The organism is Staphylococcus sp. KUGN1 (genome assembly GCF_045984185.1).
Taxonomy (GTDB): domain Bacteria; phylum Bacillota; class Bacilli; order Staphylococcales; family Staphylococcaceae; genus Staphylococcus; species Staphylococcus warneri_A.
The window spans coordinates 230,687-346,029 of the sequence record NZ_JBJQIL010000001.1; the positions used below are offsets into that span (position 1 = coordinate 230,687).

General features: G+C 32.0%; 130 protein-coding genes, 1 tRNA gene, 1 other RNA gene, 2 pseudogenes and 1 riboswitch (2 of these 135 running past the window's edge). Of the genes and pseudogenes, 97 read left to right on the top strand and 37 right to left on the bottom strand.

Annotation, left to right across the window (positions count from 1 at the left end):
* Both ytxJ and ACJQQZ_RS01125 read left to right on the top strand, forming a co-directional pair.
* Positions 1–173: the 3' portion of a bacillithiol system redox-active protein YtxJ gene (ytxJ, locus tag ACJQQZ_RS01120; protein WP_002450931.1), read on the top strand. Its footprint begins 148 nt before the window's first position; the window shows 173 of its 321 coding nt (coding positions 149–321); its start codon lies off the left edge, out of view; the stop codon is at positions 171–173.
* 365 nt (positions 174–538) lie between these two features.
* Complete coding sequence (locus ACJQQZ_RS01125; protein WP_002450930.1) at positions 539–1,663, top strand: glycerate kinase; 1,125 nt, start codon at positions 539–541, stop codon at positions 1,661–1,663.
* Positions 1,664–1,728: 65 nt separating this feature from the next.
* Here ACJQQZ_RS01125 and pepT read toward each other — a convergent pair whose 3' ends face one another.
* The 4 genes from pepT to gdpS form a co-directional block, all read right to left on the bottom strand.
* Positions 1,729–2,958 carry a peptidase T gene (gene pepT / locus ACJQQZ_RS01130; protein ID WP_002450929.1) on the bottom strand — a complete coding sequence of 410 codons (1,230 nt, stop codon included), beginning with the start codon at positions 2,956–2,958 and terminating at the stop codon, positions 1,729–1,731.
* A gap of 13 nt (positions 2,959–2,971) precedes the next feature.
* A complete protein-coding gene (locus ACJQQZ_RS01135) occupies positions 2,972–3,466 on the bottom strand; it encodes a threonine/serine exporter family protein (protein WP_002450928.1) in 495 nt (164 codons plus the stop codon).
* A 15-nt stretch (positions 3,467–3,481) separates the two neighbouring features.
* A complete protein-coding gene (locus tag ACJQQZ_RS01140; RefSeq protein WP_002450927.1) occupies positions 3,482–4,243 on the bottom strand; it encodes a threonine/serine exporter family protein in 762 nt (253 codons plus the stop codon).
* Positions 4,244–4,533: 290 nt separating this feature from the next.
* Positions 4,534–5,604, bottom strand: a complete 1,071-nt coding sequence (gene gdpS / locus ACJQQZ_RS01145; RefSeq protein WP_049423637.1) for a GGDEF domain-containing protein GdpS — start codon at positions 5,602–5,604, stop codon at positions 4,534–4,536.
* Between the two features lie 451 nt (positions 5,605–6,055).
* On the opposite strand from gdpS, the gene ACJQQZ_RS01150 reads away from it, so the two are divergent.
* Positions 6,056–7,141, top strand: a complete 1,086-nt coding sequence (locus tag ACJQQZ_RS01150; RefSeq protein ID WP_002450925.1) for a glycosyltransferase family 4 protein — start codon at positions 6,056–6,058, stop codon at positions 7,139–7,141.
* Between the two features lie 73 nt (positions 7,142–7,214).
* On the opposite strand, the gene ACJQQZ_RS01155 is transcribed toward ACJQQZ_RS01150, so the two are convergent.
* The gene (locus tag ACJQQZ_RS01155; protein WP_002450924.1) at positions 7,215–7,856 is read right to left on the bottom strand and encodes a YigZ family protein; all 642 of its coding nucleotides are present in this window, start codon (positions 7,854–7,856) and stop codon (positions 7,215–7,217) included.
* A 139-nt stretch (positions 7,857–7,995) separates the two neighbouring features.
* On the opposite strand from ACJQQZ_RS01155, the gene fakB1 reads away from it, so the two are divergent.
* The 24 genes from fakB1 (at position 7,996) to ACJQQZ_RS01275 (ending at position 34,194) form a co-directional block, all read left to right on the top strand.
* Positions 7,996–8,862, top strand: a complete 867-nt coding sequence (fakB1, locus tag ACJQQZ_RS01160) for a fatty acid kinase binding subunit FakB1 (protein ID WP_049423638.1) — start codon at positions 7,996–7,998, stop codon at positions 8,860–8,862.
* Between the two features lie 29 nt (positions 8,863–8,891).
* Complete coding sequence (locus ACJQQZ_RS01165; RefSeq protein ID WP_398575071.1) at positions 8,892–9,323, top strand: hypothetical protein; 432 nt, start codon at positions 8,892–8,894, stop codon at positions 9,321–9,323.
* A complete protein-coding gene (locus ACJQQZ_RS01170; protein WP_408023014.1) occupies positions 9,320–10,222 on the top strand; it encodes a helicase-related protein in 903 nt (300 codons plus the stop codon). Before ACJQQZ_RS01165 ends, ACJQQZ_RS01170 begins: the two co-directional genes overlap by 4 nt.
* A complete protein-coding gene (locus tag ACJQQZ_RS01175; RefSeq protein WP_408023015.1) occupies positions 10,222–10,896 on the top strand; it encodes a ComF family protein in 675 nt (224 codons plus the stop codon). The genes ACJQQZ_RS01170 and ACJQQZ_RS01175 overlap by 1 nt, the downstream gene beginning before the upstream one ends.
* A gap of 61 nt (positions 10,897–10,957) precedes the next feature.
* On the top strand, positions 10,958–11,533 hold the full coding sequence (hpf, locus tag ACJQQZ_RS01180; RefSeq protein WP_002450920.1) for a ribosome hibernation-promoting factor, HPF/YfiA family: 576 nt from the start codon (positions 10,958–10,960) through the stop codon (positions 11,531–11,533).
* A 572-nt stretch (positions 11,534–12,105) separates the two neighbouring features.
* Complete coding sequence (gene secA / locus ACJQQZ_RS01185) at positions 12,106–14,640, top strand: preprotein translocase subunit SecA (RefSeq protein ID WP_049423645.1); 2,535 nt, start codon at positions 12,106–12,108, stop codon at positions 14,638–14,640.
* A gap of 277 nt (positions 14,641–14,917) precedes the next feature.
* Positions 14,918–16,025, top strand: a protein-coding gene (gene prfB / locus ACJQQZ_RS01190; protein WP_145505753.1) for a peptide chain release factor 2 whose coding sequence is annotated in 2 segments (ribosomal slippage) — positions 14,918–14,989 and positions 14,991–16,025 — 1,107 coding nt in all. Because the reading frame shifts where the segments join, the coding sequence is not laid out codon by codon here.
* 369 nt (positions 16,026–16,394) lie between these two features.
* The gene (locus ACJQQZ_RS01195) at positions 16,395–17,198 is read left to right on the top strand and encodes a COG3942 and LysM peptidoglycan-binding domain-containing protein (RefSeq protein WP_145505750.1); all 804 of its coding nucleotides are present in this window, start codon (positions 16,395–16,397) and stop codon (positions 17,196–17,198) included.
* Positions 17,199–17,396: 198 nt separating this feature from the next.
* Complete coding sequence (locus ACJQQZ_RS01200; protein ID WP_002450916.1) at positions 17,397–18,038, top strand: YfbR-like 5'-deoxynucleotidase; 642 nt, start codon at positions 17,397–17,399, stop codon at positions 18,036–18,038.
* 5 nt (positions 18,039–18,043) lie between these two features.
* A complete protein-coding gene (locus ACJQQZ_RS01205; RefSeq protein WP_124228494.1) occupies positions 18,044–18,277 on the top strand; it encodes a CsbA family protein in 234 nt (77 codons plus the stop codon).
* 325 nt (positions 18,278–18,602) lie between these two features.
* Positions 18,603–20,588 (top strand): excinuclease ABC subunit UvrB, encoded by a 1,986-nt coding sequence (uvrB, locus tag ACJQQZ_RS01210; RefSeq protein ID WP_124228493.1) that lies wholly within the window; start codon positions 18,603–18,605, stop codon positions 20,586–20,588.
* Between the two features lie 7 nt (positions 20,589–20,595).
* The gene (uvrA, locus tag ACJQQZ_RS01215; RefSeq protein WP_124228492.1) at positions 20,596–23,442 is read left to right on the top strand and encodes an excinuclease ABC subunit UvrA; all 2,847 of its coding nucleotides are present in this window, start codon (positions 20,596–20,598) and stop codon (positions 23,440–23,442) included.
* 283 nt (positions 23,443–23,725) lie between these two features.
* A complete protein-coding gene (gene hprK / locus ACJQQZ_RS01220; RefSeq protein WP_015365270.1) occupies positions 23,726–24,658 on the top strand; it encodes an HPr(Ser) kinase/phosphatase in 933 nt (310 codons plus the stop codon).
* A 7-nt stretch (positions 24,659–24,665) separates the two neighbouring features.
* Positions 24,666–25,502 (top strand): prolipoprotein diacylglyceryl transferase, encoded by an 837-nt coding sequence (gene lgt / locus ACJQQZ_RS01225; protein ID WP_037552023.1) that lies wholly within the window; start codon positions 24,666–24,668, stop codon positions 25,500–25,502.
* 7 nt (positions 25,503–25,509) lie between these two features.
* On the top strand, positions 25,510–25,992 hold the full coding sequence (locus ACJQQZ_RS01230) for an acyltransferase (RefSeq protein ID WP_145505747.1): 483 nt from the start codon (positions 25,510–25,512) through the stop codon (positions 25,990–25,992).
* 18 nt (positions 25,993–26,010) lie between these two features.
* A complete protein-coding gene (locus ACJQQZ_RS01235) occupies positions 26,011–27,450 on the top strand; it encodes a tetratricopeptide repeat protein (protein ID WP_408023016.1) in 1,440 nt (479 codons plus the stop codon).
* A 64-nt stretch (positions 27,451–27,514) separates the two neighbouring features.
* Positions 27,515–28,456 (top strand): thioredoxin-disulfide reductase, encoded by a 942-nt coding sequence (trxB, locus tag ACJQQZ_RS01240; protein ID WP_002450908.1) that lies wholly within the window; start codon positions 27,515–27,517, stop codon positions 28,454–28,456.
* Between the two features lie 181 nt (positions 28,457–28,637).
* Positions 28,638–29,546 carry an RNase adapter RapZ gene (gene rapZ, locus ACJQQZ_RS01245; RefSeq protein ID WP_002450907.1) on the top strand — a complete coding sequence of 303 codons (909 nt, stop codon included), beginning with the start codon at positions 28,638–28,640 and terminating at the stop codon, positions 29,544–29,546.
* The gene (locus ACJQQZ_RS01250; RefSeq protein WP_408023017.1) at positions 29,546–30,538 is read left to right on the top strand and encodes a gluconeogenesis factor YvcK family protein; all 993 of its coding nucleotides are present in this window, start codon (positions 29,546–29,548) and stop codon (positions 30,536–30,538) included. The genes rapZ and ACJQQZ_RS01250 overlap by 1 nt, the downstream gene beginning before the upstream one ends.
* Before the next feature lie 139 nt (positions 30,539–30,677).
* Positions 30,678–31,622 (top strand): DNA-binding protein WhiA, encoded by a 945-nt coding sequence (gene whiA / locus ACJQQZ_RS01255; protein ID WP_002450905.1) that lies wholly within the window; start codon positions 30,678–30,680, stop codon positions 31,620–31,622.
* A gap of 996 nt (positions 31,623–32,618) precedes the next feature.
* A complete protein-coding gene (locus ACJQQZ_RS01260) occupies positions 32,619–32,906 on the top strand; it encodes a hypothetical protein (RefSeq protein ID WP_228077252.1) in 288 nt (95 codons plus the stop codon).
* A gap of 180 nt (positions 32,907–33,086) precedes the next feature.
* Positions 33,087–33,317, top strand: coding sequence for a hypothetical protein (locus ACJQQZ_RS01265; RefSeq protein ID WP_228077251.1), 231 nt, complete (start codon positions 33,087–33,089; stop codon positions 33,315–33,317).
* Between the two features lie 62 nt (positions 33,318–33,379).
* Positions 33,380–33,574, top strand: a complete 195-nt coding sequence (locus ACJQQZ_RS01270; RefSeq protein ID WP_228077250.1) for a hypothetical protein — start codon at positions 33,380–33,382, stop codon at positions 33,572–33,574.
* A 374-nt stretch (positions 33,575–33,948) separates the two neighbouring features.
* Complete coding sequence (locus ACJQQZ_RS01275; RefSeq protein WP_185291348.1) at positions 33,949–34,194, top strand: sigma factor-like helix-turn-helix DNA-binding protein; 246 nt, start codon at positions 33,949–33,951, stop codon at positions 34,192–34,194.
* A gap of 14 nt (positions 34,195–34,208) precedes the next feature.
* Here the strand turns inward: ACJQQZ_RS01275 and ACJQQZ_RS01280 are convergent, their stop codons facing one another.
* On the bottom strand, positions 34,209–34,610 hold the full coding sequence (locus tag ACJQQZ_RS01280; RefSeq protein ID WP_075778927.1) for a hypothetical protein: 402 nt from the start codon (positions 34,608–34,610) through the stop codon (positions 34,209–34,211).
* A 336-nt stretch (positions 34,611–34,946) separates the two neighbouring features.
* Here ACJQQZ_RS01280 and ACJQQZ_RS01285 point away from each other — a divergent pair, with 336 nt between their 5' ends.
* Entirely contained in the window at positions 34,947–35,615 is a 669-nt protein-coding gene (locus ACJQQZ_RS01285; RefSeq protein WP_124228488.1) for a hypothetical protein, read from the top strand.
* A gap of 203 nt (positions 35,616–35,818) precedes the next feature.
* On the opposite strand, the gene ACJQQZ_RS01290 is transcribed toward ACJQQZ_RS01285, so the two are convergent.
* From ACJQQZ_RS01290 to ACJQQZ_RS01300, 3 genes are all read right to left on the bottom strand, one after another.
* On the bottom strand, positions 35,819–36,172 hold the full coding sequence (locus ACJQQZ_RS01290) for a hypothetical protein (RefSeq protein ID WP_075778929.1): 354 nt from the start codon (positions 36,170–36,172) through the stop codon (positions 35,819–35,821).
* 11 nt (positions 36,173–36,183) lie between these two features.
* Complete coding sequence (locus ACJQQZ_RS01295) at positions 36,184–36,321, bottom strand: hypothetical protein (RefSeq protein ID WP_232133409.1); 138 nt, start codon at positions 36,319–36,321, stop codon at positions 36,184–36,186.
* 107 nt (positions 36,322–36,428) lie between these two features.
* Complete coding sequence (locus tag ACJQQZ_RS01300) at positions 36,429–36,650, bottom strand: hypothetical protein (RefSeq protein WP_242238380.1); 222 nt, start codon at positions 36,648–36,650, stop codon at positions 36,429–36,431.
* A gap of 303 nt (positions 36,651–36,953) precedes the next feature.
* Between ACJQQZ_RS01300 and ACJQQZ_RS01305 the strand changes: the two genes are divergently transcribed.
* Positions 36,954–37,124: a VraH family peptide resistance protein gene (locus ACJQQZ_RS01305; protein WP_142237379.1), complete on the top strand. Its 171-nt coding sequence runs from the start codon at positions 36,954–36,956 to the stop codon at positions 37,122–37,124.
* A gap of 445 nt (positions 37,125–37,569) precedes the next feature.
* The gene (locus ACJQQZ_RS01310; RefSeq protein ID WP_408023018.1) at positions 37,570–38,148 is read left to right on the top strand and encodes a hypothetical protein; all 579 of its coding nucleotides are present in this window, start codon (positions 37,570–37,572) and stop codon (positions 38,146–38,148) included.
* Positions 38,149–38,216: 68 nt separating this feature from the next.
* Here ACJQQZ_RS01310 and ACJQQZ_RS01315 read toward each other — a convergent pair.
* Positions 38,217–38,288 (bottom strand) — tRNA-Arg (locus ACJQQZ_RS01315).
* Between the two features lie 189 nt (positions 38,289–38,477).
* On the opposite strand from ACJQQZ_RS01315, the gene clpP reads away from it, so the two are divergent.
* Positions 38,478–39,068 (top strand): ATP-dependent Clp endopeptidase proteolytic subunit ClpP, encoded by a 591-nt coding sequence (gene clpP, locus ACJQQZ_RS01320; RefSeq protein ID WP_124228487.1) that lies wholly within the window; start codon positions 38,478–38,480, stop codon positions 39,066–39,068.
* A gap of 316 nt (positions 39,069–39,384) precedes the next feature.
* On the opposite strand, the gene ACJQQZ_RS01325 is transcribed toward clpP, so the two are convergent.
* Complete coding sequence (locus ACJQQZ_RS01325; RefSeq protein WP_075778931.1) at positions 39,385–40,284, bottom strand: TIGR01777 family oxidoreductase; 900 nt, start codon at positions 40,282–40,284, stop codon at positions 39,385–39,387.
* A 787-nt stretch (positions 40,285–41,071) separates the two neighbouring features.
* Here ACJQQZ_RS01325 and ACJQQZ_RS01330 point away from each other — a divergent pair.
* Positions 41,072–41,788 carry a DUF4887 domain-containing protein gene (locus ACJQQZ_RS01330; RefSeq protein WP_124228486.1) on the top strand — a complete coding sequence of 239 codons (717 nt, stop codon included), beginning with the start codon at positions 41,072–41,074 and terminating at the stop codon, positions 41,786–41,788.
* Between the two features lie 105 nt (positions 41,789–41,893).
* Here ACJQQZ_RS01330 and ACJQQZ_RS01335 read toward each other — a convergent pair whose 3' ends face one another.
* Complete coding sequence (locus ACJQQZ_RS01335) at positions 41,894–42,115, bottom strand: hypothetical protein (RefSeq protein ID WP_002450900.1); 222 nt, start codon at positions 42,113–42,115, stop codon at positions 41,894–41,896.
* A 422-nt stretch (positions 42,116–42,537) separates the two neighbouring features.
* On the opposite strand from ACJQQZ_RS01335, the gene ACJQQZ_RS01340 reads away from it, so the two are divergent.
* The 15 genes and pseudogenes from ACJQQZ_RS01340 (at position 42,538) to ACJQQZ_RS01410 (ending at position 57,096) form a co-directional block, all read left to right on the top strand.
* Positions 42,538–43,551 (top strand): sugar-binding transcriptional regulator, encoded by a 1,014-nt coding sequence (locus ACJQQZ_RS01340; RefSeq protein WP_002450899.1) that lies wholly within the window; start codon positions 42,538–42,540, stop codon positions 43,549–43,551.
* A 52-nt stretch (positions 43,552–43,603) separates the two neighbouring features.
* The gene (gene gap / locus ACJQQZ_RS01345) at positions 43,604–44,611 is read left to right on the top strand and encodes a type I glyceraldehyde-3-phosphate dehydrogenase (protein ID WP_002450898.1); all 1,008 of its coding nucleotides are present in this window, start codon (positions 43,604–43,606) and stop codon (positions 44,609–44,611) included.
* 134 nt (positions 44,612–44,745) lie between these two features.
* Positions 44,746–45,936: a phosphoglycerate kinase gene (locus ACJQQZ_RS01350; RefSeq protein WP_002450897.1), complete on the top strand. Its 1,191-nt coding sequence runs from the start codon at positions 44,746–44,748 to the stop codon at positions 45,934–45,936.
* A 102-nt stretch (positions 45,937–46,038) separates the two neighbouring features.
* The gene (tpiA, locus tag ACJQQZ_RS01355) at positions 46,039–46,800 is read left to right on the top strand and encodes a triose-phosphate isomerase (protein WP_002450896.1); all 762 of its coding nucleotides are present in this window, start codon (positions 46,039–46,041) and stop codon (positions 46,798–46,800) included.
* A gap of 2 nt (positions 46,801–46,802) precedes the next feature.
* A complete protein-coding gene (gene gpmI, locus ACJQQZ_RS01360) occupies positions 46,803–48,320 on the top strand; it encodes a 2,3-bisphosphoglycerate-independent phosphoglycerate mutase (RefSeq protein WP_002465365.1) in 1,518 nt (505 codons plus the stop codon).
* Positions 48,321–48,461: 141 nt separating this feature from the next.
* Positions 48,462–49,766: a surface-displayed alpha-enolase gene (gene eno, locus ACJQQZ_RS01365; RefSeq protein WP_002450894.1), complete on the top strand. Its 1,305-nt coding sequence runs from the start codon at positions 48,462–48,464 to the stop codon at positions 49,764–49,766.
* Positions 49,767–49,977: 211 nt separating this feature from the next.
* Complete coding sequence (locus ACJQQZ_RS01370; RefSeq protein WP_124228483.1) at positions 49,978–50,436, top strand: hypothetical protein; 459 nt, start codon at positions 49,978–49,980, stop codon at positions 50,434–50,436.
* Between the two features lie 68 nt (positions 50,437–50,504).
* Positions 50,505–50,738 carry a preprotein translocase subunit SecG gene (gene secG, locus ACJQQZ_RS01375; RefSeq protein WP_002450892.1) on the top strand — a complete coding sequence of 78 codons (234 nt, stop codon included), beginning with the start codon at positions 50,505–50,507 and terminating at the stop codon, positions 50,736–50,738.
* A 134-nt stretch (positions 50,739–50,872) separates the two neighbouring features.
* Positions 50,873–51,613, top strand: a complete 741-nt coding sequence (locus ACJQQZ_RS01380; RefSeq protein WP_049423751.1) for an alpha/beta hydrolase — start codon at positions 50,873–50,875, stop codon at positions 51,611–51,613.
* Positions 51,614–51,646: 33 nt separating this feature from the next.
* Positions 51,647–54,022 carry a ribonuclease R gene (gene rnr, locus ACJQQZ_RS01385; RefSeq protein WP_408023019.1) on the top strand — a complete coding sequence of 792 codons (2,376 nt, stop codon included), beginning with the start codon at positions 51,647–51,649 and terminating at the stop codon, positions 54,020–54,022.
* Between the two features lie 21 nt (positions 54,023–54,043).
* On the top strand, positions 54,044–54,508 hold the full coding sequence (gene smpB / locus ACJQQZ_RS01390) for an SsrA-binding protein SmpB (protein WP_002466079.1): 465 nt from the start codon (positions 54,044–54,046) through the stop codon (positions 54,506–54,508).
* A gap of 177 nt (positions 54,509–54,685) precedes the next feature.
* Positions 54,686–55,047: a transfer-messenger RNA gene (gene ssrA, locus ACJQQZ_RS01395) on the top strand.
* Between the two features lie 170 nt (positions 55,048–55,217).
* Positions 55,218–55,664: pseudogene (locus ACJQQZ_RS01400) on the top strand (terminase small subunit); the annotation flags it as partial.
* A 595-nt stretch (positions 55,665–56,259) separates the two neighbouring features.
* Positions 56,260–56,757, top strand: a complete 498-nt coding sequence (locus tag ACJQQZ_RS01405; RefSeq protein WP_185291347.1) for a hypothetical protein — start codon at positions 56,260–56,262, stop codon at positions 56,755–56,757.
* Between the two features lie 15 nt (positions 56,758–56,772).
* The gene (locus tag ACJQQZ_RS01410; RefSeq protein WP_075778579.1) at positions 56,773–57,096 is read left to right on the top strand and encodes a hypothetical protein; all 324 of its coding nucleotides are present in this window, start codon (positions 56,773–56,775) and stop codon (positions 57,094–57,096) included.
* A gap of 396 nt (positions 57,097–57,492) precedes the next feature.
* On the opposite strand, the gene ACJQQZ_RS01415 is transcribed toward ACJQQZ_RS01410, so the two are convergent.
* Complete coding sequence (locus ACJQQZ_RS01415) at positions 57,493–57,846, bottom strand: hypothetical protein (RefSeq protein ID WP_002450888.1); 354 nt, start codon at positions 57,844–57,846, stop codon at positions 57,493–57,495.
* Positions 57,847–58,089: 243 nt separating this feature from the next.
* On the opposite strand from ACJQQZ_RS01415, the gene ACJQQZ_RS01420 reads away from it, so the two are divergent.
* The 5 genes from ACJQQZ_RS01420 (at position 58,090) to ACJQQZ_RS01440 (ending at position 60,893) form a co-directional block, all read left to right on the top strand.
* Entirely contained in the window at positions 58,090–58,278 is a 189-nt protein-coding gene (locus ACJQQZ_RS01420) for a hypothetical protein (protein WP_124228480.1), read from the top strand.
* Positions 58,279–58,348: 70 nt separating this feature from the next.
* Positions 58,349–58,606 carry a hypothetical protein gene (locus ACJQQZ_RS01425; protein WP_124228479.1) on the top strand — a complete coding sequence of 86 codons (258 nt, stop codon included), beginning with the start codon at positions 58,349–58,351 and terminating at the stop codon, positions 58,604–58,606.
* A 24-nt stretch (positions 58,607–58,630) separates the two neighbouring features.
* Positions 58,631–58,813 (top strand): hypothetical protein, encoded by a 183-nt coding sequence (locus ACJQQZ_RS01430; protein ID WP_049423741.1) that lies wholly within the window; start codon positions 58,631–58,633, stop codon positions 58,811–58,813.
* Between the two features lie 470 nt (positions 58,814–59,283).
* Complete coding sequence (locus tag ACJQQZ_RS01435; protein ID WP_124228478.1) at positions 59,284–59,856, top strand: TetR/AcrR family transcriptional regulator; 573 nt, start codon at positions 59,284–59,286, stop codon at positions 59,854–59,856.
* A 152-nt stretch (positions 59,857–60,008) separates the two neighbouring features.
* A complete protein-coding gene (locus tag ACJQQZ_RS01440; RefSeq protein WP_002450883.1) occupies positions 60,009–60,893 on the top strand; it encodes an aldo/keto reductase family protein in 885 nt (294 codons plus the stop codon).
* Between the two features lie 459 nt (positions 60,894–61,352).
* Here ACJQQZ_RS01440 and ACJQQZ_RS01445 read toward each other — a convergent pair whose 3' ends face one another.
* Together ACJQQZ_RS01445 and ACJQQZ_RS01450 are read right to left on the bottom strand one after the other, a co-directional pair.
* Complete coding sequence (locus ACJQQZ_RS01445; RefSeq protein ID WP_145505697.1) at positions 61,353–61,856, bottom strand: hypothetical protein; 504 nt, start codon at positions 61,854–61,856, stop codon at positions 61,353–61,355.
* A 198-nt stretch (positions 61,857–62,054) separates the two neighbouring features.
* Positions 62,055–63,056, bottom strand: coding sequence for a DUF4352 domain-containing protein (locus ACJQQZ_RS01450; protein ID WP_124228476.1), 1,002 nt, complete (start codon positions 63,054–63,056; stop codon positions 62,055–62,057).
* A 448-nt stretch (positions 63,057–63,504) separates the two neighbouring features.
* Here ACJQQZ_RS01450 and ACJQQZ_RS01455 point away from each other — a divergent pair, with 448 nt between their 5' ends.
* From ACJQQZ_RS01455 to ACJQQZ_RS01465, 3 genes are all read left to right on the top strand, one after another.
* Positions 63,505–64,449, top strand: coding sequence for a cation diffusion facilitator family transporter (locus ACJQQZ_RS01455; protein ID WP_124228475.1), 945 nt, complete (start codon positions 63,505–63,507; stop codon positions 64,447–64,449).
* Between the two features lie 62 nt (positions 64,450–64,511).
* The gene (locus tag ACJQQZ_RS01460) at positions 64,512–64,877 is read left to right on the top strand and encodes a hypothetical protein (RefSeq protein WP_124228474.1); all 366 of its coding nucleotides are present in this window, start codon (positions 64,512–64,514) and stop codon (positions 64,875–64,877) included.
* Positions 64,878–65,196: 319 nt separating this feature from the next.
* Entirely contained in the window at positions 65,197–65,397 is a 201-nt protein-coding gene (locus tag ACJQQZ_RS01465; protein WP_002450876.1) for a cold-shock protein, read from the top strand.
* Positions 65,398–65,570: 173 nt separating this feature from the next.
* On the opposite strand, the gene ACJQQZ_RS01470 is transcribed toward ACJQQZ_RS01465, so the two are convergent.
* From ACJQQZ_RS01470 to ACJQQZ_RS01490, 5 genes are all read right to left on the bottom strand, one after another.
* Complete coding sequence (locus tag ACJQQZ_RS01470) at positions 65,571–65,804, bottom strand: hypothetical protein (RefSeq protein WP_002450875.1); 234 nt, start codon at positions 65,802–65,804, stop codon at positions 65,571–65,573.
* 228 nt (positions 65,805–66,032) lie between these two features.
* A complete protein-coding gene (locus ACJQQZ_RS01475) occupies positions 66,033–66,272 on the bottom strand; it encodes a hypothetical protein (protein ID WP_002450874.1) in 240 nt (79 codons plus the stop codon).
* A 466-nt stretch (positions 66,273–66,738) separates the two neighbouring features.
* On the bottom strand, positions 66,739–66,954 hold the full coding sequence (locus ACJQQZ_RS01480; RefSeq protein WP_107532346.1) for a hypothetical protein: 216 nt from the start codon (positions 66,952–66,954) through the stop codon (positions 66,739–66,741).
* A gap of 77 nt (positions 66,955–67,031) precedes the next feature.
* Positions 67,032–67,316: a hypothetical protein gene (locus ACJQQZ_RS01485; RefSeq protein ID WP_002450872.1), complete on the bottom strand. Its 285-nt coding sequence runs from the start codon at positions 67,314–67,316 to the stop codon at positions 67,032–67,034.
* 89 nt (positions 67,317–67,405) lie between these two features.
* Positions 67,406–68,158 carry a poly-gamma-glutamate hydrolase family protein gene (locus tag ACJQQZ_RS01490; RefSeq protein WP_049424894.1) on the bottom strand — a complete coding sequence of 251 codons (753 nt, stop codon included), beginning with the start codon at positions 68,156–68,158 and terminating at the stop codon, positions 67,406–67,408.
* A gap of 263 nt (positions 68,159–68,421) precedes the next feature.
* Between ACJQQZ_RS01490 and ACJQQZ_RS01495 the strand changes: the two genes are divergently transcribed.
* On the top strand, positions 68,422–68,655 hold the full coding sequence (locus ACJQQZ_RS01495) for a hypothetical protein (RefSeq protein WP_002450870.1): 234 nt from the start codon (positions 68,422–68,424) through the stop codon (positions 68,653–68,655).
* 60 nt (positions 68,656–68,715) lie between these two features.
* Here ACJQQZ_RS01495 and lnsA read toward each other — a convergent pair whose 3' ends face one another.
* The 3 genes from lnsA to tsaA form a co-directional block, all read right to left on the bottom strand.
* Positions 68,716–69,297, bottom strand: coding sequence for a lipoprotein N-acylation protein LnsA (lnsA, locus tag ACJQQZ_RS01500; protein ID WP_124228473.1), 582 nt, complete (start codon positions 69,295–69,297; stop codon positions 68,716–68,718).
* A 99-nt stretch (positions 69,298–69,396) separates the two neighbouring features.
* Entirely contained in the window at positions 69,397–69,582 is a 186-nt protein-coding gene (gene tsaT / locus ACJQQZ_RS01505) for a type II toxin-antitoxin system toxin TsaT (protein WP_124228472.1), read from the bottom strand.
* Positions 69,583–69,601: 19 nt separating this feature from the next.
* The gene (gene tsaA, locus ACJQQZ_RS01510; protein WP_002450867.1) at positions 69,602–69,859 is read right to left on the bottom strand and encodes a type II toxin-antitoxin system antitoxin TsaA; all 258 of its coding nucleotides are present in this window, start codon (positions 69,857–69,859) and stop codon (positions 69,602–69,604) included.
* 254 nt (positions 69,860–70,113) lie between these two features.
* Here tsaA and ACJQQZ_RS01515 point away from each other — a divergent pair, with 254 nt between their 5' ends.
* Positions 70,114–70,317 carry a sterile alpha motif-like domain-containing protein gene (locus tag ACJQQZ_RS01515; RefSeq protein ID WP_002450866.1) on the top strand — a complete coding sequence of 68 codons (204 nt, stop codon included), beginning with the start codon at positions 70,114–70,116 and terminating at the stop codon, positions 70,315–70,317.
* Here the strand turns inward: ACJQQZ_RS01515 and ACJQQZ_RS01520 are convergent.
* Complete coding sequence (locus tag ACJQQZ_RS01520) at positions 70,309–70,542, bottom strand: hypothetical protein (protein ID WP_002450865.1); 234 nt, start codon at positions 70,540–70,542, stop codon at positions 70,309–70,311. The two genes, ACJQQZ_RS01515 and ACJQQZ_RS01520, sit on opposite strands and share 9 nt — an antisense overlap.
* A gap of 200 nt (positions 70,543–70,742) precedes the next feature.
* Here ACJQQZ_RS01520 and ACJQQZ_RS01525 point away from each other — a divergent pair.
* Positions 70,743–71,333, top strand: a pseudogene (locus tag ACJQQZ_RS01525) (histidine phosphatase family protein).
* Between the two features lie 129 nt (positions 71,334–71,462).
* On the opposite strand, the gene ACJQQZ_RS01530 reads toward ACJQQZ_RS01525, so the two are convergent.
* Positions 71,463–71,957, bottom strand: a complete 495-nt coding sequence (locus ACJQQZ_RS01530; RefSeq protein WP_124228471.1) for a GNAT family N-acetyltransferase — start codon at positions 71,955–71,957, stop codon at positions 71,463–71,465.
* 282 nt (positions 71,958–72,239) lie between these two features.
* A complete protein-coding gene (locus ACJQQZ_RS01535; protein WP_002450862.1) occupies positions 72,240–72,662 on the bottom strand; it encodes an organic hydroperoxide resistance protein in 423 nt (140 codons plus the stop codon).
* Between the two features lie 177 nt (positions 72,663–72,839).
* Here ACJQQZ_RS01535 and aroD point away from each other — a divergent pair, with 177 nt between their 5' ends.
* A complete protein-coding gene (aroD, locus tag ACJQQZ_RS01540) occupies positions 72,840–73,556 on the top strand; it encodes a type I 3-dehydroquinate dehydratase (RefSeq protein ID WP_002450861.1) in 717 nt (238 codons plus the stop codon).
* 77 nt (positions 73,557–73,633) lie between these two features.
* Positions 73,634–74,173 (top strand): nitroreductase family protein, encoded by a 540-nt coding sequence (locus ACJQQZ_RS01545; RefSeq protein ID WP_002465937.1) that lies wholly within the window; start codon positions 73,634–73,636, stop codon positions 74,171–74,173.
* 108 nt (positions 74,174–74,281) lie between these two features.
* Here ACJQQZ_RS01545 and ACJQQZ_RS01550 read toward each other — a convergent pair whose 3' ends face one another.
* A complete protein-coding gene (locus ACJQQZ_RS01550; RefSeq protein ID WP_002450859.1) occupies positions 74,282–74,605 on the bottom strand; it encodes a thioredoxin family protein in 324 nt (107 codons plus the stop codon).
* Positions 74,606–74,745: 140 nt separating this feature from the next.
* Here ACJQQZ_RS01550 and ACJQQZ_RS01555 point away from each other — a divergent pair, with 140 nt between their 5' ends.
* The 8 genes from ACJQQZ_RS01555 (at position 74,746) to ACJQQZ_RS01590 (ending at position 80,017) form a co-directional block, all read left to right on the top strand.
* Positions 74,746–75,099, top strand: a complete 354-nt coding sequence (locus ACJQQZ_RS01555) for an arsenate reductase family protein (RefSeq protein ID WP_002450858.1) — start codon at positions 74,746–74,748, stop codon at positions 75,097–75,099.
* Between the two features lie 176 nt (positions 75,100–75,275).
* Positions 75,276–75,656: a glycine cleavage system protein GcvH gene (gcvH, locus tag ACJQQZ_RS01560; RefSeq protein ID WP_002450857.1), complete on the top strand. Its 381-nt coding sequence runs from the start codon at positions 75,276–75,278 to the stop codon at positions 75,654–75,656.
* A gap of 308 nt (positions 75,657–75,964) precedes the next feature.
* Positions 75,965–76,351: a toprim domain-containing protein gene (locus ACJQQZ_RS01565; protein WP_002450856.1), complete on the top strand. Its 387-nt coding sequence runs from the start codon at positions 75,965–75,967 to the stop codon at positions 76,349–76,351.
* Entirely contained in the window at positions 76,344–76,640 is a 297-nt protein-coding gene (locus tag ACJQQZ_RS01570) for a thioredoxin family protein (RefSeq protein WP_002450855.1), read from the top strand. Before ACJQQZ_RS01565 ends, ACJQQZ_RS01570 begins: the two co-directional genes overlap by 8 nt.
* 57 nt (positions 76,641–76,697) lie before the next feature.
* Positions 76,698–76,800: riboswitch (SAM riboswitch) on the top strand.
* Between the two features lie 90 nt (positions 76,801–76,890).
* Complete coding sequence (locus ACJQQZ_RS01575; RefSeq protein WP_124228469.1) at positions 76,891–77,916, top strand: methionine ABC transporter ATP-binding protein; 1,026 nt, start codon at positions 76,891–76,893, stop codon at positions 77,914–77,916.
* Positions 77,909–78,604 (top strand): methionine ABC transporter permease, encoded by a 696-nt coding sequence (locus ACJQQZ_RS01580; RefSeq protein ID WP_002450853.1) that lies wholly within the window; start codon positions 77,909–77,911, stop codon positions 78,602–78,604. The genes ACJQQZ_RS01575 and ACJQQZ_RS01580 overlap by 8 nt, the downstream gene beginning before the upstream one ends.
* An 18-nt stretch (positions 78,605–78,622) precedes the next feature.
* Positions 78,623–79,432: a MetQ/NlpA family ABC transporter substrate-binding protein gene (locus tag ACJQQZ_RS01585; protein ID WP_002467439.1), complete on the top strand. Its 810-nt coding sequence runs from the start codon at positions 78,623–78,625 to the stop codon at positions 79,430–79,432.
* A 414-nt stretch (positions 79,433–79,846) separates the two neighbouring features.
* The gene (locus ACJQQZ_RS01590; protein WP_171001918.1) at positions 79,847–80,017 is read left to right on the top strand and encodes a CsbD family protein; all 171 of its coding nucleotides are present in this window, start codon (positions 79,847–79,849) and stop codon (positions 80,015–80,017) included.
* 54 nt (positions 80,018–80,071) lie between these two features.
* Here the strand turns inward: ACJQQZ_RS01590 and popT are convergent, their stop codons facing one another.
* On the bottom strand, positions 80,072–80,932 hold the full coding sequence (gene popT / locus ACJQQZ_RS01595; protein WP_075778054.1) for a polyprenyl-phosphate transporter PopT: 861 nt from the start codon (positions 80,930–80,932) through the stop codon (positions 80,072–80,074).
* 321 nt (positions 80,933–81,253) lie between these two features.
* Between popT and sufC the strand changes: the two genes are divergently transcribed.
* The 12 genes from sufC (at position 81,254) to ACJQQZ_RS01655 (ending at position 93,898) form a co-directional block, all read left to right on the top strand.
* Complete coding sequence (gene sufC / locus ACJQQZ_RS01600) at positions 81,254–82,015, top strand: Fe-S cluster assembly ATPase SufC (protein ID WP_002450848.1); 762 nt, start codon at positions 81,254–81,256, stop codon at positions 82,013–82,015.
* Positions 82,016–82,120: 105 nt separating this feature from the next.
* A complete protein-coding gene (gene sufD, locus ACJQQZ_RS01605; RefSeq protein ID WP_124228468.1) occupies positions 82,121–83,428 on the top strand; it encodes a Fe-S cluster assembly protein SufD in 1,308 nt (435 codons plus the stop codon).
* 36 nt (positions 83,429–83,464) lie between these two features.
* A complete protein-coding gene (locus ACJQQZ_RS01610) occupies positions 83,465–84,715 on the top strand; it encodes a cysteine desulfurase (protein WP_171970113.1) in 1,251 nt (416 codons plus the stop codon).
* The gene (gene sufU / locus ACJQQZ_RS01615; RefSeq protein WP_002450845.1) at positions 84,705–85,166 is read left to right on the top strand and encodes a Fe-S cluster assembly sulfur transfer protein SufU; all 462 of its coding nucleotides are present in this window, start codon (positions 84,705–84,707) and stop codon (positions 85,164–85,166) included. Before ACJQQZ_RS01610 ends, sufU begins: the two co-directional genes overlap by 11 nt.
* Before the next feature lie 173 nt (positions 85,167–85,339).
* Positions 85,340–86,737 carry a Fe-S cluster assembly protein SufB gene (sufB, locus tag ACJQQZ_RS01620; protein ID WP_002450844.1) on the top strand — a complete coding sequence of 466 codons (1,398 nt, stop codon included), beginning with the start codon at positions 85,340–85,342 and terminating at the stop codon, positions 86,735–86,737.
* Between the two features lie 222 nt (positions 86,738–86,959).
* Positions 86,960–87,988 carry a hemolysin family protein gene (locus ACJQQZ_RS01625; RefSeq protein ID WP_124228467.1) on the top strand — a complete coding sequence of 343 codons (1,029 nt, stop codon included), beginning with the start codon at positions 86,960–86,962 and terminating at the stop codon, positions 87,986–87,988.
* Between the two features lie 14 nt (positions 87,989–88,002).
* Positions 88,003–89,073 carry an NAD(P)H-dependent flavin oxidoreductase gene (locus ACJQQZ_RS01630; protein WP_124228466.1) on the top strand — a complete coding sequence of 357 codons (1,071 nt, stop codon included), beginning with the start codon at positions 88,003–88,005 and terminating at the stop codon, positions 89,071–89,073.
* A gap of 157 nt (positions 89,074–89,230) precedes the next feature.
* Positions 89,231–90,079, top strand: coding sequence for a DUF72 domain-containing protein (locus ACJQQZ_RS01635; RefSeq protein ID WP_124228465.1), 849 nt, complete (start codon positions 89,231–89,233; stop codon positions 90,077–90,079).
* A gap of 13 nt (positions 90,080–90,092) precedes the next feature.
* Entirely contained in the window at positions 90,093–90,920 is an 828-nt protein-coding gene (locus ACJQQZ_RS01640; protein WP_002450840.1) for a sulfite exporter TauE/SafE family protein, read from the top strand.
* Between the two features lie 91 nt (positions 90,921–91,011).
* Positions 91,012–92,331, top strand: coding sequence for a bifunctional metallophosphatase/5'-nucleotidase (locus ACJQQZ_RS01645; RefSeq protein ID WP_124228464.1), 1,320 nt, complete (start codon positions 91,012–91,014; stop codon positions 92,329–92,331).
* Positions 92,332–92,415: 84 nt separating this feature from the next.
* The gene (gene lipA, locus ACJQQZ_RS01650) at positions 92,416–93,333 is read left to right on the top strand and encodes a lipoyl synthase (protein WP_002450838.1); all 918 of its coding nucleotides are present in this window, start codon (positions 92,416–92,418) and stop codon (positions 93,331–93,333) included.
* Positions 93,334–93,523: 190 nt separating this feature from the next.
* Entirely contained in the window at positions 93,524–93,898 is a 375-nt protein-coding gene (locus tag ACJQQZ_RS01655; RefSeq protein WP_002450837.1) for a YutD family protein, read from the top strand.
* 76 nt (positions 93,899–93,974) lie between these two features.
* Here ACJQQZ_RS01655 and ACJQQZ_RS01660 read toward each other — a convergent pair whose 3' ends face one another.
* The gene (locus tag ACJQQZ_RS01660; RefSeq protein ID WP_002450836.1) at positions 93,975–94,241 is read right to left on the bottom strand and encodes a DUF3055 domain-containing protein; all 267 of its coding nucleotides are present in this window, start codon (positions 94,239–94,241) and stop codon (positions 93,975–93,977) included.
* 104 nt (positions 94,242–94,345) lie between these two features.
* Here ACJQQZ_RS01660 and hepT point away from each other — a divergent pair, with 104 nt between their 5' ends.
* From hepT to dltD, 8 genes are all read left to right on the top strand, one after another.
* A complete protein-coding gene (hepT, locus tag ACJQQZ_RS01665; RefSeq protein ID WP_002450835.1) occupies positions 94,346–94,777 on the top strand; it encodes a type VII toxin-antitoxin system HepT family RNase toxin in 432 nt (143 codons plus the stop codon).
* A 2-nt stretch (positions 94,778–94,779) separates the two neighbouring features.
* Positions 94,780–95,559: a TIGR01457 family HAD-type hydrolase gene (locus ACJQQZ_RS01670; RefSeq protein ID WP_002450834.1), complete on the top strand. Its 780-nt coding sequence runs from the start codon at positions 94,780–94,782 to the stop codon at positions 95,557–95,559.
* A gap of 28 nt (positions 95,560–95,587) precedes the next feature.
* A complete protein-coding gene (locus ACJQQZ_RS01675) occupies positions 95,588–96,550 on the top strand; it encodes a 2-hydroxyacid dehydrogenase (protein ID WP_124228462.1) in 963 nt (320 codons plus the stop codon).
* 355 nt (positions 96,551–96,905) lie between these two features.
* Positions 96,906–97,058 (top strand): teichoic acid D-Ala incorporation-associated protein DltX, encoded by a 153-nt coding sequence (locus ACJQQZ_RS01680; protein WP_002466673.1) that lies wholly within the window; start codon positions 96,906–96,908, stop codon positions 97,056–97,058.
* A gap of 14 nt (positions 97,059–97,072) precedes the next feature.
* The gene (gene dltA / locus ACJQQZ_RS01685) at positions 97,073–98,530 is read left to right on the top strand and encodes a D-alanine--poly(phosphoribitol) ligase subunit DltA (protein ID WP_124228461.1); all 1,458 of its coding nucleotides are present in this window, start codon (positions 97,073–97,075) and stop codon (positions 98,528–98,530) included.
* Positions 98,527–99,741, top strand: a complete 1,215-nt coding sequence (dltB, locus tag ACJQQZ_RS01690) for a D-alanyl-lipoteichoic acid biosynthesis protein DltB (RefSeq protein WP_145505864.1) — start codon at positions 98,527–98,529, stop codon at positions 99,739–99,741. The genes dltA and dltB overlap by 4 nt, the downstream gene beginning before the upstream one ends.
* A 17-nt stretch (positions 99,742–99,758) precedes the next feature.
* A complete protein-coding gene (gene dltC / locus ACJQQZ_RS01695) occupies positions 99,759–99,995 on the top strand; it encodes a D-alanine--poly(phosphoribitol) ligase subunit 2 (RefSeq protein ID WP_002433359.1) in 237 nt (78 codons plus the stop codon).
* Positions 99,992–101,191, top strand: coding sequence for a D-alanyl-lipoteichoic acid biosynthesis protein DltD (gene dltD / locus ACJQQZ_RS01700; protein ID WP_124228459.1), 1,200 nt, complete (start codon positions 99,992–99,994; stop codon positions 101,189–101,191). Before dltC ends, dltD begins: the two co-directional genes overlap by 4 nt.
* Positions 101,192–101,257: 66 nt before the next feature.
* On the opposite strand, the gene ACJQQZ_RS01705 is transcribed toward dltD, so the two are convergent.
* Entirely contained in the window at positions 101,258–102,250 is a 993-nt protein-coding gene (locus tag ACJQQZ_RS01705) for a YeiH family protein (RefSeq protein ID WP_124228458.1), read from the bottom strand.
* A gap of 124 nt (positions 102,251–102,374) precedes the next feature.
* On the opposite strand from ACJQQZ_RS01705, the gene ACJQQZ_RS01710 reads away from it, so the two are divergent.
* Complete coding sequence (locus ACJQQZ_RS01710; RefSeq protein WP_124228457.1) at positions 102,375–103,211, top strand: LysR family transcriptional regulator; 837 nt, start codon at positions 102,375–102,377, stop codon at positions 103,209–103,211.
* 131 nt (positions 103,212–103,342) lie between these two features.
* Here the strand turns inward: ACJQQZ_RS01710 and ACJQQZ_RS01715 are convergent, their stop codons facing one another.
* On the bottom strand, positions 103,343–103,585 hold the full coding sequence (locus tag ACJQQZ_RS01715) for a NifU family protein (protein WP_002433501.1): 243 nt from the start codon (positions 103,583–103,585) through the stop codon (positions 103,343–103,345).
* A 99-nt stretch (positions 103,586–103,684) separates the two neighbouring features.
* On the opposite strand from ACJQQZ_RS01715, the gene ACJQQZ_RS01720 reads away from it, so the two are divergent.
* Positions 103,685–103,999 carry a YuzD family protein gene (locus ACJQQZ_RS01720; RefSeq protein ID WP_002450827.1) on the top strand — a complete coding sequence of 105 codons (315 nt, stop codon included), beginning with the start codon at positions 103,685–103,687 and terminating at the stop codon, positions 103,997–103,999.
* Positions 104,000–104,079: 80 nt separating this feature from the next.
* On the opposite strand, the gene ACJQQZ_RS01725 is transcribed toward ACJQQZ_RS01720, so the two are convergent.
* A complete protein-coding gene (locus ACJQQZ_RS01725) occupies positions 104,080–105,144 on the bottom strand; it encodes an NAD(P)/FAD-dependent oxidoreductase (RefSeq protein ID WP_002450826.1) in 1,065 nt (354 codons plus the stop codon).
* 329 nt (positions 105,145–105,473) lie between these two features.
* Between ACJQQZ_RS01725 and ACJQQZ_RS01730 the strand changes: the two genes are divergently transcribed.
* From ACJQQZ_RS01730 to ACJQQZ_RS01755, 6 genes are all read left to right on the top strand, one after another.
* A complete protein-coding gene (locus ACJQQZ_RS01730; protein WP_037551961.1) occupies positions 105,474–105,719 on the top strand; it encodes a YuzB family protein in 246 nt (81 codons plus the stop codon).
* A gap of 12 nt (positions 105,720–105,731) precedes the next feature.
* Positions 105,732–106,091 (top strand): HesB/IscA family protein, encoded by a 360-nt coding sequence (locus ACJQQZ_RS01735; protein WP_002466675.1) that lies wholly within the window; start codon positions 105,732–105,734, stop codon positions 106,089–106,091.
* Positions 106,092–106,354: 263 nt separating this feature from the next.
* Positions 106,355–107,563: an NAD(P)/FAD-dependent oxidoreductase gene (locus tag ACJQQZ_RS01740; RefSeq protein WP_002450823.1), complete on the top strand. Its 1,209-nt coding sequence runs from the start codon at positions 106,355–106,357 to the stop codon at positions 107,561–107,563.
* A 160-nt stretch (positions 107,564–107,723) separates the two neighbouring features.
* Entirely contained in the window at positions 107,724–109,205 is a 1,482-nt protein-coding gene (locus ACJQQZ_RS01745) for a leucyl aminopeptidase family protein (RefSeq protein WP_107546474.1), read from the top strand.
* 155 nt (positions 109,206–109,360) lie between these two features.
* A complete protein-coding gene (locus ACJQQZ_RS01750) occupies positions 109,361–110,677 on the top strand; it encodes a Na+/H+ antiporter family protein (protein ID WP_124228455.1) in 1,317 nt (438 codons plus the stop codon).
* Between the two features lie 21 nt (positions 110,678–110,698).
* A complete protein-coding gene (locus tag ACJQQZ_RS01755) occupies positions 110,699–111,073 on the top strand; it encodes a PaaI family thioesterase (RefSeq protein ID WP_002450820.1) in 375 nt (124 codons plus the stop codon).
* Between the two features lie 43 nt (positions 111,074–111,116).
* On the opposite strand, the gene ACJQQZ_RS01760 is transcribed toward ACJQQZ_RS01755, so the two are convergent.
* The gene (locus ACJQQZ_RS01760; protein ID WP_075778070.1) at positions 111,117–112,277 is read right to left on the bottom strand and encodes an NAD(P)-binding domain-containing protein; all 1,161 of its coding nucleotides are present in this window, start codon (positions 112,275–112,277) and stop codon (positions 111,117–111,119) included.
* Positions 112,278–112,485: 208 nt separating this feature from the next.
* Here ACJQQZ_RS01760 and bioB point away from each other — a divergent pair, with 208 nt between their 5' ends.
* Positions 112,486–113,463 carry a biotin synthase BioB gene (gene bioB, locus ACJQQZ_RS01765; protein ID WP_124228454.1) on the top strand — a complete coding sequence of 326 codons (978 nt, stop codon included), beginning with the start codon at positions 112,486–112,488 and terminating at the stop codon, positions 113,461–113,463.
* An 82-nt stretch (positions 113,464–113,545) separates the two neighbouring features.
* On the opposite strand, the gene mnhG1 is transcribed toward bioB, so the two are convergent.
* The 4 genes in view from mnhG1 to mnhD1 are tightly spaced (each overlapping or abutting the next) and all read right to left on the bottom strand, a layout consistent with a single transcriptional unit that may run on beyond the window.
* On the bottom strand, positions 113,546–113,902 hold the full coding sequence (gene mnhG1 / locus ACJQQZ_RS01770; protein ID WP_002450816.1) for a Na+/H+ antiporter Mnh1 subunit G: 357 nt from the start codon (positions 113,900–113,902) through the stop codon (positions 113,546–113,548).
* Positions 113,880–114,173 carry a Na+/H+ antiporter Mnh1 subunit F gene (gene mnhF1 / locus ACJQQZ_RS01775; RefSeq protein WP_002450815.1) on the bottom strand — a complete coding sequence of 98 codons (294 nt, stop codon included), beginning with the start codon at positions 114,171–114,173 and terminating at the stop codon, positions 113,880–113,882. The genes mnhG1 and mnhF1 overlap by 23 nt, the downstream gene beginning before the upstream one ends.
* On the bottom strand, positions 114,173–114,652 hold the full coding sequence (gene mnhE1, locus ACJQQZ_RS01780; protein ID WP_002450814.1) for a Na+/H+ antiporter Mnh1 subunit E: 480 nt from the start codon (positions 114,650–114,652) through the stop codon (positions 114,173–114,175). Before mnhE1 ends, mnhF1 begins: the two co-directional genes overlap by 1 nt.
* On the bottom strand, positions 114,652–115,343 hold the final stretch of the coding sequence (gene mnhD1, locus ACJQQZ_RS01785; RefSeq protein WP_124228453.1) for a Na+/H+ antiporter Mnh1 subunit D. The gene runs 808 nt beyond the window's last position; the window shows 692 of its 1,500 coding nt (coding positions 809–1,500); its start codon lies off the right edge, out of view; its stop codon occupies positions 114,652–114,654. Before mnhD1 ends, mnhE1 begins: the two co-directional genes overlap by 1 nt.

A 115,343-nucleotide genomic window follows, 5' to 3' on the forward strand; every position in this document is an offset into this window, starting at 1 on the left:
ACGGTTACTATTTAATAGTACAACAGGAGCGCAAATTATCGGACTACATTGCTGAAAAGACAAATGTCAAACATGAATCACCACAGGCATTTTACTTTATAGATGGTGAAATGAAATGGAATGCGTCACACAGTGACATCAATGTTTCGTCATTAGCGCAAGCAGAAGAATAATGAATCACTAACAAATGAATAAAGAACATCAAAGTTATATTACTTCATTGATGTTCGCTCAAATGATGGAAGCCATTTTATTACGGATAGAGTAATAAGATGGCTTTTTAATTGCGATTGTAAAAAGGTAAGTTAATCGTTTATGCTTTAATTGAGAATAGTATATAATAGACCAATATTCATATTACTCATAGTTTAATAAAGATTATGATAGTGTTTATCATGAAATCATGCACATTCACATGTATAATATGTTAGTGTACAACACAAATAGATTAATGAATATGTTATAAATGTAAGATTAATAATATAAGTTAAATTGTATTGAAAGCACAATATTATATAAAAACAAGGTGGTTAAGACAATGAAAGTTTTAGTAGCCATGGACGAATTTAATGGTATTATTTCAAGCTATCAAGCAAACAGATATGTCGAAGAAGCGGTTGCTAGTCAAATTGAAAAGGCTGATATCGTTCAAGTTCCACTATTTAATGGACGACATGAATTAATGGATTCAGTCTTTTTATGGCAATCTGGGAGTAAATATCGAGTTGCGGCTCACGATGCTGACATGAATGATGTAGAAGCGATTTATGGTCAAACAGATAGCGGTATGACAATTATTGAGGGTAATTTATTTTTAAATGGTCAAAAACCAATTCAAGAAAGAACGAGTTTTGGTTTAGGTGAAATTTTAAATGCTGCGTTAGATAATGATGCCAAACACATTATTATCTCGCTTGGTGGCATCGGTAGCTTTGATGGTGGTGCAGGAATGCTTCAAGCATTAGGCGCTAAGTTCTATGATGATGAGGCAAATTTAGTTGATGTGACTAAGGGTGCGCATGTCATTAAATATATTCGACGTCTAGATTTTTCTGGTATCCATCCGAAGCTAGCTGAAGCAAATATTCAAGTGATGTCAGATTTTTCAAGTCGCTTATATGGTAAACAAAGTGAGATTATGCAAATGTATCCAATGCTAGGGATGACACAAAATGAAGCAGCAGAAATTGACAATTTAGTTTGGTACTTTAGTGAATTATTTAAAAGTGAATTACGAGTAACGATTGGTCCTATCGAACGTGGTGGTGCTGGTGGCGGAATTGCTGCAGTTTTAAATGGTTTATATCAAGCGGAAATTTTAACAAGTCATGAACTTGTAGACCAAATTACACACCTGGAAGATTTAGTTCAACAAGCAGATTTAATTATATTTGGTGAAGGTTTAAATGAACGTGACCAATTATTAGAAACGACTACATTACGTATTGCTGATTTAACAGAAAAACATCATAAGACATCTATTGCAATTTGTGCTACAGATGATAAATTTGATTTGTTTGAAGGTAAGGGCGTAACGGCTATGTTCAATACATTTATAGAAATGCCTGAATCATACACAGACTTTAAAATGGGTCTACAAATCAGACATTATACAGTTCAAGCATTAAAATTATTGAAAACACAATTCGATGTGAATAAATAATTATAGAAATGATAAAAACAACACCCCTAAGTGTATTAGACTAGACAATTAGGGGTGTTGATATATTATTGATTTGATTTTGCAACTTCTTCTGCGATACCGACCATAACTTGTACGGCCTTTGCCATAACATCGATGGAAGCATACTCAAACGGACCATGGAAATTGCCACAACCAGTAAAGATATTAGGTGTAGGTAATCCCATAAATGAGAGTTGTGATCCATCAGTACCACCACGAATAGGTTCCGTATTAGGCTCGATACCTAAACGATTAAATACTTTTGTAGGGATATCTATAATATGTTGATGTGGTTTGATCTTTTCAGCCATATTATAGTATTGGTCTTCAACGTCCACTTTGACTGGATAGTCTTCGAAGTGTGAGTTGATATCATCACGTATTTCCATGAAACGCTTTTTACGTAGATCAAATTGTTTTTTATCATGGTCTCGAATAATATATTGTAATGTAGCTTTTTCAACATTACCCTCAAAATTCATTAAATGATAAAATCCTTCATAACCCTCTGTACGTTCTGGAACTTCACTTGGCGGTAATAAACTATTAAATTGTTGGCCAAGTGAAATCGCATTAATCATCGCATTTTTAGCTGATCCAGGATGCACATTAACACCGTGACATGTCACTTTTGCTGCAGCAGCATTAAAGCTTTCAAATTGTAACTCTCCTAATTGGCTACCATCCATAGTATAAGCGAAATCAGCATTGAAACGTTCAACATCAAATTGATGAGGCCCTCTTCCAATTTCTTCGTCTGGCGTAAAGCCTACACGGATTTTACCATGTTTAATTTCTGGGTGTTGAAGTAAATAATTAAGACCTTCCATAATCTCTACTACGCCTGCTTTATCGTCAGCACCTAGCAAAGAAGTACCATCAGTAATCATTAATGTGTCACCAATGACTTGTTTAAGTTCAGGAAAGACTTTAGGATCTAGAATTCTGTCTGTCGTACCTAACTTTAGCGGGTTACCGTCATATTTTTCAATAATTTGTGGATTAACATTAGTAGCATTAAAATCAGGTGATGTATCAACATGAGCTAAGAAACCAACCGTTGGCACGTCGTATTCCACATTACTTTCTAATGTAGCAAAAAGGTAACCATTGCTATCCATATCTGTTTCAAGTCCTAATGCTTTAAGCTCACTTTCCAATAGGTTTAATAAATCCCATTGTTTTGTCGTAGATGGTGTCGTACTTGAATTTGGATCTGATTGTGTATCTATTTTGACGTATCTCGTTAATCTATCGATAATTTGTTCTTTCATGTTAGACATCCCCTTAAACTCGATTATTCATATTATAAGATTTTCTATATGATTTACCTTTAATTTTACCATAATACTGCTTGATACGTGTGTAGAGATAATAGATGATTTCTGCCACGAGGATACCAAAAGAAATCGCACCTGATATCAAGGTTACCTCTAAAAAGGTATTTACAGCACTAGTGTAATTATTTGAAACTAAAAAGCGTGTTGCCTCATACGCAGCACCACCTGGTACAAGTGGAATGATTCCAGGTACGATAAAGATAATAACAGGTCGCTTATAGCGTCTACTCATTGTATGACTGAGTAAGCCTAAAATTAAACTACCTAAAAATGTAGCGCCAACTTTTCCAAATTGCATATCAACAGTAAATTGATAAATTGTCCACGCAACTGCACCGACAAATCCACAAGCTAACAATAATCGACGAGGTGCGTTAAATATGATGGAGAAAAGGACTGTGGAAATGAAACTTATTGTGAAGTGAAATAAATAAAATAACAATATGAACAGCCTCTCTTAAAAAATTAGTAATACAATAGCAACGCCAGCACCAATTGCAAATGCAGTTAACGCTGCTTCAACTCCTCTAGACATACCTGCTAATAACTCTCCAGCTAGTAAATCTCGTATAGCATTGGTAATTAAAATACCAGGAACAAGAGGCATTACGCTCGCAATAGTAATAATGTTCTGATTTGTTGCCAATCCAAGTTTCGAACAGGCAGCAGCAATAGTGATTACTACTGCAGCAGCTACAAATTCTGAGAAAAATTTAATTTGAATATATCGTTGAACAAGGCTAAACGTTAGAAAAGCTGATCCTCCAGCAAGTATGGCGATCCAACAATCTGATGCAACGCCACCAAACATAAATAGGAAAAAACCACATGCGATCGCTGCTGCAAATAAATTCATTAAAAATGAATATTGCAACGATGCACTTCTAAGGTGGATTAATTCAGATTTTGCTTCATCGATAGTAAGTTGATTGCTAGAAATTTTACGAGATAAACTATTGGTTAATGCTATTTTTTCTAAATCAGTCGTACGTTCTCTAATACGAATTAATCTGGTACTCGTACGATCATTAAGTGAAAAGATAATAGCGGTTGAAGTTACGAAACTATATGTATCATGCAAGCCATAGCTATGCGCAATTCTATTCATGGTATCTTCAACACGATAAGTTTCAGCACCAGCTTCTAGTAAAATCCTACCAGCAATCAACACGACATCAATCACTTTATTCTCATCGATGATAGTGATTGAATCTGACATGAATAACCACCTCCTAATTAATTTAATGATATGAATAATTGAAGTTTACATCTTGAGCTAACAACTTTCAATAGAGTACGGCATATTGAAAAGATTATGTAATGAAGGAAGTAGGTGATAACACTAGTTAACATCTATATTAAATCTAATCATATTGTGACTGTGATGAATAAGAAATGTGTTTATAAAATAAAAGAGGAAGAGACATGAAAGATTCATACTTCGATAAATAAATTAACGAAATGACAAATCTTTTTGCCTCTACCTCTGATTCTGTATCCAATATTTGATTATAGTTTAATAATAGGATTGAACATGACTTTATTTCTACCTTCACTTTTAGCCACATGAACCATATCATCAGCATCCTTAAAGACGCGTCTTTGTGATTTGCGATCATCTTGTGTTAAATATCCGACACCTATAGATACTGAAAGTTTAATGACTTCCTTATTAGGTAGGTGGAAGGATGACTTCTCTACACCTTGTCGAATATTTTCGGCAAGTTTGACGCTTTGATCCAACGTATAATCATTAATCACGACAGAGAATTCTTCGCCACCATTTCTAAAAATAAGGAATTGTTTAGGGACGTAATTTTTAAGTAGTTGAGACATTTGTTTTAATACAGCATCTCCTGCTTGGTGCGTATATGTATCATTTACATCTTTAAAACCATCAATGTCAATCAGTAACAAGCCTAAGCTTTCATGATGTGTCTCAGTATATTTAGATATTTGATTCAAATGTCTATCGAATTCTTTTACATTCCCAAGACCAGTTAAATAATCATATTTATCTTCATTTTCATAGCGATTAACGAGTGAGAAGAAATGCCATATATCTACAAATGTAATTGCAGAGGCAATTGTGATAATGAATGACACAGGAATTAAAATTGCAATTTCAATCAAATCATAAATTGGACTCACTAATGCAAGTATAAATAAAATGATAATACTGATTGAATTTAATATAAGCAACGATATAATGTCATTTTGTTTTAAAAATGGGCCTACTGCACTGACAACACCCGCAATAACGACTAAAGTGATACCGTATATGATTGAGTTGTTAAAAATAAGTACGTCAACTAATGATACGACGATAGCAGAAGCCAATGTGTAAACCATGTTAGTATAACGCCCTAAGAATAATAAAGGTACAAACGTTAAATGAACTAAGTATTCTAAACGGAAGGGAATGGGATATGCTGCTAATAAAAGTGCAACAAGTGTCATTAAAACAGTGACATATCCTTTAGAAAAAACCATTCTTTTATTTTCAGAGTATTGCAGTCTGTGAAATAAATATATGCCTGCAACCATGACTGAAATATTATATATAATTGCTTCAAACATAGTTTTACCGACTCCTTTATTGACCATTAGCTATTGTAAGTGAAAACTTACAATTTGTCATTAGTTAGACTAAAAAATTTATCACATAAAATAGTGATTAATGTTAAAATGTTAACTTAAGTGATATGATGAAAAAAATAGTTTCGTCATGTGAGAGTATTAATATCGATGTAGAAATATATGAAGAATGAATGTTGTTATAAATTTGGGATGTCTTTTTTAGATTAACTCTAATTATACAGTTGATTTAATAATAAGGAAAGATGATAGCAACTGATGTTATTACGATAAAATACAAGATTGATAGAAGTCGTTATTAAAGAGGAAGATCATACAAAATAACCGACTCAAATTTAATTATTAACTATAAATATAGGAAGAAAAATGGTTGGATTTCTTAAAACTTACCCTTAATGATAGAAACTAACTTAATTTTGATGAAGGTGAACTGATGTATACATTATTACTCATTGCATTTACTATGATAGTCAGTTTAATAATAACACCCATTATTATTGCGATGTCTAAAAAATTAAATTTAGTAGATAAACCCAACTTTCGTAAGGTACATACAAAGCCGATTTCAGTCATGGGTGGCACAGTTATTTTATTCTCATTTTTAATTGGAATGTGGTTAGGTCATCCTATTGAAAGAGAAGTGAAGCCATTAGTTATCGGAGCAATTTTGATGTATGCCGTTGGTTTAATCGATGATATATTTGATCTTAAACCTTATATCAAATTAGCTGGGCAAATCGTCGCTGCTTTAGTGGTAGCATTTTATGGCATCACGATTGATTTTATTTCATTACCAATGGGTCCAACGATACATTTTGGAATTTTAAGTATTCCAATTACAGTGATTTGGATTGTGGCTATTACTAATGCTATTAATTTAATTGATGGATTAGATGGCTTAGCATCTGGTGTATCTGCGATAGCATTAATGACGATTGCATTTATCGCTATCTTACAGGCGAATATCTTTATTATTATGATTTGTTGTGTGTTAATTGGATCTTTATTAGGATTCTTATTCTATAACTCACACCCAGCTAAAATATTTCTTGGTGATAGCGGTGCTTTAATGATTGGTTTTATTATTGGATTTGTTTCATTGTTAGGTTTTAAAAACATTACATTTATTGCTTTATTTTTCCCAATCGTTATTTTAGCGGTACCATTTATTGATACTATTTTTGCAATGATTCGACGAATGAAAAAAGGGCAACATATTATGCAAGCGGATAAATCTCACTTGCACCATAAGTTGTTAGAACTAGGCTATACACATAGACAAACCGTATTACTCATATATTCCATTGCTATCTTATTCAGTCTATCTAGTATTATTCTGTATCTATCTCAACCTCTAGGTGCCTTAATGATGTTCATTTTAATTATTTTAACGATTGAACTCATTGTTGAATTCACAGGATTAATAGATGATAATTATAGACCTATCTTAAATCTCATTACTAAAAAAGGTGATCCTCCACATCCTCAACATCAATATGAAGAGGAAGATAATCACTAAATATTACAAAAGCTATCTAAGACAGAGTCTCAACTTAATCGGAATTGAGACTCTGTCTTTAGATAGCTTCTTTTTAATCTGTTGTAATATCAAAGGGTAACATTTTAATATCTTCAGTATTTAGCTCATAATTGCCAGCTGTCGTTTTATTTAAAAAGGCGATAAAATCATCATACTCAGTTTCAACGACATCAATTTGGTAGCTAACTTTGTCAGTATAGAATTGATTTCTAAGCATAAAGCTAGTAGAACCTAATTCATATTCAAATTTACCGGTTTGATCATAATTCAAGGTAACAGTGGTTGGAATAGCGGCTCTTAATTCAACACGGCCGATATCATAAATGACATCACGTACTGCACCACTATATGCTCGTATGAGTCCGCCGCCGCCTAATTTGATGCCACCAAAATAGCGTGTTACAACCACACACACATCATGTAGATCTAATTTTTTTAATATCTCCAACATAGGTACACCAGCCGTACCACTTGGTTCGCCATCGTCATTTGCTTTTTGAATATTCATTTCTGGCCCTATAGTATATGCAGAACAGTTGTGTGTTGCATCTTTATGTTGTGCTTTAATCTCATTAATGAATGCCTTTGCTTCATCTTCTGAAGCTACAGGTTTAATATGTGAAATAAAACGAGATTTATTGATCGTATTTTCAATAGTATGTTCTTCTTTAATAGTAATGATTGGTTTTGTCATTTTTTCACCTTCATCTTCGCTCTGTTTTCATACTAGTATTATACACGCTGTAAATACTTAAAATAAATTGTTTAATTAAGATTTTCTTTTTTAATAAAATATTGTATTATTACTATGAGTATAATTGAGGAGGACTACTATGAAGATTGCTGTAATGACTGATTCTACTAGCTATCTATCACAAGATTTAATTGATAAATATGATATCCCAGTTGCACCGTTAAGTGTAACTTTTGATGATGGTGTAAGCTATACTGAAGATGTAAATGTTGATATTGACCATTTTTACAATAAAATGGCTTCTTCAGCAACGATACCTACGACTAGTCAACCGGCTGTAGGTGAATGGATTCAAAGATATGAAAAATTAAGAGAAGATGGTTACACAGATGTGATAGTTGTATTCTTATCTAGTGGAATTAGTGGGAGTTATCAATCTGGGAAGCAAGCTGGAGAATTAGTTGAAGGCATTAACGTCTATGCATTTGATAGTAAGCTTGCGGCTATGATGGAAGGTTGTTACGTATTACGTGCAATAGAAATGGTAGAACAAGGTTATAAACCAGATGATATCATAGCAGAGTTAACTGATATGAGAGAACATACAGGTGCTTATTTAATTGTAGATGACTTAAAAAATTTACAAAAAAGCGGCCGTATTACAGGCGCACAAGCTTGGGTAGGTACTTTGCTAAAAATGAAACCTGTACTTAAGTTTGATGACGGTAAAATTGTACCGGAAGAAAAAGTACGTACTAAGAAGAGAGCACTCAAAGCATTAGAAGACAAAGTCTTAAATCAAGTCAAAGATTATGATGATGTGACCATTTATGTGATTAATGGTGATAAAACTGATGATGGAAAAGCGTTATTAGAATCTGTCAAAGCGAATGCACCTTCACATTATCAAGTAGCATATTCTGAATTTGGACCAGTTATTGCCGCACACTTAGGATCTGGTGGGTTAGGTTTAGGATATACAGCACGCCAAATTAGACTTAATTAGAAGATTGAGAGGACATATGGAATTGTTAAATGACAATTCGGTATGTCTTTTTTTTATTGGAGGGAACATCAATATTACATTATGGTAAGTTAATACATTCGGAAACGAATATCACTTCGGAACAAGTGGCGCTTGTTACTAAAGGGGTCGTATTTAAAAATAACCGATGGCATTGTGTTCAATGTGAAACAGACGATGCTAAATATTTTCATCGCTATTATTCAGATTTTATAAATAAGGACATAGTATATTGTAGGAAATGTATACAACTTGGTCGTATGGATCATTTGACTGATTATAGAATCATAAAGAGTCATCAAAAGGTTACGCCATGTGAATATCATCTGGAATTTGAGCTTTCAGACCAACAAAGCTATGCCTCTCAACAAATTGTAAAAGCCATTATGGAACGAAGAAAATTATTGTTATACGCTGTTACTGGAGCTGGAAAACTGAAATGATTTTCGAAGGCATTAAGTTTGCTAGAAATCAGGGAGACAATATTGCGATTGTATCCCCACGTGTTGACGTTGTAGTAGAAATTAGTCAACGGATTAAAAATGCATTTATTCACGAAGATATAGATGTCATACATCAAAGTAGTCAACAACAATTCGATGGACATTTTATCACTTCAACAATTCATCAACTATACCGATATAAAAATCACTTTGATACGATCATCATTGATGAAGTAGACGCATTTCCCTTATCTATGGATGACGACTTATTTAAGGTCATTCAATCATCTTCCAAACAGAACGCATGTCCTATTTATATGACAGCTACACCACCACAGAAATTATTATCAACGATAAGTAAAGATAATGTGATAAAATTGCCAGCACGATTTCACCGACAACCACTCCCCGTACCTATCTTTCAATATTTAAAGTTTAAACCCAAACAGGTTCAATTTAAATTGTTGAATTTCTTATCCAAACAAATACAGCATCAACGTTATACCTTAGTGTTTTTTAATCATATTGATCATATGATTAAAGCTTTTAAGACATATCAATCTCAAATACCTAATTTAATATATATTCACAGTGAAGATGAACAGCGCTTTGAGAAAGTGCAATCTTTAAGGACAGGCAATCATATGGTTGTTTTTACCACTACCATTCTTGAACGAGGTTTTACTATGGAAAAGTTGGATGTCGTAGTTATTGAAGCTGACCAGTTTTCTAAAGCGGCATTAATACAGATCGCAGGTCGAGTGGGTAGAAAGAAGCAAGCCCCAAACGGGAATGTGGTTTATTATCATAATGGTGTGTCGTTATCAATGATGTTAGCTAGAAAAGATATTAAAAAAATGAATCAACTTGCGAAACAAAAAGGATGGTTAGACATATAATGGAACAATGCCTACAATGTTTAAATCCGATCAATGAACAATTAACTATTATTAATTTTTATAGAAAACCTTGTGTTATATGTGAGACTTGCTTTGAAAAATGGAATCAAGTAAAGATTAATGATGCATTAAAGCGTTGTAAAAAGTGTTTGAAATTAATGACTAAAGGTGAACATATTTGTGAAGACTGTCAATTTTTGAATGAACGATTTAACATTCAATATCGATTAAAATGTAATTTTAATTATGATGGTATTATGAAAGGAACGATGCATCAATATAAATTTTTGAAAGATCATTATTTATGTAAGGTTCTTGCCGCGATCATCAATTTACCAGAAGGTAAGTTTGATTATGTAATTCCAATACCATCGCCAGATGAACGTAATATTGAAAGGACATTTAATCCAGTTGAAGAAGTATTAAAGATGAAGGGTATTGCCTATGTAAATGTACTAGGTACACAATTAAGACCGAAACAAGCAGAGTTAAATAAAATTAACCGTCTTAAAGAGACCAATCCCTTCTTTATAAGAAACAATGTTGAGTTGGATGGTAAAGAAATATTACTTGTAGATGATATTTATACAACAGGGTTAACGATTAACCGCGCAATGTGTAAATTATCTACATTAAATGTCAGAAAATTCAATGTGTTTGCGTTTGCAAGATGAGGGTGACGTGGTAAAATATAATTAAGCATTACCAATATAAGAGGTTAAAGGAGAGATTACTATGATTAGATTTGAAATTCATGGAGATAACCTCACTATCACAGATGCAATTCGCAACTATATTGAGGAAAAAATTGGTAAGTTAGAACGTTACTTTAACAATGTACCGAATGCGGTTGCCCACGTTAAAGTTAAAACTTATTCAAATTCAACTACAAAAGTTGAAGTGACAATTCCGCTTAAAGATGTAACTTTAAGAGCAGAAGAAAGACATGATGATTTATATGCAGGTGTTGATTTAATTACTAATAAACTTGAACGTCAAGTTAGAAAGTATAAAACACGTGTAAATCGTAAGCACCGTGATCGTGGCGATCAAGAAGTATTTGTAGCAGAAGTTCAAGAAGCGCCACCAGAAGAAATTAGCGGTGCTGAAGAAAATAATGATAATGATATCGAAATTATCCGTTCTAAACAATTCAGTTTAAAACCTATGGATTCTGAAGAAGCAGTGCTACAAATGAATCTTTTAGGACATGACTTCTTTATCTTTACAGACCGTGAAACTGACGGTACTAGTATCGTTTATCGTCGTAAAGATGGTAAATATGGTCTAATTGAAACAACTGAACAATAAGGGTCAATGTGAACCTTAAATATAGGTATGAAATTAATTCAGTTTAATAATTAAATAGTGTTACATTGGGAGTGAGATGATTGTTATTCGTATATGAATACTTCATCTTGCTCCCTTTTTTAGATACGATATTGAAAAAAATTAATCATAATGATTTTAGTAAAAAGACTTAATACGAATGATGTGTGGATGTTGAATTCGTAGACGCAAGCATTATACTGTGCTAATCTTAATTGAAAATAACAGAAACGAAGTACTGTATAATAAATTTCGCAATTTATGCGAAGTTTATTTATTTGAGACGAGAAATAATACATTGTATCATGTTAGAATTAACTTGTTGACAATTCATTAGATTTATTTATGTTATCGATTGAAAAGACATAAAGGCATTTTGATTGAATTACCATGTGAAATAGCATAAAGTATGTAAGCTATGTTTGCCAATATGTTTATGTTACGGACAAAGGGAATAAAGTATACTAATGAGTATTTAAGTATGATTCTAAAGGTATAAATGGTAAGATTAATTGTTGAAAGCCAAGCAGTTTTTAGCTAAAGGAGCGAACAGAATGGGATTTTTATCAAAAATTGTTGACGGCAATAAAAAAGAAACGAAAAAATTAGGTAAGTTAGCTGATAAAGTACTCGCATTAGAGGAAGAAACAGCACTTTTAACTGATGAAGAAATTCGAAATAAAACTAAGAAATTTCAAGAAGAACTTGCTGAAATTGAAGATGTTAAAAAACAAAATGATTATTTAGATAAAATTTTACCTGAAGCGTATGCACTCGTACGTGAAGGTTCTAAACGTGTTTTTAATATGATTCCATATAAAGTACAAGTAATGGGTGGTATCGCAATTCATCATGGCGATATTGCTGAAATGAGAACAGGTGAAGGTAAAACGTTAACAGCGACAATGCCTACATATTTAAATGCGTTAGCAGGGCGAGGCGTTCACGTTATTACAGTCAATGAATATTTATCTAGCGTTCAAAGTGAAGAAATGGCAGAGCTATACGAATTTCTAGGTTTATCTGTAGGACTTAATTTAAATAGTAAAACCACAACAGAAAAACGTGAAGCATATGCACAAGATATCACATATAGCACGAATAACGAACTAGGATTCGACTATTTGAGAGATAACATGGTGAACTATGCAGAAGAGCGTGTTATGAGACCACTGCATTTTGCTATTATTGATGAGGTTGACTCTATTTTAATTGATGAAGCAAGAACACCACTTATTATTTCAGGTGAAGCAGAAAAATCTACATCTCTTTATACACAAGCTAATGTTTTCGCTAAAATGCTCAAATTAGATGATGATTATAAATATGATGAAAAGACGAAATCTGTAAACTTAACAGAACAAGGTGCAGATAAAGCTGAGCGTATGTTTAAGATTGATAATCTTTATGACGTTCAAAACGTAGAAATTATTAGTCATATTAATACAGCATTAAGAGCACATGTAACATTACAACGAGATGTTGACTACATGGTTGTTGATGGCGAAGTACTTATAGTTGACCAATTTACTGGTCGTACAATGCCGGGAAGACGTTTCTCTGAAGGTTTACACCAAGCGATTGAAGCTAAAGAAGGCGTACAAATTCAAAATGAATCTAAAACTATGGCGTCAATCACATTCCAAAACTACTTCAGAATGTACAATAAGTTGGCAGGTATGACAGGTACTGCTAAAACAGAAGAAGAAGAGTTCCGTAATATTTATAATATGACAGTAACTCAAATTCCGACTAATAAACCTGTACAACGTGTTGACAAATCTGACTTAATTTACATTAGTCAAAAAGGGAAATTCGATGCCGTTGTTGAAGATGTAGTTGAAAAGCATAAAAAAGGTCAACCTGTATTATTGGGTACAGTTGCTGTAGAAACATCTGAATATATTTCTAATTTATTAAAAAAACGTGGCGTAAGACATGATGTATTAAATGCTAAAAACCATGAACGTGAAGCGGAAATAGTCGCAAATGCTGGTCAAAAAGGATCGGTTACCATTGCGACAAACATGGCTGGTCGTGGTACGGATATCAAATTAGGTGAAGGCGTAGAAGAAATTGGTGGTTTAGCCGTTATTGGTACAGAACGTCATGAATCACGCCGAATTGATGACCAATTACGTGGTCGTTCTGGTCGTCAAGGAGACAATGGTGACAGTCGTTTCTATTTATCATTACAAGATGAATTAATGGTTCGCTTCGGTTCAGAGAGATTACAAAAAATGATGGGCCGATTAGGAATGGATGATTCTACACCAATTGAATCTAAAATGGTTTCAAGAGCAGTAGAATCAGCACAAAAACGCGTTGAAGGTAACAACTTTGATGCCCGTAAACGTATCTTAGAATATGACGAAGTACTACGTAAACAACGTGAGATTATCTATAGTGAACGTAACGAAATCATTGATAACGATGATAGTTCACAAGTTGTAGATGCCATGTTACGTTCAACATTACAACGTGGAATCAACTATCATATCAATGAAGAGGATGATAACTTAGATTACCAACCATTCATCAACTACATTAATGATGTCTTCTTACAAGAAGGCGAATTAAAAGAATCAGAAATCAAAGGCAAAGATTCAGAAGATATCTTTGAAGTAGTATGGTCTAAAATTGAAAAAGCTTATGCTAAACAAAAAGAAACGCTTGGCGATCAAATGAATGAATTCGAGAGAATGATTTTATTACGTTCTATTGACAGTCATTGGACAGATCACATTGATACAATGGATCAGTTACGTCAGGGTATCCATTTACGTTCATATGCACAACAAAACCCATTACGTGATTATCAAAATGAAGGTCACGAGTTATTTGATATGATGATGCAAAATATCGAAGAAGATACTTGTAAGTTCATATTAAAATCAGTGGTACAAGTTGAAGATGATATTGAACGTGAAAAAACAACAGATTTCGGTGAAGCAAAACATGTTTCAGCCGAAGATGGTAAAGAAAAAGTAAAACCACAACCGATTGTTAAAGGTGAAGACATCGGTCGTAATGATCCTTGTCCTTGCGGAAGTGGTAAGAAATATAAAAACTGTCATGGACAAGCATAGTTGTATGTTAATAAGTATTATGTAGTTGAAGCCTGAGACAATGTTGTCTTGGGCTTTTTTAGTGTTTATTTCATTGATTGAGAAAATGAGTTAATATCGATGATTAAGTTATGAGTCTTTAACATAATTCGTATTCTTATACTGTAATTCAGGTTATATATGATAGAATATAAGCGTATAATATGATGAATGTGGTGTAGTGATATTTAAGAATTTGATAAAATAAATCATATTGAAATAAAGATCATAGATTACCAAACGAAATAGGAGAGACATTATGGAATTATCAGAAATTAAAAGAAATATAGATGCGTATAAAGACAATTTAAATCAAATTAGGGGGTCTCTTTGACTTAGAAAATAAAGAGACTAACATCCGAGAGTATGAAGAAATGATGACAGAGCCCAATTTTTGGGATGATCAAAATAGAGCCCAAGATATTATTGATAAAAATAATGCTTTAAAATCAATGGTAAATGGTTTTTATGAATTAGAAGAATCTGTGGAAGACATGTCTGCAACAGTTGAATTGTTACAAGAAGAATTTGACGAAGATATGAAGCAAGAGTTAGAAAATAATGTTGTCGAATTTAAAGCAGAGATTGATTACTTTGAATTACAATTATTATTAGATGGACCATATGATGCTAATAATGCAATTTTAGAATTACATCCTGGTGCAGGTGGTACTGAATCACAGGATTGGGTAAGTATGCTATTAAGAATGTATCAACGTTATTGCGAACAAAGCGGCTTTAAAGTTGAAACAGTTGATTACTTACCAGGTGATGAAGCGGGTGTTAAAAGTGTGACACTATTAATCAAAGGGCATAACGCATATGGTTATTTAAAAGCAGAAAAAGGTGTGCATCGTTTAGTTCGAATTTCACCATTTGATTCATCTGGCCGTCGTCATACATCATTTGCTTCTTGTGATGTTATTCCTGATTTTGATAATGATGAGATTGAAATAGAAATCAATTCTGATGACATCACAGTTGATACCTTCAGAGCATCTGGTGCTGGCGGACAACATATCAATAAAACGGAATCAGCAATTAGAATTACCCACCATCCTACAGGTATTGTAGTTAATAACCAAAATGAACGTTCACAAATTAAAAACCGTGAAGCTGCAATGAAAATGTTGAAATCTAAATTGTACCAACTTAAATTAGAAGAACAAGAGCGTGAAATGGCAGAAATACGTGGTGAGCAGAAGGAAATAGGTTGGGGAAGTCAAATTAGGTCTTACGTATTCCATCCTTATTCAATGGTCAAAGATCATAGAACAAATGAGGAAACAGGTAAAGTGGATGCAGTAATGGATGGTGACATTGGTCCGTTTATTGAAGCATATTTAAGACACCAAATGGATAAATAAATGAATGAATAAATGAAGCAGAGCTTGAGACATTTAATGATCTTAAGCTCTGTCTGTTATTAGTTGAAAAGTACTGCTATTTAAATAAATAGAAGAATGTATTATTTTTTAAATTTAAAAAAAGACAGAATCTATGTAAAACATCTCTTGTAATATTACTCACGTGATAATTATGACAAAGTCAAACTAACAATGAATCACTCTGAATTAGTTGATATATATGTGTTCATGGTGATATGTATGATGATACTTGAAATGATAGTGTATAAATATTATATTACATCAATTTAACATTAAGCATTTTAAAATAATGTTGTGTTATATTAAATTCAACAAATTAGAATATACAACAAAGGAATGACATATTTAATGAAGAAGACGTTATTATTATCATTATCATCAGTAGCAGCGTGTATCGCATTCGGCAATGTTGCAGATGCTCAAGAAGAAACTGCTGTACCTAATGTGAATACATCTGAAAACATAGCATCAGTTGGAACTGAGAATGCTAGTCAATATATCGTCAAACCTGGTGACACTTTATATCAAATCGCTTTAAATCATAATATTACTTTAGAAGAATTATATAACCTTAATCCTGGGGTTACACCTTTAATTTTCCCAGGTGACATCATTATTGTTTCTCCTTATGAAACACAATATCAAGTTAATAATACAACTTATAATACAAGCAATTACTATGTTGGAGAACCAACATCAACTACAAGTCAACAATATATAGATGTTAGAAGTGAATCAACACCACAAGTATCTGCTACAACGAATCAATCCTATCGTAATGACACTGATGCTAGCTTGTATTCTGTAAGTCATTCAGGTAATTTATATAATTATGGAAACTGCACATATTATGCATTCAATCGTCGTGCAGAGTTAGGGAAACCTATTGGAAGTTTATGGGGAGATGCTGGTAGTTGGGCAGTAAATGCTAGAAATGCTGGTTTCACAGTGAATAATATTCCAGTTGCAGGTGCTGTTTTCCAATCTAACCCTGGTACAAATGGTTCAGGTGGCTATGGTCATGTAGGCGTAGTTGAGAGTGTAAACAGTAATGGTACTGTTACAGTATCTGAGATGAACTGGAACGGTGGATTTAATGTGAAATCTTACAGAACAATTACAAATCCAGGTAGCTACAACTATATTCATTAAATTTGAATACGTATTAAAGTTTGATATTGCAGTAACGTAATTGACATGATTACGTTGCTGCTTATTTTTATATTAATTCATTTGCATATAATCGATTAAGTTGAAATCAACATTAAGATATTGCTTTTAATCATGATGATGATTGGTATAATGAAACTAAGTATCATCTATGATTAAATGAGAAGGAGGCATCACGGAATGGGCATACATCAATATTATAAAAGACTCTCTGATATGGAAAAGCTTATTAGGTTGCCTGGTAAATTCAAATATTTTGAGCATAATGTTGCTGCACACTCGTTCAAAGTAACTAAAATTGCTCAATATCTTGGTACTGTTGAAGAATATAATGGAAATGTTATAGACTGGAAGAGCTTATACGAAAAAGCACTAAACCACGACTTTGCAGAGGTGTTTACAGGTGATATTAAAACGCCAGTAAAGTACGCAAGTAGAGAATTGAAAATGCTTTTTTCACAAGTTGAAGAAGAAATGGTAGAGAATTTTATTAAGGAAGAAATCCCTGAACAATATCGTGACATATACAGACAAAGGTTACAAGAAGGTAAAGATGATTCGTTAGAGGGGCAAATACTTGCTGTAGCAGATAAAATCGATTTACTTTATGAAACATTTGGTGAAATACAAAAACGTAACCCAGAACCTTTGTTTTTTGAAATATATGAAATGAGTTTAGAAACAATTATGCAATTTGATCATTTAGCTTCTGTTCATGATTTTATTGATAATGTAATTCCTGAAATGCTAACAGAAAACTTCATTCCTAGAACAGAATTACGAGAAACTACGATGACAATACTAAATAAAAGAAACAGGTGAAATAAATGATTTGGTATGCATGTGCTGCCTTTTTTCCTTGTATTTTAATTGTGCTTTTTAGTGTAGTGACTAAAAATAAATGGATTGGTACCTCTGTTACATTAATATTAATCGCAACCTCAATATATAAAGGCTTTTTTCATAGTGAATGGATTATATTTATTGATGTTGTATCGCTATTAGCGGGTTATTTAATCATAGATCAACTAGAATTCCATAAGGAGAAGAATAAAACTTGATTAATATACAACTTGATTGATAAAAAGTCTATAAGAACAAGCATAGTTTGCTAAGCTATGTTTGTTTTTTATTTATCTTATAATATAAAAATGTTAGCGAACAAATGTTTGTATTTTTTATTCGAGATTTGTTAAAATAGAAAATAAATTCAGTGCTAATATTTACGTTAACGATATCATCAAAATGATGTATGACAATAGGTTAACTAGGGAAAGTAATTAATAAATAATGTATTAAACGGTGATAATCTTTAGAATAAAATGATTTCAATAATCTTGAGTAATAAAAGTTGAGTTGTAAACAATACAGGAGGCGTATGTAGTAATGGTTGAACATTATCCATTCAAATTAAATTCAGAGTTCGATCCTCAAGGTGATCAACCTGAAGCAATAAAGAAAATTGTTAAAGGTGTTAAAGAAGGAAAGCGACATCAAACACTACTTGGTGCAACTGGAACAGGTAAAACATTTACAATGAGTAATGTTATACAACAAATAGGTAAACCAACATTGATTATTGCACATAACAAAACATTGGCTGGACAATTATATAGTGAATTCAAAGAATTCTTCCCAGAAAATAGGGTGGAATATTTCGTGAGTTACTATGATTACTATCAACCAGAAGCTTATGTACCATCGACAGATACATTTATTGAAAAAGATGCGTCTATTAATGATGAAATTGACCAATTAAGACACTCAGCAACAAGCGCTTTGTTTGAGAGAGATGATGTTATTATCATAGCGAGTGTGAGTTGTATTTATGGTTTGGGTAATCCAGAAGAATATAAAGATTTAGTTGTCAGTGTGCGTGTGGGCATGGAAATGGAACGTAGCGAATTATTAAGAAAACTAGTTGATGTGCAATATACAAGAAATGATATAGACTTTCAACGTGGTACCTTTAGAGTACGAGGCGATGTAGTCGAAATATTCCCTGCTTCTAGAGAAGAAATGTGTATTCGAGTAGAATTTTTTGGTGATGAAGTCGATCGTATTAGAGAAGTGAACTATTTAACTGGCGAAGTTATAAGAGAACGTGAACATTTTGCAATTTTCCCAGCCTCCCACTTCGTTACGCGTGAAGAAAAGATGAAAGTTGCGATTGAACGAATAGAAAAAGAATTAGAAGAACGTTTAAAAGAATTAAGAGATGAAAATAAACTTTTAGAAGCACAGAGGTTAGAACAACGAACTAATTATGATTTGGAAATGATGCGTGAGATGGGATTCTGTTCAGGTATTGAAAACTACTCCGTACATTTAACGTTAAGACCTTTAGGTTCTACGCCGTATACATTGCTTGATTACTTTGGAGATGACTGGTTAATCATGATTGATGAATCACACGTAACACTACCTCAAGTGAGAGGGATGTATAACGGTGATAGAGCACGTAAGCAAGTTTTAGTTGATCATGGATTCAGATTGCCTAGCGCGTTAGACAATAGACCATTAAAATTTGAAGAGTTTGAAGAAAAAACGAATCAATTAGTCTATGTATCTGCAACACCAGGACCTTATGAAATAGAACATACAGACGAAATGGTAGAGCAAATTATTCGACCAACTGGATTGTTAGATCCGAAAATTGATGTACGCCCTACAGAAAATCAAATTGACGACTTGTTAAGTGAAATTCAAGATAGAATTGATAAAAATGAAAGGGTACTTGTTACCACATTAACTAAAAAAATGAGTGAAGATTTAACAACATATATGAAAGAAGCAGGAATAAAAGTCAATTATCTTCATTCCGAAATCAAAACACTCGAGAGAATTGAAATCATAAGAGACTTACGTATGGGTACGTATGATGCAATTGTTGGTATTAACTTATTAAGAGAGGGGATAGATATTCCCGAAGTTTCATTAGTTGTTATCTTAGATGCAGATAAAGAAGGATTTTTACGTTCCAATCGTTCCTTAATTCAAACCATTGGGCGTGCAGCGCGTAATGATCGTGGTGAAGTTATTATGTACGCAGATAAGATTACAGATTCAATGAGATACGCCATTGATGAAACGCAAAGACGACGTGATATTCAAACGGCTCATAATGAGAAATACGGTATTACACCTAAAACCATCAATAAGAAAATTCATGATGTTATCAGTGCTACTGTCGAAAGTGATGATACAAATGAAAATAAACAAACAGAAGTACCTAAGAAAATGACGAAAAAAGAACGTCAAAAAACGATAGAAAATATAGAAAAAGAAATGAAAAAAGCAGCTAAAGATTTAGACTTTGAGAGAGCAACAGAATTAAGAGATATGTTATTCGAATTAAAATCAGAAGGGTGACATTTAAATGAGAGAACCATCCATAGTAGTGAAAGGTGCAAGAGCACATAATTTAAAAGGTGTTGATATAGAATTACCTAAAGACAAGTTGATAGTGATGACAGGACTTTCTGGTTCAGGTAAATCCTCTTTAGCTTTTGATACCATTTATGCCGAAGGTCAAAGAAGATATGTAGAATCATTAAGTGCTTATGCACGTCAATTTTTAGGTCAAATGGATAAACCGGATGTTGACACAATTGAAGGCTTATCACCAGCGATTTCAATTGATCAAAAAACAACAAGTAAGAACCCACGTTCTACAGTAGCTACAGTGACTGAAATATATGACTATATTAGGTTGTTATATGCACGTGTAGGTAAACCATACTGCCCTAATCATCACATAGAGATAGAATCGCAAACTGTTCAACAAATGGTAGATAGAATCTTAGAATTAGAAACTAGAACTAAAATTCAACTATTAGCACCAGTTATCTCGCACCGTAAAGGTAGTCATGAAAAATTGATTGAAGATATAAGTAAAAAAGGATATGTACGTTTGCGAGTTGATGGTGAGATTGTCGATGTGAATGAAGTACCAGAATTAGATAAGAATAAAAATCATACTATTGAAGTCGTTGTTGATCGATTAGTTGTTAAAGAAGGCATTGAAACAAGACTAGCTGATTCAATCGAAACAGCACTTGAACTTGCCGAAGGAAGTTTAACAGTTGATATTATCGATGGAGAAGAATTAAAATTCTCCGAAAATCACGCATGTCCAATTTGTGGATTTTCCATAGGTGAGTTAGAGCCACGTATGTTTAGTTTCAATAGTCCTTTTGGTGCGTGTCCAACTTGTGATGGTTTAGGACAACGATTAACAGTTGATATGGACTTAGTTATTCCGGATCCAAATAAGACACTTAATGAAGGTGCAATTGAACCATGGGAACCTACAAGTTCAGATTTCTATCCAACGTTATTAAAACGTGTTTGTGAAGTTTATAAAATTAATATGGATAAACCATATAAAAAACTAACTGACAGACAAAAGAATATATTAATGCACGGCTCAGGAGATAAGGAAATTGAATTTACATTTAATCAGCGATTTGGCGGTGGACAAAGAAAACGTAAAATGGTATTTGAAGGTGTAGTTAATAATATCAATCGTCGCTATCATGAATCGCCATCAGAGTATACGAGAGAGATGATGAGTCGATATATGACTGAATTACCATGTGAGACATGTCATGGACAACGTTTAAGTAAAGAAGCTCTTTCAGTTTATGTGGCAGGATTAAATATTGGTGAAGTTGTTGAATACTCAATTAAAGAAGCTTTAAATTATTATCAAAATATCGAACTTTCAGAACAAGACCAAGCGATTGCCAATCAAATTCTTAAGGAAATCATTTCTCGTCTAACATTCTTATATAATGTTGGGCTAGAATACCTGACATTAAACCGTGCATCTGGTACGTTATCTGGTGGTGAAGCGCAACGTATTCGTTTAGCGACACAAATTGGTTCTCGTCTCACTGGTGTGCTCTATGTACTTGATGAACCATCTATAGGTTTACATCAACGTGATAATGATCGCTTGATTAATACACTTAAAGAGATGAGAGATTTAGGCAATACACTTATTGTTGTAGAACATGACGATGATACTATGCGCGCAGCTGATTATTTAGTAGACGTCGGACCTGGTGCGGGTAACCATGGCGGTGAAATTGTCGCTCAAGGTACGCCTAAACAAGTAATGAAAAATAAGAATTCCCTGACAGGGCAATATTTAAGTGGTAAAAAGAAAATTGATGTGCCAGAGCACAGACGTGAAGCGACTAATAAAAAAATTAGCATCAAGGGCGCTAAAAGTAATAACTTGAAAAACGTTGATGTAGATATTCCACTCTCACTTATGACTGTAGTGACGGGTGTTTCAGGTTCTGGTAAAAGTTCATTAGTAAATGAAGTATTATATAAATCTCTTGCACAAAAAATCAATAAATCTAAAGTTAAGCCAGGAGACTATGATTCAATTAAAGGTATTGACCAATTAGATAAAATTATAGATATTGACCAATCACCAATTGGTAGAACACCACGTTCAAATCCAGCTACTTATACAGGCGTGTTTGATGATATACGTGATGTGTTTGCACAAACCAATGAAGCTAAGATTCGAGGTTATCAAAAAGGGCGTTTCAGTTTTAACGTTAAAGGCGGTCGTTGTGAAGCTTGTAAAGGTGATGGCATCATCAAAATAGAAATGCATTTCTTACCTGACGTTTACGTTCCTTGTGAAGTTTGTGATGGAAAACGTTATAACAGAGAAACATTAGAAGTCACATATAAAGGAAAAAATATCGCTGATGTATTAGAAATGACAGCAGAAGATGCGACTCATTTCTTTGAAAATATACCTAAGATTAAACGTAAACTACAAACATTGGTAGATGTCGGATTAGGTTATGTTACTTTAGGACAACAAGCTACTACCTTATCGGGTGGTGAAGCACAACGTGTAAAACTGGCTTCTGAATTACACAAACGATCAACAGGACGTTCTATTTATATTCTTGATGAACCAACAACAGGTTTACATGTTGATGACATTAGTCGATTATTAAAAGTTTTAAACCGACTTGTCGAAAATGGTGACACAGTTGTCATTATCGAACATAATTTAGATGTTATCAAAACAGCTGATCACATTATAGATTTAGGGCCAGAAGGTGGCGATGGTGGCGGTACCATTGTTGCTACAGGAACACCTGAAGATATTGCCAATGTCGAAGGTTCATATACAGGTCAATATTTGAAAACAGTTTTAGAAAGAGATAGAAATGAAGATGAATCATAAAAGAATGATGTTATAATTTATATTAAGATGATTTCAGAGTATACTGGAATCATCTTTTTTAAATTATTTTTTCATTCAATACATATTCAAATGAAATATCAATACGTTATTACTGACGTGTAAGCAAAAAAATGTCAGAGATTTAACGGTTTTTACGTTAATCAATCATGACTATTTTCTAAACATTGAGTTAATATAACTTTTTAATATAGATAGTAGTTTGATTTTTGATATGATTAAAGAAAGTGAATTTGTAGTAACAATTCAATATAGAGGTGAACGCATGTTAACAACTGAAAGATTAGTTGAAGTATTAAATTTAGAATTAATAGCCGGTGAAGAAGGATTAAATAAACCGATTAAGAATACAGATATCTCTCGCCCTGGTTTAGAGATGGCTGGATATTTCTCACATTATGCTTCAGATCGAATTCAATTACTAGGAACGACTGAGTTATCTTTTTACAACTTATTACCGGATGACGAGCGACAAGGAAGAATGAGAAAGTTATGTCGACCAGACACTCCTGCAATTATTGTAACACGAGGCTTAGAACCACCTAATGAACTTGTTGAAGCTGCAAAAGAACTTAACACGCCACTCATTGTTGCTAAAGACGCAACGACAAGCCTTATGAGTCGTTTAACAACATTTTTAGAACATGAATTAGCAAAGACAACATCATTACATGGTGTACTTGTTGATGTTTATGGTGTGGGTGTACTCATCACAGGTGATTCAGGTATTGGTAAAAGTGAAACAGCTTTAGAACTAGTTAAAAGAGGACACAGACTTGTTGCAGATGACAACGTTGAAATTAGAGAAATTACAAAAGATGAATTAATTGGTAAACCTCCAAAACTGATTGAACATTTATTAGAGATTCGAGGTCTAGGTATTATTAATGTAATGACATTATTCGGTGCTGGTTCAATCTTAACTGAGAAGCAAATTCGCTTGAATATTAATTTGGAGAATTGGAATAAAGAAAAATTGTATGACCGTGTGGGTCTCAATGAAGAAACATTACGTATCTTAGATACAGAAATAACTAAAAAGACTATTCCAGTTAGACCTGGACGAAATGTTGCAGTGATCATTGAAGTTGCCGCAATGAACTATCGTTTAAATATCATGGGTATCAATACAGCAGAAGAATTTAGTGAACGCTTGAATGATGAAATTGTTCGTAACAGTCATAAAGGTGAGGAGTAGTTAGATGATGAATTTAACGTTAAGTTATATTGATCCTATTGCATTTCATTTGGGCCCACTACAAATAAGATGGTACGGCATTATTATTGCTTGCGGCATTTTATTAGGTTATTTTGTAGCACAAGAAGCATTAAAGAGAATAGGGTTACATAAGGATACACTTGTAGATGTTATCTTCTACTGTGCAATATTTGGTTTCATAGTGGCACGTATTTATTTCGTTATCTTCCAATGGCCCTACTACATGCAAAATCCAGGTGAAATACCAAAAATTTGGCATGGTGGTATAGCCATTCATGGTGGATTAATAGGTGGTTTTATCACTGGTATTATAGTTTGTAAAATAAAAAATTTAAATCCATTTCAAATTGGAGATATTGTTGCACCAAGTATTATTTTGGCACAAGGCATAGGACGTTGGGGTAACTTTATGAATCATGAGGCGCATGGTGGTATGGTATCTAAATCATTCTTAGAACAGTTGCACTTACCTCAATTCATTATTGATAATATGTATATTGATGGTCATTATTATCACCCAACATTTTTATATGAATCAGTGTGGGACGTTTTAGGATTTATTATTTTAGTTACAATTAGAAAACACATGAAATTAGGCGAAACATTTTTCTTATACTTAATTTGGTATTCGATCGGCCGTTTCTTTGTAGAAGGGCTTAGGACAGATAGCTTAATGTTAACAAGTCATATTAGAGTGGCTCAGTTAGTATCTGTGATTTTAATTATTATCAGTGTGGCATTAATGTTATATAGACGTTTCAAATATCAACCACCCACATACAAAAATGCTGGCCCATTAAGTTGGCCTAAGCAGAAGGTGTAATTCAAATATGAGAAAATTAAAGCCTCACCGTGGATATCAAGCCACTAATATGAATCCGTTATGGCATATTTATCGATTAGTCAAATTTCCTAAAGTATTAAGGCAAACGATTATTATCGAGATTTGTCGGTACATGCCAAACTTAAAATTCAAAAGTCATATGTATCGTCAATTATTAGGTATGGATATTAGAAATCATTCTGTATTCGCATTTAAAGTAGTACCAGATTTGTTTTATCCAGAGCTAATAACAGTTGGCAATAATAGTGTGATTGGTTATAATACTACAATATTAACGCATGAAATTTTAGTAGACGAATTTAACATTGGAAAGGTAACGATTGGCAGTCATACATTAATTGGTGCCAATGTCACTATACTTCCAGGTGTCACTATTGGAGATCATGTAAAAATTGGTGCAGGAACAGTTGTATCTAAAGATGTACCGAGTAATTCGGTCGCATTTGGAAATCCTATACAAATACAATGAATATGGAGGTGACAATCTTTGGCAGATAAAAATAATAAAATTATTTCAATGGCTTTTGATGAACCGTTTTATCGCAAAATGGCAGCTCAAAAGTGGAAGCAACAAGATTTTAAAAAAGCAGCTGATTATTATAGTAAAGTGCTAGAATTGTCACCTGAAGATTTTGATATTCAATTAAACTACGCTCAATGTTTAGTTAAACTAGGTTTTGGTAGTCGTGCAGAACATTTATTCTATGAAAATATTATTAATGATAGACACGTGGCTGATAGTTTTTATGAATTGAGTCAGTTGAACATTGAATTAAATGAACCAAACAAGGCATTCTTGTTTGGTATTAATTATGTATTAATCACAGACGATCAAGATTTTCGTGATGAATTAGAAGAAACGTTTGATGTTTCGTATTCTAATGAGCATCAAATTGAAGTAGAGGCACAACTTTTTGCTGTTCAATTATTGTTCCAATTTTTATTTTCACAAGGTCGTTTAGAACAAGCAAAATCATATATATTAAATCAAGACGAAACTATACAAAATCATCGTGTTATTAAAAATTTATTAGCGATGTGTTATTTATATTTAAGTAAATATGATATAGCTAAAGACATGTTTGAGGAACTATTAAATGAAGATAATACAGATGTGCATGCACTTTGTCATTATACGTTATTACTTTATAATACAAATGAAAAAGACAAGTATAAACGTTACTTGAATATATTAAGTAAAGTTGTACCAATGAATGATGATGAAAGCTTTAAACTAGGCATTGTATTAAGTTATTTGAAACAATATCATGCCTCACAGAAGTTACTGCTTCCACTGTATAAAAAAGGTAAATTTGCTTCGATACAAATGTTCAATGCTTTAAGTTACAATTACTATTACCTAGGAAATAAAGATGAGAGTATCCAATTTTGGAATAAACTGTTGCAAATTTCTAAAGTGGATGTAGGATTTCCACCTTGGGTTATAGAGGAAAGCAAACATGTATTTGATCAACGAATTTTACCATTATTAATGGATGATGATAGTCACTATAGATTGTATGGAATCTTCCTATTAAATCAATTGAATGGTAAAGAAATATTGATAACAGAAGATATATGGGCTGTTTTAGAAACATTAAATGATTATGAAAAATTATATTTAACATATTTAGTTCAAGGTTTAACCTTGAATAAATTGGACTTCATTCATCGTGGTATGCTAAAACTGTATCAATTCGACCAATTTCGAAATGATACATCATTATTTGTTCAATGGATAGATCAAGCTGAATCAATTATTGCTGATCAAGCAGATTTAACTGAAGTAGAAAAATATATAGGTGCGTATTTATATTTGTATTACCAACAAACAAATCAGAAGTTGACTAAGAAGCAAATTAAAGAATGGTTTGATATTAGTCATTACAAACTAGATAAAACGATAACTTATATGTTGAGCATATAAATTTATGAAATACTTATTTTGATATATAATGCGTTTAATGATTATTTAGTAGGAGGGCAAGTAAATGACTGAAGTAGATTTTGATGTAGCAATTATAGGTGCAGGCCCTGCTGGTATGACGGCTGCAGTTTATGCTTCACGTGCCAATTTAAACACAGTTATGATTGAACGTGGTATGCCAGGTGGCCAAATGGCAAATACAGAAGAGGTAGAGAATTTCCCAGGATTCGAAATGATTACTGGACCAGACTTATCTACTAAAATGTTTGAACATGCGAAAAAATTTGGTGCTACGTATCAATATGGTGATATTAAATCAATCGAAGATAAAGGCGACTATAAAGTCGTTAACTTAGGAAACAAAGAAATTACAGCACACGCAGTGATTATTTCAACTGGAGCTGAATATAAAAAAATCGGCGTACCAGGAGAACAAGAATTAGGTGGACGTGGTGTAAGTTATTGTGCTGTATGTGACGGTGCATTCTTTAAAAACAAACGTTTATTTGTTATTGGTGGCGGTGACTCAGCTGTTGAAGAAGGTACATTCTTAACAAAATTTGCTGATAAAGTTACTATTGTTCATAGAAGAGATCAATTACGTGCACAAAGTATTTTACAAGACCGTGCATTTAAAAATGATAAAATTGATTTTATTTGGAGTCATACTTTAAAAACAATCAATGACAAAGACGGCAAAGTAGGATCTGTTACTTTGGAATCAACTAAAGATGGTTCTGAAGTCACTTATGATGCAGATGGTGTATTCATTTATATCGGTATGAAACCACTAACAGCACCATTTACTGATTTAGGTATTACAAATGAAAATGGTTATATTGTAACTGAAGCAGATATGAGTACTAACGTACCAGGTATTTATGCTGCTGGTGACGTAAGAGATAAAGGGTTACGTCAAATTGTTACTGCAACAGGCGACGGTAGTATCGCAGCTCAAAGTGCAGCAGATTATATAGAAGCTATTAAAGATAAATTAGAAGCATAAATTAAATACCATTTATCACAACAGTAATTTAAGCTAGAGCAATGGGAGGATTATAATGCCAATAATCCATTTGTTGTTCTAGCTTTTTCTAAGTCTTAGGAACGTTCCTTTGTGAATTTGAGTGTGGTATGATGAAGCTATTAATGTATAAATTTCAAAATAACTGGCGGTGACCAATGAAATGATGAATTCTGAAAAAGAAATGGGAAAGAGTGAACTATTAGTAGTAACTGGTTTGTCAGGTGCTGGTAAATCTCTAGTCATTCAAAGTTTAGAAGATATAGGCTATTTTTGTGTAGATAATTTACCACCTGTATTATTGCCTAAATTTGTTGAATTAATGGAGCAAGGTAATCCTTCATTACAAAAAGTGGCAATTGCTATAGATTTAAGAGGTAAAGAATTATTTAAATCACTTGTGAAAGAAATAGATTTAATCAAAAGTAGAAATGATGTTATCGTAGATGTCATGTTTTTAGAAGCAACAACAGAAAAGTTAATTTCAAGATATAAAGAATCACGACGTGCGCATCCATTAAATGAAAAGGGACAACGTTCATTAATTGAAGCCATTAATGAAGAACGTGGACAACTTTCACAAATTAGAAGTATCGCCAATTATGTGATTGATACGAGCCAACTTAAACCTAAAGCATTAAAAGAACGCATAGTTAATTATTATGAGAATGACGATTTTGAAACATTTACGATTAATGTGACGAGCTTTGGATTTAAACATGGTATTCAAATGGATGCTGACTTAGTATTTGATGTTCGATTTTTACCCAATCCTTATTATGTAGAAGAGTTACGTCCATTAACTGGATTAAACGAAGAAGTGTATACCTATGTAATGAAATGGAGAGAAACTGAAATATTCTTTGATAAACTAACTGATTTATTAAAATTCATGATTCCAGGTTACAAGAAAGAAGGTAAATCTCAATTAGTCATAGCTATTGGATGTACTGGTGGCCAACATCGTTCAGTAGCTTTAAGTAAACGTTTAGGTGAATATCTAAATGAGGTTTTTGATTATAACGTTTATGTTCATCACAGAGATGCACATATTGAAAGTGGCGAGCACTAATGAGAAGAATGAAAGTAGTATTAATCGGCGGGGGAACTGGTTTATCAGTATTAGCAAGAGGTTTAAGAGAATTTCCAATTGATATTACCGCTATTGTAACGGTCGCAGATGATGGTGGTAGTACAGGTAAAATTCGAAATGAAATGGATATCCCAGCTCCTGGTGATATTAGAAACGTTATTGCAGCGCTTAGTGACTCGGAATCAGTGTTAACTCAATTATTTCAATATCGATTTGAAGAAAATCAAATCAGTGGACATTCATTAGGTAATTTATTAATAGCTGGTATGACCAATATTACGAATGATTTTGGAAATGCAATTAAAGAATTAAGTAAAGTATTAAATATTAAAGGTAAAGTGATTCCATCAACCAATTCAAGTGTGCAATTAAATGCCATTATGGAGGATGGAGACATTGTTTACGGTGAATCTAAAATTCCTAAGATGCAAAAAAAGATAGACAAAGTCTTTTTAGAACCGGATGATGTTGAACCTATGGAAGAAGCAGTGGAAGCGTTAGAAGAAGCAGACTTAATTGTTTTAGGTCCAGGTTCGTTGTATACGAGTGTCATCTCTAACTTATGTGTGAAAGGTATATCAGAGGCATTATTAAATTCTTCTGCACCTAAACTATATGTGTCTAACGTAATGACACAGCCAGGTGAAACAGATGGTTATGATGTGAAAGAACATATTAATGCATTACATCGACAAGCAGGAAAATCATTTGTCGATTACGTCATTTGTTGTACGGATCAATTTAATGACAATGTTTTACAAAAATACAGAGAAAAGCATTCAGAACCCGTTGCTGTTAACGTTGATGAATTAAAACAGGACGGTATTAAAGTGATTACGGCATCTAATCTAGTTGAAATATCAGACGAACACTTAGTAAGACACAATACCAAAGTATTATCTACTTTGATATATGAAGTCGCACTTGAATTAATTAGTACAATTCAATTTGATCCTAACAGCAAACGTTAGCAGTAGTCATGATGAGTATATATTAGAACAAAGTTGAGTCAGTTAATTCAGTATGAAAAATAATTTAGATGAGATTTATTTAGAAAAAAGTCATTGCGAATAAATCATGTAGACAATGATAGGAAGGAATGAGTGTTCTATGAGCTTTGCATCAGATATGAAAAATGAATTAACTCGTATAGATGTAGATGAAGCTAATGCGAAAGCAGAGCTCAGTGCATTAATTCGTATGAATGGGGCACTTAGTCTGTCCAATCAACAGTTTGTGATAAACGTTCAAACTGAAAATGCCACAACTGCTAGAAGAATCTATTCGTTGATTAAGCGTATCTTTAATGTTGAAGTAGAAATATTAGTACGTAAAAAAATGAAATTGAAGAAAAATAATATATACATTTGTCGTACAAAGATGAAAGCTAGAGAGATTCTTGACGAATTAGGTATTTTAAAAGAAGGTGTATTTACACATGAAATTGATCCAGAGATGATTCAAGATGATGAAATGAAACGTAGTTACTTGCGTGGCGCATTTTTAGCAGGGGGTTCTGTAAATAACCCTGAAACATCTTCATATCATTTAGAAATTTTTTCTCAATTTGAGAATCATTCTGAAGGATTAACTAAATTGATGAATAGTTACGAATTAAATGCCAAACATCTTGAAAGAAAAAAAGGTAGTATCGTGTATTTGAAAGAAGCGGAAAAAATATCTGACTTTTTAAGTTTAATTGGTGGATATCAAGCACTGCTCAAATTTGAAGACGTCCGAATTGTACGTGATATGAGAAATTCAGTTAATCGATTAGTAAATTGTGAAACAGCAAATTTAAATAAAACTGTGAGTGCAGCTATGAAACAAGTTGAAAGTATTCAATTAATTGACCAAGAAATTGGTTTAGACAATTTGCCAGATCGTTTGCGTGAAGTCGCGAAATTAAGAGTTGAACATCAAGAAATTTCTTTAAAAGAATTAGGGGAAATGATTTCCACAGGGCCTATTTCTAAATCAGGTATGAATCATCGTTTAAGAAAATTAAACGAATTAGCAGATAAAATCCGAAACGGTGAGAAGATTGAACTATAAAAGACTCACTATCCTAGTGGAATGTAATCCGGAAAAATATATCATACTGAAGTGATAAAACTAAAAGCCATGTCTCATTGATAGAACACATTGTGTAATCATGTATTCTAAATTTGGAGATCATGGCTTTCTTCTGTTAATTTGATTCACTGCATAAGCAGTCTTTGTATTTAACATATATGAGCCCCCTCGAAGGGATGATTTTTAATTAAAATAGTGTTTGGCTCATTTTTAAAATGCTATTAAATCAGTAATTTTATCTATTTGTATTTTACATACTTTTGCCAATCATTTTCTCTATAAACTAATTAAATCATTACTCTATTTTAAGGCAGTGTTTTTATAAATCATTCATTAATTTTATTGTTTTCGTGTTTTCTTCTTCATATGATTCTTCTAATAAATTCCCATAAATCTCATAAGTGATTTTCGCAGATTTATGACCTAAACATTTAACTATAAAGTAATTAGTTGAGTAGGTATATTAACAAAGCAATTAGTTAGTAATGAGAATAACTTTAATATTCAAGAGTTACCGACTGCACGTATAGAAGTATTTAAAGAGTTATTAGTTAATACTGAGCTACCTCAAACATTACGTGATGTGATTACTATTACAGATGATGAACATGTTGAATCTATACCATCACTAACATACATTAAAGATAAGTTAGCTACTAATGGTATTGAGCTATCACTTAATGGTAGTAGCAAATACTTTTATAGACGCGAGGGACACATATATACAGAAGTATCAGACAGTGTAGTGCATGGCTCGACCTACTTAAAGAGATCTTTATTAATGAGTGTGTCACATATGAAACAACATTACTCTTAGATAAGAACAATGCGAGTGGATTGATTGATAAAGATAACCAAGACTTATCACTATATAATCAAGGCATTAAAGAAGTAAGTAACACTACAATGTATGATGGTATTTAATAAACGATAAAAGATATACCACAAACATTTAGACGTAATGTATCTATCATAATGAACACAGAACATCATGATAAACTCATCAAAGAGTTAGCACAGATGGGATTAGGTGGACTTGCAGGTGATTTAACTAAGCTATTTAATGTATCTCACGTAGTAGTTACAGATGATGCGCAAGATATCTTTATAGGAGACTTTGGGCATGCTATATATGCTAAATATGAGCCTATTATGTACAATAAAAAGAAACAAGCATTAAGAGGCGTGTACCAATTTGCATTGAACTATGTGTTTGATATCAAAATTGTGCCAGAGTTATTACGAATCATTAATATTAAATAAATAATTTATACAATAAAATTTATTCCCCCCTACCTTTTGGGTCAAATATTATTTTTGACGGGTACCGGCGGGGGGCCTTCGTTTGCAACGGGGATAAATTTTTCATGAAAGGGGGTAACTCAGTTTATCCCTTTTTTTAATCATTTTAAGCGTCAAATCCATTGAAAAAGGTGTGATTATTTGGTCTCTGACTTCGAAAGTAATGATAAAATCACAGAAATTGAATTTTTAATGGATTATAATCCCAAAGTGATTAATAGAAAGATTAAAGCTATGAAATCACAAATAGATAGCCTATATCATTTAAATATGAGTCATGTGATTACCAATGAGAAAGATATGATGGTATTTGTATCATTGATGAGAAAGCGAAACTTCAATATAATTCAAAAACAGCACACGACAGGTTAAATTTACTCAAAAATATCATCAAGAATTATAGTCAGAACGAACAACAAGATGTGATTAAATATATGTTAATCAGTGGTAAAGTAAGAAATCAAAATGTTATCGAACGCTTGAAGAAAGATATCTATCAAGTTGAGAGTCAAAAACGTAAAGAAAGACAAAATGAACGTTCAGAATTATACCAAAAGGCATTTGATGAGCATTTAGAACAAGTTAAAGAAGAATTATCTACCAATAGAAAGGTGTTAGCGATGCCATGAAGAATGATGATTACGTGATTTTATCGAAACACTTTAAAAATTATCATAAAATGATGGATTATTATCAATCGTTGAGAATGATCTATACCATCACAATTTATATCATCTTACTAGAGGTATAACTTCGGTCTTTAACGAATGTTCAATATTATATCAGCAAATTATAGAGTTATCTTGGTGGAAAGGTGAACAACTTGATGAAGTAATAGCACCAGCACTAAATTTAAGTATGAATGACTTCAATAAAGGGCGTAGAATCATTATTAAACAATTAGCAAATGAGATAGGTTGGGTATGAAAAAATATGATAAACAAAGTGTGAAAATATTTCTGAAAACTATCAACATAAAAATGATATCGATAAAGATATTGTAGTGACTAACATTGATGATTTCTTTAATATAAATCAAGATGAAGAAATAGAGAATGATCATATAGACGACACAATATACTTTAATGAACTAGATACTTTGATAGAAACAATCGCATCAGATAAAGAGTATTATGTGTACTGGTTAATTAGCGAGGGGCATTCATACGAAAATATAGGGGAAATATTTGATTTAAGTCGTGAACGCATTAGACAAATATATGATGGACTCTTAGAAAAGCTACCGTAATTGGTAGCTTTTTGTTAATTATCATTTAATATAGTTATAATGGCAAAGCCTATAATTAGTACGAGGATAATTGTTTTTAAGAATGGTATCTCACTAATGAAAAACGTCAGCATTAACAAAGTTATTGATAATGCAATACAAACTAACGAAGTGATATTGAAATCGTATTGGAGTGACCTAAAGCCTAGATAAGCAGTTAAAATTGAAAAAATAGCAGTTATTAAAGCTATTAATAAAATTATTAATGTGCCACTTAAGTAACCATCTTTACCTAAATTTCGAATATTTACATCATTACCAAACTGTTTAATAAATTCATTGGCCATTAATTTTAGAAAGATAAATGAAATAGATGTAATAATCATTGTTACCATACACCACTGAGATTTTTTAATATCTTCTATCAATACATTCATCATATACACCTCCTTAAGAATCATTTTAAATAATGGTATATAAAGATTAATTGTATTTGCCAAAGTGTTATAATTTAATTCATAAGTGTAAAAATAATTTTAAAAGGAGGGAGATAAAACGTATATACTGTTTGAGCATATAGAAGATTATGAAAATTCTAAGACCAATGTAATGTGTGTTAGTGAGAATCAAAATCTTATAACCAATATATTATCAAATTACAAAATTTATAGAATATTAGAACTAGAAAATAGAGTTATATATGAATTGGATGATAAAGATTTAATACTAATCAATACTATAAAAGATAGTTACCTAAAAAAAGAGGTAGTTTTATGAAAAAATTAAAAGAATTAGATTTATATGAGCAAAGTATTCAAAAATTAAATTTTTGTTTATATCACATAGAAAATTTAAAGAAAAAAGAAGAATTAGATTTAAATGATCAGATAATGATTAACTTATTACTGAACGTATATAAATCGGTAATGGAATATTCTATACAACGCGTAAAAAAACATAATAATGTGAGTAAAAACAAAAAACCATATATTCCAAATAAAAAAGAAATGAAAAGTATCGAAACGTTTTACAATCTGCTAAATGAAAGATTTGGTGTTAATGACAATAGAGGTAGAGAAATTTTTGATTCTTTATTTTACACTGAAACATATAATGAATTCAATAAAATGCAGAATAATGAAAAACATTCAATGATAAATGTTCAATTCAAAAATATAACAAAGGGAATAGGTTACACTGAACAAAAAGGTGTGATTATTAAAGATGTGAGTATATCTGGGCATGAAGACAATGTTGATACTTTGATTATGCCGAATAGTAGGAAGATTGATTTTAGCAAAGTTAAAGACTATTCATATAAAGAAGAAATTTATTTTGAATACAATAATAGAGAAGTGTTTGAATTTTTAGATGACGTTTATCAAATGGTTAATAATTTCGTTATTGATATTAGAGAATACATAGATAAGCGTGATTTATAATTTGAATGAAAGAGAAATTCTCAGAATAAATAAGTGATAGAGCTATTTAAAGATATAATTCAAATTTATTTTTGTATAATGTTTTTCTAATGATGAGTAAATTTCAACAAAATAAGGATCAACAATTTAATGATATGCACTCCATAAAGTTAGATTTGTAGTCCAACTTTTGGGTTGCACATCACAATGCTAAGCTCTTATTTTTATACTCTTAAATCAAGATATAACTTTTCTGCATATGGTAATAATTCAGGTATATAATTTCTAGCGTAGCCTTCTATAAATCTTAAAGCTTGAGAGTCAGTTATTTCGTCATATTTAGTTACATTTTCAATTAATATTGATTTAAATTCTTCAATGTTCATATCATCAGTGTTTTTGTTATTAGACAACCTTGTAAATGCCATAAATACTTTTTCATATTCATCTAGAGGGATACCTAAGTCTAAACATAAAAGACTTATTGATTTTGTATTGTAAGGATGATGTCCTACGATTTCTGCTAGTTCTGAAACTGCTTGATATAGTAACCTTATATCATCTTTATTTTCAAACATTATTTTCACTCCTAAACTAGTAAATTAATACCTTCTTTTACTGCAACTTTAACTTGACCAACGAGGTCTTTGTCAATACCAGCATCTACTAATCCTCTATACACTGCATCAGCAACTGAGTTAGCTGGGACTTCAGATAATTTTAACAAAGGGCGTAGTTCTGAATCAATTGCGTCGAAATTTTTTGAAACAGCATTTGCTGCTTTTTGATTGCCAGTAACAGTTTTAACTGCACCTACTAATTTACCTTTATTACTTAATATACCCTTAATAGTTTTTTAGTAAGATATGTCCCGCCTACATAGGTTTGTACATTTTTTTTGTTTTCATTAGTTTGTTGATTTGACTTGTTATCTTGAGATTGTTGAACATTACTATTTTGCGTTTGAACTTGTTCTTCTGCACTTGCTAAAGGGGAAATAGACGTTAATAAAACCGCACTTAAAACTAATGATCCTATACTCTTACTTAACTTCATAGCTTATCTACTCTTTTAATCAAATTTTTAATCTAGCACTTACAACTTTAGTCTATAGTAATCGTTTTAAAATTGGTGTAATTTCCCCAAGTGTCTGTTTCATATACATAAGTGTATATATAACTTTTACTTTTACTATCTTTGGAATTACTTCTGAGAAACGTCTTGTGTAAATCTGAGAATCGGTATATGTATAAATAGTACTTAATATCTGTATTGGGTAGCTATTTTATTTATATTGATATTGTGATATATGTATTATTGAGTACATTATTAATTAAATATAATAAAGGTGGTTATTGCGTGAGTATAAAAGAAATGTGGGAATATTTACTAAATAAAAAATGGGAATCTGATGAAATTTGGATGCTAATATTATACATATTCATAGCTAGTATCTTTACGACACCATTATTGGGTGTTCCTATAGGTGTTATAGCTTATTTATATTTAAGTGATGATAAATTTAATTAATGGTTTAATGATTACTAAAATGGTCATTGAAATCGTGATCCATGACACTAGTATATAGCTTACTGAACGAAATGTTCACTATGACAAATACATTTAAGATACTTACTAATTTATATATTAAAAACAAGCATAACAAAAAGCCATCATATATAGTATATGGTGGCTTAAACGTTGAATGTGAAATTAAAAATAAACATAGTATGAATAGCGTCATTTTATTATACTATGATTTAAGACTATCTGAGATTCATGAATCCCCAAATGTTGAGTAACTTTCAACATAGTTTAATTATACCATAACTTAGTAGTAGGTACTAAATTTATATGTGGTATTATGGTAAGAAAAACATGAGGTGACAGATAATGCAAAATAAATTTGAGTTGAAACATATTTTGTTTATAACCTTTATTGTTGTTTATAACCTTTATTGTTGTTCTTGCAATAATGACGTTTGTGTTCACAGTTGGTTACATTATTAGCTCTGTGGATCCTAATCATAGTATTACGGGTTATTCCATTGCCATTAGTTTTGTTGGTATATTTTCAACGTTTGGTGGTGCATTTTTAGGTGCGGCTATATCTGGGCGTTATACCATGAAAACCATTAGATTAAGTGAAAATAATAAAATTGAAATTAATAAAAAGAGAGCAAAAGCGCTAAAAAATGAGTTGTTAAAACAAACTAAAATAGCTCTTGATAATGCACGACCTTTTGATGCAGGTGGAATGTTTACATTTGAAGAAGTAATATATAGCAGAGTAAGAGATACCTATATAAATAGAATAAATATATCACTGAATAAAATAAGCGAGTTTAAAATGAGCGAAAGTTATTATTATCTAAGTGATGATGATATCACTGAACTAGATGATGTGTATGAGTTAATATCAGAATTAATATTTTGTATTGAAGATTTAAATAGTCGCCAAGATGATGGAGAAAAAGAGAAAAACTCAGATTTTTACAGAATTAAAAGTACTTACTTTGCAAATCTGAAAACTTTTTATTCAAAATATAAATAACGTTTCCCTGTTTTTTCCCCATTAAGCAAAAGAAACGCCATTAAAACAACGTTTTAATGGCTACTGAGCCCCCTCGAAGGGAATCGAACCCCTATTCTAAGAACCGGAATCTTATGTGTTATCCATTACACTACAAGGGGAAAATAGATAAAGCTTATTTCTGTACTAAACGATATAAAATCAGTACAATCAAAAATAGTTATTTCTAGTGTACAAAAGTAATTCACTTAACGTCAATTAGCAATTAAACTAAAAGAACTTTATTTTTGACCATTTTTGACTTTTAGGTTAAAATGTGAAGTAACAGTTATTACAAGGAGGAAATATAGATGAATTTAATTCCTACAGTTATCGAAACAACAAATCGTGGGGAACGTGCGTATGACATTTATTCACGATTATTAAAAGACCGTATTATTATGTTAGGTTCTCAAATTGATGATAACGTTGCTAACTCAATTGTATCTCAATTATTATTCTTACAAGCCCAAGACTCTGAAAAAGATATTTACTTATATATCAATTCACCAGGGGGAAGCGTGACTGCTGGCTTTGCTATCTATGATACAATTCAACATATCAAACCAGATGTTCAAACAATTTGTATTGGTATGGCTGCGTCAATGGGTTCATTCTTATTAGCATCAGGTGCAAAAGGTAAACGTTATGCTTTACCAAACGCTGAAGTAATGATTCACCAACCTTTAGGTGGTGCACAAGGTCAAGCAACTGAAATCGAGATTGCTGCCAACCATATCTTAAAAACTCGTGAAAAATTAAATCGTATTTTAGCTGAAAGAACAGGTCAATCTATTGAAAAAATTCAACAAGATACTGATCGTGACAATTTCTTAACAGCTGAAGAAGCTAAAGCATACGGCTTAGTTGATGAAGTTATGGAACCAGAAGGTAAACAATAATATTTCTATTTAATTAGATATAATAATCGAAGTTCAATAAAAAGAAGTCAGGACCATCATTTAAGGTCCTGACTTCTTTTTTACTTATATAGATTTGTATGGCGTTAACTATTTTAACTTATGTCTCAATCCATTAATTGAAATAAACGACATTATGAGTCCTACAATAATAAATAGGATGGAGAGTAATATCATAATTACTGTTTGATCAAATACTAAGACACCGTTCAAAATACAGATTAAGCCTGCTATGATCATTAAAATGTATGTGAGTTTGTCATTTTGATTGTTTTCCATTGCTGTTGTACCTCTTAATTTAATTTCTGATTAAATCATCTAGTGCATTTTTAAGATTATTATACATGAAATTAAATCCTAGTGCTTCGAGTTTATTTGGTAATACCTTTTGCGTATCTAAAACAACGGTAGACATTTCACCAAGTACTAGTCTCATCGCAAAGCTTGGAACCCATGTTTCATGTGGCTTATGCATTGCACGAGCTAACGTATAACCGAATAAATTTTGACGTTCAGGTATTGGTGCAGTTAAGTTAAAAGGTCCTTTGGCTTTGTCATTACCGATTGTAAATAATATTGCACGTGTTAAATCATCAATGTGAATCCATGAATACCACTGGAAACCAGATCCTAATTTACCACCAACATAAAATTGATAAGGTAATTTCATAGTTTGTAAAGCGCCACCATCATTAGATAAGATCATTCCAAAGCGACCTAAAACGACTCTTGTTCCTAGTGCTTCGAATTGCTTAGCAAATCTTTCCCATTGATAAACAATATCTGATAAAAAGTCAAACGGTAATGTTTTAAAAAGTTCTGTATAACTATGGTGATAATTAGGAGGGTAATATCCCATAGCACTAGCATTAAATAATACTTCTGGCTTCTTTTCTCTTTTTTTAAATAATTCAAAAAGGGCCTGTGTAGATTGAATTCTGCTTAACATTAATGTTTGTTTATAGTCTTTTGTCCAACGTTGGTTGAGTGTTGCACCAGCTAGATTGATAACGATATCGATATCAGGCACTTTACTTTCCCAGCCATCTTTAGACCAATTCACATATGAAACCCGAGCATCGTTTGATTGTTCATCATGTCGAGTCAAAATAGTAATATGAGCATTTGATTTCTTAATTTCACTCACTAAATGAGAACCTACCATGCCAGTTCCACCAGTTATTAAATATTGTTTCATTATCTCACCTCAATAAAAAATTCTAACTTAGTTAATAGTTAGTAGTGATTATTATTATTCAAAATTTATCCAATTTTTAGCCAACAATATGTCAAATACTTTTTTAGATTCGTATTTAAAAAATTTTTTGTTAAGTTATAATTGATTTGTACCTTCGGAAATTAATTAAACATCTCTTAATTAGTATGAGTATACCCCATAATATACTAGCGAAGGTAAATTTTGACTCCCTTTAGTAGTGGGCCCATGCGAGCAACGTATGGGTCTTTTTTCTCTCTTTATTATTATTCTAAATGATTTTTACATCTTTTTACAGAAATAAACTTAATAAAAAATTGTGTGCATATTTATAATAGAAATAATCATTTAATTAATAAACTTTAATTTTAATGAAAAAACCAAATGAAAGTGAACAGTGCCAATAAAATGAAGGCATAATAGCAGCTATTGCTTAAAATGGGTGATTTATTTTGATGTTGATCATTAGTTATCAACATCTTTTTTATTGTAATTTTGTGGTCATCATTGGTATTAGTCTCTAAATGTTCTTCAAACAATTTTTTCATTATTATCACAAACCGTTCCTATTAAATTTATATTAAAAAAGTTTAAAATAGATGTTTCTTCTTCATTATGATGTTATCATAAATGAGATAAGATTATGTAAATAGTAATTTGCTAATCCTATTGAAATCCTAAATATAAATTTTTGATGAATAAAACATAACGACAACTTAAGATATAAATTTATTATATATGATATTCCATGTTTAAAGTGAGGGAGAATATGTCAAAGCAAGATTTTAATGAGTACGACAATCAAGGTAAAAAAGGTATGAGTGGCATCGCGAAAATAATTAGTATCATTATCGTATTATTGCTACTGGGTGGCTTAACATTTGCTATATTTTCATTTGTAGATCATTCAAAGAAAGCTAATGAACGATTAAATAATGAGACGAAGCAAGAACAAAAAGATAAAAAAGACAAAGACGACAAAGAGAAAAAAGAAAAATCATCTGACAAAAAGTCTGATGAAAAGCAAAATACACAACAACAACCATCACAACAACAGACAAGACAACAACCAACAACACAGCAACCAACAACACAGCAACAACCTTCTACTCAACAACCAAAATCACAACAGCCTAAGACACAACAAAAACCAAAAGTAGATAATAAAACTAAGGAAGCACCAACTAAAGAAAAACCAAGCAAGCAAGAGAAACCAAGCACGCAAGAAAAACCAAGTACCCAAGAAAAGCCAAGTACCCAAGAAAAGCCAAGTACTCAAGAAAAACCAAGCACACAACAAAAGCCAAGTACTCAAGAGAAACCAAGCACACAACAAAAACCAAGTACCCAAGAAAAGCCAAGTGCACAACAATCAACGCAGAATAACTCAAACAATAATACACAACGCAGTGCATCACAACAATCAAATAATAGACAAAGTTCACAAAGTCAAAATAGTTCATCTAACAATAAATCTGATGAATAAGTATTAAAAGGCCGATAAGGTATTTCGTACAATTGCGATTCGCAAGTTAATGTACTGACCTTATCGGCATTTTCTATATTTAAAAAATTATTACAGTAATGTGCATTAAAATAACCAATAAATAAACATTGTGATAATAAGGGAAATGAGCATCAATGTAGAGCAACCAATAGAACATCCACACCCCGTGTGTGTACATCCATATGTATAAATTTGGTTACTGGACTTGTTATCGTCATAGCGATTTTGATGAAAATGTTCATCATCTTTATAACGCGGGTCAGTTGGATCGATAACTTCTATTTTATTTTCGTCGTCTGTACTCAATATAAATTAAACCTTCTTTCAAAAAGAGTTGTCCTTATTTGGATTATAAATGAAAAGCACAATATTATAAAAGAATAATTGCTTTATAGTGATATGGTTAACTCGTAACATAAAGGGTAATATTATCAATGTGTAGCACAATATTTATCAACTGAGTCGTGTGCAACTAAAAGTTGATAAAAAGCTTAAAATACCTTGAATAAGTGATTTAATTCACGTAACTGTACCTAAAGTAAATGAAATCGCTTTACACAATATTTGGAAAATTTTGAGCGGATTTACTTGCATTTTAATTCGCATAATAGTACTATTGCAATTGTAAAGAGGTTAGATTTTGTCCCACATGGGACTTCAAACGTCAATCCTCTATGATTCAAGCAATATTGACTCATCCTTTAGAAACATACAAGGAGGAAAGAGTAGTGAAAGATTTGATCGAAATTCAACAGCAACTTATTCCAGATTTGGTCGAAAAGATGTATCGTCGTTTTTCAATCTTAGCTACTATTTCTCAAAATGAGCCAGTTGGACGACGTAGTTTAAGTGAACATATGGATTTGACGGAAAGAGTTCTACGTTCTGAAACAGATTTGTTAAAAAAACAAGAACTAATCAAAGTTAAATCAACAGGAATGGAAATCACTGAAAAGGGTAAAGAGGTAATCAATCAATTAAATGATTACTTTAATCATTATTCAGATGATCATAAAATGGCTAATGCCATTAAAGAGAAGTACAACATAAAAGAAGTTCATGTTGTCCCTGGTGATTCAGACGAGAAACAATCAGTTAAAAGAGAAATGGGCAGACAGGCTGGCCAGTTATTAGAAAGTAGTTTATACGAAGACGCAATTGTGTCAGTAACTGGTGGTTCAACAATGGCTTATGTAAGTGAATCTATTCATTTATTACCATTTAATGTGTTCTTCGTACCTGCTCGTGGTGGACTTGGTGAAAATATGGTATATCAAGCCAATACGATTGCATCAAGTATGGCACAACAAGCAGGTGGTTATTACACAACATTATATGTACCTGATAACGTAAGTGAGTCTACATATAATACATTAATGTTAGAACCTTCAGTCAGTCATACATTGGATAAAATTAAACAAGCGAATGTAACGATACATGGTATTGGTGATGCGCTGAAGATGGCGCATCGACGACAGTCACATAAAGATGTGATTGATAAGCTTCAACATCACCAAGCCGTGGGTGAAGCATTTGGTTATTACTTTGATGCTCAAGGTCATATCGTCCACAAAGTAAAGACAATCGGATTACAATTAGAAGATCTTGAGTCCAAAGACTTTATCTATGCAGTAGCAGGCGGTCAATCTAAAGGTGAAGCAATTAAAGCTTACTTATCAATTGCCCCTGACAATACAGTGTTAATCACTGATGAAGCTGCGGCGAAAGTAATATTAAATTAGGAATAAAAAGTTCAAAGCTTTTTAAATATCATTATTAAAGGAGGCCATTATAATGGCAGTAAAAGTAGCAATTAATGGTTTTGGTAGAATTGGTCGTTTAGCATTTAGAAGAATTCAAGACGTAGAAGGTTTAGAAGTAGTTGCAGTAAACGACTTAACTGATGACGATATGTTAGCACACTTATTAAAATATGACACTATGCAAGGTCGCTTCACTGGTGAAGTAGAAGTTATCGACGGTGGATTCCGCGTTAACGGTAAAGAAGTTAAATCATTCGATGAACCAGATGCAAGCAAATTACCTTGGAAAGACTTAGATATCGACGTAGTATTAGAATGTACTGGTTTCTATACTGACAAAGATAAAGCACAAGCTCACGTTGATGCAGGTGCTAAAAAAGTATTAATCTCAGCTCCAGCAACTGGTGACTTAAAAACAATCGTTTACAACACTAACCACGATGAATTAGATGGTTCTGAAACAGTAGTATCAGGTGCATCATGTACTACTAACTCATTAGCTCCAGTAGCTAAAGTGTTAAGTGATGAGTTCGGTTTAGTTGAAGGTTTAATGACAACTATCCACGCATACACTGGTGACCAAAATACTCAAGATGCTCCACACAGAAAAGGCGACAAACGTCGTGCTCGTGCTGCAGCAGAAAACATCATCCCTAACTCAACTGGTGCTGCTAAAGCAATCGGTAAAGTAATTCCTGAAATCGACGGAAAATTAGACGGTGGTGCACAACGTGTTCCAGTTGCAACTGGTTCATTAACTGAATTAACAGTAGTATTAGAAAAAGACGTAACAGTTGAACAAGTTAACGAAGCAATGAAACAAGCTTCTGACGAATCATTCGGTTACACTGAAGACGAAATCGTATCTTCTGACGTAGTTGGTATGACTTACGGTTCATTATTCGATGCAACTCAAACTCGTGTAATGGCTGTTGGTGGTCGTCAATTAGTTAAAGTTGCTGCTTGGTACGACAATGAAATGTCATACACTGCTCAATTAGTACGTACTTTAAACAAATTAGCTGAGTTATCTAAATAATTAAAGCATAGTTAATTTAACTAGTGCTCTTAACTGTTAAATTTTATAATAAAGCTTATGAGTAAGCGGGGAGCACAAACGCTTCTCCGCTTATTTTTTAATATATATTTTCCTAATTAAAGGAGGAAATGAAAATGGCTAAAAAAATTGTTTCTGATTTAGAACTTAAAGACAAAACGGTATTAGTTCGTGCGGACTTCAACGTACCTTTAAAAGACGGTGAAATCACAAATGATAACCGTATTGTACAAGCATTACCAACAATCAAATACATCATCGAACAAGGTGGTAAAGTTGTCTTATTCTCACACTTAGGTAAAGTAAAAGAAGAAAGCGACAAAGAATCATTAACATTAAAACCTGTTGCAGATGACTTATCTAAAAAGTTAGATAAAGACGTAGTATTTGTACCTGAAACTCGTGGTGAAAAATTAGAATCTGCAATCAAAGATCTTAAAGCTGGCGATGTATTATTAGTACAAAATACACGTTTTGAAGATTTAGATGGTAAGAAAGAATCTAAAAATGACCCAGAATTAGGTAAATATTGGGCTTCATTAGGTGACGTATTTGTAAACGATGCATTCGGTACTGCTCACCGTGAACATGCCTCTAACGTAGGGATTTCTACTCATTTAGAAACTGCAGCTGGTTTCTTAATGGAAAAAGAAATTAAATTCATTGGCGGCGTAGTAAATGATCCACACAAACCAGTGGTAGCAATCCTTGGTGGTGCTAAAGTTTCTGATAAAATCGGCGTAATCAAAAACTTATTAAACATTGCTGATAAAATCCTTATCGGTGGTGGAATGGCTTATACATTCCTTAAAGCACAAGGTAAAGAAATTGGATTATCTTTATTAGAAGAAGACAAAATTGACTTTGCTAAAGAATTACTAGAAAGCAATGGAGACCAAATTGTATTACCTGTTGACGCTAAAGTAGCAAAAGAATTCTCAAATGATGCAGAAATCACTGAAGTATCAATTGATGATATTCCTAAAGACCAAGAAGCAATGGATGTTGGTCCTAAAACTGTTGAATTATTTAACAAAGAATTACAAGGTGCGCATACAGTAGTATGGAATGGACCTATGGGTGTATTCGAATTTAGTAACTTTGCTCAAGGTACTATCGGTGTATGTGAGTCAATCGCTAACTTAAAAGATGCCGTGACAATTATCGGTGGTGGTGATTCTGCAGCAGCAGCAATCTCACTAGGATTCGAAGATAACTTCACTCACATTTCTACTGGTGGCGGTGCATCATTAGAATACCTAGAAGGTAAAGAACTACCTGGTATTAAAGCAATCAACAATAAATAATATCTATAAAATGTTGTGTTTTTCTCAGGTATATTCGGGAAAACGAATGTTGAAAGATATATAGTATACCAATAAACATTAAAATATTAAGGAGTGTATTGAATGAGAACACCAATTATCGCAGGTAACTGGAAAATGAACAAAACAGTTCAAGAAGCTAAAGATTTCGTTAATGAATTATCAACATTACCTGATCCTAAAGAAGTTGAATCAGTAATTTGTGCACCAACAATTCAATTAGATGCATTAATCACAGCAGTTAAAGATGGTAAAGCTAAAGGCTTACAAATCGGTGCTCAAAATGCATATTTTGAAGATAATGGTGCTTTCACAGGAGAAACTTCTCCAGTAGCATTAGCTGATTTAGGCGTGAAATATGTTGTCATCGGACACTCTGAACGTCGTGACTTATTCCACGAAACAGACGAAGAAGTTAATAAAAAAGCGCACGCTATCTTCAATCACGGCATGACACCAATCATTTGTGTAGGTGAATCAGATGAAGAACGTGAAAGTGGAAAAGCTAATGAAGTTGTAGGTAACCAAGTTAAGAAAGCTGTTGAAGGTTTATCAAATGAGCAACTTAAACAAGTTGTGATTGCATATGAACCAATTTGGGCTATCGGTACTGGTAAATCATCTACATCTGAAGATGCTAATGAAATGTGTGCACATGTTCGTAAAACAATTGCAGACTTATCAAGCCAAGATGTAGCTGATGCAACTCGTATTCAATATGGTGGTAGTGTTAAACCTAACAACATCAAAGAATATATGGCTCAATCAGATATCGACGGCGCATTAGTAGGCGGCGCTTCATTAAAAGTAGAAGATTTTGAACAATTGTTAGAAGGTGCAAAATAATTATGGCAAAACAACCAACTGCCTTAATCATTTTAGATGGTTTTGCAAATCGTGAAAGTGAACACGGTAACGCTGTAAAATTAGCAAACAAACCTAATTTTGATCGTTACTACAATAAATATCCAACTACTCAAATTGAAGCTAGTGGATTAGATGTTGGTCTTCCTGAAGGCCAAATGGGTAACTCTGAAGTAGGACACATGAATATTGGTGCTGGACGTATTGTTTATCAAAGTTTAACTCGTATTAACAAATCAATCGAAGACGGAGATTTCTTCGAAAATGATGTGTTAAATAACGCAGTAAAACATGTAAAAGACAACAATTCAGCATTACATGTATTCGGTTTACTATCAGATGGCGGTGTTCACAGTCATTATAAACACTTATTTGCGATTTTAGAATTAGCTAAAAAGCAAGGTGTTGAGAAAGTATATGTACATGCATTTTTAGATGGACGTGACGTTGATCAAAAATCTGCAATTAAATATATCGAAGAAACAGAAGCTAAATTCAAAGAATTAGGTGTAGGCCAATTCGCTTCAGTATCTGGACGTTATTATGCAATGGACCGTGATAAACGTTGGGATCGTGAAGAAAAAGCTTACAACGCAATTCGTAATTTTGAAGGTCCTACATTCGCTACTGCTAAAGAAGGTGTAGAAGCGAACTATGATAAAGATTTAACAGATGAGTTTGTTGAACCATTTATCGTTGAAGGACAAAATGATGGCGTTAATGACGGAGATGCAGTTATTTTCTATAACTTCCGTCCAGACAGAGCTGCACAATTATCAGAAGTATTCACTAATAAAGCATTTGAAGGTTTCAAAGTAGAACGAGTTAATGACTTATTCTATGCTACATTTACTAAATACAACGATGACGTTGATGCTGAAGTTGTATTTGAAAAAGTAGATCTTAAAAATACAATTGGTGAAGTTGCTCAAGATAATAATCTTACACAATTACGTATTGCTGAGACTGAAAAATTCCCTCATGTTACTTACTTCATGAGTGGTGGTCGTAATGCTGAATTTGAAGGTGAACGTAGACGTTTAATCGATTCACCTAAAGTTGCAACTTACGACTTAAAACCAGAAATGAGTGCATACGAAGTAAAAGATGCCTTATTAGAAGAATTAGACAAAGGCGACTTAGATTTAATCTTGTTAAACTTTGCTAATCCAGACATGGTAGGTCACAGTGGTATGTTAGAGCCAACAATCAAAGCTATCGAAGCTGTTGATGAATGTTTAGGTGAAGTTGTAGATAAAATTATCGACATGGGTGGACATGCGATTATCACTGCAGACCATGGTAACTCTGACCAAGTCTTAACAGATGATGACCAACCAATGACTACACATACAACTAACCCAGTTCCAGTTATTGTTACAAAAGAAGGCGTAACTTTAAGAGAAACTGGTCGTTTAGGCGACTTAGCTCCAACATTATTAGATTTATTAAATGTTCAACAACCTGAAGATATGACAGGTGAATCTTTAATTAATCATTAATTTATAGAAAATATGTTTCAAATAAGGGATTAAGTTCCCTTGTTTGTTAACTTTTCGTTAACAACATGTATTATCATTTTATTAATTAAATAAATAAAGCTATAATAGCTTTAAATCATATATTTAAAGGAGAAATTAAACATGCCAATTATTACAGATGTTTACGCTCGCGAAGTCTTAGACTCACGTGGTAACCCAACAGTTGAGGTAGAAGTATTAACTGAAAGTGGCGCATTCGGCCGTGCATTAGTACCATCAGGTGCTTCTACAGGTGAACACGAAGCAGTAGAATTACGTGACGGTGACAAATCACGTTACTTAGGTAAAGGTGTTACTAAAGCTGTTGAAAACGTAAATGAAATCATCGCACCAGAAATCGTTGAAGGTGAATTCTCAGTATTAGATCAAGTATCTATCGACAAAATGATGATTCAATTAGACGGTACTTCAAATAAAGGTAAATTAGGTGCTAACGCTATTTTAGGTGTATCAATCGCCGTAGCTAGAGCAGCAGCTGACTTATTAGGTCAACCTTTATACAAATACTTAGGTGGATTTAACGGTAAACAATTACCAGTTCCAATGATGAACATCGTTAACGGTGGTTCTCACTCAGATGCACCAATCGCATTCCAAGAGTTCATGATTTTACCAGTAGGTGCTGAATCATTCAAAGAATCATTACGTTGGGGCGCTGAAATCTTCCATAACTTAAAATCAATTTTAAGTAAACGTGGATTAGAAACTGCAGTAGGTGACGAAGGTGGTTTCGCTCCTAAATTTGAAGGTACAGAAGATGCTGTAGAAACAATTATCCAAGCTATCGAAGCAGCTGGTTACAAACCAGGTGAAGAAGTATTCTTAGGATTTGACTGTGCTTCATCAGAATTCTACGAAAATGGTGTTTATGATTACACTAAATTCGAAGGTGAACATGGTGCTAAACGTAGTGCAGCTGAACAAGTTGACTACTTAGAACAATTAATCAACAAATACCCAATCATCACTATTGAAGATGGTATGGACGAAAACGACTGGGAAGGTTGGAAACAACTTACAGAACGTATCGGTGATAAAGTACAATTAGTTGGCGACGATTTATTCGTAACTAACACTGAAATCTTATCTAAAGGTATCGAACAAGGTATTGGTAACTCAATCTTAATCAAAGTTAACCAAATCGGTACTTTAACTGAAACATTCGATGCGATCGAAATGGCTCAAAAAGCTGGTTACACAGCAGTAGTTTCTCACCGTTCAGGTGAAACAGAAGATACAACAATTTCTGATATCGCTGTTGCTACAAACGCTGGTCAAATCAAAACTGGTTCATTATCAAGAACTGACCGTATCGCTAAATACAATCAATTATTACGTATTGAAGATGAATTATACGAAACTGCTAAATTTGATGGTATTAAATCATTCTACAATTTAGATAAATAAGTGTTGTTTTATATTTAAAATTATTGAGTTCACGCTAAAAGTCTAGGATGTGCATCCTAGAAACATAACCCGTTACAGAGTTGAGGCTGTAACGGGTTTTTAATATGTCATTGTAGTTGATCATTTATAAGTGCATCAATAAGTATGATTTAACTTATATATACAAACTGGTATAATAATGTAAGTATTCAATTGTAAAAGGAGAACGATAATGGCTGAAACAACAAAAAGAGAAGTCGTTACAGGTAATGTAATAGCTATCAGTTCACTTATATTTTTCATATTGTTAATCATTCATAATTTTATCGTGTTAGATGCTACAACAGTTAAAACATTGTTATCACTAGCAGGTCAAAAGACAACGACTAATTCAGTGAATCAAGTATTAAACAGTTTCAGATTTGACGGTGTCATGTATTTATTAGCATATTTATCAGGTGTCATTGCATATTGGAATCGCCATCCTTATTTATGGTGGTTTATGTTTGCAGTATATATTTCGAATGCTTTCTTTACACTCGTCAATTTATACATGGTTGTACAAGCGATACTAGATGTTAAAAGTATGATCGCCATATTACCTATTTTAATTGTAGTGATTGGTTCACTTATTTTAGCAGCATATATGTTAGTCGTATCAATTAAGCGTAAAAGTACGTTCAATCGATAGAAGATTGATAAACAATACGAATATGTGTTATAATTCGATTCGTATATAATGAATGGAGGACAATTTTTATGCATACATTTTTCGTCGTATTATTAATTATAGATTGTATTGCATTAGTGACTGTTGTATTACTCCAAGAAGGAAAAAGTAATGGACTTTCAGGTGCTATCAGTGGCGGCGCAGAACAGTTGTTTGGTAAACAAAAACAACGTGGCGTCGATTTATTCTTGCATAGATTAACAATAATTTTATCTGTAATATTCTTTTTACTTATGATTGGCATAAGTTATCTTGGTTTATAAGGTCCGACGATGTTCATGTCGGGCTTTTTTATTTATAATAAAGAGAAAATGAATGATAGAGATATTGACTAATAAAGGGAAGTCGTTTGATATAAAAATGGTTTATGAATACTTTTGGAAGAGGGATGAACATCATGCAAATTAAACTACCTAAACCTTTCTTTTTCGAAGAGGGCAAGCGTGCAGTATTGTTATTACATGGATTTACAGGTAATTCTTCAGATGTAAGACAATTAGGCCGTTTCTTACAGAAAAAGGGATATACATCTTATGCGCCACAATATGAGGGCCATGCTGCACCACCTGAAGAGATATTAAAATCAAGTCCATACGTATGGTTTAAAGATGTCTTAGATGGCTATCAATATTTAGTTGATCAAGGATATGATGAAATCGCAGTTGCGGGATTATCATTAGGTGGCGTTTTTGCTTTAAAATTAAGCTTAAACAGAGATGTTAAGGGTATTATAACTATGTGCGCTCCTATGGATGATAAGTCATCGAGCACAATTTACGACGGATTTTTAGAATATGCTAGAAATTTCAAGAAATATGAGGGTAAAGATCAAGCGACCATTGATCAAGAAATGGAACATTTCCATCCAACTGAAACACTTGAAGAATTAAGTGCTACAATGAAAGGCGTTAAAGATCAAGTAGATGAAGTGATGGACCCAATATTAGTTGTACAAGCAGAACAAGACAAAATGATTGATCCTCAATCAGCAAATTATATATATGAAACTGTAGAATCTGATGATAAAGATATTAAATGGTATGCGAACTCAGGACATGTAATTACAATCGATAAAGAAAAAGAACAAGTCTTTGAGGATATATACGCATTTTTAGAATCATTAGATTGGTCAGAATAAAAATAAACAAGATAATTAGAAAGGAGGGGCATAATGAATTTAAAACAATCCATCGAAGAAATGATTAAACAACCTGACTACGAACCCATGTCAGTATCAGATTTTCAAGATGCGTTAGATTTAAATAGTGCCGACTCATTCAGAGATTTAATAAAGGTGCTTGTTGAACTAGAACAAACTGGTTTGATTGAACGTACGAAGACAGATAGATATCAACGAAAGCAATCTAGTAAGTCAAACTCGAAATTAGTAAGAGGAACGTTAAGTCAGAATAAAAAAGGATTTGCGTTCTTAAGACCAGAAGAAGAGGGTGTAGATGACATCTTCATCCCGCCCACAAAAATCAATAGAGCCTTAGATGGAGATACCGTCATCGTAGAAGTTCACAAAGGTAGAGGCGACTTTAAAGGCAAGACAGAAGGGGAAGTCAAATCCATCGAAAAACATTCTGTCACTCAAGTAGTAGGTACTTATAGTGAAGCGAAACATTTCGGCTTTGTCATTCCAGATGATAAACGTATTATGCAGGATATCTTTATTCCTAAGGGTCAAAGCTTAGGTGCAGTAGATGGTCATAAGGTATTAGTGCAAATCACTAAATATGCTGATGGTACAGATAACCCGGAAGGCCACATTTCAGCAATACTAGGCCATAAAAACGATCCTGGTGTAGATATTTTATCTATCATTTATCAACATGGTATTGAAATAGAATTCCCAGATAATGTACTTAAAGAAGCTGAAGATGTTCCTGATGAAATTGAGCCTTCTGAAATCGAAGGACGTCATGATTTAAGAGACGAATTAACCATTACAATTGATGGCGCAGATGCTAAAGACTTAGATGACGCCATTAGCGTTAAAAAATTAAAAAATGGTAATACGGAATTAACGGTAAGTATTGCAGATGTAAGTTATTATGTAACTGAAGATTCAGCTTTAGATAAAGAAGCTTATGACAGAGCTACAAGTGTGTACTTAGTAGACAGAGTTATTCCAATGATTCCACATAGATTAAGTAACGGTATTTGCTCATTAAATCCTAAAGTTGATCGTTTAACGTTAAGCTGTCGTATGGAAATCAATGCACGTGGTGAAGTAGTGAACCATGACATTTTTGATAGTGTCATCCATTCTAACTACAGAATGACTTATGATGCGGTTAACCAAATTATTACTGAACAAAATCCAGATGTGCGTCGTCAATATAGTGAAGTCACACCAATGCTTGACTTGGCACAAGATTTATCTAACCGTTTAGTAAATATGAGAAAACGTCGTGGTGAAATTGATTTCGACATTAACGAAGCGAAAGTGCTTGTTAATGAAGATGGTATCCCAACAGATGTACAAGTGCGTGAACGTGGTGAAGGTGAACGTTTAATTGAGTCATTCATGTTAGCGGCTAATGAAACCGTAGCTGAACACTTTAATAAACTAGAAGTACCATTTATCTATCGTGTCCACGAACAACCTAAATCAGAACGCTTGAGACAGTTCTTTGACTTTATTACGAACTTTGGCATTATGATTAAAGGGACAGGTGAAGATATTCATCCGACAACGCTTCAAAATATTCAAGAAGAAGTTGAAGGACGACCAGAACAAATGGTTATCTCAACCATGATGTTACGTTCAATGCAACAAGCGCATTATGATGATGTGAACTTAGGACACTTTGGTCTATCTGCAGAATATTACACACATTTCACATCACCTATACGTCGTTACCCAGATTTAACGGTGCACCGTTTAATTCGTAAATACCTTATTGAACATTCAATGGATAAAAAGGAACAACATAAATGGGAAGATAAACTACCAGAACTTGTTGAACACACATCTCAACGGGAACGTCGTGCGATTGAAGCAGAACGTGATACAGATGAGTTGAAGAAAGCTGAATATATGATTCAACACATTGGTGACGAATTCGAAGGTATCATTAGTTCTGTAGCTAATTTTGGTATGTTCATTGAATTACCAAATACCATTGAAGGTATGGTTCATATTTCAAATATGACTGATGATTATTATCAATTTGATGAACGCCAAATGGCATTAATTGGTGAACGCCAAGCCAAAGTTTTCCGTATCGGTGATGCTGTCAAAGTCAAAGTGACACATGTCGATGTGGACGAACGCATGATTGACTTCCAAATCGTCGGAATGCCATTACCTAAGAATGATAGAAGCCAACGACCAGCACGTGGTAAGACCATTCAAACAAAAACACGTGGTAAATCATTAGATAAATCAAAATCTGATGATAAAGGAAATGGCAAAAATAAGCGTAAACAACGTAAAGGTAAAAATGCACGCCAACAAGATAAAAAAGGCAACACGAAGCATAAACCATTCTATAAAGATAAAAGCGTTAAGAAAAAATCACGTAAAAAGAAAAAATAAGCAGCAAAGAGGTGAGACAGAATGGCTAAGAAAAAATCACCAGGCACATTAGCTGAAAACCGTAAAGCAAGACATGATTATAATATAGAAGATACGATTGAAGCGGGGATTGTGTTACAAGGTACAGAAATTAAATCTATACGTAGAGGTAGTGCCAATCTTAAAGATAGCTATGCCCAAGTAAAACGCGGTGAAATCTATTTAAATAATATGCATATAGCACCATATGAAGAAGGTAACCGATTTAACCATGATCCATTACGATCACGTAAATTGCTCCTTCATAAAAGAGAAATTATTAAATTAGGTGACCGCACACGAGAAATTGGATATTCTATTATTCCGCTAAAATTGTACTTAAAGCATGGTCAATGCAAAGTATTATTAGGTATTGCTCGCGGTAAGAAAAAATATGACAAACGACAAGCTTTAAAAGAAAAAGCAGTCAAACGTGATATGGATCGCGCAGTAAAAGCCCGTTATTAAGCAATACTATTGCTTACACGGGCTACATTTGATATATTAATAAGTGCTTTGTTAGAAAAGTGGTCAAGTAAGAATATTATATGTTAGGTGACTTAGACATTGTTTATCAAGTTTGAGTGACAATGATAATATTATTGTTAACGGCCTGTTTGATTTCTACAAAGTACATTTTATTACGGGGACGTTTATGGATTCGACAGGGGTCCCCAGAGCTTATTAAGCGTGTCGGAGGGTTGTCTCCGTCACTAACACACTCAGTTTATAATAACTGGCAAATCAAACAATAATTTCGCAGTAGCTGCGTAATAGCACTCTGCATCGCCTAACAGCATCTCCTATGTGCTGTTAACGCGATTCAACCTAAGTAGGATATGCTAAACACTGCCGTTTGAAGTCTGTTTAGATGAAAACCAATCAAACTAGCATAATGTTGGTTGTTTATCACCTCTCATTATGCGAAACTCAATGATAAACTACACACGTAGAAAGATATGTATCAGGACCCCTGGACGCGGGTTCAAATCCCGCCGTCTCCATTATATAGCCTGCAACCCATGTGGTTGTGGGCTTTTATTGTATGTAATGTGGTTAGTAGTAAATATTCGATGAAGCTAAAATAAGGGACTTAAATATATGTATTGAGAGACGAAGTGATTATTAGGACGAATAAACAAGTAGAAAAGAGAGTTTTAAGAATGAGTAGAAATGCACTCAAAGCGCTATAAATGCCGGTTATAGCTCAAATAGTATACACGTAACAGATAGTAAAGTACTGCGCAATGAGAAAGTAAAAGACTATATTCAAAGCAAGAAAGATGAGATTATAGACGATACCATTTTAACTGCGAAAGAAACACTATACTTGCTATCACGTTCAGCAGTGAGTGAGGAAACTGAAGTGAAAGAAGTTGTAGTTAAGAAAAGTTCATTTGAAAAGAACCCCGACACAGGACACATGAACCTCGTATATAACGAACATGTGGAATTAGTTGAGGTACCTATAAAAGCGAGTAGTCGTTTGAAAGCCCGTGACCTACTTGGGCGTTATCTTAGTATCTTTACTGATAAAATAGATATGAATATGGCGACACCAGTTTTTATTGATAGCATTGGTCAAGACGATGAAAAGAATGATAGTGATTTAAAAGAGTTGTAAAAATATTTAAATTAAGTAGTGAAAGAGTAAAACAGATATATGAGGAAATATTAGAAAAGCTACCGTGATTGGTAGCTTTTCTAATTTAGTATGTATTCTAATTAATTTATGTATAAATGATTCTTCATCACCATATTTGAATAGAGATTAATCTTTTTAGTATATTTCTCTTTAAAATAATATTACCTGTCATATTATTTGTATTTATTCCTTAAATTATTTTCATTTTTGTAAAAGCTCTAGTTTGATCTATTATTAATGTAATTTAAAAGAAAGATCTACAGAATAAAGAGAAATAATAAATAAGAAAATAATTACAATTTTAACAATGTTATTCCTCCTTTAATTTATATTACTTGAATATAAAATTCGGGTTAATAAGAATGTGAAAGTGTATCTTTATAATGTTTAAGTGTTGATTTTGCATTAAACTCCGACAGTAAATTTCAATTTACAAAAACTTTAATTATCCAAACTTGAATTTATTGTTTAGAATGCTATGTTGATTATGGGAATATAATTTTGTGATTGGGAGTAAATATAAAGCAAATGAATTTTAATATTGTAAATGAGTAAAATACTTGGAACATTGATAATGAGCGCTTTATTCCTTTCAACTGCGACACCTATAGCAAGTGTGCAAGATACTACCCAAAATAACGATAATACAAATATTAAGCAAATTACTGAAAAATCAAATACAGATGATAAAATATTAGATGAATTTTTTAAAAATCCAGAAAGAACTAGCCAAAAAACTATTGATAACTTACCATCTAATTTAAAAGAAGGCACATCTGAAAGAGTTGGTGGATCTTACGCTGTTAAAAAAGTCATAAAAGCTATGATTAAAAATAAAAAAGCTGTGTTTAATGGTGTAAAAGAAATCAGTCCTCGTGCCGGAAAATCATTGGAAAAAAGATGGGATAAATATGTAAATCCTGTATTGAATAATGTATTAAAACAAGAAGAAGCTACATGGGGAAATGTACAAGGACAAGTTTCGCAAGCTTTGATGGGAACCGGTATTAAAGATTCTACTGTAAGAAGCATAGGATTTTGGGTTTCTCAAGTTGGTCAAGCATTAATATAAAAAGAGTGTGATAAAATGAATAATGAAGAATTAGAAACAAGATTGTTATTAATGAAACAATCAATAGAACAATTACAAGAAGAACTAGCGCCAAACTTAAAAACTAGAGATTTAATGTTATTAAGATATATGTATTCATATAAAGAAATTAATATGTTAGATTCTTACTTGTTCCAATTGGCTACTAATAAAGAGCAAGTAACAAAAAAACAATTCAAAACAAAATTGGAAAACATTAGAGAAGTACCAGAAATTCCAATGAGACAAGTAAATGATATATTAGAGGGTTATAAAAATAGTGAGTTATATGTTGAATTAATAAATAGTATCATAAAATAAATAAAAATAGAGCAGTCTGATGACTGCTCTTCTTTTCTTACTGAATATAAAATGTATTAACGACCTTAATAAATATATAAGTAACGTATACTTTAGGAACGAACAGTCATTAATTGATTATATTAATAAATTATATTCAGAACTGTAAATTTGATATAAAGATAATGCTATTCTTTGCCCCAAATTTCTTGTGTTTTTTCAATTTTGACATTTTACACACAACTAAGCAGACAACTTAAACTTTGCTATGACAATACCTATAGCGATTTCTATAAGAATAGATAAATGTATTAATGAACTCTCGCCGTCTCCATTATATAGCCTGCAACCCATGTGGTTGTGAGCTTTTTTGATTTGATTCACAAATAGTGTATTGCACCAATCAACTTCATTTAGTTATACGCGTATTTCATGATAAAGTTTCTCAGCGTATGGCAGTAGTTCGGGAATATAGTTACGTGCATAGCCTTCAATAAATCGTAATGTTTGAGAATCTGTAAGGTCATCATATTTTTCAATATACTGAATTAATATCTTTTTAAAATCATTTATTTCCATTTCTTCTGTATTTTTACTATGTGCTAATTTTAAGAATGCTATCAGTACTTTTTGATATTCTTCGAGTGTTATACCTAAATCCAAACATAAAAGACTAATTGATTTTGTGTTGTAGGGATGATGACCTATGATTTCAGCTAGTTCTGAAATAGCTTGATAAAGTAATGTAATATCATCTTTATTTTCGAACACGATTATTCACTCCTAAATATATAGTTTTATCTAATAATTGGACTATATTTTCAGTTTAGAGTATTTCATATAGAGTTGTTGTGGATTTCTTAAGTGTCCAATTCTAATACATAAGTGTTATAAAGGGACCATTTATATTAATGGTTATGAAATATTAAAAATATCATTGAATAATTTAACTTCATCACTTTGATGACGGAACAACTAAAGTTTGTTAATGTTTTAATAAAAGAGGGTGCTAATATGGCAAAGTATTTTACTTCAATTAAATTAGGTTTGTACCTATTATTATTAATCATATTGCAACCAATTATTTTCCATTTATTAAATCTGAACCAATCTAAAATTTTTAGTGTAATAGGACATTTGATGTTTATATTGATTGGTATTTTATTAATTTATATTCATGCTCAATTTAATAAAAATAATTGAATTCGTATAGCATTGAGCTAAATAATTCATTATTATGACTTTGTTATAACGCTTATTAAAGGATGATTAGATGCTACCTCATATATTAATGTGGACTGTTACCATATTAGGAATGATATATATTGTTTATAATTTTATATTAGCTAAATCCATAATTAATATTTTCTTTGCTATTTTATTTCAATCAATTTTGTTATTCTTAATTCGTTTCTTTTGGTTAGATCATTCATTTGGCGATGCATTTATACATTCGTTTGACTTGCTTACGATTATTGTGGTTGTGGTATATGTTATATATCAATTAATGGGTGATTCATCTGAAAATTAATACTATGTATAAGAGGGGGATTTTATGAAAGATTCATTATTTTGGAAAAAATCTTTTATTCCTGTTTATTTCATAGTCGCGTTATTATCATTTATTCTGTTTAAATTTTATATCGAGACGGATAATATGGCTATTTATTTGATGGTTTTCTATTTATTTTGTTTAGGAATAGCGTCTATTATTATTAACGCCAAGCAAAATAGGTGAGCTCTTATATTGTTTATTGAATGTAATATCACATCATAATATGAAGGATGATTATTATTAGTATATATGTGGCAATAATTTTAGGATTATTATTTATATTAATATATGCAACGTTTTGGACATTTTTATATCAATTAAATTATAAGCGTATGAATAGGGGACAGAGTTTGAATAAAACGCAAATTAAAATTAATATGTTTGGACATGGTGCAATTGCATTAGTATTAGTGGTAATAGCAATATATTTATCATATTTAAAATAGAACTTATATTATTATTGAAAAGTTACCTTCAATGGTAGCTTTTTTATTGTTTTGTAGAAAATTTTTATGAAAACACATAGATAGACATATTTTAAAATCTGCAAAAGGATAGACGAATTCAACAATATGGTGCTTGTATTACTATATGGTAGACGGTATCATACAAATAGATATCAGACGATTATAAAAAGGGAAGTACTTGAATAAATGAAATACGATACAAATAAAAAGATGACTAAGTTTGCAGAACGAACATTAAAAGAATTTGCTAAAATACTCTTTTGGACATTGAAAACTAAACCATTGGAGAAAATTACTATTAATGAGTTGTGTGAGAAAGCCAACTATCCAAGAGCAACCTTTTATAATTATATTGATGATATTAATGATCTTTTAAATTATTGTTGGCAAAGAATAGCTAGTGATATGGTCGTTGACAATTATGATTCACTTACGCCAGAAAAAAGACCTTATATACTATTTGAGCGTTGTTACGACTATTTAAATGGATACAGAGATAATATTGAAAAAATTATGACACATAATACTAATGATGGCCGATTTGCTGAATCGTTAAGAAAATATATTAGGCAACAGATTTATACTATTCTAGTAACTTGTCCACCTTCTAAAAAGTATCAATTATCATATGATCAGATGTCAGAACATTATGCCAACACCATTCATATGATTTTGGACTGGAGTTTTATTCGCAAAAATCAGATGGATAAAGAAGAGGCAATGGAGGCACTACGTTATTTAATAGGTGGGATACAGTAGTTATAAATCAGTTGTTTGGTGAAATGAAGAATACCATTTAGTTGAAAAATTAGTGACAGATTCTTTCTCTCTATCAATGCGACATTGAAATATAGCATTAATACAAAGAAAATACAGAAATGAAACGAGACAAATCAAGGAGGAAGATATTTATGGTATTACAAGAAAAATATACACTAAATAACCAATTAGAAGTGCCAAAAATTGCTTTTGGAACATGGCAAATTTCTAATGAAAATGTGATATTAGCAGTGAAAGAGGCACTTGAAATAGGCTATCGTCATATTGATACTGCTATTCATTATGAAAATGAAGAAGGTGTAGGTAAGGCAATTCGTGAATCTAGTATTCCAAGAGAAGATATTTTTGTCACTACAAAGATTCCGCCAGAGGTAAAAACCTATGAAGGCGCTAAAGCTTGTATTGAGAATTCTATTGAAAGATTGGATATTGGAGTAATTGATCAAGTATTAATTCATTCGCCGAAACCTTGGAGAGAACTTCTTGTAGGTAGTCCTAAGCCATATTTTGATGAAAATCTTGCAGTATGGAAAGCAATGGAAGAAGCGGTAGAAGAAGGTAAGATTCGTTCTATTGGTGTTTCTAACTTTGAAATAGCAGACTTAGAAAATATTCTGAAGAACGGGAAGATTAAACCTGCAGTTAATCAAGTTGAAGTACATATTGGACTTACACCTAGGGATATTATGGAATACTGTGAAAAGCATGATATTTTGATTATGGCTTATTCACCTAATGCCACAGGCAAACTGATAAACGATCCGGTTGTTAAACGCGTTGCTGATAAATATGGCGTATCTGTACCACAATTATCTATTCGATATGACTTGCAAATTGGTGTTTTACCACTTCCAAGAAGTACCAATCCTGTTCATATGAAAGAAAATGCAAATCTTGATTTTGTTATCTTAGAGGAAGATATGATTACTTTAAGTAAGGTGAAAGAAAGACATAATTTGTGGTGGCGTCGGGTAAGTAAAGTAATAAGAAATATTCGAAGCTTTGGTAAAAAGTAAAAAATAAGGTGTCCTTTGAAAATGAAAGGACACCTTATTTAATATTGCATAATGTTATGTAATTTCGTTTTAAATTAGAATAGGATTGTTTTATGTTACATTACTATTATTTCGTGGTAAATATTATTAAAAGCCTATGGAGGTCATATGTATGGATTTGATAGGTAAAATAATAGCTTTTATCATGACAACGATTTCTAATTTGTTAGGATCTAGCGATTTATTCAGAGATATAAAAAGCGGTTTAAAATCATTAAAGGATTAAAGATTTATTGATAAAAAAATAGAATTAGAGTGTACGACTCAACCTGCAATGCTTAGAATTGTGGGTTATTTTTATACTATTATTTATATTTTAGAAAAATTAAAAATCCCGCTCCTAACATGTTAGGAAAGCGGGACTTGAATCATAGTTTCAATATTATATAGTTAGTTCGGATTACTATGTTTTAACCAAAGTTAATTTGAAGCGGGCATTGTGTTCTGACCACTAGATTGTGATTGTTGTATATTCTGTCCAGTGGATTGTTGCGGTTGTTGAGATTGCGATTGTTGTTGATTTTGGCCATTAGATTGTTGTGGTTGCTGATATTGTGATTGTTGTTGATTTTGACCATTAGACTGTTGGGATTGACTTCCTTGTTGTGCATTTTGCCCGTTATTTTGAGTAGGTGTCTGTTTATTTTGCTTAGGCTTGCTTTGAGATGAAGATTGCTTTTTAGTTTTATCTTTCTTTTTATCCTTATCTTTTTTTGAATCTTTCTTTTCTTCGTCGTAATCTTTGATATTATCTTTCTTAGGGTCATTAGATCGCTTATTTTTAGAGTTCTCTTTGTCTTTTTTTGAGTCATTTGATTTTTTATGTTCAGTTTTTTTATGTTCATCTTTTTGTTCAGAATCTTGGTTGCCACAAGCGCCTAAAATTAAACAACTTGATAATAAAATAAAAAAGGGTTTCTTCATGTCTCAATCTCCTTCATTTATATTATTTGGCTACAATGTGTTAATAACATTGTGGTGTCATTCTAACGTATAGCGATATCAAATTTAAAGTGATATCATATCAGGGCAATATTTCAAAATATAAAAATGCCACCCCGAAAATGAGTGGCATTGATTTGGTACGTATTTATCTTTTAATGTGATCACGATGTTAATATTTTATTCTGACTCTGAACTACTGTCACTAGGTGCACTTGAAGGCGCGCTATTTGATGTAACGTCATTAGATGATTTTGGTGTGTTTTCACTATTTGGTACAGCTGATTTTGACTCTTGAGGTTCACTTTCTTTCGGTGCTGAAGATGATGAATCTTCTTTAGATGGTGTTGCTTTTGACGAACTACTACTAGCGTCTTGATGACTGCCAGTGTTTGATGAAGGTGATGCAGATGATGAAGTTGAATTACCGGTATTACTTGATGAAGTGTCATCCGCTGAACCTGATGTGGCAGATGAATCACTTTCGTTGTTATTAGTATCATCATCTTTGTTATCTTTTGTAGATGTTTTAGCATCAGACAGATCTACAGTTATACTTTTAGCACTGAATAAGCTAGATGTGATTTCTAGTTTTTTATCTTTAGTATTAGCAACTTTTTCAGAAACATCGAAGACAACTTTTCCTTCAGCAGTACTGTCAGGATTAATTTGTTCTAAGAAAAATGAATTAGTGATACTTCCGTCATCACTTTGGTTAGCAGATACTGAACCAGTGGCATCTGCTTCAAATGATTTATCTCCAGATTTTAATTTAAACATTTGACTATCGATTGTTAATGCTTTGTCTCCCTTATTCTTAATTGAAACATCTGCGACAACAAATGTATCTTTCGCATTAGTAGGTGCAATTGAAGGACCAACGGCTTTAGTATTTTCAATTGATTTAACTTTAACTTCTAAATCACCGTTTTTAATGGTATCACCGATTTTATAATTTTTTGTACCGGTAGCATGATGTTTGAATCCACCATTCATACCAAAGGTTAATGCAACAATGCCAATAATAATTAAAATAAAGAAAACGAGACAACCTACACCAACCCAAATCCATGGTTTCTTAGATTTAGACTTTGCATACTTTTGCTTTTCCTGTTGTCTTTGAAACTCTTGGAATTGTTCCCATTGTTTTCTTTGCTGTTCTTCATTATAGTTTTCTTCCATTCAACATAGCTCCTTTATTTGTAATTTACATATATATTAATAATACTGTTATGACAGGGTTTTTAGTAATCACTTTTAGTTATAAAGGTTGATAACTTAAATTACTTTTTATCAATTTTAAAATGACAATAGATTGTATAGACACTAATTTGTTATATAAGACAATTTTATCTGATATATAAATAGAAACTATAAAGTTATTCGTGTAATTTTGAATTGATATAGAACAATTGGTACTATAAAGTTGAAAGAATGAAATAAATAATTTTAATGAGTTGCATTCTAACAAAAGGAGAATTGATATGACCTTTTTCATTATCTTCTTCCCAGTATTTGTGTTTATCATACTCAACCTCTTTAGCCAAAATAAGAAGGAAAAAAATAATGATTAAAATATTACTTAAGAAACTGGATAAGATTGTTGTGTTTCTATCGAAGGAGACTATCTATGAATAATCAAACAAAATATTTTCATCATGTTGAACATCGTAAATTTCAAAATAGTTCTAAGACAACATTATGGTTATCTTTAATTATCACGCTCTTTTTTACAATAGTAGAATTTGTAGGAGGGATCGTATCTAATTCGCTTGCATTGTTATCAGATTCATTTCATATGTTGAGTGATGTGCTTGCTTTAGCACTTTCCATGGTAGCAATATATTTTGCAAGTAAAGCACCTACTAAGAATTATACTTACGGTTTTATGAGATTAGAAATTATAGTGGCCTTTTTAAATGGTTTGGCTCTTATAGTAATTTCACTAGGTATTATGTATGAGGGGATTATGAGAATTATTCATCCAAGACCTGTAGAAAGTGGTCTTATGGTTGTCATAGCTATTTTAGGGTTAGTCGTTAATGTTGTTTTGACATTGATTTTAGTAGCGTCTTTAAGAAAAGAAGATAATATTAATATACAAAGCGCATTATGGCACTTTTTTGGTGATTTATTAAACTCTGTAGGTGTCATTGTAGCAGTAGTACTCATTTATTTAACGGGATGGAATATGATTGACCCGATTATTAGTCTTATTATTTCATTAATTATATTTAATGGTGGATTTAAAATTATTAAAAATGCATGGAAAGTATTAATGGAACGTGTGCCTGACGGTTTCAACACAGATATCATTATTGAAGATATGAGATCAGTAGAAGGTGTCATTGATGTTCATGAATTCCATTTATGGAGCATTACAACCAATCATAGTTCTTTAAGTGCGCATGTTGTACTTAGTGATGAATATATTAAGTCTCCATATGAAACAATAAATAAAGTTTCTAAATTACTGAAAGATAAATATGGATTAAGACATGTCACATTGCAAATAGAGAATATCCATCTCAATCATTTAGATGAAGCATATTTTAAACAATACGAAGAAGCATAGATATTAAAAATCTTTGCTCAGAATTATAAAAACATGACAATAAATGAGTAGGTGGAAATCTAATGGATAAAAATAAAGAGTTCCGCTTTTTAAAGGGAAATATGACAAATCTTTATTTGAAACTTACGAATTTATATGAAATCTTACTTAAAAATTCGTCGTGCAATGTCAATGATGAAAAAATGATTTTATTGAATGAGGTGGATCATTTATTAGTCAATCTCAGTTTTTATTGTCATATTCATGATGATTATATTAATTTAAATATTGAATTTATTGCTCCTATGAGAACGTTTTATTTATTAGCTAGGGAATGCTTAATTAGTGAAAATGTAAATATGGATGATATTCACCCATATGTATATGAAATGGAATCAGTATATGACCAAGGTATTAATATATTAAACGAAATGTTCAATGCAAAGTAATCAAATCCTCTCTTTGTATTAGAAGAAATCTTACTTAGAAACTATTTTGCATATAAAATAAATCACATTTATAAATTCTATGTATTAGATTAATTTAAAGCTGATTTTAATACAAATAGCAGTTCACAATTTTTGAAAATAAAATAAATTTAAAAGAATTTACTAAAAAGGCTTTACTTTTCTCAAAATAAGCGTATAGTTGTAATTAAGTAATCAAGTACGTGAAGTTAATTGAGAGTTATTTATAAGAATACACTCCTTTTGATTCAATGAAATTTGTTACAAATATTTAGTGCAAAAGCACGCGGAGGTATTCTATATGAATAACGGTACAGTTAAATGGTTTAATTCAGAAAAAGGTTTTGGTTTCATCGAAAGAGAAGATGGAAGCGACGTATTCGTACATTTCTCAGCAATCGCTGAAGAAGGATACAAATCATTAGAAGAAGGACAAAAAGTTGAATTCGACATCGTTGAAGGCGATCGTGGAGAACAAGCAGCTAATGTCGTAAAAATGTAATAACATTTTCAAAGCAACCGTTATGGTTGCTTTTTTTATGCCATTATTTAATTAGAATTATTTAAATATGAAAAACACTCCCAGTTCATTAATGAAATTAGGAGTGTTTAGTATAAATATAATATATAAAACAAAAAACTATCAATCAATGTTAATACTTAATAGATTTTAATTTAAAATTTTGCGTTATGCATAACATTAAGATTAAAAATTTTAGTTTGTCCACAGTTTTCGCAATACGTAGCGAAAGCTTCGATGCCGTTAGATTGATTTGCTGCTGTAGGAATAAAGAACACATCTTCTGAAAATGTAAGTTTAGGATTTGAACAGCAAACTGTACGTCTTCTTGAATTATAGAAACGTTGAATTGTTTCTAGTTCTTCCTGGCTAAATTTTGTGTCTCTCATGTTAATCACATCCTTTCCTCAGTTATGTATATGAATAAGGATTACTATCATAAAGATGTTACAACATGGTTTGCGCAAAAATAACAATTGGCTATCTATTAAAGTACAAAATTGATATTAAATAGAGTTTAATACAATTAAGTACAATTTTGTTGGATTTTGCTTAAGTGTTTGAAAAAACAGCTTAAATGTAGTTAACATCTAAGCTGAGATTTTTAAGTACGATGATTAATTTGCTTTATCACCATCTACGCGTTCTTTATTTCCTTTGTCATCTTGAGATTTAGGATTGTCTTTCTTTTTAGCACTATCCTTCACTTTTTTGACTGTATCATCATTACTACTCTTAGAGTCTTTTTTATCTTTTTGTGTTGATTTCTTTTCATCTTGTTTTGAATCATGATCACTTTGACTACATGCACCTAAAACTAAAAAACTACATAGAACCAACCAAAATAATTTTTTCATATAATCCTCCTAAGATTCTTAATTATCTTAAGTTTACTACATATTATTGTTATTTTACATCTTTTTCTTTTTTTAAAATTGTGAATATTTTTATTAATTTGTATAAAGAAATGTAATGATAATTCAAAGTATTTTATTATAATTAAAAAAAACGCCAACGATAACTTTAATAATGACGAAAATTAAAGTTAAGTTGACGCTAACAAGAAGTAATGTTAAACACTCACAAAGTTTAACAAATTTAGATTACCATAAATATAAGCCTTTTACCACTTTATTATATTGATAATTAGAAAAGGAAAATTAAACTTCAAGTTATATATTTTATATAGTTGAATGGAACTTAAAATTACAAAAGATTTAAATTTGAAAATGATATGAGTATTAGAAAAGATGTGAAATCAAAAATATTGTGTATTGTTCAATGTGTGCTATTAAATTTTTGTTTTCTATATTTAGACAACACTTATGAATGATCAAAGATATTTAATTCTGCATTATGAGTATCAGCTGACACATATAGTAGGGGATCATGTACATGGGTAATTTGATTATGTGTGTCGATTTCAGCTAGTATTTTAAAACTTCCGTTATTTTGTGGTTCAACAATAGAAATTTCATTGTCATTTCGTTGGATTGCAAATTGTCTTTTTGAATGATTGTTAATTTTCCATTCTGCCACGTTCTTTATACCTCCTATAGAGAAATTCATTTCCAAACAAATCGAACATATATTGACTTAATGATAGATGAATTGTATTAGCCAAAACTTTTTTCAATATCAGTAAATGCTTTTGTTGTCATTTTGATATCGTTGATTTGGTTATCTTCAATTTGACCATCAATATAACCGTGTTCAATTAGAACTTTTAAATTTTCAACAAAGTCATCGTAATTTCGATCACAAAAATAATCATCTTGAGTCGTTATAGAATCCTTAAAATGATTGGCTTCTTGTTCAGTTTGTCCATCATTAGAACGTTCCATGTATAATTTATAAAATTTTGCGATGGTATATTTTTGTTCTTTAGTTAGTTCGTCCATATTATTTTCCTCCCCAATATTACACTAAATATCTTTTACCCTATATTTTCAACTTACAAAACGAATTACGCATTCAATTACTGACAAAATTATGACTCTTTTGCTTTTTTGACACCATCTTGAACGGCATTCGCAAATTTATAGAACGTTTTTGTATAATTATCAGGATTAGAACGAACTTTTCTACTTAGCTTATGATTTTTGAAAAACTGTTCTCTTTGTTTTGTGGTTAATTCTAATTGCACACCTGAGTCATTTTCATTCTCATTGACAAAGTTTTTAGACGATTTGGCATCAATCTCATTTGGGCTTTCTTTAACAGTAAATCCTTTATGTCGAAGTGATTTGGCTATAGATTTGGCCATTTTTTTATCTTTACCACCAACAAAAACGATAGGGTCATCCCCTGAAAAACCATGTATTGAAACAGTTTGCTCAGCAGTTTTTAACATTTGATGTAATTTAGGTTCATCATAATTCGTAGATGTAATGTGAAGTTGATCATTATTTTTCTTACGTAACCCTTCAAATGAATAGAAATCATAGTGACCTACATTAGAAATACGGCGCGCAAGTTCTGTTGTCCCTGGTTCAATACCGCCACCATGTATGGCAGTGACTAAAATATCGTGATGTTTACGCTCTTTTGTGACAATTCTCCAGTCCTTATGCTCTTTGGTATTTGTTTTAAGTTCTTGAAAATTATTGTATCGATCTAAATTCGATTGATTCATGTTTTTTCGTGTATTATAAAATATTAAAGCCACAATCAAGATTGCGATGACTATTAATATGATTGATAAATAGTACAATTTAGTATAAAGACTCGTGTTCCTTTTCATACTCTCTCCTTAATAATCAATTTTTGATTTATAAATCATATCAATTTTTTAATACGTTTAACAAGTAATTTGACTACAACTACATATTAATTATATTAATTAAAATATTTCTCAAAACCTAAAAATACGAAATAATAATAACTTCAATTATATCAAGGCGTCCACTATAATATTCTTTTTATTTAGTTAATGTAAAATAACGCTAAATATTAACAATTTCTTAATGTTAACGTGGTAATATGTAGTTAAAGGGATGTGATGATATGGATAAAGAATTATTAAGACGATATTTAAATGACGATGGTTTCAAAGCAGTTGCGGTAGTATTTGGGAATAAACGTGTCATTTTAGAAAACGATATCCACGTTGATTATGAACATGAGGTCATTATTTATCCTATGAAGAATTGCACAAGAATTATTCCATTTGGGGCGATATCTTATCTTGATTTATTAGAAAAAAATGACCAGTTTGTTAATTATTTTAAAGAAGTCTAATCGCATGAAAAAAACGCCTTACTCATCATTTGTAAAATGACTTAAATAGAGTAGGGCGTTTTAATATGTTTTCACTAATTTTAAATGGTATTCGTCTGTAAAGTTATCTTTAAGTGCATAAGGTGAAATGATATACATACCGTGGTCGGTTACTGCATTTTGTCTTACACCTTCTTTATAGGCTTGGTAGATAATTTTTGTGCAGTAAGTGAAATGTTTACTTTTAAGATTTAATGTTACTAAATATCTATGATCAGTATTTTCGTAGTTATCTTTAGTCCATTGAGCAGCTTTTATACCGGCACCAGGCTTAGCGCAACGATATATTTTAATCCAGTCATCTTTACCTTCACCAAATCTTGATTTAAATGATTCAAATGATTCAGTGATAGGTTTGTCACCAGGGCCTTCAATTTGCAATACGGTATCATGATCAATGGCAATGCTTGAATGACCAAAAAAGCCGAATAAGACAGGACCTTTAGTTATAATGATATCTCCAGGTTGCAGTTGGAAGTCTTGTTTTGATTTGGACATAGAAGTATCTTCGGCATTAGCAATATTGCTATGCAAAGGTGATAAGGTCAAGCATATATTGAGGATTATAGTAAAAATTAATATGTATACGAACTTTTTATACAATGATTAAAGGCTCCTTTATAAATGTAAAATACATAAAAATTAATATAGTATTAAAATAAAACGTTCAGCTACAAGGCAACTGAACGTATTTTTTCAGGACTAGAGTCCGAATAACAATGTATAAATCAACATTGCTAATCCAAAAATGAAGAATACAATGGTGAAACCAAGATAAGATTCCTTCTTAGATTCTTTTTTAGTTTTAAGCATGATAGCTAGAATGATTGCGCCAGCTATGATAAATATAACTGAAAGCCAAAAGAGAATTGTAAAATGCAAGCTCATTTTTTAACCTCCTATCTCTTTAAAGAAAATCATAAAAAATTGGATAAATGTAATACAGTGTAAGAATAATATTAATAAAGAAAAGAACTTCACTTAATAAGTCCTTAATGGTAATAGCAATAGTAAAGCTAATCATCATAATCAAACCGCATACAATTAATCCAGGCACTAACCATAAGGTTTCGTCTAGGTTTGTATTATAAGTAATAATCACATTAAAAATAATAAGTAATATCGTTAAAATGATATTGATTGCATGTAAAATGTATCGTTTCATAGGTGCTTCACCTCTGGAAAATGCATCTTTGATTTTAAAACTCTTATTCTTATCATATCATTAATTGAGATTTGGTAAATATAGAAATGATATAACTATCGATTAAATGTGAATAAAAAATGAGAAATTAATTGAAGAAATATTAAAAATTAATAAAAAATGTGCAAAATTGAATTTTGCACATTTACAATCTCGAGTTTTCTGATAAGATTAAATACAAATCAGCTATAGATTAAGATAAGGGGGTAAGTGATATGACATTTTATGATTTTATTATAGGTTTTATTAATGATGATACACCATTTGGAAGTTTAGCTAACTATATTAATAAAGATCACAAATTCCCAAAAGATGAGAAAAATAAGTATGTTATTCGATCGTATGTGTTATCTAATTATAAGGACCCTCAACTTATTGAAAGCACCAATAGAGCGATTAGTTTATATCAACTAACTTAAGTAATACCAATTTTGTTGGTTTAAAGCATGCCAAACGTCTTTCGTTTTAAAATTAATATCATTATTTTTGATACTAAACGGCTTTATGATGTCGTTATCTAACCAGGTGTTAATGAGCTCATTTGGTACGCCGTCTAATAACATATCACTCTTACTAACAATAAAACATTCCCAATCAAGTGATACATTTTGCGGGTTCACATAATTGTAATCATGAGACTCCATTTTATTTAACACTCCTTTAACAAATGTAAATCTAGTGTTAAGTTATACCCTTTTTATGGTTAGCCAAACCCTATTAAACAGTTAATTTATCAATATATTGTTGATTTACTAACGGCTTTAGTAGTGATTTAATGGTATTAGATAAACAACTCGTTGTAATCGAATGAATTGTGAATAGTAGTTTAGTAGAGGTGTGAAAATTGACAAAGATTTTATATTTAATGAGACATGGTCAAACAGTTTTTAATTTAAAAGGTAAAATTCAAGGGGCAAGTGATTCCCCCTTAACAGACCGTGGAATTGAACAAGCTCAAGCCGCTGCTCGTTATTTTAAGAATAATAAGATTGAATTTGATGACTTATTTACATCTTTTCAGGAAAGAGCGTGTGATACACTTGAGAATGCTGTACCTAACCATCAACAAAAATAAGTTCGGTTAAAAGGTTTAAAAGAATGGCATTTTGGTGTATTTGAGGGAGAGAGTATTGAATTACTTAAGAAAATCAAACAGCCTAAAACGCTTTATGGAGATTATGTAGTTCCTTTCGGTGGAGAGTCACGTTTACAAGTAGAACAACGTATGACAGATACGCTAACTGATATTATGGAACATCATAGTGGTAAAACAACGTTAGCTGTAAGTCACGGTAGCACTATAGGACTTTTCATTAGAAAGTGCTTGGGTTATGAAGAGGGCAGTTCGTATGACATAGGAAATTGTCATATTTTAAAATTTGAATATCAAGATGGACAATTTAATTTTATTGAATTGATCGATCCTACTATATAAAAATAAGCTCGACGTTGCAATTTTGGCAATGTTGAGCTTTAAATGTATCTTATAGCGTGAATCTGTTTTAAATATTTAAATGAATAGTGTGTGCATTGTTCATTTATACTTTTTAATCAAACGCAAATATTAGCTATTTCTCAAATCATAAGATAACCAATGTTCATCAAAGTATTCGTCACCAATTTTACTAGCATTTTTCTCAAAACCAAGATTTTCAAATCCTAGAGAACTAAAAAATACTTTAGCACTGATGTTACTAGAAGTAACGGATGTAAGTATCGTTTCTAAGTTCTTTTGATCCGCATAATGAATAATATAATTGATTAATTCTCTGTTAATTACTTCGTCATTATCTTTTACAAAGTTATTTAAGATGATTGCTTTGTGTTGTTTGCCTACATATTTACTTTGTCTCAATGTTGCAGTTGCAACTAGAACATCATCTCCAAAAGCACCAAAAACATTGATATGACTAGTTTCTGAAGATAAAATTTTTGTCAAAGCATCGTCGGATACGTGATCCAAATAATAGCGATCCCATGAATATGTGTGGTGTTCCCCTGATAAAAGTGTTTTATATGATGCTAAATCATCTAGGGTTAATGTACGTATGTTGTTCATAGTGACCTCCTGATTCAAAGGGTTGATTAATTTGAAGTGGCTAATTAATTACATAATAAAATATTTAATAAAAACTTTCAATAATAATTTAAAAACAGCCAAAAACACTTTTAACAACTTTGATAAAATAATTATTTAATTACTTGTTTGCATATATTATATATTCAGTATACCAAAATTATTGGTAGGATGGGGGAAATTACTTAAAGAGTTAATATAAAAATAGGCACGTTCAACTAAGAACGTGCCTTTCGTATTCAATCTTTTAAACGCTATTTTTATTTAGTCTTCTACTTTAACATTTAAATTAACATCGATATTACCGCGTGTTGCTTTAGAATATGGGCAAAAGTCATGTGCGTCTTGAAGATATTTTTCTGCATCTTCTTGAGATAATACATTCTTCACTTTTGCATCAATATCTACGCTTAATTTTGGACTTTCAGCGTCTGGATCATCTTCTAATCTTACTGTAAGAGTTACTTCTGGTTCTGCATCACGTACTTTGTTTTGTTTTAAGATTAAATCAAAAGCACCATTAAAGCATGATGCATAACCTGCAGCAAATAGTTGCTCAGGATTTGTTGCTTTACCATCTGCTTGTTGAGGTGGTAATACATCTACATTTATCGCATTATCATCAGTTTGAACGTGTCCTTTACGTCCACCAACGTTTGTTGCTTTAGTTTCATATTGAACTGCCATATATGATTACCTCCTATATTTTGTATATATTATTTTTATACCCGCAAATATTTATCTCAATCATATATAAATCTTTTTCTAAGATGTACTAAGCAATCGCGCTTTATGGCGGTTTGATATGATTTGGTTTAAAATAATAAAAAATAAATGATGTATTGAATGAAATGAGGGATTGATATGAGCAAGGTAGATATAGCCGTAACGATTGCGCCTGAAGATGCAACGATAAGTGATTTGTTTAAAGATTTAGAGTTCTATCAAGATAGTATTGATATTATTGAATTAAGGATAGATCAATGGACTGATGTTACAGGAGTTAAACAAGTTATCAATGAGTTAAAGGAATTGCCATTTGAATTTAAAGTATTAATCACATATAGATCTAATTCCCAAGGAGGTAAGGGTCATGTGAATGAAATGGAATATCAAAATGTGATTCAAAAGCTTATTAATGAATCAGGATATGAGATGTTAGACATTGAATGGGATGACAAAAAAGATAAAAATACTTATTTATCATTCATAAATAAGGCACATCAAAAAGGCATTCAAGTGGTACTATCACATCATAATTTTAATGAAACACCGTCATTAGAAGAATTAAAATTCACTTATTATAAAATGCATCAATTTGAAGCAGACTATTTAAAAGTGGCTGTCATGCCAAATGACGAAAAAGATGTATTACATCTATTAGAAGCGGTCAAAGACTCTGCTGATGCTTTAAATCAACATATTATTGGCATAGCAATGTCTGATATTGGCATAGTTAGTCGCACGGCACAGGGCGTATTTGGTGGTACTGTATCCTATGGTTGTTTAAATGAACCGCAAGCTCCAGGACAAATTCACATAGAAGAATTGAAAAAACAAATAGATTTCTATAATAAGTAAGTAGACAATTTGAACAAAGCCTAAATATATTTTATAATTGATAAAGATTATCAATGAACGAAGAAGGAGCGATATGATTGGAACTACAAGATGCAATATCAAATAGAAGAAGCGTCAAGAAGTTTAAACACGATATGACTATCGATGATAATGCTTTATATGAAGCTATAGAAAAAGCTACCGATGCTCCTAACCATGGTATGAGAGAACCTTGGCGAGTTGTACATGTTGCTAAAGATAGATTAGGAAATATGAGTGAAGATATTACACGCTTTGCTTTCCCAGATAGTCCTGAAAAGCGAGCAGATCATTATGATAAAGTGACGAAATTAGGCGGTATGTTGTTGTTGATTATGAAAGCTGATCCAAGACAACGTCAAAATAGAGAAAATTACTTTGCATTCGGTGCATTTGCCCAAAATTTAATGTTATTACTTTATGAAGCGGGTATCGGTACATGTTGGAAATCGCCTGCATATATTTTTGAACCTAAAATACGTAAAGCATTAAATATTGAAGATGATGAAATTTTAGCAGGATTCTTATATCTTACCGATTTAGAAGAACCAATGACAAAAGCTAAACGTAAGAATAGAGATTTAATCTCAGAGTATTAAAGTGATTATATAGAGCTATAATCAAATAAGGTCGAGACCATAACTAAGTCATAAACCATAAAGTGGTTACTTATGATACTTAATTAGTGTCTCGACCATTTTTGTATATTATTTATTGAATGTTTCGTCTAAGAATGATTCTACTTGTTCAGGTGATTTAGCGTTTGCTGAGTGTAAATGAGCTAACTTTTCACCATTTTTAAATACTAAAATACTTGGAATACCCATAACATCATTTTCAGCAGTTACATCTTCTAATTCATCACGATTAACAGTATACCATTCATAATCTTTATATTTTTCAACGATAGGGTCTATCCACATATCCATTGCTTTACAATCAGGGCACCAGCCTGCTTCGAATTTGACGATGACAGGTTGATCGTTTTGGACAGTGTTGTTAAATTGTTCAGTTGTTTTAATACTTTCCATTTATAAAAGCTCCTTTGAAAAAGTTTAGTAAATTTATTATAACGGATGGAAATACTTAAATAAAAAAATAAGCTTAAAAAGTAGAGCGTTTTCTAAAATAACATGATATATTGGATTTAAGAGATAAAGGAGGCAAATCGATGATTAAATTTTACCAATATGCTAATTGTACAACTTGCAAAAAAGCAGCTAAATTTTTAGATGAATACGGTGTAAGTTATGAACCTATTGATATCGTTCAACATACACCTACGAAAAATGAATTTAAAGAAATAGTAGATAAAACTGGTGTAGATACTAAAAAATTATTTAATACGCACGGTGCCAAATATCGTGAATTAGATTTAAAAAATAAATTAAATGACTTATCAGACGAAGAACGTTTTGAATTACTTGCTTCAGATGGCATGTTAGTGAAACGTCCGTTAGCTATATTAGGTGATAAGATTACATTAGGCTTTAAAGAAGAAGAATATAAAAATACTTGGTTATAAAAGTAGATTGTTTCAAATTATAAAAAGTGAACTTTCATTTTAATAAAGTTATAAAAATAGCAATTTACATTTTTAAACCCGAATATTTTAAGGTTTAAAATTTTTAGATAATAGTTGATTGATAATTGCGGGTATGGCATCATTAAAATGTACTTAAAATTAGGAGGGGATTTATCGTGGCAGTACCAAACGAATTTAAATACTCTAAAGAACACGAATGGGTTAAAGTTGAAGGAAATGTAGCGACAATTGGTATTACTGAATATGCTCAAAATGAGTTAGGTGATATCGTATTCGTTGAATTACCTGAAACTGATGATGAATTAAACGAAGGCGACACTTTCGGTAGTGTTGAATCTGTAAAAACTGTATCTGAATTATATGCACCAATTACTGGTAAAGTAGTTGAAGTTAATGAAGAATTAGAAGATAGTCCTGAATTTGTAAACGAATCACCATATGAAAAAGCATGGATGGTTAAAGTAGAAATTAGCGACGAAAGCCAAATTGACGAATTATTATCAGCAGATCAATATTCAGAAATGATTGGCGAATAATATTAGTAAACTCCTCGATCTCGTATCAAGGAGTTTTTTTAGTGTTTTTTAAATCTTTAGATTTTGAAAACACTTATGCCATTGCGAAAGCAAAGGCGACCCGAATGCAAGGAATATATATAAGCAAGAGTACATACAATTTGATGAACTTAGATTAAAAAACATTTATGACATTTGTAAAAATGATATTAACAGTGTAATAAAATGGTTAATTCATTTTAAGTTTTTGCAGTATATGTTTTATAAGCAGAATCCTCGTGGAAATGAATAGTGATAGTTAATTTTCGATTTTTAAAGGGTGAATACTTATGACTATTGTGAACAAAGTAATCATTGTTGAAGGTAAATCTGATAAAAAAAGAGTGCAGCAAGTCATCGCAGAACCGGTAAGTATTATCTGTACGCATGGTACTATGAGTATAGATAAGATCGATGATATGATAGAATCACTTTATGGTAAACAAGTTTTCGTCTTAGCTGATTCAGATGACGAAGGGGATCGAATTAGAAAATGGTTCAAACGATATTTAAGTGAGTCTGAACATATTTTTGTAGATAAAACATTTTGCGAAGTGGCAAACTGTCCTAAAAATTATTTAGCACATGTACTTACCAAACATGGATTTAATTGCAAGAAAGAGAAATCCCTTATACCTAATTTAAAAACTGAAAGGTTAGTTTTAGTGAATGAGTAAATCTATAGAAATAGACGATGTGACAGAAAATTTTGGAGAAGAAAAACATCTTATTTTCGGGTATACGCCAACATGTGGGACGTGTAAAGTGTCTGAAAGAATGTTGGATATAGCAAATGAAATCTTGAAACTCCCCGTTAAGAAAATCGATATGAACTTTCATCCGAAATTTAGTGAAACACATCAAATTATGTCAGTACCAGTATTAATGTTAATGAATAAGGATAAAGAAGTGAAAAGGTTGTATGCATTTAGGTCTGTTCCTTATTTGTTAGAAAATTTAAAATAATTATTGACGAATCTCTACCGTGATGGTAGGATTAAATAAAATTAAATCATGCAAACACTCTTATCGAGAGAGGTGGAGGGATGTGCCCTACGAAGCCCGGCAACCGTCTTATATAGAAATGGTGCCAATTCACATAAAGGTAAACTTTAGAAGATGAGAGAAAGATATTTTAAAATGCTTTCTCAAACAGTCTAAAGTTTTGAGGAAGCATTTTTTAATTTGTATTAGTTATAAACAAGGAGGCATTAACGTGATTGAGTTAAAACAAATCGTGAAACGATATCATACGAAAAATAAAGACGTACTCGCTGTAGATCACGTTGATTTAAACATTCAATCCGGTTCCATTTTTGGGGTGATTGGTTTTTCTGGAGCAGGTAAGAGTACTTTAATTAGAATGTTTAATAATTTAGAAGCACCCACTTCTGGAGAAGTTATTATTGATGGAGATAATATAAGTCAATTATCGAAGTCAGATTTACGTAAGAAACGCCAAAAAGTAAGTATGATTTTCCAACATTTTAATTTACTATGGTCGAGAACAGTTCTTAAAAATATTACATTCCCACTAGAAATTGCAGGCTTATGTAGAGGAGAAGCTAAACGTAAGGCCAATGAATTAATAGAACTTGTAGGGTTGAAAGGTCGAGAAAATGCATATCCATCTGAGTTGTCTGGTGGACAAAAACAAAGAGTGGGTATTGCTAGAGCATTAGCCAATGATCCGACAGTATTGCTTTGTGATGAAGCAACGAGTGCACTTGATCCTCAAACTACAGATGAAATATTAGACTTATTATTAAAAATACGTGAGCAACAAAATTTAACAATCGTGTTAATCACGCATGAAATGCAAGTCATTCGCCGAATATGTGATGAAGTTGCAGTTATGGAAAACGGACGAGTGATAGAACAAGGTCAAGTAAGCCAGGTATTTGAAAATCCACAACACGAGGTAACACGACGATTTGTAAAAGATGATTTAAATGAGGATTTTGAAGAGTCATTAGATGCATTAGAACCATTAGATAACAATGCATACATAGTTCGATTAAACTTTAACGGTGAAAATACAACTCAACCGATTATATCGTACATTACGAAAACACATCAGATTGAAGTCAACATTTTGGAAGCTGACATTAAGAATACAAGAAATGGTACGTTAGGATTTTTAGTCGTCCATATACCTTTTATAAGTTCTGAAAATTTTGAAGATTTCAAAAATAATCTTCATGAGAAACATGTGAATGTGGAGGTGTTAAGACATGGGTAAGTCAGTTGGAGAAATACTCCAAGAAATGATTACAATGCCAAACGTCCAATGGCCAGAAGTTTGGCAAGCCATTGTTGAAACACTTTATATGACTGTTGTATCAACAATATTTGCTTTTATATTTGGATTGATTTTAGGTGTTTTATTATTTTTATCAGCTAAGAGTCATTCGAAAGTTGCAAGAATTTTTTATTCAATTGTTTCATTTATAGTGAACTTATTTAGAGCGATACCGTTCATCATTTTAATCCTTTTATTAATACCATTTACAAGTGTTGTATTAGGTACAATAAGTGGTCCAACAGGTGCATTGCCTGCCTTAATCATAGGTGCAGCGCCATTCTATGCTAGATTAGTAGAAATTGCTTTCAAAGAAATAGATAAAGGGGTAATTGAAGCAGCATGGTCTATGGGTGCTAATACTTGGACTGTAGTAAGAAAAGTATTACTACCTGAAGCAATGCCGGCGTTAGTATCAGGCTTGACAGTAACAGCAATTGCATTAGTAGGATCTACAGCAATTGCCGGCGTTATTGGTGCGGGTGGTTTAGGTAACTTAGCATACTTAACTGGTTTCACTCGAAATCAAAATGACGTTATTTTAGTTTCAACAGTTTTCATCTTAATTATTGTATTCATCATCCAATTTATTGGTGATTGGGTTACAAATAAAATTGATAAACGCTAAAGAAAAGGGGATAAATCAATGAAGAAAATTTTAGGTATTTTATTATTACTATCTTTAACCGTAGCATTAGCAGCATGTGGAGGTAAGGATGATGACAAGACGATTAAAGTCGGAGCTTCACCTGCACCACACGCAGAAATTCTAGAAAAAGCCAAACCATTATTAGAGAAAAAAGGTTATAAATTAGATATTCAAACAATCAATGACTATACAACGCCTAACAAATTATTAGATAAAGGTGAATTAGATGCCAACTTCTTCCAACACACACCTTACTTAAAAACTGAAAGTAAAGAAAAAGGATACAAAATTGAGTCAGCTGGTGACGTAGAATTAGAACCAATGGCAGTTTACTCTAAAAAATACAAAAGTTTAAAAGATTTACCTAAAGGCGCAACAGTATACGTATCTAACAACCCTGCAGAACAAGGTCGTTTCCTTAAATTCTTCGTGGATGAAGGATTAATTAAAATTAAAAAAGGTGTTAAAATTGAAGATGCAAAATTCAGTGACATCACTGAAAATAAAAAAGATATCAAATTTAATAACAAACAATCAGCAGAATTCTTGCCTAAAATCTATCAAAAACAAGATGCAGATGCAGTGATTATTAACTCAAACTATGCTATTGATCAAAAATTAAATCCTAAAAAAGATTCAATCGCATATGAAAAAGCTAAAGATAATCCATATGCTAACTTAATCGCAGTTAAAGATGGACATAAAGATGATAAGAAAATTAAAGAATTAATGAAAGTTTTACGTTCAAAAGAAATTAAAGACTACATTAATAAAAAATATGATGGTGCCGTTGTGCCAGCAGAATAATGATTGAAACAGTAAAATCCTCAAGACGAAAATGCTTGAGGATTTTTGTATATTTAAATGTTGATTCAATCCATAGTTATCCAATAGCTCATTTTAATATGTTATAAAATAACAATATTAATGAAGCAATGAGTAGAAGTACAGAAGGTAACATGGAATTATGATTAGGCTTAGTGAATTGATTTTTAATAATTAAAATTAAAGATATTAATATTAATAAAGTTGCTAATAAATGAATGATCAATACTAACATTAAACCACTCCTTTCTTGCAAGCATAACATAATGAAAAAGGCATTATTTTCATAATAAACACTCAATTAATATAAATTTTTTGATAATAAATGTTTATATAGTACGAATAGTGGTATAAATTAATCATAATAACTTACAAAATAAATTCTAGGAGGAATTCATCATGGCTGAAGATAAATTCGAACAAGCAAAAGGTAATGTAAAAGAAACTGTAGGTAACGTAACTGATAATGAAAACCTTGAAAAAGAAGGTAAAGAAGATAAAGCTTCTGGTAAAGTTAAAGAAGCAGTAAATAACGTTATCGACAAAGTAAAAGGTAACAAAGAATAATTATTAAATAATCAAAAGGCTCTCATACACCAAAGTGTTTGAGAGCCTTTCTTTTTATATTTGTTCTTCATTTTTAGCAGTTATTTGTCCTAAGACATAGCTAACGATAAAGCCAATAATTAAAGTGACAATTGAAATGATCCATGTCAAAGCGGAATGAGGTAAACCTGGATAAACGGCAAATATAGATCCAATAACGAAGCCTATAATTAATGCAAATGTCATGGTTGTATGATGATGTAACAAGTATTGGATTAATTTACTTGAAACTAAGAATCCAGTTAGGATACCTAAACCTACAATTAAAAGTATGGGTAAAGCGTTGAAATTAAATTTAACTAATTCAGATATAGCAAACATTACAGTACCATAAGCACCAAATATAAGTAACATAAATGAACCAGAGATTCCTGGTAAGAGCATTGCACTAGAAGCGCATATACCTGCAATATAATATTTAATAATAAGACTAGTAGATAAAGATAATGTTTCTCCTGTGTGCTTGTCTCCACCATTAAGTAAAGTCATAATCACTAATATTGCGATGCCAACCAAAACTACAATGTAATGCTTTGCTTTGAAAGTAGATTTAAAACGTGACACTTTAAGAAGGTAAGGAATGATACCGATGATTAAACCAGTAAAAAAGAACATCGTTGGAATTTCATGTGTACTAAGTAAATAGTTAAATAGATTACTTAATATACCGATTGCTAAAAGCATTCCTATTATAATAGGTAATAAAAATTTCAAACTAGGCCAAAATCTTCTAGAAAATAAGCCACTGATGGAACTAATAAAACCATCATAAATGCCAAGTAAAAGTGCTATAGTACCACCACTAACACCAGGTACTAAATCACTCGTACCCATACCAAAACCTTTTAATACATTAATCCATTTAAAGTTTTTCATTAATGTCTCCTTTCTTAACCCTAAAAGGTTAAAGTGTATAATAACATAATTCATTGGTTTGGGTTAAATAAAACAACTATTTGTCTAAAAAGTGTCTATTGAGAAAGATGCATATTTCGTTATCATTTGAAATAACTAAAAACAATAGATGAAAATCGTTTTTTGAAAAGAATAACTCTAATTTACGGTTTTAAAAAGTTTATATTCTCCTGTAAGTACGTTATAATGAACAGGATTGAAAATTCCAAAGGCTTTTTGACTACAGATTAAAATTATTATAAACTAGTTAAGAAAACTTTATATTTTATGGAGGGAATATAAATGTCATCAACATTAGAAATTAAAGACCTACACGTGTCTATTGACGATAAAGAAATTTTAAAAGGTGTTAATTTAACAATTAATACTGGGGAAATTCATGCCATTATGGGACCAAATGGTACTGGTAAATCAACGTTATCATCTGCAATTATGGGTCATCCAAGCTATGAGGTAACACAAGGTGAAGTGTTACTTGATGGTGTTAACATTTTAGAATTAGAAGTTGATGAAAGAGCTAAAGCAGGATTATTCTTAGCAATGCAATATCCTTCTGAAATTACAGGTGTTACTAACGCTGATTTCATGCGTTCAGCAATCAATGCTAAACGTGAAGAAGGACAAGAAATCAACTTAATGCAATTTATTAAAAAATTGGATAAAGAAATGGATTTCTTAGATATTGACCAAGATATGGCACAACGTTATCTAAATGAAGGTTTCTCAGGCGGAGAGAAAAAACGTAATGAAATCCTACAATTGATGATGTTAGAACCTAAATTTGCAATTTTAGATGAAATTGACTCAGGTTTAGATATCGATGCGTTAAAAGTAGTATCTAAAGGTATTAATCAAATGCGTGGAGAAGATTTCGGTGCATTAATGATTACTCACTATCAACGTTTATTAAATTATATTACACCAGACAAAGTACATGTTATGTATGGAGGTAAAGTAGTTAAATCTGGTGGACCAGAGTTAGCGAAACGCCTTGAAGAAGAAGGTTACGAATGGGTTAAAGAAGAATTTGGTGCAGCTGAATAATCGATATTGATACATCGATTGTAAGCTCGTTGAGATGTTCGTATAAATGATGAAACTGAACATTGACTTATTAATACTATTTCATCAAGTGGGAGGATAAGAGTTATGACAACTGAAACTTTGAACATTTCTGAAGAACAACTTGTTGATTATTCAAAAGCGCACAATGAACCTTCTTGGATGACAGAATTACGTAAAAAAGCGTTGAAATTAACAGAAACTTTAGAAATGCCAAAACCTGATAAAACAAAATTAAGAAAATGGGACTTTGATAGTTTTAAACAACATCACACTGAAGGTAGTGTATATCAAAGTTTAGAAGAATTACCTGAATCAGTTAAGAAGATTATCGATGTTGAAAATACTGAAAACTTAGTTATTCAACATAATAATGATTTAGCGTATACACAAGTTTCTGAACAAGCTAAAAATGATGGTGTCATTATTGAAGGTTTATCAGAAGCACTTGTTAATCATAGTGATTTAGTTCAAAAATATTATATGACAGATGCTGTAAATGTTGATGAACATCGTTTAACGGCTTTACACACTGCTTTAGTGAATGGTGGCGTATTCGTATACGTACCTAAGAATGTAGTCGTTGAGCATCCGGTACAATATGTTGTGTTACATGATGATGAAAGTACAAGTTTTTATAATCATGTCATCATAGTTACTGAGCAAAGTGCAGAAGTAACTTATGTCGAAAACTATTTATCAAATGCAAGCGGTGAAGGAAATCAAATTAATATCGTTTCTGAAGTTATCGCAGGTGCAAATTCTAATATCACATATGGTTCAGTAGACTATTTAGATAAAGGATTTACTGGACATATTATTAGAAGAGGTACTACTGAAGCGGATGCATCAATTAATTGGGCTTTAGGATTAATGAATGAAGGAAGCCAAATTATTGATAATACAACTAACTTAATGGGTGATCGTTCAACAAGTGAACTTAAATCAGTTGTAGTCGGTACTGGCGATCAAAAAATCAATTTAACTTCTAAAATTGTCCAATATGGTAAAGAGACAGATGGCTATATCTTAAAACATGGTGTAATGAAAGAAAATGCATCTTCTGTATTTAACGGTATTGGCTACATCAAACATGGTGGTACTAAATCAATTGCTAACCAAGAATCACGTGTATTAATGCTTTCTGAAAATGCACGAGGAGATGCTAACCCAATTTTATTAATTGATGAAGATGATGTAGAAGCAGGACACGCAGCATCTGTAGGTCGTGTAGATCCAGAACAACTATACTACTTAATGAGCCGTGGTATTTCTAGAAGAGAAGCTGAACGCTTAGTTATCCATGGATTCTTAGACCCAGTTGTTAGAGAATTGCCAATTGAAGACGTAAAACGTCAATTAAGAGAAGTTATTGAGCTTAAAGTATCTAAGTAAACATACAAATAAGAGATTTTTAATTAAAGAAAGGTCGTGAATAAAGTGGCCGAACAATCATTTGACGTTAATGAAGTTATTAAAGATTTTCCAATTTTAGAGCAACAAGTTAATGGCAAACGTTTAGCTTATCTTGATTCAACTGCGACAAGCCAAACACCAGTTCAAGTATTAAATGTATTAGATGATTATTATAAGCGCTATAACTCTAATGTACACAGAGGTGTTCATACATTAGGTTCGTTAGCTACAGATGGATATGAAAGTGCTCGTGAAACAGTAAGACGTTTCATTAATGCAAAATATTTTGAGGAAATCATCTTTACACGAGGTACAACAGCGTCTATTAACATTGTTGCGCATAGCTATGGTGATGCTCATGTTGAAGAAGGTGATGAAATTGTAGTTACTGAAATGGAGCATCACGCTAATATCGTGCCATGGCAACAACTTGCCAAACGTAAAAAGGCATCATTAAAGTTCATCCCAATGACTGATCAAGGTGAACTCAATATCGATGACATTAAAGCAACAATTAATGATAAAACTAAGATTGTTGCTATCGCGCATGTTTCTAATGTATTAGGGACAATTAATGATGTAAAAACGATAGCAGAAATTGCACACCAACATGGTGCTATCATTAGTGTTGATGGTGCACAAGCAGCGCCACATATGGCATTAGATATGCAAGATATTGATGCAGACTTTTATAGTTTTAGTGGTCATAAAATGTTAGGACCTACAGGTATCGGTGTGTTATATGGTAAGCGCGATCTACTTAAAGACATGGAACCTGTTGAATTTGGTGGCGATATGATTGATTTTGTAAGTAAGTATGATGCTACGTGGGCAGACTTACCAACTAAATTCGAAGCAGGAACACCTTTAATTGCACAAGCAATTGGTTTAGCCGAAGCCATACGTTACATTGAAAAATTAGGATTCGAAGCTATCCATCAACATGAAAAAGAATTAACAGAGTATGCATACGAACAACTATCAGAAATTGAAGGTTTAGACATTTATGGCCCGCCTAAAGATAGACGTGCAGGTGTCATTACATTTAATTTAGCTGATATTCATCCGCATGATGTTGCAACTGCTGTTGATACAGAAGGTGTTGCGGTAAGAGCAGGACACCATTGTGCGCAACCATTAATGAAATGGTTAGGCGTTTCTTCAACTGCCAGAGCAAGCTTTTATGTATACAATAATAAGCAAGACATCGACCAATTTGTATATGCATTGAAACAAACGAAGGAGTTTTTCTCTTATGAATTTTAATAATTTAGATCAACTTTATCGATCTGTAATTATGGATCATTATAAAAATCCTAGAAACAAGGGCGTATTAGACAATGGCTCGATGACTGTTGATATGAATAATCCAACATGTGGTGACCGTATTCGACTTACCTTTGATATAGAAGATGGCGTTATTAATGATGCTAAATTTGAAGGTGAAGGTTGTTCAATCTCTATGTCTAGTGCTTCAATGATGACTGAAGCGGTAAAAGGTCATACATTAGCTGAAGCAATGCAAATGAGTCAAGAATTCACGAAAATGATGCTAGGTGAAGACTACGAAATTACTGAAGAAATGGGAGACATTGAAGCATTACAAGGTGTTTCTCAATTCCCTGCACGTATTAAGTGTGCCACTTTAGCTTGGAAAGCGCTCGAAAAAGGGACAGTTGAAAAAGAAGGTAAATCAGAAGGAACTACAGAAGAATAAAACTGGAGATGTTTCTATCTGACATAACGGGTAAACATAAACTAGATAATGAATATTATCATTCATGTTGGCTTTTTACTTTCCTTAATCGTTGTTATAATATGATAACAATTTAATACTTGTAATTAAAAATCTCGCACATGACGTTTAAATATATATAAGGAGTGATTGAAATGGCTAAAAAAGCACCTGATGTTGGGGATTACAAATATGGTTTCCACGACGAAGATGTTTCCATTTTCAGATCAGAACGAGGTCTAACTGAAAATATAGTTAGAGAAATTTCAAAAATGAAAGATGAACCTGAATGGATGCTTGATTTCCGTTTGAAAGCTTTAAAATTATTCTATAAAATGCCAATGCCTCAATGGGGTGGCGACTTATCAGAATTAGACTTTGATGACATTACTTACTACGTAAAACCATCAGAACATACTGAACGTTCATGGGATGAAGTACCTGAAGAAATCAAACGTACATTTGATAAATTAGGTATTCCTGAAGCTGAACAAAAATATTTAGCAGGTGTATCTGCTCAATATGAATCCGAAGTTGTTTATCACAACATGGAAAAAGAATTAGAAGAAAAAGGTATCATCTTCAAAGACACTGATAGTGCATTACGTGAAAACGAAGATTTATTCCGTGAGTATTTTGCAACAGTTATTCCAGCAGCTGACAACAAATTCGCGGCATTAAATTCAGCTGTTTGGTCAGGTGGATCATTTATTTACGTACCTAAAAACGTTAAATTAGATACACCATTGCAAGCTTATTTCCGTATTAACTCTGAAAACATGGGACAATTTGAACGTACATTAATCATTGCTGATGAAGGTGCTTCAGTAAACTATGTAGAAGGTTGTACTGCACCTGTTTATACAACAAGCTCTCTACACTCAGCAGTAGTTGAAATTATTGTTCATAAAGATGCACACGTACGTTATACTACAATTCAAAACTGGGCAAATAATGTTTATAACTTAGTTACTAAACGTACATTTGTTCATGAGAATGGTAATATGGAATGGGTTGACGGTAACTTAGGTTCTAAATTGACGATGAAATACCCTAACTGTGTATTACTTGGTGAAGGTGCAAAAGGTAGCACATTATCAATTGCATTTGCAGGTAAAGGACAAGTTCAAGACGCAGGTGCAAAAATGATTCATAAAGCACCAAATACGTCTTCTACTATTGTTTCTAAATCAATTTCTAAAAATGGTGGTAAAGTTATCTATCGTGGTATTGTTCATTTTGGACGAAAAGCGAAAGGTGCGCGTTCAAATATCGAATGTGACACATTAATTTTAGATAATGAATCAACTTCAGATACAATTCCATATAATGAGGTATTTAACGATAATATTTCATTAGAACACGAAGCTAAAGTTTCTAAAGTATCAGAAGAACAATTATTCTATTTAATGAGTCGTGGTATCTCTGAAGAAGAAGCGACTGAAATGATTGTTATGGGCTTCATTGAACCATTTACAAAAGAATTACCAATGGAATATGCGGTAGAAATGAATAGATTAATCAAATTCGAAATGGAAGGATCTATTGGTTAATTGTAACTTATAGATGAACATCGTTTGATATAATTTGAGATATCAATCTCAGTCATTGCTAGCCAATGGATTTTATGATCCGTTGGCTAGTTTTTTTATTTGGGTATTTCAAGTAAAATACTTTATAAGTTCACGCTATGGACTGAATAGTTTAAAAAACTTATTCAAGGGAATGTTTTAATTATTATTAAAGAAAATTTGTATGAATAAGGAGTATGCCTCATGATTATAGCTATCATATTCTTATTAATCGTATCATTCTATTTATCACTTAGTGAAACAGCGTTAACGGCAGCAAATAAAAGTAAATTTCAGACTGAAGCGAAAAATGGTGATAAAAGGTCACAAAAACTTTCCCAATTATTAGATAAACCAAGTGAGTTTATAACAACTATATTAATCATAAAAAATATAAGTAATATTATATTGCCAGTGTTTGGTACCATTCTTGCTATAAAAATGCAATTTAATGTATTAGCTGTGCTAGTCATCATGATTATATTCATTGTATTAGTATCTGAAGTGATACCCAAAGCAATCGCAGCAGCAAATCCTGATAAAACATCACGTATTGTTTATCCAATCATTCGCACATTAGTTATTATTCTTAAGCCAATTACAAAATTGTTGAATACTATAACAAGTAAAATTAGTAAATCATTATCAAAAGATAGAGCTGATGATAATCAGTATACTAAAGAAGAAATACGTACAATGTTGATTGTGGCAGGACGTGAAGGTGCATTTAATGAGACAGAACAAAATCGATTAAAAGGTGTATTAGATTTCGAAAACCTTAAAATAAAAGATGTAGATACAACTCCGCGTATTAATGTTGTAGCATTTCCAAAAGATATTTCATTTGATGAAGCATATGACACCGTTATGAAAGAACCATATACCCGTTATCCAATTTATGATGAAGATATAGATCATGTCATAGGTGTATTCCATTCTAAATATCTGTTAGCATGGAGTAAGAAAAAATACGAATCAATAACTAATTTCTCATCAGAACCATTATTCGTAAATGAACATAATAGGGCTGAATGGGTACTTAGAAAAATGACGATATCTAGAAAACATTTAGCAATCGTACTAGACGAATTTGGTGGAACAGATGCAATCGTGTCACATGAAGATTTAATTGAAGAGCTGCTAGGAATGGAAATTGAAGATGAATTAGATAAAGAAGAAGAAGAAAAATTAGAAAATCAAACCTATCTCAATAAAACGAAGCGTAACAAATAGAAAAGGTGAGTAATATGTGGAATGACAATAAGTTAACACGTCTATTAGGCATTCAATATCCAATTATTCAAGCAGGTATGGCCGGCAGTACTACTGCATCTTTAGTTGCTACTGTCAGCGAAAAAGGTGGACTTGGTACAATAGGAGCTGGATATTTTAGTATCGATCAGTTGGAAAGTGAAATTAAAGCAGTTAAAGAAAAGACCACTCAACCTTTTGGGGTCAATTTATTTGAACCTCATCAAAATGCTACAGCAAATCCACAACAGGTCGAACATATGAATGCATGGTTAAAACCGTATAGGAGAGCTTTTCATTTAGAGGAACCAGTGATTAACATAGATGAAACTCAAAAATTTAAAGAAGCTATAAATATGATTATTAAGTATAATGTACCAATCTGTAGTTTTACATTCGGTATTCCTGATGCATTAACTATTGAAAAGTTAAAAGAACATCAAGTGATATTAATTGGTACAGCAACAACAGTAGAAGAAGCTATAGAAAATGAAAAAGCAGGAATAGATATTGTTGTAGCTCAAGGAAGTGAAGCAGGTGGACATAGAGGGTCATTTTTACAAATTAGTCATAATGTAGAACCAATGGTTGGCACAATGTCTTTAGTACCTCAAGTGGTCGATCATGTATCTATACCTGTTGTCGCAGCTGGTGGTATTATGGATGAAAGAGGTTTACTTGCCAGTCTAATGTTAGGAGCACAAGGTGTGCAAATGGGAACTGCATTCTTAACTTCTCATGAAAGTGGAGCAAACGAGTTACTTAAAGACACTATATTAAAAAGTAAAGAGACTGATACAGTGGTCACTAATGTTTTTAGTGGTAAAAATGCTCGTGGCATTAATAATCAATTCGTTAAAGAAATGAGCGAATATCAAGGAGTTATACCAGATTACCCGATTCAAAACCAGTTAACTACTCAAATTAGAAAGGCTGCAGTACAACAAGGTGATAGTGAACTAACTCATATATGGAGTGGTCAATCACCAAGATTAGCTGAAAAGCAAAATGCAGCAAACTTAATAGAACGTATGGTCAGTCGTATCAGTGATATGTCCAATTTATAATTGTTAAATCAAACGCTCTCTTAAATAATTAAGGGAGCGTTTTTATTATTTGATGCATTATCTGTAGGTGCCTATAGATTAATAAGAATCTGTGAATTTGAAATAGATAAAGTGAATCGTCGTTTTATTATGTGGTATCATTAATTTGGTGATATAAATGATAAATATAGGTCTAACTGGTTGGGGAGATCATGATACATTATATGAAGATCTAGCTAGAAAATCAGATAAATTAAAAACATATGCAAGTCATTTTCCTATTGTAGAACTTGATGCATCATACTATGCGATTCAACCAGAACGAAATATCAAGAAGTGGATAAGTGAGACACCAGAAAGGTTTCAATTTGTAGTTAAAATACATCAAGCTTTGACACTACATGCAGATTTTAGAGATTTTTCAGATACACGCCAAGAACTATTTGATGCATTTAAAGAAATGTTGGCACCATTACAAGAAAGTCATAAACTAGCTATGGTACTGGTACAATTTCCACCATGGTTTGATTGTTCTAGTCAAAATATCAAGTATATTTTATATGTTAAACAACAACTGCAAGACTATCCAATGTGTGTTGAATTCAGACATCAGTCTTGGTTTAATGATCAATTTAAAGAGGAAACATTGTCCTTTTTAACTGAACATCAAATTATTCATGCAGTTGTAGATGAACCACAAGTCAAAGATGCAAGTATCCCACTTGTAAATAGAATAACCAGTGATATCGCTTTTGTTAGATATCATGGACGAAACGTACATGGTTGGACAAAAAAAGATATGACAGATCAAGAATGGCGAGATGTAAGATATTTATACAATTATAATGAAACAGAATTACTGGATTTAGCACAAAAAGTTAAAATTTTAGAACAAAAAGCTAAACAAGTATACGTTGTTTTTAATAATAATTCTGGTGGTCATGCAGCTCAAAATGCTAAAACATATCAAAATATTCTCGGTATTGACTATGAAGGACTAGCACCACAACAACTAAAATTATTCTAAGAGGCGAAAGTAAATGTTATTAACGATTTTATTATTAATTATCATTGGTGGATTGTCAGCGATTATAGGTTCAATAGTAGGTATTGGCGGAGGCATCATTATTGTACCTACATTAGTCTATCTTGGAGTCGATCATAGTATATTACATGGTATTACGACTCAAATCGCAATAGGGACATCGTCTGTCATTCTCATTGTGACTGGGTTGTCATCCTCATTAGGCTATTTAAAGACGAAACAAGTTGATATAAAAAATGGCTCTATTTTCTTATTTGGATTATTACCAGGGTCATTAATTGGGTCTTTTTTAAGTCAATATTTAACATTAAAGTCATTTAATCTCTATTTTGGGATATTTATGATTTTTGTAGCCATATTGTTAATGGTAAGACATAAAATTAAACCATTTAAAATATTTAATAAACCTCAATACGAAAAAACATATATAGATGCAGAAGGTAAGACATATCATTATAGCGTACCACCATTCGTTGCTTTTGTTGCTACTTTATTGATCGGTATTCTTACAGGATTGTTTGGTATTGGTGGAGGTGCATTAATGACGCCGTTAATGTTAATTGTATTTAGATTTCCACCGCATGTAGCAGTTGGAACAAGTATGATGATGATTTTCTTTTCAAGTGTGATGAGTTCAATTGGACATATCATACAAGGTCATGTAGCTTGGGATTATTCAATTGTTCTTATTATTTCTAGTTATATAGGCGCTAAAATTGGTGTTAAAGTCAATCATTCGATTAAGTCTGACACAGTCGTCATGTTGTTACGTACTGTAATGTTGCTAATAGGTGCATATTTAATTATTAAATCTATTATTTAAAAGTTAAAAGTACATATAATCTATTCGTTTTAACGATACATGTTACATTATATATGACCTTATAAAATCATTTTAAAAAGGGGGAAGTATTTTGAAGTTAACTATATACCATACTAATGATATTCATAGTCATCTCAACGAATATGCACGTATTCAATCATATATGACAGAACATCGCTCAAAACTTCAACATCCCTCACTATATTTGGATATAGGTGATCATGTTGATTTATCAGCACCGATTACACAAGCAACCCTAGGAAAGAAAAATATAGAATTATTAAATGAAGCTAAATGTGATATTGCAACAATAGGTAATAACGAAGGTATGACAATTTCGCATGAGGCATTACAAAATTTATATACAAATGCACAATTTGAAGTGATTTGTGCTAACGTATTTGATGAAGAGGGACGTCTGCCTAACCGTATAGCATCATCATATATAAAAGAAATAGATGGTGTACGTATATTATTTGTAGCGGCAACAGCACCATTTACACCATTTTATAGAGCTTTGGATTGGATTGTTACAAATCCACTCGAATCCATCAAAGATGAAATTAAAGCAAACGATGGACAATATGATGTACTAATTGTAATGAGTCATGTAGGTGTATTTTTTGATGAAAAATTATGCCAAGAAATTCCGGAAATTGATTTAATTCTTGGTAGTCATACACATCACCATTTTGATCATGGCCAAATGAATAATGGAGTCTTAATGGCAGCAGCTGGGAAGTATGGACATTACTTAGGAGAAGTGAACTTAACAATTGAAAATAAAAGCATAACTCGGAAGACTGCGTGCTTACATCCGTTAGAAACGTTACCAGAAGTTCAAACCAACTTTGATGAGGAAGGAAAGGCGATGATGCGTACGCCAGTTGTGAATCACCCGCTTAAGTTAGATAATAAAACAGATGTAATCACAAAAACGTCGTATTTATTAGCAGAAAGTGTCTATGAATTCACAAATGCAGATTGTACAATTATAAATGCAGGTTTAATTGTAAAAGGCATTGAAGCGGATGAAATAACGGAATTTGATATTCATCGCATGTTACCTCATCCCATCAATGTTGTAAGAGTAAAATTGACAGGCGAAGAACTTAAAGAAGTCATTGTTAAAAGTCAAAAGCAAGAGTATATGCACGAACATGCTCAAGGCCTTGGATTCCGTGGAGATATTTTTGGGGGATATATTTTATATCGATTAGGTTTTATTGAATCAGAGGGACGTTATTTTATAGATGGAAAAGAAATACAAAATGATGAACATTATATTTTAGGAACAGTAGATATGTATACATTTGGTAGATATTTCCCATCGTTGAAAGGACTTCCAACAGAATATATAATGCCCGAATTTTTACGAGATATATTTAAACAAAAGTTACTGGAATTTTAAAATAACAATAGATTAGATTTTAATTTACTGTTAATTTCGTTATAATAATAAAGAGAGAGATTAAACAGGAGGGTATGCGTTGTTATGGCTACAAAAAATGAGGAAATACTACGAAAACCAGATTGGTTGAAAATAAAGCTAAACACGAACGAAAACTATACTGGCCTTAAGAAAATGATGCGCGAAAAGAATTTACACACTGTTTGCGAAGAAGCAAAGTGTCCAAATATACATGAGTGTTGGGGAGAAAGACGTACAGCTACATTTATGATTTTAGGAGCTGTATGTACACGTGCTTGTCGTTTCTGTGCCGTTAAAACTGGTTTGCCTAATGAGTTAGATTTAAATGAACCAGAACGTGTTGCAGAATCAGTAGAATTAATGAACTTAAAACATGTTGTTATTACTGCTGTAGCTCGTGATGATTTACGTGATGCGGGTTCAAATGTTTATGCTGAAACAGTAAGAAAAGTTAGAGCAAGAAACCCATTCACTACAATCGAGATTTTACCGTCAGACATGGGTGGTGACTACGACGCGTTAGAAACTTTAATGGCATCTAAACCAGATATCTTAAACCACAATATCGAAACAGTTCGTCGTCTAACACCTAGAGTTCGTGCTCGTGCAACATATGATCGTACGTTAGAATTCTTACGTCGTTCTAAAGAATTACAACCAGATATTCCTACAAAATCAAGTTTAATGGTTGGCTTAGGGGAAACAATGGAAGAAATTTATGAAACAATGGATGATTTACGTGCTAATGATGTAGATATTTTAACTATAGGCCAATATTTACAACCATCACGTAAACATTTAAAAGTTGAGAAATATTACACACCATTAGAATTTGGTAAAATGAGAAAAGTAGCAATGGAAAAAGGATTTAAGCATTGTCAAGCAGGACCATTAGTACGTAGTTCTTATCATGCAGACGAACAAGTTAATGAAGCTGCAAAAGAAAGACAACGTCAAGGTGAAGAACAATTAAATAGCTAATCATAGTAATGACATTCATTAAATGAAGTTGAATGTTTTGATAGAACCACTTTCTTTATGAGAATAAATGAAGTGGTTCTTGTTTTTTAGATTATTTATGTAGTATACGAAAGTGAGTAAAATTGTATATTAAAGGCTAAAATTGTTAAAATAGAGACATAATCATTCGAAAAGTGGATTAGGTGAAAAAATGATAAAAGTAGAACAACAATATTTTGAATTAATAGAAGATTATAGAGCATGTTTCGATGAAGAAATATTTGCCAACAGATATTCAGATATATTAGATAAATATGATTATGTCGTAGGAGACTTTGGATACGATCAATTACGTTTAAAAGGATTCTATAAAGATACAAACAAAAAAGCTGAAATCAGTAAACGCTTCTCAAGTATTCAGGACTACTTATTAGAATATTGTAATTTTGGGTGTCCTTATTTTGTAGTAAAGCATTTATCTAAAAATGAAGTGAAACAACAAATAGATGATCCAGCAATTATAGATCAAGAAGATAAATTGCATGATGTTAAAATACAACCTACAATCCAAGATACTGAAAAATAAAACAATAAATTAACAATATTCAATAAAAGTAAATCTCCCTCTGTAAACGCTAGCGTAAACAGAGGGAGATTTACTTTTATTGAATAACCTCATTTAGATATTCAATGATTTCATCGCCTTCTTCAGCTGATACCCCAAGAATATGAGCGATATAACCTTCCTCTTCAATATCATCTGAACCTATGATACCAAATTTATTAGTTTGCATATTTAAGACAAGTGTTTTTCCATAATGACGATCTGTTTGTACTAACATTAAGTCGTATCGACTATGTTCTCCAACAAAGCCAACGAATTGAACTTGGCTTTGTTCTTCATCATCATATAAATACATATCAATCATTTTTATGACCCCTTTAATACGAAATTTACTAAAGTTAGTATAACGACAAATGAAGTGTACTGCAAAGTTGTGATATGATTAAGATAATAAGAGGTGACTAAGGAATGTATTTTGTAGATAAAGATAAACTATCAGAAAAACTAAATTACTTACAACAATTAACAAATGATTATGAAACAAATAAAACAAATCAATATGCATTTGAAAGAATTGCACAAATGTTAATCGAATCTTCAGTCGATATTGGCAATATGATTATTGATGGATTCATTTTAAGAGATCCAGGTAATTATAAAGATGTTATCGATATTTTAGAATTGGAAAACGTCATTTCAAAAGAGACACAAGAGCATATTAATCAAACTGTTGATGTTAGAAAGCAATTTGCACACAACTACATTCAACTAGATACTAAGGAAATTGAACCGTTATTTGACCATGCATTACCATATTATAAACAATTTATTAATGAGGTTGTGCAATTTCTAAATAATGAAAATGTTCCAATTACTGCATTTGGTAAAGGAGAGAATTAAGCGTGAAGCATTACAAGGCATATTTAATTGATTTAGATGGAACGATGTATAAAGGTACGGATGAAATTGATGGTGCAAGTCAATTTATTGATTATTTAAATCAACATCAAATTCCTCATTTATATGTAACAAACAACTCAACAAAAACACCTGAACAGGTCGCAGCAAAACTACATGAAATGAACATTGATGCATCAGCTAATGAAGTGGTTACATCTGCATTAGCAACTGCAGATTATATCTCAGAAAAATCACCAGGTGCTTCTGTTTATATGTTAGGTGGAGAAGGTCTACATACTGCGCTTACTGAAGCTGGACTTGAAGTTAAAGATGATGAAAATGTAGATTATGTGGTCATAGGTTTAGATGAAAATGTAACGTATGAAAAACTTGCGATTGCAACACTAGCAGTCAGAAACGGTGCAACATTTATTTCAACAAATCCAGATGTCTCAATACCAAAAGAGCGTGGTTTTTTACCTGGTAATGGAGCGATAACAAGTGTTGTGACAGTATCTACTGGGGTTCAACCACAATTTATCGGTAAACCGGAAACAATCATTATGGAAAAATCATTAGATATACTACAACTTGATAAACAAGATGTGGCAATGGTTGGAGATTTATATGATACTGATATTATGTCAGGCATTAATGTTGGTATTGATACGATACATGTACAAACAGGTGTAACAACATTTGAAGAAATTCAAACAAAAGATGTACCACCAACGCATTCATTCAAAGATTTAAATGAAGCCATTACCGAATTAGAAAAATAAATTTATGAAGGTGAGAGGAGATTGTAAATTGAATAAAATTATTGTAACACGTCAAATCCCTCAAAAATTCATATCACAATTAGAAGACATCGCAGAGGTAGTCGTTTGGAATGAGTCTTTGATACCCATGCCTAGAGATAAATTTTTAGCGGAAGTACAAGATGCTATAGCATGTTTTATCACATTAAGTGAAACAATAGACGAAACATGTCTTGCAAATGCATCACATCTAAAAGTAATCGCAAACATGGCAGTAGGATATGATAATATTGACGTTAATATAGCTAAACAAAAAGGTATCATAGTTACTAACACACCGGAAGTACTTACCGAGACAACTGCTGAATTAGGTTTTACTTTAATGTTGGCAACTGCACGTCGAATTGTTGAAGCAGAAAAATATGTTCAAGATGGTCAGTGGAAGAGTTGGGGGCCATATTTATTGTCAGGAAAAGATGTCTATGGATCAACAATTGGTATATTCGGAATGGGTGACATTGGAAAAGCATTTGCCAAACGATTAAAAGGGTTCGACACTAACATTCTTTATCATAATCGTTCCAGACATGAAGATGCAGAACGTGATTACAACGCGTCATTTGTATCATTTGAAGAACTATTAGAGAACAGTGATTTTGTTGTTTGTACTGCGCCCTTGACGGACGAAACTAAATACAAATTCAATGCCGAAGCTTTTGCAAAGATGAAAACAGATGCCATTTTTATCAATATCGGTAGAGGTGCAATTGTGAACGAAAATGATTTAGTACATGCATTGAATACTGGACAAATTTTGGCATGTGGACTAGATGTGTTGGAGCAAGAGCCGATTGATGTAGAGCACCCACTACTTAAAATGCCTAATGTAGTGATTGTTCCTCATATAGGAAGTGCCTCAGAATATACGCGAGATCGTATGGTGCAATTGTGTGTTGATAATATTAAAGCAGTTCTTAATAATGAACCAGCCATAACACCTGTATCAAGTTAAATAATATATAAAAGCTTGTTTACTTAGATAGAAAAGTAAACAAGCTTTTTGATTGAATAATGGCTAATCTAACAATTTTGTTATATGATCTGTAATTGTTTAATTCACGCTTAAGATTTAGAATAATAATATTCACTAAATAAATACTCATGCATAAGATAGATATCAAGACATTGGATTAAGCAGATAGTGGTTTTAATGTTTAAAATTTGTTTTGAATTTCACTCGAAGAATGAGTATAATGAATTATAAAAATAAAATATAAATTATTAATTATATATCGGATTTGTTTAAAGAGACTATGAATCATTTATAGCTTTAAATAAAGATATTTAAATTTTAGGAGAGGTGCCAAATGAAGTCCAAAGGTAAGGAACCTACGAATAAGTATTACCTAGCAATGAAACCGTACCTTTTAACATTGTTATATTTAGCAATATTTATAGCACTATATTTAATTTATGGAAGCGGAGATACACAGAATAACTTCATTTATAATGAATTTTAATGAGGGAGAAAACTATGACAGATATTATTAATATTCTCAGTCAATTGAGTAAAGAACAACCAGACGCAATTGCAGTAAGACATACGACTGAAGAAATCACTTATAAAGAACTAGATGAATTTTCTAGTAAGCTTGCACATCAACTTCAAGGTAGTCAACAACCTATGATTTTATTTGGACATATGTCGCCATTTATGATTGTAGGAATGATTGGTGCAATTAAAGCAGGATGTGGATATGTACCTATCGATACGTCAGTGCCAGAAGAACGTGTGAAGATGATTATCGATAAAGTACAACCTGAATATATCTTTAATACTACTGATTACACTTTGGAACAACAAAGCGCTCAAGTTATCACAATTGAAAACGTTGAGAATTCACAAGACCCTGTAATATTTGATAGCCAAATGAAGGCTAATGATGTTGTATATACAATCTTCACATCAGGTTCTACAGGAGAACCTAAAGGTGTACAAATTGAATATGCAAGTTTAGTTGAATTTGCGGAATGGATGGATTCATTGAATCAATCTGGGAATGGTCAAGAGTGGTTAAATCAAGCACCGTTTTCATTTGATTTATCTGTAATGGCTATTTATCCATGTTTAGTTTCAGGAGGTACATTAAACTTAGTTGATAAAGATATGATTAATAAACCTAAATTATTAAATGATATGTTACAAGCGACACCAATTAATATTTGGGTTTCTACACCATCATTTATTGAAATGTGTTTATTATTACCGACTTTAAATGAAGAACAATATGGTAGCTTGAATCACTTCTTCTTCTGCGGAGAAATTTTAGGACATAGAACTGCTAAAGCGTTAGTAGATCGATTCCCTAATGGTACGATTTATAATACGTATGGACCTACAGAAGCGACAGTTGCAGTGACTAGTATACAAATTACACCAGAGGTACTAGAACAATATAATCCACTTCCAGTAGGTGTTTCTAGACCAGGTACTAAATTGACGACAACTGAAGATGGTGAATTAGTTATTCAAGGTCAAAGCGTCAGTGTTGGATATTTGAAAAACGAAGAAAAAACAGCTGCTGTGTTTAATTTTGAAGATAGAGTAAGAACTTATCATACAGGTGATAAAGCTAAAGAAGAAAACGGCTTATGGTTTATACAAGGTCGAATCGACTTCCAAATTAAATTAAATGGTTATCGTATGGAATTAGAAGAAATAGAGTCGCAATTACGTGATTCTGACTTAATACGCGAAGCCATAGTAGTACCAGTATATAAAAATGATAAAGTCATTCATTTGATTGGTGCGGTCGTATCAACACAAGAAGTTGAAGATGACAGACAAATGACTAAAGCTATTAAAGACGAACTGAAATCACGCTTACCAGAGTACATGATTCCGAGAAAGTTTGTTTGGATGGAGCAATTACCATTAACATCTAATGGTAAACTTGATCGTAAAAAGATTGCTGAGGTAGTTAACGGATGATACCTTATGGCACATTTACATTCTTCTTAATATCATTTATTGTACTTATTCCTGTTATAATTCTTGGCTTTTTAGGTAAGCGAAGCTATATATATAACGGTATTAGTACGGCATTTATGATTGTATTTATCTTTTCTTCAGATAAGCACAATTTATTTGGACAAAAGTACTTAAGCGTACAGTTAATAAGTTTTATCATATATATCATTTGGCAAGTTGCCTTAATCATGTTTTATTATAAATCTAGACAGAAAAATAACACATTTGCCAAATTTGTAACTATCATGATTCTGTCTATATTACCTTTAGCATTAGTTAAAGTGTTACAAAGTACTTGGCTAGGTGGTCACCAAATTCATTTCCATGAAAGCAAATTAATTGAATTTGTAGGATTCCTTGGAATATCTTATGTGACATTCAAAAGTGTTCAATTGATTATGGAAATACGTGATGGGTCTATTAAAGAAATTAAAGTAGGGAAATTAATCCAATTTATATCATTCTTCCCAACTATTTCTTCTGGACCAATTGACAGATATAAACGATTTGTTAAAGATGATAAAAAGGTTCCATCTGGTGGAGAATACAGAGAATTAGTGTTAAAAGCGATCCACATGATTATGATAGGCTTTTTATATAAATATATTATTGCCTATTTCATTCAAGTATATGCGATAAATCCATTACAAATGAATTTACATGGATTCACACATATGTGGTTATATATGTATGCATATAGTTTTTATCTATTCTTTGACTTTGCAGGTTATAGTTTATTTGCTATAGCGCTTAGTTATTTATACGGAATTAAAACACCACCTAACTTTAATAAACCATTCCAATCTAAAAATATTAAAGATTTCTGGAATAGATGGCATATGACATTATCATTCTGGTTTAGAGATTGTATATATATGAGATCTTTATTCTATATGTCTCGTAAAAAGATGTTTAAGAGCCAATTAGCAATGTCAAATATTGCATTCTTCCTTAACTTCTTTATTATGGGGATTTGGCACGGTTTAGAAGTTTACTATATTGTATACGGTTTATACCATGCAGCATTATTTATAGGTTATGGTTATTATGAAAAATGGAGAAAAAAACATCCACCACGTTGGCAAAATAAATGGACTACAGCATTAAGTGTAGTGATTACTTTCCATTTTGTTGCGTTTGGCTTTTTAATTTTCTCAGGTAAATTTATTTAATAAAGGAGTAATTAATTATGGAATTTAGAGATCAAGTATTAGATTTATTAGCAGAGGTCGCAGAAAATGATATCGTCAAAGAGAATCCTGATGTAGAAATTTTCGAAGAAGGTATCATTGATTCTTTCCAAACTGTAGGTTTATTATTAGAAATTCAAAATAAATTAGATATCGAAGTATCAATTATGGACTTTGACCGTGATGAGTGGGCTACACCAAATAAAATTGTGGAAGCATTAGAAGAACTACGATGAAATTAAAACCTTTTTTACCAATTCTAATTAGCGGCGTTATTTTCATCATATTTGTCCTGTTACCAGCGCAATTGTTTACAGGATTGATAACTGATAAAACGCTTGCTAATAATAGAATTTCATTAACAGATCAAGTATTAAAAGGCACGCTCATTCAAAATCAACTTTATAAATCAGATAAATACTATCCAATTTATGGTTCTAGTGAATTAGGTAAAGATGATCCATTCAATCCAGCAATTGCCTTGAATAAGCATCACTCAGACAAAAATGTATTTTTATTAGGTACTGGTGGATCAACGGATTTGATTAATGCGGTGGAACTTGCGTCTCAATATGATAATTTAAAAGGTAAAAAATTAACTTTTATTATCTCTCCCCAATGGTTTACGAATCATGGATTAACTAACCAAAACTTTGACGCACGTATGTCACAAACCCAAATTAACCAAATGTTTAATCAAAAGGATATGCCAGAAGATTTGAAACAACGTTTCGCTAAACGTTTGTTACAATTCCCTCATGTCCATAATAAGGATTATTTAAAACAAGTTGCGAAAGATCCGAATAATGTATCTGGAAATTACATTTCAGCATTTAAAGAGAATCAATTAATTAAGATTGAAGCAATTAAATCATTATTCTCTTTCACTAAACCACCATTGTCTCATGTTGATCCTGCCACAGATGAAAAAGCATCATGGAGTCAAATGAGAAATAAAGCAGAAGAAATTGGTAAAGATAATACAAAATCTAATCAATATCATATTAGAGATCCATATTGGAAATTAATTAAAGGAAATAAACGTAAAGTTAAGCGTGATTATGAATTTAACGTTAATTCTCCTGAGTTCCAAGACTTAAAATTACTCGTTCAAACAATGAATAAAGCTGGTGCAGATGTACAGTATGTAAGCATTCCTTCGAATGGTAAATGGTATGATCATATTGGTATTGATAGTGATAGACGTCAAGCAGTCTATAAAAAAATTCATTCTACTGTCGTTGGTAATGGCGGTAAAATATATGATATGACAGATAAAGACTATGAAAAATATGTGATTAGTGATGCCGTTCATATAGGATGGAAAGGTTGGGTCTACGTTGACCAACAAATTGCTAAACATATGAATGATGACAAACAACCTAAAGTAGATCATAAAGATAAACAAAAGCATCAAGAAGATAACAAATAATAATAAACGCCTTTCAAGTATCAATGATGATAAACATCATCATATAAAGCTTGAAAGGCGTTTTTTTTAGAATATGGTTTGAGTGATAAAGTAACTTAGGATCGATAAACAAATAGATACAATAATAATAACGAGTAAGGGTTTTAAAGCTCTAGATTTTAAATCTTTAAAAGAAACATTTAATCCAAGTGCTACCATCGCCATTAGTAAAAAGATATTGGTCATGATTTCTAGTACTTTTAATAAAGCAGGTGGAAGTGAAATATATGTATTAATTAAAGCCATTGCAATAAAGCCAATTAAAAAATAAGGGAAATCGATACGATGTGATTGTTCACTGTCTTTATTTTTATATTTAACACATAATATAAAAATGATAATCACAGGTATTAATAAAAATACACGTCCTAATTTAGCTAATAATGCAATTTTTAATGAATCAATGCCTGCATAATTACCTGCTAATACAACCTGTGCAATTTCGTGCAAACTGGTTCCTGACCATATACCAAAATGAATAGGTGACATTTGAAGAATTGAATAGATTAATGTATAAAATAATGAAAAGACAGTACCGACTAATGCGATAATACCAACACTGATTGCTATATCTTTATCTCTAGACTTTATGACAGGTGCAATAGCCGCAATAGCTGCCGCCCCACAAATACCAGTCCCCACACCTAATAGAGTTGTTATTGACGTATCTGTTTTAAACAAACGACTTAAGGCATATGTCATAACAATGCTAAAAATGATAATACAGGCATCCATCAATAATAGTGGACCGCTACGTCCTAAAATTTCATCGATATTCAACTTGAGACCGTAAAAGACGATAGCGATTTTCAATAGTCGCTTAGAAGAAAATGTAATACCAACTTTGTATTGTTCAGGATATCCTTTGAAGTGACGATATAAAATTGCAATAAGTATCGCAATAGATAGTCCACCGACATGGTTAAGTATAGGTAATTTAGATAATGCCAGACTTAACATTGCAATACCAAATGTAAATAACATACCTATGAAAAAATATTTATGCTTGAGTTGAATCATGTGACGTTCCTCCTATAAGAGAAAGTTTAGCATTGTACTGTTATAACGTTAAATAAATATTTGATATAGTATACATAACAAAAGTGATATGATGAATATATATATTTTATTAAGGGGAATATCCATGGATCCATATAAAGTATTAATAGAAGTAGTAAAAACAGCAAATTTTACAAAAGCAGCTGCGCATCTGTACACATCACAGCCATCAATAAGTCGTGATATCAAACGACTTGAAACTAAGTATAATGTTAAAATTTTTGAATTTACTAGGCCATCGATTCGTTTAACATCAGATGGTGAGAAGATTTTAAAATATGCACTGCAACGAGAAAATATAGAGCGGGAACTTTGGCAAAATTTAAAAAATGATAAGAAAGATGTAGCGGGTGTACTATCTATAGGTAGTAGTTATACGTATGGTGAGCAATATTTATCACAAAAATTAATAGAAATTGCCAACCAATATCCAGAATTACATGTAAATGCATATTTAACTAATTCAGATACGGTCTTAGATAACGTTAAACATAATGTTGTAGACATTGGAATTGTAGAGAGAGAAATCCAAGATAATACCATTGATTTAGCATGTATATCGCAAGATGAAATGGTCTTAATTTACAATCAAAAAGTAGGCTTTGATGCGAAACAAATATGTTTTGTTCGAGAACAAGGGTCAGGTACAAGAATTTACCAAGAAATCGGTTTAACTAACTTATCATTACATCCATATTTAGTGGAAATTAATAGTAATCAAGTAATCGTTGATATGGTGAAGGCTGGTAAAGGATTTACAGTTATATCTAAATCTGTATTAGATGAAGAACATAATAATATATTAGCTGCTATCAAGTTAGACGTCTTTCGAAATTTTTATCTCATAAAGCATAAAGATAAATATCTAGATGTTAATTTGAAAGCTATTATTGAATTATTTCAATGCTGTTATGAAGATTAAACGTTACATTGAAATTAACGGAAATTGTAAACAAACAAAAAACACCCATCAATGGATTAATCGTCCAGAGATGGGATAAAACGAAATCAATTATTTTAAATTATATCTTTATATTACACTAACGAAAAACATTAGAATACTTGTTCAACTTCGATAACGCCAGGTACTTCTTCGTGTAACGCACGTTCAATACCAGCTTTTAATGTTATTGTTGAGCTTGGGCAAGTACCACAAGCACCATGTAATTGTAATTTTACGATGCCGTCTTCAACATCAACTAACGTACAGTCGCCACCATCACGTAATAAAAATGGACGTAAACGTTCAATTACTTCAGCTACTTGATCAAACATTGTCGCATTCTCAGTAGGCATGAGATATGTCTCCTTTCAAGTAAATTATTTCATTATCATTATTAGTACATTATAATAGATTAAGTAAGAAAAATCTATAAATCAAAACGAGGGATTTCAATGACTAAAGTGAGTGTTGTTGTTTATGGGGCAGATGTAGTATGTGCAAGTTGTGTGAATGCACCGACATCAAAAGATACATTTGATTGGTTACAACCATTGTTAAAACGAAAATTTCCACACCATCATTTTGAGTTTACTTATATTGATATTGAAAAGGATACCGAAAATCTAACAGATCACGATCAACAATTTATTGAACGTATTCAAGAAGATGAGTTGTTTTATCCTTTGATTACAATGAATGATGAATATGTAGCAGATGGTTATATTCAAACTAAGCAGATTACGCAGTTTGTAGATCAAAAATTTTAAAAACAGAAAGTTAATATAGAGTATTAAAAATAGGGGCAGTGAAACCAATTAAAATGATTTCATTGCCCCTTTTATTTATTTTAACCGTTATGATATTTATATAACCAAAGGACACCTGATTTTAAGATAGAAGCGAGACGTCCGGTAACAGTTCGATCCATAATATAAGCAAATCCTTGTTTATCACCTAGAGAGCCTAAGAAACCTTGAACTTTAAGTTCTGGCATTTTTTCAGGTAATGGTTCGTTATTCCATTGCTTTTTCATTACGTCAGCGATTTGTTCGCCTTGTAATTCAGCTAATTGAGCACTAGGCGCATGTGGTAAGTCTGCACAGTCACCTACAACGTAAACATTTGGATAAGTAGGAATTTGGTGATACTGGTTTAAAATGACACGGCCGTTGTTATTAATATCTATAGGTAAATTTCTAACTACTTCAACTGGTTGTATACCAGCCGTCCAAACGACTAAATCGACATCTTCAGGAACACCATTATTATATATCTTTCCTGGTTCGACTTTATCGATGACTGAGTTGGGTACTACAGTAACATCGTGTTTAGAGAACCATTTTGAAATATAATTACTAAGTTTTTCTGGGAAATTGCGTAAAATTCGTGGACCACGATCATATAATAATATTTCTAAATCTGCACGACTTTCACGTAATTCACTAGCTAATTCAATGCCACTCAGTCCAGCACCAACGATAGCAACTTTAGCGCCTTTAGGTAGTTCACTAATACTATGAAAAGTATCGCGTGCCTTCGAAAGGGTTTGAATACTATGTGTATGTGTATCTGCACCAGGTACATTATGATACTTATCTTCGCAACCTAAACCAATGACTAGCTCATCATAATCTATTTTTGAATTACCTACAGAGATGATTTGCTCATCTAAATTAATATCATTGATTTCCCCATAAACTGTATTGATATTTGCATCATTTGGAAAAGACATACGTACATCTTTATCTGATTTTGTACCAGCAGCTAATGCATAAAATTCTGGTTTTAAACCATGGAATGGCATACGGTCAATTAAAGTCAACCTATATCCTTCTGGTAACGCATTAGGCAATATACGAGCCATGATGCGCATATTACCGTAACCCCCGCCTAATAAAACAATGTTTTTCATTTTAGTATACCCCTTTATCCTAAAAAATCATGTTATAAATAAGAGCATTAATATTGATATTGCCCTTTAGACTAATGTCATATTGAGCATTTTTGCCCAAAAAAATGATGGAAATGAACAAAAATTTAACCATCTTATCTTATATGACTATGTATTTATATGATTATTATATCGGTTTTTCAAATTGACTACAAATATATATCGAATTAAATTAAATATATTGTTTTATTAGTAATTTTTTCTATTTCCGACATTTTAAGCTCAATAATAGTCATAATAACGTGTGGTTTGTTATAATATTATAACTATTATAATAGAGAGGGTGTCGTATGTTTCCGTTAGTTGAATTCTGCATTTCCAATATGGCTAAGGGTGGAGATGTGGTTTATGAAAAGTTAGAAAATGATCCTGATGTAGATGTTTTAGAATATGGATGCTTACAAAATTGTGGTATATGCTCCAACGGCTTGTATGCACTGGTTGATGGTGATATTGTTGAAGGAGATACACCGGACGATTTGTTAAATAATATATATAAACATATAGAAGAAAATGATTTTACGAATTTATTATAGGAGGTTATGACAATGCAAACAGTTATTTTAACTGAAGCGGCAGCTTATGAAGTAAAAGACATGTTAGAAAGTAATGATATGCCTGATGGTTATCTTAAAATCAAAGTCAATGGTGGTGGATGCACAGGATTGACTTATGGTATGTCAGCAGAAGCTGAACCAGGTGAAAACGATGAAGTATTAGAATTCTTCGGTTTGAAAGTATTGGTAGATAAACATGATGCCCCAGTATTAAACGGGACAACAATTGATTTCAAACAATCACTAATGGGTGGTGGCTTCCAAATCGATAATCCAAATGCCATTGCTTCATGTGGCTGCGGTAGTTCATTTAGAACTGCTAAGGTTGCAGGTAATCCAGAAGATTGCTAGGCGAGATGACGGTTTTAATTTAATAAATTAAATTTTTCACAATGTGGACTATTGTCGCTTGAAAATATTGTGTAAAAGCTATAGAATTAAACTTGGATTAAATATTGTCTTTTCTGTGAACTTCACGAGATATAGCTTAAAGAAAAAAGACGTAATAATTACTGTGTTGACGTGGTTATAATGCAAGGCTTAATTAAAAAGGTCGTGTATTTTTAAGTATGTTACACTGGAGTTAAAATATTATGAAAGCTTAGGTGAAAACAATGGCTCAAGAACGTAAAAAAGTATTAGTTTTAGGTGCGGGTTATGCAGGTTTACAAACTGTTACTAAATTACAAAAAGAACTTTCTGCAGAAGAAGCGGAAATCACTCTAATTAACAAAAATGATTATCATTACGAAGCAACTTGGTTACATGAAGCTTCAGCAGGTACAATCAATTATGAAGATTTATTATACCCAGTTGAAAGTGTATTGAAAAAAGACAAAGTTAACTTCGTAACTGCAGAAGTTACTAAAATCGACCGCAATGCTAAAAAAGTAGAAACTGACAAAGGCATCTATGATTTTGATATCTTAGTTGTAGCATTAGGATTTGTGAGTGAAACATTTGGTATTGACGGAATGAAAGATCACGCTTTCCAAATTGAAAATGTTTTAACTACGCGTCAATTATCTCGTCATATCGAAGATAAATTCGCTAATTATGCAGCTTCTAAAGAGAAAGACGACAAAGATTTATCTATCTTAGTTGGTGGTGCTGGATTCACTGGTATCGAATTCTTAGGTGAATTAACTGATCGAATTCCTGAATTATGTAGCAAATATGGTATTGACCAAAACAAAGTGAAAATCACTTGTGTTGAAGCAGCACCTAAAATGTTACCAATGTTCTCAGATGACTTAGTTAACCATGCTGTAAACTACTTAGAAAACCGTGGCGTAGAATTTAAAATTGCTACACCAATCGTTGCTTGTAACGAAAAAGGTTTCGTAGTAGAAGTAAATGGTGAAAAACAACAATTAGAAGCAGGTACATCAGTATGGACTGCAGGTGTACGTGGTAGCCACTTAATGGAAGAATCATTTGAAGGTGTTAAACGTGGCCGTATTGTGACTAATCAAGACCTTACAATTGCAGGTCATGATGATATCTTTGTTATCGGTGATGTTTCTGCATTCATCCCAGCAGGTGAAGAACGTCCATTACCAACAACAGCTCAAATCGCAATGCAACAAGGTGAACATGTTGCTAAAAACATCAAACATATCTTAAATGGCGAAGCTAAAGAAGAATTTGAATATGTTGATCGTGGTACAGTATGTTCATTAGGATCTCATGACGGTGTAGGTATTGTTTACGGTAAAGATATTACTGGTAAAAAAGCTGCATTCATGAAGAAAGTTATCGACACTCGTGCTGTATTCAAAATCGGTGGCGTAGGTCTTGCATTCAAAAAAGGTAAATTCTAACTTTTTATGATATATGAAGCCTCCTTACTTAAAAGTTTGGAGGCTTTTTTGTATGCTTAAATATAAATAAGATCATTTACAACTATTGAAAGAGTGACTTTAAAAATAACTACTTATCATAATAGTTGATTTAAATTAAATATCAAAAGGAGGCTGTATGATGAATATCCAAATTAATTCTACTAATCTAGATGACATACATACATTAATTATTGGTATTCCTGAACATATGAATCAATTAAATGATATCGTGTATCACGAACAATCATTAATGAATGATTTAAAAGTTTTAAAGAAAAATCATATTATACAAGGTGCAACTGGAAAGATAACGACATCAATGATTTATATTCAACAACAACCTAAACGTCTTATAACTGTTGGATTAGGAAATATTAAAGAATTAACTTATGCGGATTATTTAATCATTTGGGGAAATGTGTTTCAGTTTTTAAAACAAGAACATATCACAGAAGCAGAATTGTTACTAAACTCATTTTTAAGTCCACATATTGAAGACGATGTAGTGACTAAAACGCTAGGTTTGCAAAGTGAACAAGCTATTTATCAGTTTGACAATTATAAATCTGATAAGCGTGCACCTTATCAACCTGATTTACACGTAAATGTTGACTGTGACCTTGAGAAAATTGAAACTAAAATACAAGAAGGCAAAACGGTAGGTGAATCAATTAATTTAGCGCGTGAATTAAGTCAAATTCCCCCTAATCTATTAACACCTCAATATTTTGCTGAGCTTGTCGTACAACACTTTAAAGATTCATCTGTAGAAGTAGATATTAAAGATGGTCAGAAAATACAATCAGAAGGATTTGGATTGATACATGCGGTAGGAAAAGGCTCTATCCATGAACCTAGAGTGATTACGATGCAATATGATGGTAGTCGTACTGATGAGAAGCCAATTGTCCTAGTTGGAAAAGGTATTACCTATGACTCAGGTGGCTACAGTATTAAAAGTAAAATAGGAATGCAAACGATGAAATTTGATATGTGTGGCGCTGCAAATGTTGTTGCCATGATTGAGGTTGCTCATCAATTAGCGTTACCAATTAATATTATAGGTATCATAGCTTCTGCTGAAAATATGATTAATGACAAGGCAATGAAACCAGATGACGTTTATACCGCATTAAGTGGTGAAACAGTTGAAGTACTCAATACAGATGCTGAAGGTCGTTTAGTATTAGGTGATGCTGTTGCATATGCAACTCAATTTCAACCTCAAGTTATTTTAGATTTTGCTACATTAACAGGTGCTGCAATTGTGGCTCTAGGTGAAGATAAGGCTGCCGCGTTTGAAACTAATGCCAGTGAGCAATTAAAAGCGATTTTAAGTATCTCTAAAACCGTTGATGAACAAGTGTTTGAATTACCTATTACAAAAACAGAAAGACAGTTAATTAAAAATAGTGATGTCGCAGACTTAGTCAATCACACAAATGGACAAGGGAAAGCTTTATTTGCCGCTTCATTTATCAGTCATTTTAGTGGCTCAGTACCTCATCTGCACTTTGATATAGCTGGTCCAGCAACGATAAATAAACCATCACATAAAGGTCCGAAAGGTCCAACAGGATATATGATTCCAACGATTGTTGAATGGTTAAAATCATTATAGTTATTTAAGGAAGCGCCTTAGCGCTTCCTTTTATATTTTTTGAAAGGGTTATTTAAACTAGATTTCAATTTCGTATTGACTTTATAAAATTGAGTTGCTATGATATTATCCATAAATACTTTAGTTCGATAGAGTAGTAAAGGATGGTTTTGCGTATGATTAATGCAGTAGTGATTGCTGTTATTTTAATGATTATTTTATGTTTATGTAGGTTGAACGTTGTGATTAGTTTATTCATTAGTGCTTTAGTAGGTGGTATGCTATCTGGCATGAGCCTTGAAAAAGTCATTAACATATTTGGTAAGAATATTGTTGATGGGGCCGAAGTAGCACTGAGTTATGCGTTATTAGGTGGCTTTGCCGCTTTAATTTCCTATAGTGGTATTACTGATTACTTAGTTGGTAAAATTATTAAAGCCATTCACTCTGAAAACAGTCGACTTTCAAGAATCAGAGTGAAAGTGATTATAATTGTTGCACTTTTAGCAATGAGTATTATGAGTCAGAACTTAATACCTGTACATATTGCGTTTATTCCAATAGTAATTCCGCCATTATTAAGTTTATTCAATGATTTAAATATGGATAGACGCTTGATTGGTTTAGTTATTGGATTTGGATTATGTTGGCCGTATGTGTTATTACCGTATGGTTTTGGTCAAATATTCCAACAAATTATTCAAAGTGGGTTCCAAAAAGCGCACCATCCTATCGAATTTAATATGATTTGGAAAGCGATGCTTATTCCTTCAATGGGCTATATTGTAGGCTTAATTTTAGGACTTATCGTCTATCGTAAGCCTAGAAAATATGAAGAGAGAAATATTAATGATAGAGCAACAGTTACAGAACTAAAACCATATATTTTAGTTGTGACTGTGATTGCCATTTTAGCAACATTTATTGTTCAAACATTAACAGAATCAATGATTTTTGGTGCTTTAGCAGGTGTACTTGTCTTCTTTGTATCACGTGCATATAGTTGGTATGAATTAGATGAGCAATTTGTAGATGGTATTAAAATCATGGCATATATTGGTGTGGTTATTTTAACTGCCAATGGCTTTGCTGGTGTTATGAACGCAACTGGTGATATTGATAATTTGGTTAAAAGTTTAACTAGTATTACTGGAGACCACAAATTAATTAGTATAGTAGTGATGTATATTATCGGATTGATCGTGACGTTAGGTATAGGTTCTTCATTTGCAACAATACCAATTATCGCTTCATTGTTTATTCCATTTGGTGCATCTATTGGTTTAGATACAATGGCATTAATAGCGTTAATCGGTACAGCAAGTGCGTTAGGTGATTCTGGATCACCTGCAAGTGATTCTACATTAGGGCCTACAGCAGGATTAAATATGGACGGTCAACATGATCATATTAGAGATACTTGTATTCCAAACTTTTTATTCTATAATATCCCATTAATTATTTTTGGTACGATTGGGGCCATGGTATTATAGTATAAAAAGAGGAGTGTTAGGTTGACCAATTTATTAGAAACATTTGAAATGAATGTTGAAATTGAAGAAGAAGGTAAAGTTGTCATTTCAATGCCTGTAACAGATAAAGTGAAACAACCGTTTGGTTATCTACATGGTGGCGCAAGTTTAGCATTAGGTGAAACTGCATGCTCATTAGGTGCAGCAAACTTAATTGATACGTCTAAATATATTCCATTAGGTTTAGAGATGAATGCTAATCATATTCATTCAGTTAAAGAAGGTAAAGTGATTGCGATTGCTACTATTATTCATCAAGGCAAATCAACACAGGTATGGCATATTGAAATTAAAGATGACAATAATCAATTAATTAGTATAATGCGAGGAACAATGGCTATTAAGCCATTGAAATAAATAAAAGCTACCGTTTCGTTGTGAAGCGGTAGCTTTTATTATGTTATGATGCGAGTTGTTTTTGTAGGCGAATAAACGCTTGGTATATTCTTTCGGATGCTTCTCTGCCTCCCATAATGTTTCTACCAAAAGGTCCTAGTTCTAAATCAGCTAAACCTCCAGCTACAAATAAATGTGGTAGCCATTCTAGTTCATGCGTAATGTCTGGGAAACCACATTGTGCGATAGGGGCATTGAAATGTAAAACTAAATCTTGAATCATAGGTTGTGACATGACAGTATTTTCAAATCCTGTAGCCAATAAGATATGATCATAATACATCTTGCCATTTGAAGTAATGATATGATGATTTTTAATATCTTCAATCTCATTTTTATGAATGATTAAACGACCTTGGCTCATTTTTTTCTTTAAGCGCAGATATAACTCATGAGGCATCGATCCTTTATGACGTTCTGTTTGAATAATACGCATTCTTTCTTCAGAAGATTCGATATTTAGGAATGCATTCATATTTTTGGGACCTAACCATCCTGGATCCGCGTCAAAGTCATGAATTTCAATATCTTTATTAAGCCATAAATGTACTGTTTTACTGTCATCATTATTGACTAATTTTAGGGCTAAATGTGCAGCAGATATACCACTACCTACAACATGAGATGTTTGTTTTTCTTTAATTTGTGATTCTTCTTCATCAAAAATATGTTGAATATCTGGTTGATCATGATACATAGCTGGGATATAGGCACGATGATTGCAACCGTGTGCAATGATTAAATACTGTGTTGACAATATTCGACCATCATTTAATTCTAATTGCCATTGTTGATGATTATCTCGATGTATATGCCTTACGGCTCCTTGTATATGACTTTCATTCAAACGATATTGATGGATGAGTTCATGTGTATGATGCATGAACATATCGCGTTGAGGACGCTTATATGGCCCATAAGTAGCCCCTGTATACTGATTTAATTTAGCGTATTGTTTTAAATGAAATGGTTTTGGATGTATATGGTGTACAAAAGGTGATCTTAAAAAAGGCATACTAATACGATGTGTATAACTATTAAATTGTTCACATAATGTACGATAGGGATCAATGATTGTTAAATCCTTAGCGTCTAAACCAGCTTGTCTTAATTTTAAAGCTATGGTTGTTCCTTGAATGCCACCACCAATAATTGTCCATTGCATACTATCAACTCTTTCTTATTTTTTAAAACGTAATTGTTTCGATTTGTAAAATTGTAGCATATTTGTGACATGAATACAATTTTTATATTGAAAGGATGAATCACGCTTATAATGTAAACTTTTATTTTGATTAAGTTTACATTATACTAAGTTAAGTCAATGACTATATATGGTGAGTGATTACTTTTTAAGAAGAGGAGGATTTCTGATGACATTATCAGTACGAATTTTAAACAATGAGCATTTTTCTAAAGAAGCGTGGATGCATATATTTGAAGATGAACATATCGATACATTGGATTTATTACATGAAGCGTATAACATTAGAAAGCATTATTATGGTAAACGTGTAAAATTAAATATGATATTAAATGCTAAAAGTGGTATTTGTCCTGAAGATTGTGGCTATTGTGGTCAATCTAGAGAAATGAAGCAAAAACAGAGATATAGTTTAGTTGATAAAGAACAGATTAAAGATGGTGCCAATGTAGCACGAGAACATCAAATTGGAACGTATTGTATTGTGATGAGTGGCCGTGGTCCAAGTGATAAAGAGGTTGCACATGTTTGCGATACAGTTGAGGAAATTAAAAGTATTCATCCTCAATTAAGAATTTGTGCGTGCCTAGGATTAACAAATGAAAAACAAGCTGCAAGGTTAAAAAAAGCAGGTGTCGATCGTTATAATCATAATATTAATACCAGTGCACGATACCATGATAATGTAGTGACTACACATACGTATAAAGATCGTGTTAATACAGTTGAGATTATGAAACAACATCATATATCACCTTGTTCAGGTGTAATATGTGGTATGGGAGAATCAAATGAGGATATCATTGATATGGCATTAGCATTAAAAAAGATTGATGCTGATAGTATACCTATTAATTTTTTACACCCGATTAAAGGTACTAAATTTGGAGATATGGATGAGTTAAATCCAATAAAGTGTTTACGAATTATTGCGATGTTTAGATTAATTAATCCTACTAAAGAAATAAGAATAGCAGGTGGACGAGAAGTGAATTTAAGATCATTACAACCTTTAGCATTACAAGCTGCTAATTCAATATTTGTTGGAGATTATTTAATTACTGGTGGACAGCCTAATCAAATGGATTACGAGATGTTAGAGGATTTAGGATTTGAAATTGATGTTGTTAATAACGACACCCATTAAAATTATTTGCAATTCAAATATGTCATATTAATATAAAACAGCCAAACGGTTGATGTATAACATCCCGATTGGCTGTTTATTTCTATAATTTTTTATCTTTTAAATCGTCTTTGATTTCATCTTGTTTAGTATTTTTACTGTAGGGTGTTTTAATATTATAGGCTGCTTTCATAATCATATGGCTTGAAAGTGGACCAGTGATTAGTACAAATATGATGCCTATAATTAACTGCATATTTGTATAACCATCTTTAACAATAAAGTATAAAAAGGCCCCAAATAATAAACTCATAGCACCTAAAGTAGACGCTTTTCCTGCAGCATGTGCACGTGAATAAACGTCTTCAAGCCTCAATAAACCAATAGCTGCTACCGCACTAATAAGTGCACCAATCATAATTAAGATAATTGAAATACTAATGATGATGGTTTCGATCATGTTCAATCACCTTACCTTTATCCATGAATTTTGAAAATACAGCTGTGCCTAAAAAGGCTAAAATACCTACTAGTAGGATAACAACAATCATATATTTGATATCCATTAAAATACTAAAAAGGGCAATAACTGCCATCAATTGTAATCCCATTGCATCTAATGCAACAACTCTGTCGGCTAGAGATGGGCCTAAAATAACTCTAACTAACATTGCTAACATAGATAATACGACAATGACTAAAGCAATAATTATTAATGTTTTGGTAATCATTATTGTTCGCCCACCTCTCTAACTACTTTTTCAAGTGAAGATTTAATACCTTCAGTTTCTTCTTCAGTAGTACTAAAGTCAATGGCATGGATATAAATTTTTGTACGATCATCACTAATTCCAAGGACGACAGTACCTGGCGTTAGTGTGATCAGGTTAGACAGTAACACGATTTGCCAATCCGTCTTCAAGTCTGTGTGATAGACAAAGAACCCAGGTTTATTTGAAATATGTGGTTTTAAAATAATTTTCAACACATCTAAATTCGCTTTAATTAATTCTAGTAAGAAAATGAAAACTAATTTAATCATTCTATAAATACGTATGAGATAAAATTTACCTGGCATCACACGGTGGAGTAGGTAAACTAAAATGAGACCAAATAGATAGCCTAATACAAAGTTATTAAGTGTGTAACTATCAGAGATAAGTAACCATATGATTGAGACTAATAAATTAATAACAATTTGGACTGCCATTATGATTTACCCCCCAATACGCTATTGATGTAAACAGTTGGATCGTAGAATGTTGTTGCGCCTTCTTTAATAATAGGGTATAGCACATCTGCTGATAAACCGAATATCACAGTAATAACCACAGCTACGATAGATACGGTAGTCATACCTAATGTATTAGCTTTATTTGTGACGTCATATCCTTTAGGTTCTCCGAAGAATCCTTTTAAGAAAATTCTTATGACTGAGTATAAAACAACTAAACTTGATAATAAGACAACGATACCAGTGATATAGAAGCTTTTTTCAAATGTAGCTTGCACAATATATAGCTTTCCGTAAAAACCACTTAAAGGTGGGATTCCGGCTAAACTTAATGCAGCAATGAAGAATGTCCAACCTAGCACTGGGTATTGTTTAATTAAACCACCAAATAAACGTAAATCGGTAGTTTTAGTGATTTTATACATGACCCCGATGAGTAAGAATAGAGATGCTTTTACTAACATATCATGGATAGTGTAATAAATAGCACCTATCATACCTGCTTCATTCATCATAGCTACGCCAACCAATATAACGCCAACAGCAATCATAATATTGTATAGAATGATTTTCTTTGTATCATAGTATGCTATTGCACCAACGCAACCGAATATAATCGTCATGATAGCTAGGAATAAAATGACATAGTGAGAAAAACTTACTGTAT

Bases quoted from the DNA above. Each gene is read 5' to 3' on its own strand.
- ACJQQZ_RS01125 (WP_002450930.1), top strand. From the start codon at position 539: ATGAAAGTTTTAGTAGCCATGGACGAATTTAATGGTATTATTTCAAGC.
- pepT (WP_002450929.1), bottom strand. From the start codon at position 2,958: ATGAAAGAACAAATTATCGATAGATTAACGAGATACGTCAAAATAGAT.
- ACJQQZ_RS01140 (WP_002450927.1), bottom strand. From the start codon at position 4,243: ATGTCAGATTCAATCACTATCATCGATGAGAATAAAGTGATTGATGTC.
- gdpS (WP_049423637.1), bottom strand. From the start codon at position 5,604: ATGTTTGAAGCAATTATATATAATATTTCAGTCATGGTTGCAGGCATA.
- ACJQQZ_RS01150 (WP_002450925.1), top strand. From the start codon at position 6,056: ATGTATACATTATTACTCATTGCATTTACTATGATAGTCAGTTTAATA.
- ACJQQZ_RS01155 (WP_002450924.1), bottom strand. From the start codon at position 7,856: ATGACAAAACCAATCATTACTATTAAAGAAGAACATACTATTGAAAAT.
- fakB1 (WP_049423638.1), top strand. From the start codon at position 7,996: ATGAAGATTGCTGTAATGACTGATTCTACTAGCTATCTATCACAAGAT.
- ACJQQZ_RS01165 (WP_398575071.1), top strand. From the start codon at position 8,892: ATGACAATTCGGTATGTCTTTTTTTTATTGGAGGGAACATCAATATTA.
- ACJQQZ_RS01170 (WP_408023014.1), top strand. From the start codon at position 9,320: ATGATTTTCGAAGGCATTAAGTTTGCTAGAAATCAGGGAGACAATATT.
- ACJQQZ_RS01175 (WP_408023015.1), top strand. From the start codon at position 10,222: ATGGAACAATGCCTACAATGTTTAAATCCGATCAATGAACAATTAACT.
- hpf (WP_002450920.1), top strand. From the start codon at position 10,958: ATGATTAGATTTGAAATTCATGGAGATAACCTCACTATCACAGATGCA.
- secA (WP_049423645.1), top strand. From the start codon at position 12,106: ATGGGATTTTTATCAAAAATTGTTGACGGCAATAAAAAAGAAACGAAA.
- ACJQQZ_RS01195 (WP_145505750.1), top strand. From the start codon at position 16,395: ATGAAGAAGACGTTATTATTATCATTATCATCAGTAGCAGCGTGTATC.
- ACJQQZ_RS01200 (WP_002450916.1), top strand. From the start codon at position 17,397: ATGGGCATACATCAATATTATAAAAGACTCTCTGATATGGAAAAGCTT.
- ACJQQZ_RS01205 (WP_124228494.1), top strand. From the start codon at position 18,044: ATGATTTGGTATGCATGTGCTGCCTTTTTTCCTTGTATTTTAATTGTG.
- uvrB (WP_124228493.1), top strand. From the start codon at position 18,603: ATGGTTGAACATTATCCATTCAAATTAAATTCAGAGTTCGATCCTCAA.
- uvrA (WP_124228492.1), top strand. From the start codon at position 20,596: ATGAGAGAACCATCCATAGTAGTGAAAGGTGCAAGAGCACATAATTTA.
- hprK (WP_015365270.1), top strand. From the start codon at position 23,726: ATGTTAACAACTGAAAGATTAGTTGAAGTATTAAATTTAGAATTAATA.
- lgt (WP_037552023.1), top strand. From the start codon at position 24,666: ATGAATTTAACGTTAAGTTATATTGATCCTATTGCATTTCATTTGGGC.
- ACJQQZ_RS01230 (WP_145505747.1), top strand. From the start codon at position 25,510: ATGAGAAAATTAAAGCCTCACCGTGGATATCAAGCCACTAATATGAAT.
- trxB (WP_002450908.1), top strand. From the start codon at position 27,515: ATGACTGAAGTAGATTTTGATGTAGCAATTATAGGTGCAGGCCCTGCT.
- rapZ (WP_002450907.1), top strand. From the start codon at position 28,638: ATGATGAATTCTGAAAAAGAAATGGGAAAGAGTGAACTATTAGTAGTA.
- ACJQQZ_RS01250 (WP_408023017.1), top strand. From the start codon at position 29,546: ATGAGAAGAATGAAAGTAGTATTAATCGGCGGGGGAACTGGTTTATCA.
- whiA (WP_002450905.1), top strand. From the start codon at position 30,678: ATGAGCTTTGCATCAGATATGAAAAATGAATTAACTCGTATAGATGTA.
- ACJQQZ_RS01260 (WP_228077252.1), top strand. From the start codon at position 32,619: ATGAACACAGAACATCATGATAAACTCATCAAAGAGTTAGCACAGATG.
- ACJQQZ_RS01270 (WP_228077250.1), top strand. From the start codon at position 33,380: ATGTTAATCAGTGGTAAAGTAAGAAATCAAAATGTTATCGAACGCTTG.
- ACJQQZ_RS01280 (WP_075778927.1), bottom strand. From the start codon at position 34,610: ATGAATGTATTGATAGAAGATATTAAAAAATCTCAGTGGTGTATGGTA.
- ACJQQZ_RS01285 (WP_124228488.1), top strand. From the start codon at position 34,947: ATGAAAAAATTAAAAGAATTAGATTTATATGAGCAAAGTATTCAAAAA.
- ACJQQZ_RS01290 (WP_075778929.1), bottom strand. From the start codon at position 36,172: ATGTTTGAAAATAAAGATGATATAAGGTTACTATATCAAGCAGTTTCA.
- ACJQQZ_RS01300 (WP_242238380.1), bottom strand. From the start codon at position 36,650: ATGAAGTTAAGTAAGAGTATAGGATCATTAGTTTTAAGTGCGGTTTTA.
- ACJQQZ_RS01310 (WP_408023018.1), top strand. From the start codon at position 37,570: ATGACGTTTGTGTTCACAGTTGGTTACATTATTAGCTCTGTGGATCCT.
- clpP (WP_124228487.1), top strand. From the start codon at position 38,478: ATGAATTTAATTCCTACAGTTATCGAAACAACAAATCGTGGGGAACGT.
- ACJQQZ_RS01325 (WP_075778931.1), bottom strand. From the start codon at position 40,284: ATGAAACAATATTTAATAACTGGTGGAACTGGCATGGTAGGTTCTCAT.
- ACJQQZ_RS01330 (WP_124228486.1), top strand. From the start codon at position 41,072: ATGTCAAAGCAAGATTTTAATGAGTACGACAATCAAGGTAAAAAAGGT.
- gap (WP_002450898.1), top strand. From the start codon at position 43,604: ATGGCAGTAAAAGTAGCAATTAATGGTTTTGGTAGAATTGGTCGTTTA.
- ACJQQZ_RS01350 (WP_002450897.1), top strand. From the start codon at position 44,746: ATGGCTAAAAAAATTGTTTCTGATTTAGAACTTAAAGACAAAACGGTA.
- tpiA (WP_002450896.1), top strand. From the start codon at position 46,039: ATGAGAACACCAATTATCGCAGGTAACTGGAAAATGAACAAAACAGTT.
- gpmI (WP_002465365.1), top strand. From the start codon at position 46,803: ATGGCAAAACAACCAACTGCCTTAATCATTTTAGATGGTTTTGCAAAT.
- eno (WP_002450894.1), top strand. From the start codon at position 48,462: ATGCCAATTATTACAGATGTTTACGCTCGCGAAGTCTTAGACTCACGT.
- ACJQQZ_RS01370 (WP_124228483.1), top strand. From the start codon at position 49,978: ATGGCTGAAACAACAAAAAGAGAAGTCGTTACAGGTAATGTAATAGCT.
- secG (WP_002450892.1), top strand. From the start codon at position 50,505: ATGCATACATTTTTCGTCGTATTATTAATTATAGATTGTATTGCATTA.
- ACJQQZ_RS01380 (WP_049423751.1), top strand. From the start codon at position 50,873: ATGCAAATTAAACTACCTAAACCTTTCTTTTTCGAAGAGGGCAAGCGT.
- rnr (WP_408023019.1), top strand. From the start codon at position 51,647: ATGAATTTAAAACAATCCATCGAAGAAATGATTAAACAACCTGACTAC.
- smpB (WP_002466079.1), top strand. From the start codon at position 54,044: ATGGCTAAGAAAAAATCACCAGGCACATTAGCTGAAAACCGTAAAGCA.
- ACJQQZ_RS01405 (WP_185291347.1), top strand. From the start codon at position 56,260: ATGAGCGCTTTATTCCTTTCAACTGCGACACCTATAGCAAGTGTGCAA.
- ACJQQZ_RS01410 (WP_075778579.1), top strand. From the start codon at position 56,773: ATGAATAATGAAGAATTAGAAACAAGATTGTTATTAATGAAACAATCA.
- ACJQQZ_RS01420 (WP_124228480.1), top strand. From the start codon at position 58,090: ATGGCAAAGTATTTTACTTCAATTAAATTAGGTTTGTACCTATTATTA.
- ACJQQZ_RS01425 (WP_124228479.1), top strand. From the start codon at position 58,349: ATGCTACCTCATATATTAATGTGGACTGTTACCATATTAGGAATGATA.
- ACJQQZ_RS01430 (WP_049423741.1), top strand. From the start codon at position 58,631: ATGAAAGATTCATTATTTTGGAAAAAATCTTTTATTCCTGTTTATTTC.
- ACJQQZ_RS01435 (WP_124228478.1), top strand. From the start codon at position 59,284: ATGAAATACGATACAAATAAAAAGATGACTAAGTTTGCAGAACGAACA.
- ACJQQZ_RS01440 (WP_002450883.1), top strand. From the start codon at position 60,009: ATGGTATTACAAGAAAAATATACACTAAATAACCAATTAGAAGTGCCA.
- ACJQQZ_RS01445 (WP_145505697.1), bottom strand. From the start codon at position 61,856: ATGAAGAAACCCTTTTTTATTTTATTATCAAGTTGTTTAATTTTAGGC.
- ACJQQZ_RS01450 (WP_124228476.1), bottom strand. From the start codon at position 63,056: ATGGAAGAAAACTATAATGAAGAACAGCAAAGAAAACAATGGGAACAA.
- ACJQQZ_RS01455 (WP_124228475.1), top strand. From the start codon at position 63,505: ATGAATAATCAAACAAAATATTTTCATCATGTTGAACATCGTAAATTT.
- ACJQQZ_RS01460 (WP_124228474.1), top strand. From the start codon at position 64,512: ATGGATAAAAATAAAGAGTTCCGCTTTTTAAAGGGAAATATGACAAAT.
- ACJQQZ_RS01465 (WP_002450876.1), top strand. From the start codon at position 65,197: ATGAATAACGGTACAGTTAAATGGTTTAATTCAGAAAAAGGTTTTGGT.
- ACJQQZ_RS01470 (WP_002450875.1), bottom strand. From the start codon at position 65,804: ATGAGAGACACAAAATTTAGCCAGGAAGAACTAGAAACAATTCAACGT.
- ACJQQZ_RS01475 (WP_002450874.1), bottom strand. From the start codon at position 66,272: ATGAAAAAATTATTTTGGTTGGTTCTATGTAGTTTTTTAGTTTTAGGT.
- ACJQQZ_RS01485 (WP_002450872.1), bottom strand. From the start codon at position 67,316: ATGGACGAACTAACTAAAGAACAAAAATATACCATCGCAAAATTTTAT.
- ACJQQZ_RS01490 (WP_049424894.1), bottom strand. From the start codon at position 68,158: ATGAAAAGGAACACGAGTCTTTATACTAAATTGTACTATTTATCAATC.
- ACJQQZ_RS01495 (WP_002450870.1), top strand. From the start codon at position 68,422: ATGGATAAAGAATTATTAAGACGATATTTAAATGACGATGGTTTCAAA.
- tsaT (WP_124228472.1), bottom strand. From the start codon at position 69,582: ATGAGCTTGCATTTTACAATTCTCTTTTGGCTTTCAGTTATATTTATC.
- tsaA (WP_002450867.1), bottom strand. From the start codon at position 69,859: ATGAAACGATACATTTTACATGCAATCAATATCATTTTAACGATATTA.
- ACJQQZ_RS01515 (WP_002450866.1), top strand. From the start codon at position 70,114: ATGACATTTTATGATTTTATTATAGGTTTTATTAATGATGATACACCA.
- ACJQQZ_RS01520 (WP_002450865.1), bottom strand. From the start codon at position 70,542: ATGGAGTCTCATGATTACAATTATGTGAACCCGCAAAATGTATCACTT.
- ACJQQZ_RS01530 (WP_124228471.1), bottom strand. From the start codon at position 71,957: ATGAACAACATACGTACATTAACCCTAGATGATTTAGCATCATATAAA.
- ACJQQZ_RS01535 (WP_002450862.1), bottom strand. From the start codon at position 72,662: ATGGCAGTTCAATATGAAACTAAAGCAACAAACGTTGGTGGACGTAAA.
- aroD (WP_002450861.1), top strand. From the start codon at position 72,840: ATGAGCAAGGTAGATATAGCCGTAACGATTGCGCCTGAAGATGCAACG.
- ACJQQZ_RS01550 (WP_002450859.1), bottom strand. From the start codon at position 74,605: ATGGAAAGTATTAAAACAACTGAACAATTTAACAACACTGTCCAAAAC.
- ACJQQZ_RS01555 (WP_002450858.1), top strand. From the start codon at position 74,746: ATGATTAAATTTTACCAATATGCTAATTGTACAACTTGCAAAAAAGCA.
- ACJQQZ_RS01565 (WP_002450856.1), top strand. From the start codon at position 75,965: ATGACTATTGTGAACAAAGTAATCATTGTTGAAGGTAAATCTGATAAA.
- ACJQQZ_RS01570 (WP_002450855.1), top strand. From the start codon at position 76,344: ATGAGTAAATCTATAGAAATAGACGATGTGACAGAAAATTTTGGAGAA.
- ACJQQZ_RS01580 (WP_002450853.1), top strand. From the start codon at position 77,909: ATGGGTAAGTCAGTTGGAGAAATACTCCAAGAAATGATTACAATGCCA.
- ACJQQZ_RS01585 (WP_002467439.1), top strand. From the start codon at position 78,623: ATGAAGAAAATTTTAGGTATTTTATTATTACTATCTTTAACCGTAGCA.
- popT (WP_075778054.1), bottom strand. From the start codon at position 80,932: ATGAAAAACTTTAAATGGATTAATGTATTAAAAGGTTTTGGTATGGGT.
- sufC (WP_002450848.1), top strand. From the start codon at position 81,254: ATGTCATCAACATTAGAAATTAAAGACCTACACGTGTCTATTGACGAT.
- sufD (WP_124228468.1), top strand. From the start codon at position 82,121: ATGACAACTGAAACTTTGAACATTTCTGAAGAACAACTTGTTGATTAT.
- sufU (WP_002450845.1), top strand. From the start codon at position 84,705: ATGAATTTTAATAATTTAGATCAACTTTATCGATCTGTAATTATGGAT.
- sufB (WP_002450844.1), top strand. From the start codon at position 85,340: ATGGCTAAAAAAGCACCTGATGTTGGGGATTACAAATATGGTTTCCAC.
- ACJQQZ_RS01625 (WP_124228467.1), top strand. From the start codon at position 86,960: ATGATTATAGCTATCATATTCTTATTAATCGTATCATTCTATTTATCA.
- ACJQQZ_RS01630 (WP_124228466.1), top strand. From the start codon at position 88,003: ATGTGGAATGACAATAAGTTAACACGTCTATTAGGCATTCAATATCCA.
- ACJQQZ_RS01635 (WP_124228465.1), top strand. From the start codon at position 89,231: ATGATAAATATAGGTCTAACTGGTTGGGGAGATCATGATACATTATAT.
- ACJQQZ_RS01640 (WP_002450840.1), top strand. From the start codon at position 90,093: ATGTTATTAACGATTTTATTATTAATTATCATTGGTGGATTGTCAGCG.
- lipA (WP_002450838.1), top strand. From the start codon at position 92,416: ATGGCTACAAAAAATGAGGAAATACTACGAAAACCAGATTGGTTGAAA.
- ACJQQZ_RS01655 (WP_002450837.1), top strand. From the start codon at position 93,524: ATGATAAAAGTAGAACAACAATATTTTGAATTAATAGAAGATTATAGA.
- ACJQQZ_RS01660 (WP_002450836.1), bottom strand. From the start codon at position 94,241: ATGATTGATATGTATTTATATGATGATGAAGAACAAAGCCAAGTTCAA.
- hepT (WP_002450835.1), top strand. From the start codon at position 94,346: ATGTATTTTGTAGATAAAGATAAACTATCAGAAAAACTAAATTACTTA.
- ACJQQZ_RS01680 (WP_002466673.1), top strand. From the start codon at position 96,906: ATGAAGTCCAAAGGTAAGGAACCTACGAATAAGTATTACCTAGCAATG.
- dltA (WP_124228461.1), top strand. From the start codon at position 97,073: ATGACAGATATTATTAATATTCTCAGTCAATTGAGTAAAGAACAACCA.
- dltB (WP_145505864.1), top strand. From the start codon at position 98,527: ATGATACCTTATGGCACATTTACATTCTTCTTAATATCATTTATTGTA.
- dltC (WP_002433359.1), top strand. From the start codon at position 99,759: ATGGAATTTAGAGATCAAGTATTAGATTTATTAGCAGAGGTCGCAGAA.
- dltD (WP_124228459.1), top strand. From the start codon at position 99,992: ATGAAATTAAAACCTTTTTTACCAATTCTAATTAGCGGCGTTATTTTC.
- ACJQQZ_RS01705 (WP_124228458.1), bottom strand. From the start codon at position 102,250: ATGATTCAACTCAAGCATAAATATTTTTTCATAGGTATGTTATTTACA.
- ACJQQZ_RS01710 (WP_124228457.1), top strand. From the start codon at position 102,375: ATGGATCCATATAAAGTATTAATAGAAGTAGTAAAAACAGCAAATTTT.
- ACJQQZ_RS01715 (WP_002433501.1), bottom strand. From the start codon at position 103,585: ATGCCTACTGAGAATGCGACAATGTTTGATCAAGTAGCTGAAGTAATT.
- ACJQQZ_RS01720 (WP_002450827.1), top strand. From the start codon at position 103,685: ATGACTAAAGTGAGTGTTGTTGTTTATGGGGCAGATGTAGTATGTGCA.
- ACJQQZ_RS01725 (WP_002450826.1), bottom strand. From the start codon at position 105,144: ATGAAAAACATTGTTTTATTAGGCGGGGGTTACGGTAATATGCGCATC.
- ACJQQZ_RS01730 (WP_037551961.1), top strand. From the start codon at position 105,474: ATGTTTCCGTTAGTTGAATTCTGCATTTCCAATATGGCTAAGGGTGGA.
- ACJQQZ_RS01735 (WP_002466675.1), top strand. From the start codon at position 105,732: ATGCAAACAGTTATTTTAACTGAAGCGGCAGCTTATGAAGTAAAAGAC.
- ACJQQZ_RS01740 (WP_002450823.1), top strand. From the start codon at position 106,355: ATGGCTCAAGAACGTAAAAAAGTATTAGTTTTAGGTGCGGGTTATGCA.
- ACJQQZ_RS01745 (WP_107546474.1), top strand. From the start codon at position 107,724: ATGAATATCCAAATTAATTCTACTAATCTAGATGACATACATACATTA.
- ACJQQZ_RS01750 (WP_124228455.1), top strand. From the start codon at position 109,361: ATGATTAATGCAGTAGTGATTGCTGTTATTTTAATGATTATTTTATGT.
- ACJQQZ_RS01760 (WP_075778070.1), bottom strand. From the start codon at position 112,277: ATGCAATGGACAATTATTGGTGGTGGCATTCAAGGAACAACCATAGCT.
- bioB (WP_124228454.1), top strand. From the start codon at position 112,486: ATGACATTATCAGTACGAATTTTAAACAATGAGCATTTTTCTAAAGAA.
- mnhG1 (WP_002450816.1), bottom strand. From the start codon at position 113,902: ATGATCGAAACCATCATCATTAGTATTTCAATTATCTTAATTATGATT.
- mnhF1 (WP_002450815.1), bottom strand. From the start codon at position 114,173: ATGATTACCAAAACATTAATAATTATTGCTTTAGTCATTGTCGTATTA.
- mnhE1 (WP_002450814.1), bottom strand. From the start codon at position 114,652: ATGGCAGTCCAAATTGTTATTAATTTATTAGTCTCAATCATATGGTTA.